Annotated in this window: 72 protein-coding genes and 4 tRNA genes (1 of these 76 running past the window's edge); 38 read left to right on the top strand and 38 right to left on the bottom strand. The window is 70.8% G+C overall.

Translation table 11 applies throughout. The features are described 5' to 3' along the window. The first annotated feature begins 101 nt into the window (after positions 1–101). The 3 genes from EU555_RS12010 to EU555_RS12000 all read left to right on the top strand — a co-directional run bounded on the left by EU555_RS12010 (position 102) and on the right by EU555_RS12000 (position 1,397). A complete protein-coding gene (locus EU555_RS12010) occupies positions 102–377 on the top strand; it encodes a hypothetical protein (RefSeq protein WP_135414864.1) in 276 nt (91 codons plus the stop codon). Between the two features lie 5 nt (positions 378–382). After that, entirely contained in the window at positions 383–691 is a 309-nt protein-coding gene (locus EU555_RS12005) for a hypothetical protein (protein WP_135414863.1), read from the top strand. 121 nt (positions 692–812) lie between these two features. Beyond that, positions 813–1,397 carry a metallophosphoesterase gene (locus EU555_RS12000; RefSeq protein ID WP_135414862.1) on the top strand — a complete coding sequence of 195 codons (585 nt, stop codon included), beginning with the start codon at positions 813–815 and terminating at the stop codon, positions 1,395–1,397. 210 nt (positions 1,398–1,607) lie between these two features. Here EU555_RS12000 and EU555_RS11995 read toward each other — a convergent pair whose 3' ends face one another. Continuing rightward, a complete protein-coding gene (locus EU555_RS11995) occupies positions 1,608–3,899 on the bottom strand; it encodes an NADP-dependent malic enzyme (RefSeq protein ID WP_135414861.1) in 2,292 nt (763 codons plus the stop codon). 246 nt (positions 3,900–4,145) lie between these two features. Here EU555_RS11995 and EU555_RS11990 point away from each other — a divergent pair, with 246 nt between their 5' ends. From EU555_RS11990 to EU555_RS11975, 4 genes are all read left to right on the top strand, one after another. Then, positions 4,146–4,331: a ribbon-helix-helix protein, CopG family gene (locus EU555_RS11990; protein WP_135414860.1), complete on the top strand. Its 186-nt coding sequence runs from the start codon at positions 4,146–4,148 to the stop codon at positions 4,329–4,331. After that, the gene (locus EU555_RS11985) at positions 4,324–4,713 is read left to right on the top strand and encodes a VOC family protein (protein ID WP_135414859.1); all 390 of its coding nucleotides are present in this window, start codon (positions 4,324–4,326) and stop codon (positions 4,711–4,713) included. Before EU555_RS11990 ends, EU555_RS11985 begins: the two co-directional genes overlap by 8 nt. Before the next feature lie 302 nt (positions 4,714–5,015). Beyond that, complete coding sequence (mutS, locus tag EU555_RS11980; protein WP_135414858.1) at positions 5,016–7,799, top strand: DNA mismatch repair protein MutS; 2,784 nt, start codon at positions 5,016–5,018, stop codon at positions 7,797–7,799. Between the two features lie 138 nt (positions 7,800–7,937). Next, positions 7,938–8,516, top strand: coding sequence for a DUF1349 domain-containing protein (locus EU555_RS11975; RefSeq protein ID WP_205820890.1), 579 nt, complete (start codon positions 7,938–7,940; stop codon positions 8,514–8,516). Positions 8,517–8,733: 217 nt separating this feature from the next. Here EU555_RS11975 and EU555_RS11970 read toward each other — a convergent pair whose 3' ends face one another. Both EU555_RS11970 and EU555_RS11965 read right to left on the bottom strand, forming a co-directional pair. Further along, complete coding sequence (locus EU555_RS11970; RefSeq protein WP_135414856.1) at positions 8,734–9,192, bottom strand: response regulator; 459 nt, start codon at positions 9,190–9,192, stop codon at positions 8,734–8,736. Next, the gene (locus EU555_RS11965) at positions 9,189–10,313 is read right to left on the bottom strand and encodes a PAS domain-containing protein (RefSeq protein ID WP_342636469.1); all 1,125 of its coding nucleotides are present in this window, start codon (positions 10,311–10,313) and stop codon (positions 9,189–9,191) included. The genes EU555_RS11970 and EU555_RS11965 overlap by 4 nt, the downstream gene beginning before the upstream one ends. 241 nt (positions 10,314–10,554) lie before the next feature. Here EU555_RS11965 and EU555_RS11960 point away from each other — a divergent pair, with 241 nt between their 5' ends. Both EU555_RS11960 and EU555_RS11955 read left to right on the top strand, forming a co-directional pair. Next, positions 10,555–11,919 (top strand): AmpG family muropeptide MFS transporter, encoded by a 1,365-nt coding sequence (locus EU555_RS11960; protein ID WP_135414854.1) that lies wholly within the window; start codon positions 10,555–10,557, stop codon positions 11,917–11,919. Between the two features lie 101 nt (positions 11,920–12,020). Then, positions 12,021–12,986: an EcsC family protein gene (locus tag EU555_RS11955; protein WP_135414853.1), complete on the top strand. Its 966-nt coding sequence runs from the start codon at positions 12,021–12,023 to the stop codon at positions 12,984–12,986. On the opposite strand, the gene EU555_RS11950 is transcribed toward EU555_RS11955, so the two are convergent. After that, positions 12,950–14,350: a leucyl aminopeptidase family protein gene (locus EU555_RS11950; RefSeq protein WP_245524259.1), complete on the bottom strand. Its 1,401-nt coding sequence runs from the start codon at positions 14,348–14,350 to the stop codon at positions 12,950–12,952. The genes EU555_RS11955 and EU555_RS11950 overlap by 37 nt on opposite strands. Positions 14,351–14,530: 180 nt before the next feature. Between EU555_RS11950 and EU555_RS11945 the strand changes: the two genes are divergently transcribed. Together EU555_RS11945 and EU555_RS11940 are read left to right on the top strand one after the other, a co-directional pair. Next, positions 14,531–14,716: a hypothetical protein gene (locus EU555_RS11945; protein WP_135414852.1), complete on the top strand. Its 186-nt coding sequence runs from the start codon at positions 14,531–14,533 to the stop codon at positions 14,714–14,716. A gap of 89 nt (positions 14,717–14,805) precedes the next feature. Continuing rightward, positions 14,806–15,639, top strand: coding sequence for a tetratricopeptide repeat protein (locus tag EU555_RS11940; RefSeq protein ID WP_135414851.1), 834 nt, complete (start codon positions 14,806–14,808; stop codon positions 15,637–15,639). Positions 15,640–15,720: 81 nt separating this feature from the next. Here the strand turns inward: EU555_RS11940 and EU555_RS11935 are convergent, their stop codons facing one another. Further along, on the bottom strand, positions 15,721–16,425 hold the full coding sequence (locus tag EU555_RS11935; protein ID WP_135414850.1) for an IclR family transcriptional regulator: 705 nt from the start codon (positions 16,423–16,425) through the stop codon (positions 15,721–15,723). Between the two features lie 193 nt (positions 16,426–16,618). Between EU555_RS11935 and EU555_RS11930 the strand changes: the two genes are divergently transcribed. Together EU555_RS11930 and EU555_RS11925 are read left to right on the top strand one after the other, a co-directional pair. Beyond that, on the top strand, positions 16,619–17,308 hold the full coding sequence (locus EU555_RS11930; protein WP_135414849.1) for a glutathione S-transferase family protein: 690 nt from the start codon (positions 16,619–16,621) through the stop codon (positions 17,306–17,308). An 86-nt stretch (positions 17,309–17,394) separates the two neighbouring features. Further along, positions 17,395–18,897 (top strand): ATP-binding protein, encoded by a 1,503-nt coding sequence (locus EU555_RS11925; protein WP_135414848.1) that lies wholly within the window; start codon positions 17,395–17,397, stop codon positions 18,895–18,897. Between the two features lie 19 nt (positions 18,898–18,916). Here EU555_RS11925 and EU555_RS11920 read toward each other — a convergent pair whose 3' ends face one another. Continuing rightward, positions 18,917–19,216: a hypothetical protein gene (locus tag EU555_RS11920; protein ID WP_245524258.1), complete on the bottom strand. Its 300-nt coding sequence runs from the start codon at positions 19,214–19,216 to the stop codon at positions 18,917–18,919. A 416-nt stretch (positions 19,217–19,632) separates the two neighbouring features. On the opposite strand from EU555_RS11920, the gene EU555_RS11915 reads away from it, so the two are divergent. The 9 genes from EU555_RS11915 (at position 19,633) to EU555_RS11875 (ending at position 27,330) form a co-directional block, all read left to right on the top strand. Next, positions 19,633–20,241 carry a PilZ domain-containing protein gene (locus EU555_RS11915; RefSeq protein WP_135414847.1) on the top strand — a complete coding sequence of 203 codons (609 nt, stop codon included), beginning with the start codon at positions 19,633–19,635 and terminating at the stop codon, positions 20,239–20,241. Between the two features lie 327 nt (positions 20,242–20,568). Then, a complete protein-coding gene (locus tag EU555_RS11910; protein WP_135414846.1) occupies positions 20,569–20,946 on the top strand; it encodes a hypothetical protein in 378 nt (125 codons plus the stop codon). Between the two features lie 135 nt (positions 20,947–21,081). After that, positions 21,082–22,515: an NAD-dependent succinate-semialdehyde dehydrogenase gene (locus EU555_RS11905; protein WP_135414845.1), complete on the top strand. Its 1,434-nt coding sequence runs from the start codon at positions 21,082–21,084 to the stop codon at positions 22,513–22,515. Between the two features lie 134 nt (positions 22,516–22,649). Further along, positions 22,650–22,726: transfer RNA gene (locus EU555_RS11900), tRNA-Arg, on the top strand. Between the two features lie 83 nt (positions 22,727–22,809). After that, positions 22,810–22,886 (top strand) — tRNA-Arg (locus EU555_RS11895). An 83-nt stretch (positions 22,887–22,969) separates the two neighbouring features. After that, positions 22,970–23,046: transfer RNA gene (locus EU555_RS11890), tRNA-Arg, on the top strand. A 501-nt stretch (positions 23,047–23,547) separates the two neighbouring features. Beyond that, entirely contained in the window at positions 23,548–24,756 is a 1,209-nt protein-coding gene (locus tag EU555_RS11885) for an ABC transporter substrate-binding protein (protein WP_135414844.1), read from the top strand. Between the two features lie 131 nt (positions 24,757–24,887). Further along, positions 24,888–26,546 (top strand): acyl-CoA synthetase, encoded by a 1,659-nt coding sequence (locus EU555_RS11880; RefSeq protein ID WP_135414843.1) that lies wholly within the window; start codon positions 24,888–24,890, stop codon positions 26,544–26,546. Beyond that, positions 26,536–27,330, top strand: coding sequence for an enoyl-CoA hydratase/isomerase family protein (locus tag EU555_RS11875; protein ID WP_205820887.1), 795 nt, complete (start codon positions 26,536–26,538; stop codon positions 27,328–27,330). Before EU555_RS11880 ends, EU555_RS11875 begins: the two co-directional genes overlap by 11 nt. Before the next feature lie 51 nt (positions 27,331–27,381). Here the strand turns inward: EU555_RS11875 and EU555_RS11870 are convergent, their stop codons facing one another. Together EU555_RS11870 and EU555_RS11865 are read right to left on the bottom strand one after the other, a co-directional pair. Further along, positions 27,382–28,026 carry a Crp/Fnr family transcriptional regulator gene (locus EU555_RS11870; protein ID WP_135414841.1) on the bottom strand — a complete coding sequence of 215 codons (645 nt, stop codon included), beginning with the start codon at positions 28,024–28,026 and terminating at the stop codon, positions 27,382–27,384. Between the two features lie 82 nt (positions 28,027–28,108). Beyond that, positions 28,109–29,695: a peptidoglycan L,D-endopeptidase MepK gene (locus EU555_RS11865; RefSeq protein ID WP_425375109.1), complete on the bottom strand. Its 1,587-nt coding sequence runs from the start codon at positions 29,693–29,695 to the stop codon at positions 28,109–28,111. Positions 29,696–30,130: 435 nt separating this feature from the next. On the opposite strand from EU555_RS11865, the gene EU555_RS11860 reads away from it, so the two are divergent. Then, entirely contained in the window at positions 30,131–31,222 is a 1,092-nt protein-coding gene (locus EU555_RS11860; protein ID WP_245524257.1) for an extracellular catalytic domain type 2 short-chain-length polyhydroxyalkanoate depolymerase, read from the top strand. Positions 31,223–31,233: 11 nt separating this feature from the next. Beyond that, entirely contained in the window at positions 31,234–31,773 is a 540-nt protein-coding gene (locus tag EU555_RS11855) for a hypothetical protein (RefSeq protein ID WP_135414839.1), read from the top strand. 434 nt (positions 31,774–32,207) lie between these two features. Here EU555_RS11855 and EU555_RS11845 read toward each other — a convergent pair whose 3' ends face one another. The 3 genes from EU555_RS11845 to tesB all read right to left on the bottom strand — a co-directional run bounded on the left by EU555_RS11845 (position 32,208) and on the right by tesB (position 35,263). Then, entirely contained in the window at positions 32,208–33,710 is a 1,503-nt protein-coding gene (locus EU555_RS11845; protein ID WP_135414838.1) for an ammonium transporter, read from the bottom strand. A gap of 83 nt (positions 33,711–33,793) precedes the next feature. Next, on the bottom strand, positions 33,794–34,132 hold the full coding sequence (locus tag EU555_RS11840) for a P-II family nitrogen regulator (RefSeq protein ID WP_135414837.1): 339 nt from the start codon (positions 34,130–34,132) through the stop codon (positions 33,794–33,796). Between the two features lie 252 nt (positions 34,133–34,384). Beyond that, a complete protein-coding gene (gene tesB, locus EU555_RS11835) occupies positions 34,385–35,263 on the bottom strand; it encodes an acyl-CoA thioesterase II (protein ID WP_135414836.1) in 879 nt (292 codons plus the stop codon). 126 nt (positions 35,264–35,389) lie between these two features. On the opposite strand from tesB, the gene EU555_RS11830 reads away from it, so the two are divergent. After that, positions 35,390–36,658, top strand: coding sequence for an FAD-dependent monooxygenase (locus EU555_RS11830; RefSeq protein ID WP_135414835.1), 1,269 nt, complete (start codon positions 35,390–35,392; stop codon positions 36,656–36,658). A gap of 51 nt (positions 36,659–36,709) precedes the next feature. Here EU555_RS11830 and EU555_RS11825 read toward each other — a convergent pair whose 3' ends face one another. The 9 genes from EU555_RS11825 to EU555_RS11780 form a co-directional block, all read right to left on the bottom strand. Then, the gene (locus EU555_RS11825) at positions 36,710–37,234 is read right to left on the bottom strand and encodes a hypothetical protein (RefSeq protein ID WP_135414834.1); all 525 of its coding nucleotides are present in this window, start codon (positions 37,232–37,234) and stop codon (positions 36,710–36,712) included. A gap of 55 nt (positions 37,235–37,289) precedes the next feature. Then, the gene (locus EU555_RS11820; protein ID WP_135414833.1) at positions 37,290–37,922 is read right to left on the bottom strand and encodes a response regulator; all 633 of its coding nucleotides are present in this window, start codon (positions 37,920–37,922) and stop codon (positions 37,290–37,292) included. Beyond that, complete coding sequence (locus tag EU555_RS11815) at positions 37,919–39,346, bottom strand: ATP-binding protein (protein WP_245524256.1); 1,428 nt, start codon at positions 39,344–39,346, stop codon at positions 37,919–37,921. Before EU555_RS11815 ends, EU555_RS11820 begins: the two co-directional genes overlap by 4 nt. 372 nt (positions 39,347–39,718) lie before the next feature. Further along, positions 39,719–42,184, bottom strand: a complete 2,466-nt coding sequence (locus tag EU555_RS11805) for a TonB-dependent receptor (protein WP_135414831.1) — start codon at positions 42,182–42,184, stop codon at positions 39,719–39,721. A 260-nt stretch (positions 42,185–42,444) separates the two neighbouring features. After that, entirely contained in the window at positions 42,445–43,107 is a 663-nt protein-coding gene (gene aat, locus EU555_RS11800) for a leucyl/phenylalanyl-tRNA--protein transferase (RefSeq protein ID WP_135414830.1), read from the bottom strand. A 166-nt stretch (positions 43,108–43,273) separates the two neighbouring features. After that, complete coding sequence (locus EU555_RS11795; RefSeq protein ID WP_135414829.1) at positions 43,274–43,567, bottom strand: hypothetical protein; 294 nt, start codon at positions 43,565–43,567, stop codon at positions 43,274–43,276. A gap of 309 nt (positions 43,568–43,876) precedes the next feature. After that, positions 43,877–45,232, bottom strand: a complete 1,356-nt coding sequence (gene accC / locus EU555_RS11790) for an acetyl-CoA carboxylase biotin carboxylase subunit (RefSeq protein WP_135414828.1) — start codon at positions 45,230–45,232, stop codon at positions 43,877–43,879. A gap of 101 nt (positions 45,233–45,333) precedes the next feature. Then, complete coding sequence (gene accB / locus EU555_RS11785) at positions 45,334–45,822, bottom strand: acetyl-CoA carboxylase biotin carboxyl carrier protein (RefSeq protein ID WP_135414827.1); 489 nt, start codon at positions 45,820–45,822, stop codon at positions 45,334–45,336. 199 nt (positions 45,823–46,021) lie between these two features. Further along, positions 46,022–46,825, bottom strand: coding sequence for a DsbA family protein (locus EU555_RS11780; RefSeq protein ID WP_135414826.1), 804 nt, complete (start codon positions 46,823–46,825; stop codon positions 46,022–46,024). Positions 46,826–47,015: 190 nt separating this feature from the next. Here EU555_RS11780 and EU555_RS11775 point away from each other — a divergent pair, with 190 nt between their 5' ends. From EU555_RS11775 to EU555_RS11765, 3 genes are all read left to right on the top strand, one after another. Continuing rightward, on the top strand, positions 47,016–48,176 hold the full coding sequence (locus tag EU555_RS11775) for an aminotransferase class I/II-fold pyridoxal phosphate-dependent enzyme (protein WP_135414825.1): 1,161 nt from the start codon (positions 47,016–47,018) through the stop codon (positions 48,174–48,176). A 13-nt stretch (positions 48,177–48,189) separates the two neighbouring features. Further along, positions 48,190–48,960: a class I SAM-dependent methyltransferase gene (locus EU555_RS11770; protein ID WP_135414824.1), complete on the top strand. Its 771-nt coding sequence runs from the start codon at positions 48,190–48,192 to the stop codon at positions 48,958–48,960. Between the two features lie 391 nt (positions 48,961–49,351). Beyond that, on the top strand, positions 49,352–51,562 hold the full coding sequence (locus tag EU555_RS11765; RefSeq protein ID WP_135414823.1) for an ELWxxDGT repeat protein: 2,211 nt from the start codon (positions 49,352–49,354) through the stop codon (positions 51,560–51,562). A 143-nt stretch (positions 51,563–51,705) separates the two neighbouring features. Here EU555_RS11765 and EU555_RS11760 read toward each other — a convergent pair whose 3' ends face one another. The 7 genes from EU555_RS11760 to EU555_RS11730 form a co-directional block, all read right to left on the bottom strand. Then, positions 51,706–52,182, bottom strand: coding sequence for a VOC family protein (locus tag EU555_RS11760; RefSeq protein ID WP_135414822.1), 477 nt, complete (start codon positions 52,180–52,182; stop codon positions 51,706–51,708). Positions 52,183–52,206: 24 nt separating this feature from the next. Beyond that, a complete protein-coding gene (locus tag EU555_RS11755; RefSeq protein WP_135414821.1) occupies positions 52,207–52,671 on the bottom strand; it encodes an SRPBCC family protein in 465 nt (154 codons plus the stop codon). A 62-nt stretch (positions 52,672–52,733) separates the two neighbouring features. After that, positions 52,734–53,153, bottom strand: a complete 420-nt coding sequence (locus EU555_RS11750) for a VOC family protein (RefSeq protein WP_135414820.1) — start codon at positions 53,151–53,153, stop codon at positions 52,734–52,736. An 85-nt stretch (positions 53,154–53,238) separates the two neighbouring features. Continuing rightward, positions 53,239–54,513, bottom strand: a complete 1,275-nt coding sequence (locus tag EU555_RS11745; protein ID WP_135414819.1) for an RNA polymerase sigma factor — start codon at positions 54,511–54,513, stop codon at positions 53,239–53,241. Continuing rightward, positions 54,510–54,884, bottom strand: a complete 375-nt coding sequence (locus tag EU555_RS11740) for a YciI family protein (RefSeq protein WP_135414818.1) — start codon at positions 54,882–54,884, stop codon at positions 54,510–54,512. The genes EU555_RS11745 and EU555_RS11740 overlap by 4 nt, the downstream gene beginning before the upstream one ends. Before the next feature lie 123 nt (positions 54,885–55,007). Further along, positions 55,008–56,336, bottom strand: a complete 1,329-nt coding sequence (locus tag EU555_RS11735; RefSeq protein WP_135414817.1) for a methyl-accepting chemotaxis protein — start codon at positions 56,334–56,336, stop codon at positions 55,008–55,010. Positions 56,337–56,647: 311 nt separating this feature from the next. Beyond that, complete coding sequence (locus tag EU555_RS11730; protein ID WP_135414816.1) at positions 56,648–59,830, bottom strand: Rne/Rng family ribonuclease; 3,183 nt, start codon at positions 59,828–59,830, stop codon at positions 56,648–56,650. Between the two features lie 773 nt (positions 59,831–60,603). On the opposite strand from EU555_RS11730, the gene EU555_RS11725 reads away from it, so the two are divergent. The 5 genes from EU555_RS11725 (at position 60,604) to prfB (ending at position 66,481) form a co-directional block, all read left to right on the top strand. Further along, complete coding sequence (locus tag EU555_RS11725; RefSeq protein ID WP_135414815.1) at positions 60,604–61,935, top strand: N-acetylmuramoyl-L-alanine amidase; 1,332 nt, start codon at positions 60,604–60,606, stop codon at positions 61,933–61,935. Between the two features lie 200 nt (positions 61,936–62,135). Next, complete coding sequence (locus tag EU555_RS11720) at positions 62,136–64,559, top strand: penicillin-binding protein 1A (RefSeq protein WP_135414814.1); 2,424 nt, start codon at positions 62,136–62,138, stop codon at positions 64,557–64,559. A gap of 64 nt (positions 64,560–64,623) precedes the next feature. Next, the gene (locus tag EU555_RS11715) at positions 64,624–64,902 is read left to right on the top strand and encodes an AbrB/MazE/SpoVT family DNA-binding domain-containing protein (RefSeq protein ID WP_135414813.1); all 279 of its coding nucleotides are present in this window, start codon (positions 64,624–64,626) and stop codon (positions 64,900–64,902) included. Further along, positions 64,899–65,273, top strand: coding sequence for a type II toxin-antitoxin system PemK/MazF family toxin (locus EU555_RS11710; protein ID WP_135414812.1), 375 nt, complete (start codon positions 64,899–64,901; stop codon positions 65,271–65,273). Before EU555_RS11715 ends, EU555_RS11710 begins: the two co-directional genes overlap by 4 nt. 79 nt (positions 65,274–65,352) lie before the next feature. Further along, positions 65,353–66,481, top strand: a protein-coding gene (gene prfB / locus EU555_RS11705; RefSeq protein ID WP_135414811.1) for a peptide chain release factor 2 whose coding sequence is annotated in 2 segments (ribosomal slippage) — positions 65,353–65,421 and positions 65,423–66,481 — 1,128 coding nt in all. Because the reading frame shifts where the segments join, the coding sequence is not laid out codon by codon here. A gap of 172 nt (positions 66,482–66,653) precedes the next feature. On the opposite strand, the gene rsmA is transcribed toward prfB, so the two are convergent. The 3 genes from rsmA to EU555_RS11690 all read right to left on the bottom strand — a co-directional run bounded on the left by rsmA (position 66,654) and on the right by EU555_RS11690 (position 69,320). Next, complete coding sequence (gene rsmA, locus EU555_RS11700) at positions 66,654–67,433, bottom strand: 16S rRNA (adenine(1518)-N(6)/adenine(1519)-N(6))-dimethyltransferase RsmA (protein WP_245524264.1); 780 nt, start codon at positions 67,431–67,433, stop codon at positions 66,654–66,656. A 53-nt stretch (positions 67,434–67,486) separates the two neighbouring features. After that, positions 67,487–68,506 (bottom strand): 4-hydroxythreonine-4-phosphate dehydrogenase PdxA, encoded by a 1,020-nt coding sequence (pdxA, locus tag EU555_RS11695; protein WP_135414809.1) that lies wholly within the window; start codon positions 68,504–68,506, stop codon positions 67,487–67,489. Between the two features lie 103 nt (positions 68,507–68,609). Further along, entirely contained in the window at positions 68,610–69,320 is a 711-nt protein-coding gene (locus EU555_RS11690; protein WP_135414808.1) for a DUF2270 domain-containing protein, read from the bottom strand. A 301-nt stretch (positions 69,321–69,621) separates the two neighbouring features. Between EU555_RS11690 and EU555_RS11685 the strand changes: the two genes are divergently transcribed. Together EU555_RS11685 and EU555_RS11680 are read left to right on the top strand one after the other, a co-directional pair. Continuing rightward, the gene (locus EU555_RS11685) at positions 69,622–70,155 is read left to right on the top strand and encodes a sigma-70 family RNA polymerase sigma factor (RefSeq protein WP_135414883.1); all 534 of its coding nucleotides are present in this window, start codon (positions 69,622–69,624) and stop codon (positions 70,153–70,155) included. Next, positions 70,152–70,883, top strand: a complete 732-nt coding sequence (locus EU555_RS11680; protein WP_135414807.1) for an anti-sigma factor — start codon at positions 70,152–70,154, stop codon at positions 70,881–70,883. Before EU555_RS11685 ends, EU555_RS11680 begins: the two co-directional genes overlap by 4 nt. A 418-nt stretch (positions 70,884–71,301) precedes the next feature. Here the strand turns inward: EU555_RS11680 and EU555_RS11675 are convergent. Further along, positions 71,302–71,377 (bottom strand) — tRNA-Glu (locus EU555_RS11675). 81 nt (positions 71,378–71,458) lie between these two features. Here EU555_RS11675 and EU555_RS11670 point away from each other — a divergent pair. Together EU555_RS11670 and rpoH are read left to right on the top strand one after the other, a co-directional pair. Next, positions 71,459–72,469, top strand: coding sequence for an RluA family pseudouridine synthase (locus EU555_RS11670; protein WP_135414806.1), 1,011 nt, complete (start codon positions 71,459–71,461; stop codon positions 72,467–72,469). 340 nt (positions 72,470–72,809) lie between these two features. Next, positions 72,810–73,700 carry an RNA polymerase sigma factor RpoH gene (rpoH, locus tag EU555_RS11665; protein ID WP_135414805.1) on the top strand — a complete coding sequence of 297 codons (891 nt, stop codon included), beginning with the start codon at positions 72,810–72,812 and terminating at the stop codon, positions 73,698–73,700. 51 nt (positions 73,701–73,751) lie between these two features. On the opposite strand, the gene EU555_RS11660 is transcribed toward rpoH, so the two are convergent. From EU555_RS11660 to EU555_RS11635, 6 genes are all read right to left on the bottom strand, one after another. Then, on the bottom strand, positions 73,752–74,684 hold the full coding sequence (locus EU555_RS11660; RefSeq protein ID WP_135414804.1) for an AEC family transporter: 933 nt from the start codon (positions 74,682–74,684) through the stop codon (positions 73,752–73,754). A gap of 753 nt (positions 74,685–75,437) precedes the next feature. Then, entirely contained in the window at positions 75,438–76,205 is a 768-nt protein-coding gene (locus tag EU555_RS11655; RefSeq protein WP_135414803.1) for a hypothetical protein, read from the bottom strand. A 429-nt stretch (positions 76,206–76,634) separates the two neighbouring features. After that, on the bottom strand, positions 76,635–77,984 hold the full coding sequence (locus EU555_RS11650; protein ID WP_135414802.1) for a histidine kinase: 1,350 nt from the start codon (positions 77,982–77,984) through the stop codon (positions 76,635–76,637). Between the two features lie 84 nt (positions 77,985–78,068). Further along, positions 78,069–79,361 carry an adenylosuccinate synthase gene (locus EU555_RS11645; RefSeq protein WP_135414801.1) on the bottom strand — a complete coding sequence of 431 codons (1,293 nt, stop codon included), beginning with the start codon at positions 79,359–79,361 and terminating at the stop codon, positions 78,069–78,071. A gap of 194 nt (positions 79,362–79,555) precedes the next feature. Further along, the gene (locus tag EU555_RS11640) at positions 79,556–79,915 is read right to left on the bottom strand and encodes a hypothetical protein (protein ID WP_135414800.1); all 360 of its coding nucleotides are present in this window, start codon (positions 79,913–79,915) and stop codon (positions 79,556–79,558) included. Positions 79,916–79,996: 81 nt separating this feature from the next. Continuing rightward, on the bottom strand, positions 79,997–80,848 hold the full coding sequence (locus tag EU555_RS11635) for a D-amino-acid transaminase (RefSeq protein WP_135414799.1): 852 nt from the start codon (positions 80,846–80,848) through the stop codon (positions 79,997–79,999). Positions 80,849–81,052: 204 nt separating this feature from the next. On the opposite strand from EU555_RS11635, the gene EU555_RS11630 reads away from it, so the two are divergent. Then, positions 81,053–81,979 (top strand): dihydrodipicolinate synthase family protein, encoded by a 927-nt coding sequence (locus EU555_RS11630; protein WP_135414798.1) that lies wholly within the window; start codon positions 81,053–81,055, stop codon positions 81,977–81,979. A 396-nt stretch (positions 81,980–82,375) separates the two neighbouring features. Here EU555_RS11630 and EU555_RS11625 read toward each other — a convergent pair whose 3' ends face one another. Continuing rightward, positions 82,376–82,583: the 3' portion of an indolepyruvate ferredoxin oxidoreductase family protein gene (locus tag EU555_RS11625; protein WP_135414797.1), read on the bottom strand. It continues 3,284 nt past the right edge of the window; only the last 208 of its 3,492 coding nucleotides appear in the window; the start codon falls outside the window, past its right edge; its stop codon occupies positions 82,376–82,378.

The raw sequence follows: 82,583 nt of genomic DNA, 5'->3' as shown, positions 1-82,583 counted from the left end.
AAAAGACCGCCGTCAGCTTCATGGGCGTCCTTTGCCTTGCCTCCACACTACTGTGGTTCAAGTGACAACAGGCCCTAGCGTCAGCAGATCGGCGGGGAAACGTGGCGCAGCCGAAGATGATCGGCCGAGCAGCCCTCGACGTCGCTGCCTGCATCGCGTTGAATGAATGCGAAGGCCGCCTGTGGCTTCATGCCGATCCCAAAGGGGGCCCCCGCCTGTTATCCTGGTACCGCAACCTGGGTATGGAGATCGTCGACCCCGCCACTTACCCGACATTGCCGGGCTTTTCGTCCGGACGCTTCAACGATGGCCGCTACCTGAATTTTGACAGAGATGCAGCGCTACGGTTCCACGATAGTCACAAGCAGTATCGGTGAGATTCATGCCAGTCTCAAGCAAGACATTCTCGAATTTGGCCCTGCGGCTTGAGGATCAGGTCGAGCATGAGCATTTTTTCCTAAAAATATATCCGCATTATGCAGAGCCTGTGAGGCAAGCGATCGCCGACTGGATGGCATCACTTACCGAAGATGCCACGAACGAAGATTTTGATAAGCTGTTTACATACCTGAACCGATATGGGAATTACCGAGCAAAGACCAATCAGAATCCGTTCTTTCTCGATCGCCCAGCCGCTGACAGCGAGCCGCAAGACGGCTACTCGCGCGGCCCAGGCATGGCAGGTTCTTGATACTCAGACAGTCTCCGGCGACGAACGCTGCTCGGCGCTCCGCGCGGCGATCAGGCCCCGTGCCGCCGGGCGCCGCCGCCCCATCTCACCCCGCATCCGTTCCGCTCCGACCCGGGTGCGCATGGCCGTCTTCTTCACCGCCGACACGCATTTCGGCGACGCCCACATCCTGCGCCAGCGCGGCCGCCGCTTCGCCTCGCTCGCCGAGCACGACGAGACCCTGGTGGCGAACTGGAACGCCGTGATCGGGCCGCAGGACGAGGTCTGGCATGTCGGCGACTTCGCGGCCCATGCTGAGCGCGCGCATTGCGCGGCGATCTTCGCCAGGCTCAACGGCGTCAAGCGGCTGGTGCGCGGCAACCACGACAGCAACCGCGTCCTCGACCTGCCCTGGGCCGACCCGCCGGTCGAGAGTGCGCGGCTGACCCTCCGGGAGGACGGCCGCGAGTGGCGGCTGTTCCTCGCGCACTATGCCCACCGGGCCTGGCCGGGCCTGTGGCGCGGCACCCGCCACCTCTACGGCCACACCCACGGCACGCTCCCCGACACGACCCGCTCCTGCGACGTCGGGGTCGACGCCTGGGAGTACCGGCCCATGCGCCTCGCGGCCATCGCGGCGCGCCAGGACGCAGCGACGTTGGTGCCGGAAGAGCTGGTGCGGGACCGGGCGCGGGAGGTGGCCGCCCGCGGGGCGGGTGGCGATTGAGCGTGCCAGCGCAAGGGTGCCGCGTCCCCGTTCTCCCACCCGCGACCTCATCCTGAGGTGCGACCGTCAGGGAGCCTCGAAGGAGGCCTCCAGCAATCGCAGGGATCCCTGGATGCCTCCTTCGAGGCCAGTCGATCTGCGATCGACTGACACCTCAGGATGAGGTCGTGGATGGGATGACGTGGAGCCTACCAGGCTCCGGGATGGCGGTTACCCGCCGATGTTGTAGGCGGCGAGCGCCGCCATGTTGACGAGGTCGGCATCGGTCGCCCCGAGCGGGACGATCTGCACCGCCTTGTCGAGGCCGACGATCAGCGGCCCGAGCACCTGGGCGCCGCCGAGCTCCTGCAGCATCTTGGTGGAGATCGAGGCCGAGTGGAAGGCCGGCATCACCAGGACGTTGGCCGGCTGCTTGAGGCGGCTGAACGGGTACTGGGCGAGCAGGTCCTTGTCGAGCGCCACGTCGGCCGCCATCTCGCCATCGTACTCGAAGTCGACCCGCATCCCGTCGAGGATCTTGACCGCCTCCTGCACCTTCTCGGCGCGCTCGGCCTTGGGATGGCCGAAGGTCGAGAAGGACAGGAGCGCCACCCGCGGCTCGTAGCCGAGGCGGCGGGCGACGCCGGCGGCCTCGATGGCGATCCCGGCGATCTCCTCGGCGCTCGGCATCTCGTGGATGGCCGTGTCGGCGACCAGCACCGCGCGGCCCCGGGCGAGGCAGAGCGAGACGCCGATCACCCGGTGGCCGGGCTTGTGATCGATCACGCGGCGCACGTCCTCGAGAGCGATCGAGTAGTTGCGGGTGGTGCCGGTCACCATCGCGTCGGCGTCGCCGAGCGCCACCATCGAGGCCGCGAAGTGGTTGCGGTCCTGGTTGATCAGGCGCTGGCAGTCGCGGAACAGCAGGCCCTTGCGCTGCATCCGGGCGTAGAGGAACTGCGCGTAGACCTGGTTGCGGTGAGACTTCGCGGCGTTGTGGATCTCGATGTTGTCGCGGCCCGTCAGGTCGATGCCGGCGGCCTCGGCATTGGCCACCACCCGGTCCTCGCGCCCGACCAGGATCGCGGTGCCGAGGCCCTGGTTGACGAAGGACACGGCGGCGCGGATCACCACCTCCTCCTCGCCCTCGGCGAAGACGACGCGCTTGGGGAACTTGCGCACCCGCTCGAACACCCGGTTGAGGGTGCCGGCGACGGGGTCGCGGCGGGCCGAGAGCTGGGCCCGGTAGCGGTCCATGTTGGCGATGGGCTTGCGGGCGACGCCGGTCTCCATCGCGGCCTTCGCCACCGCCGGCGGCACGGTGTGGATGAGGCGCGGGTCGAACGGCACCGGGATGATGTAGTCGCGCCCGAAGCGCGGCCGCGCGCCCTGGTAGGCCGCCGCGACCTCGTCCGGCACGTCCTCGCGGGCGAGCGCGGCGAGCGCCTGCGCCGCCGCGATCTTCATCTCCATGTTGATCGTCGTCGCCTGGACGTCGAGCGCGCCGCGGAAGATGTAGGGAAAGCCCAGGACGTTGTTGACCTGGTTCGGGTAGTCCGAGCGCCCGGTCGCCACGATGGCGTCGTCGCGGACCTGGGCCACCTCCTCGACGGTGATCTCCGGATCGGGGTTGGCCATCGCGAAGATGATCGGCTGCGGCGCCATCGAGGCGATCATCTCAGGCGTGAAGGCGCCCTTCACCGAGAGGCCGAACACGATGTCGGCGCCCTCCATCGCCTCGGCGAGGCTGCGCTTCGCGGTCGCGACCGCGTGCGCCGACTTCCACTGGTTCATGCCCTCGGTGCGGCCCTGGAACACCACGCCCTTGGTGTCGCACAGGATCACGTTCTCGGAGCGGAAGCCCAGCGCCTTGACGAGCTCGATGCAGGCGATGCCCGCCGCCCCCGCGCCGTTGACGACGAGGCGGGCCTCGGCAATGTCGCGGCCGGTGAGATGCAGGGCGTTGATGATGCCGGCGGCCGAGATGATCGCGGTGCCGTGCTGGTCGTCGTGGAAGACCGGGATGTCCATCAGTTCCCGCAGGCGCTCCTCGATGATGAAGCACTCGGGGGCCTTGATGTCCTCCAGGTTGATGCCGCCGAAGGTCGGCCCGAGGTAGCGCACGCAGTTGATGAACGCCTCGGCGTCCTCGGTGCCGACCTCGAGGTCGAAGGAATCGATGTCGGCGAAGCGCTTGAACAGGACCGCCTTGCCCTCCATCACGGGCTTGGAGGCGAGCGCGCCGCGATTGCCCAGGCCCAGGATCGCGGTGCCGTTCGAGATCACCGCCACGAGGTTGCCCTTGGCGGTGTAGTCGTAGGCGAGCGCCGGATCGTCCGCGATGGCCAGCACCGGCACGGCGACGCCGGGCGAGTAGGCGAGCGACAGGTCGCGCTGCGTCGCCATCGGCTTCGTCGCCACCACCTCCAGCTTGCCCGGGCGGCCCTGCTGGTGGAAGAGCAGCGCCTCCTGGTCGGTGAAGGTCGGGCGCTTGCGGCGGGTGACGGGGCGGGACTCGCTCATGCCTGCCTTCTTCTTCTGGTCGGTGCGGGTGACGGTGGGAGGAGTCCCTTAGAGCCGCACGGCCTGAGGCTCAAGCGATACCCGCCGGGCTCGGGTCGGCGCGCCCGTCCTCTCCGGCGTCTCGGCCGTCCAGGATGGCGCAAGGCCGCGGCGTGGACGGCGCAGGCGGCGCGGCCCGCACCCGTGGCCGCCGTCCCGTCCGCCGAGACGCTTGCCCCCAGCTTACTAGCATGCTAGCAAGCTACCATGAACGGACGGAACGAGGGCCGCGGCCCGCCGGAAGGCCGCACCAAGCAGCAGTTCAACGTGTACTTGCCGCCGGACCTCGTCCGGCGGGTCAAGTACCGCGCCCTCGACGCGCAGATGTCCCTCTCGGACCTCGTCGCGGCCGCCCTGGAAGCCTACTTGCGGCAAGGAGGACGGGATGGGTGACGCGGTGTCGGCGGGCGGGTTCGGCCTTCAGGTCCAGCCGATGGTCCATGTGGCGGAGATCGCGTCCGCCATCGGCTTCTACGAGCGGCTCGGCGGGTCCCTGGTCTATGGGAGCCGGGACGGGGATTGGGCGCTGATGCGCTTCGGCAGTTCGCATGTCAGCCTGCTGGCGCATCCGCCCGGTCCCGAGGCGGGGCCGGTGGAGCTGCACTTCGTCAGCGCGGAGCCGCTTGAGCGCCTTGAGGCGCATCTGCGGCTCCGGGCGCCCGACCGCATCGTCCGGGGCGTTGCCGACGAGGCGTTCGGCCGCATGCTGACGCTGCGCATGCCGGACGGCCAGCTGCTCAAGGTGCTCGAACTGGACCGCGGCCTGATCGCCTGAGGGTCGGGGCTCTCGTCGCGCCGGGTGCCGGCGCGGCGATGCCCGGCGAAGAGGCGAGCGGCAGCTCGCGCTGCATCGCCGTCGGCGTCCTCGCCACCACCTCCGGACGGGGGACCCGTCCCGTCGGGCCATGATCCGGCCGGCTCAGGCGGCCTTGCGTCGCGAATGCCCGTCGCCGCGCCATTTTCAGCAGGGGACGACCATCCCCATCTTCCCCGATGTGCCGGTCTGGAGCGTGGCTGCGGGCCTCTGCTAGTCTGGCAGACCACTTCGCCGCGGATCCGACGACAGCCCAAGATCTCATGACGATGGACAGCGACACCGGCCGCCGCCTGCTGCGCGACGAGGCTTGCGCGCCGACCGACGAGGCGCCTCCAGCCCCCGCCCGCACCCGCCGGGCCGCCGCCCCCGACGACGAGACCAAGGTCTCGCCGATGATGGCGCAGTACATCGAGATCAAGGCGGCGAATCCCGACTCCCTGCTGTTCTACCGCATGGGGGATTTCTACGAGCTGTTCTTCGAGGATGCCGAGATCGCCTCGCGGGCTCTCGGCATCGTGCTGACCCGCCGCGGCAAGCATGCGGGCGCCGACATCCCGATGTGCGGCGTGCCGGTGGAGCGCTCCGACGACTACCTCCAGCGCCTGATCGGGCTGGGCCACCGGGTCGCGGTCTGCGAGCAGACCGAGGACCCGGCGGAGGCGAAGAAGCGGGGCGGGAAGTCGGTGGTGCGGCGCGAGGTGGTGCGCCTCGTCACCCCCGGCACCATCACGGAGGACCGCCTCCTCGATCCGGGCCGCGCCAACGTCCTGCTCGCGCTCGCCCGCCGGCGCGCCTCGGACTCGGCCTGGGCCTACGGCTTGGCGGCCGTCGACATCTCGACCGGGCGGTTCTCCCTCGGCGAGGTCGACGGCGCGGGGCTTGCCGCCGAGATCGCCCGGCTCGACCCGCGCGAGATCGTCATGGCGGAGGCGATCCACCAGGATCCCGACCTCGCCCGCCTCTGGCGCGACAGCCGGGCCGCCGTGACGCCGGTCGGCCGCGGCGACCTCGACCCGGCCTCCGCCGAGCGGGCGCTCAAGGAGCAGTTCGGCGTCCAGACCCTCGACGGCTTCGGCGCCTTCAGCCGGGTCGAGGTCGCGGCGGCCGGCGCCGTGCTGCACTACATCGCCCGCACCCAGCTCGGCGCCAAGGTCACATTGAGCCCGCCGACCCGCCAGGCGGCGGGCGCGAGCCTGATGATCGACGCGGCGACGCGTCAGAACCTCGAACTCACCCGCACCCTCTCGGGCGAGCGGGCCGGCAGCCTGCTCGCCGCCATCGACCGCACGGTCGGCGGCGCGGGCGCCCGGCTGCTGGCCGAGCGGCTCGCCGGCCCCTCGACCGACCTCGCGCTGATCCGGCGCCGGCACGACGCGGTCGCGTTCCTGGTGGGCGAGGGGGCGTTGCGCGCCGAATTACGGGCCGAGCTGGCCCGCGCCCCCGACATGGCCCGGGCGCTCACCCGGATCGGCCTCGGCCGGGCCGGGCCCCGCGACCTTGCAGCCCTGCGCGACGGCCTGCTCGCCGCCCGCGGCATCGCGACGGCGCTGGCCGGCGCCGGGGCGCTGCCGGGCGAGATCGGCAAGGCCGCCCGGATCCTGGCGGGCCTGAGCGAGGACCTGGCCGACGACCTGGCCGCGGCGCTCGCCGACGACCTGCCGCTCCAGCGCCGTGACGGCGGCTTCGTGCGCGAGGGCTACCGGGCGGAACTGGACGAAACCCGCACGCTCCAGCGCGATTCGCGTCAGGTCGTGGCCGGGCTCCAGGCCCGCTACGCCGCCGACACCGGCTGCCGGACGCTCCGGATCAAGCACAACAACCTGCTCGGCTACTACATCGAGGTGCCGCAGGCCTTCGGCGAGACCCTCCTGAAGGATCCCTGGCGCGCCACCTTCGTCCACCGCCAGACCATGGTGGACGCGATGCGCTTCACCAGCGTCGAGCTGGGCGAGCTGGAGACGAAGATCGCCAACGCCGCCGGGCGCGGCCTCGCCCTGGAGCTCGAGATCTTCGAGACCCTGTCCCGGGCCGTGATGGCGGAATCCGATTCGATCGTGGCGGCGGCGAGCGCCCTCGCGGCGCTGGACGTCGCGGCCTCGCACGCGGAACTGGCGGTCGAGCTGAACTGGACCCGGCCGACCGTCGACGACGGGCTCGCCTTCCGGATCGAGGGCGGGCGCCACCCCGTCGTCGAGGCGGCGCTGACGAAGGCCGGCGAGGCCTTCATCGCCAATGCCTGCGACCTGTCGGGGACGCAAGCGGGCCGGATCCTCCTCGTCACCGGCCCGAACATGGGCGGCAAGTCGACGTTCCTGCGCCAGAACGCGCTGATCGCGGTGCTCGCCCAGATGGGCGCCTACGTGCCGGCAACGTCCGCCCATCTCGGCCTCGTCGACCGGCTTTTTTCCCGAGTCGGCGCCGCCGACGACCTGGCGCGGGGCCACTCGACCTTCATGGTCGAGATGGTCGAGACTGCCGCGATCCTGAACCAGGCGACCAAGCGCTCCCTCGTCGTGCTCGACGAGATCGGCCGCGGCACCGCGACCTTCGACGGGCTGTCGATCGCCTGGGCGTGCCTGGAGCACCTGCACGGCACCAATGGCTGCCGGGCGCTCTTCGCCACCCACTTCCACGAGCTGACCGGCCTGGCGCAGCGCCTGGACCGCCTCTCCAACGCCACCCTCAAGGTGACCGAGTGGAAGGGCGACGTGGTGTTCCTGCACGAGGTGGTGCCGGGCGCCGCCGACCGCTCCTACGGCCTCCAGGTCGCGCGCCTCGCGGGGCTCCCGGCCCCGGTGATCGCCCGCGCCAAGGCGCTGCTGGCCGAATTGGAGCGGGGGGAGGGCGGCCGCGGCCGCACGAAGGCGCCGGCCGAGCTGCCCCTCTTCGGGGCGATGCCGACCGCCCCGCCCCCGCCGGCACCGCCGGTGGAGAAGCCCGATCCGGTCGGGCTCCTGCTCGACGGGATCGACCCGGATGCCTTGAGCCCGCGGGAGGCGCTGGATGCCCTCTACCGGCTCAAGGCGGCGCGCAAGGAGGGGTAGGTCGAGGCCCCTCCCTCTCTTGACCCTGCGACAGGCTGCAACAGATCTGCAGAGGGCTGTCGTCGATCGGGCGGGAGGCACGATGCCGACCGACGCTCGAGCGCATGGCCCGCACGGGCGATGCGGCGAGGCGTGACGATGGGTTTCGAGGACGGCTCTTGGCTCAACGAGCCCGCCGACTGGCGTCTGGACGGGGATATCCTGCACGTCGTCACGGATCGGGGTACGGATTTCTGGCGGGAGACCCATTACGGCTTCATCCGGGACACGGGGCACGTCTTCGAGGTCAGAACCGCGGGTGATTTCACCGCGCAGGTGCGGGTCCGGGCCCAGTACCGTGAGCTGTACGATCAGGCCGGACTGATGGTGCGGGTCTCTCCCCGCGAGTGGGTCAAGGCCGGGATCGAGTGGTCGGACGGGATCCCGATGATCGGCAGCGTGCTGACGATCGATCGGTCGGACTGGGCCACCGCGCCCTACGGTCGCGATGCCGGGGATGTCTGGCTGCGGGCGACCGTCGCCGCCGGCGTGCTGCGGCTGCAGGTGTCGTCCGACGGACGGAATTGGCTGCTGATGAGGCTGTGCCCGTTCCCCGCCGTATCCTCGTACAGCGTCGGCCCGATGTGCTGTACGCCGGAACGCGCCGGCCTGAGCGTCGCGTTCTCCGAATTCACGGTCGGCGTTCCGACCGGCAAGGACCTCCACGATCTGTCGTGACGGGCGTTTCCGGCCGCCCCGGGCGGTCAATCCCCGATCGCTCCGCCCCCCATGCTGAACGATCCTCCCGGATGCGCGGACCGGCGGGCGGCCGGTTCGTCGCGAGCCCGTCGCCGCCCTCAGGGATGGCCGGTGCTGGTGTTGGGAGCAGCTCCGGGTCTTGGAGCTTTCCGGGTCATCCCCGACGGCCTTGCATCCGCATCGTCTCGTAACGCGGTCAGGCGGGCAGGTCGGTGCGGGCGGCGCCATCTCCGCGATCGCCCGGCGCCAGCACCACCCCGTCCGGCACCTCCGCCGGCGTCCCGCCGTGGTACCGCCCGGCCACGTAGGCCAGCGCCGCACGGATCACCCGCTCGGAATAGGGCTTGGCGATGATCCCGGCCGCGCCCGCGAAGTCGTCGGGCACGCGCTTGGCGTTGGCGGTGGTGAACAGCACCGTGGTGCCGGGGCGGGCGCTGAGCGCGCGCGCGACCGTGACGCCGGTCGGGCCGTCGGCGAGGTGGATGTCGACGAGGGCGACGTCGGGGGCGAGGTCGCGGCCCATCGCGACCGCCTCGGCCGCGCGGGCCGCCACCCCGACCGGTACGTGGCCGGCCTCCTCGAGCAGGCATTCGAGCTCGAGGGCGATGAACGCCTCGTCCTCGACGATGAGGACGCGCAGGGAGCCGGCGCTCAATGGCCCGGCCCAAGGGGCAGCACGACCTGGGCCCGCGTGCCGGGGCCCAGATCCTCGAAGGCGAGGCGGCCCCGCAGCTGGCGCACCAGCATGGCGACGAGGTCGCGGCCGAACCCCTCCGGATTGTCGATGTCCGCCGGCAGGCCGATCCCGTCGTCGCTGACCTCCAGGACGAGGCTGTCGTCCCGCCGCCTCGCCGTGATGGTGACCCGGCCGTGGCGCTCGCCCGGGAAGGCGTGCCGCACCGCGTTGACGGCGAGCTCGTGCACCAGGAGCGCCAGAGGCGCGGCCATCGAGGCCGTGACGGCGACCGCCTCGACGTCGACCGTGAGGGCGATCCGGTCCGGATCGAGCCCGGCCTCGAGGTCGGCGGCGAAATCGGCCGCGAAGTCGCGCAGGTCGAAGCGGCCGACGTCGCTGAGCGAGTAGAGCAGGCGGTGCACGGTGGCGAGGGCGCCGATGCGGTCGGCCATGCTGCGCAGGACGTCGCGGCAGGCCGGATCGCGGGAGCGCCGGGCCTTGAGCAGCATCAGCGAGGAGATGACCTGGAGGTTGTTCTTCACCCGGTGGTCGACCTCGTGCAGCAGGGCGGTCTGCTGGTCGAGGGCGGCCTGGAGCGCCAGGTTGCGGGCCTCGACGTCCTGGGCGAGCCCGTCCTTCTCCCGCGCCAGGGCGCGCTCGGCCTGCTTGGTGCCGGTGACGTCGGTCAGCACCGCGAAGTAGGAGCGGATCGCCCCGGCCTCGTCCCGCACCGCCGTGAGGGTCATGGCGTTCCAGAACGGCCGGCCGTCCTTGCGGTAGTTGAGCATGTCGATCCGCAGCGGCTCGCCGCGGCCGACCGCCTCCCGCACCCGGGCGACGTCGGACGGGTCGGTCCCGGGCCCCTGCAGGAAGCGGCAGTTGCGGCCGACGACCTCGTCGGCCGCGTAGCCGGTGAGATGGCAGAAGGCCGGGTTGGCGAACACGATCGGGTTGTCGGGCAGGGCCGGGTCGGTCATCACCATCGGTGCCTCGCTGGCCCGGAAGGCGGCCAGGAACGGGGCGTCGGAGAACGGGGCATCGGACGGCGCGTCGGCCGCGCGCACGAGGCTCGCCTCGGCCTGCCTCGGAGCGTCCAGCACGATCATCCCCTCGCCCGTCCTTGCCGGCCCCGCCCGGCCGATCCGCGGCGAAGCGGGGTGTGATCCCCGTCCACCACAGCGAACCCACGACCGTCGGTGGGGTTCCCGCCGGTAACCTAACCTTCGGTGGACGCAATGTTAATCCTTCATCCATCATGATCCCGCCCACTTCCTCGGGTCGACTGTGCGGCTGGCGCCGGGCGCGATCGAGACCGAGATGCCGGCAGCCTTGAGGAGCGCGATGACGACGACGGCCGGGAGAGAGGGCGCGGGCTGGCTGGCCCGCACCCGCGCCACCCTGCGGGACGTGGCGGCGGACCGCCGCATGGCCCTGATGCTGATGCTCGGCTTCGGGGCGGGCCTGCCGATCCTGCTCGTCTTCGCCACCTTGTCGGCCTGGCTGCGCAGCGCCGGCATCGAGCGGTCGAGCATCGGGCTCCTCAGCTACGTGTCGCTCGCCTACTCCCTGAAGTTCCTCTGGGCCCCGGTGATCGACCGGGTCGACCTGCCGGTCCTGTCGCGGCTCCTCGGCCGGCGCCGGGCCTGGATGCTGCTGTCGCAATTGGCCGTGGCGGCGGGCCTGATCGCGATGAGCCGGGGCGATCCGGCCGCCTCCCTCGGCTACACGGTGGTCTGCGCCCTCGTCATCGCCTTCGCGTCGGCGACGCAGGACATCGTGGTCGACGGCTGGCGCATCGATTCCGCCCCGACCGAGCGCCAGGGCATGATGCTGGCGGCCTACCAGCTCGGCTACAGCCTCGCCCGCATCTGCGCCGGGGCCGGGGCGCTGTTCGTCGCCGACGCCTTCGGGTGGGCGCCGGCCTACGGCACCATGGCGGCCCTGATGCTCCTCGCGATCGCCGGCACGCTCGCGGCGCCCCGGGCGCAGGCGCAGGATCCCGGCCAGGGTGCGGCCGCGGGTCCGGCGCACCGCGGCTGGCGCCGGGCCCTGCGCGAGGCGGTGGTCGATCCCTTCACCGACCTCATGCGCCGCAAGGGCCCGGGCCTCGCCCTGATCCTGGCGCTGATCACCGTCTACCGCCTGCCCGACATCGTCTCGGGCATCATGGCGAACCCGCTCTACATCGACATGAAATTCACCCTGTCGGAGATCGCCACGGTCTCGAAGGTCTACGGCGTCTGGATCGGCGTTGCCGGGGCCTTCGCGGGCGGCATCGCGGTGAGCCGGCTCGGCCTCTACCCGGCGCTGCTGATCGGCGGGATCGCGGCCTCGGCCTCGAACCTGATGTTCGCCTGGCTGGCGCTCGCCGGCCACGACCTGCCGCTCCTGGTGGCCAGCATCAGCATCGACAACTTTGCCGGCGCCTTCGCCGGCACGGCGCTCATCGCCTACATGTCGAGCCTGACCTCGCCGGCCTTCGCGGCGACGCAGTACGCGCTCCTGTCCTCGCTCTACGCCCTGCCGGGCAAGTTCGTCGGCGGCCTCTCGGGCTTCGCCGTGGAATCCCTCGGCTACCCGACCTTCTTCGTCCTGACCGCCGCCGTCGGCATCCCGGTGACGCTGCTCTGCCTCGGCCTCAGGCTGCTGCCCGGGGAGGTGGACCCTGCTCCGGCCCCCGTGGAGGAGGTGCCGGCCCGGGCCTGAGCGGGGCCGGGCGCGCGGGACACGCTCCGCGCCCCTTGCGGAACCCTCCCCGGCCGCCCCAGCTTTATCGGGCCAGTGCCCGTGTCCGCGAGGGAGCGCCCGTGTCCGAGATCGTCGCCGTCGAGCCCGCCCCGTCCCCCGTCCCGCTCGGGGCGCCGGAGCCCCTGAGCCCGGAGGACCGCGAATCCCTGCGCCGGGCGGTCGCCGCGCTCGAGCGCCCGAGCCTCGCCGGCCGGCTCTCCGCCATGGCCGGCGCCCCCCTCGACATGATCGGCCGCGCCCTGCCGGTCCCGGTGATGGAGGCGGTCGGCCACGCCACCGAGACGGCGATGCGGGGCGCGCTCCACGTCGCCCTCGCGACCCTGCCGGGCAAGGCGGGGGAGCGGGGATCCGAGGCCGGGGCGCTCGCGCCCCTCGGGCCCGACCTGTCGCCGTCCTGGCGCGCCCGGGCGATGGAGCTGCTCGAGCGCTTCCCGCCCGGCGACCGCGGCCACAAGGCGCTCGCGGCGGTCTCGGGCGCCATCGGGGGCGCCTTCGGCATCACGACGCTCGCGGTCGAGCTGCCGCTCTCCACCACCCTGATGCTGCGCTCGATCGCCGAGATCGCCCAGCGCGAGGGCGAGGACCTCGCCGACCCGGAAGCGGCGCTCGCCTGCATGCAGGTCTTCGCGCTGGGCGGGCGCGGGCCCGGCCAGGCCGACGCTCCCGCCGGCACCGCGGCCGAGAGCGGCTACTTCGCGGTGCGCGGCGCGCTCGCCAAGGCGATGTCGGAGGCGGCCCGCTACGCCGCCGGGCGCGGCCTCGTCGACGAGAGCGCTCCGGCGCTGATGCGCTTCGCCGGCCAGGTCGGCGCCCGCTTCGGGGGCGTGGTGTCGCAGAAGCTCGCCGCCCAGGCGGTGCCGGTCCTCGGCGCCCTCGGGGGCGCGGCCGTCAACACCGCCTTCATGGATCATTTCCAGGCCATCGCCCGGGGCCACTTCACCGTGCGGCGCCTTGAGCGCCGCTACGGCAAGGCGGTGGTGCGGGAGGCCTACGAGGCGGAGCGGTCTTCCTTGGGTGCGGCGTAGCGCGCCTTCAGGAGGGCGTAGACGAGGCGCGCGGTCTGGACCTCGCCGCCTTCCGGCCGGCCGGGCTTGGTGCCCGGGTTCCAGCCGTAGAGGTCGAGATGGACGTGGGCGGCGGCCTTCGAGACGAAGCGGCGCAGGAACAGCGCCGCCGTCACAGCCCCGGCGAAGGGCCCGCTCGAGACGTTGTTGAGGTCGGCGACCTTCGAATCGAGCAGGGCGCCGTAGGGCGCCCAGAGCGGCATGCGCCAGACCGGATCGTGGACCGAGAGGCCGGTGGCGGAGAGTTCCGCCGCGAGGGCGTCGTCCTCGGTGAACAGGGCCGGCAGGTCCGGGCCGAGCGCCGTCCGGGCCGCGCCCGTCAGGGTGGCGAAGTCGAACACCAGCTCGGGCGCCTCCTCGTCGGCGAGCGACAGCGCGTCGGCCAGGATCAGCCGGCCCTCGGCGTCGGTGTTGCCGATCTCGACGGTGAGCCCGCGCCGGCTGCGCAGCACGTCGCCGGGCCGGAAGGCCTCGCCCGCGACCGCGTTCTCGACGGTCGGGATCAGCACGCGCAGGCGCAGCGGGAGGCCCGCCCCCATCACCATCTCGGCCGCCGCGAGCGCCACCGCGGCCCCGGCCATGTCCTTCTTCATCAGAAGCATCGCGGCCGGCGGCTTGAGGTCGAGGCCGCCGGTGTCGAACACCACGCCCTTGCCCACGAGCGTCACGCGCGGCGCCTGCGGGTCGCCCCAGGTCAGGTCGATGAGGCGCGGCGCCCGCGGCGAGGCACGGCCCACCGCGGCGATCAGCGGGAAGCCGGTCTCGAGGTCGTCGCCTGCCACGACCGTGCAGGCGGCGCCGAAGCGCGCGGCGAGCGCGCGTGAAGCCGCCTCGATCTCGGCCGGGCCGAGGTCGTTCGCCGGGGTGTTGACGAGGTCGCGGCCGGCCGCGACCGCGTCGGCGATGCGGTCGACCTCCTCGGCGTCGACGCCCGCCGGCACCGCCAGCCGGGCCCTCGGCACCGGCCGCTCGCGGTAGCGGCCGAATCGGTAGCCCGCGAGCCGCCAGGCCAGGGCCGCGAGGGCGGCGTCCCCGGGCAGGCCCTCGAGCCGGTAGGTGCCCTCCGGCAGCGCCTCGGGCAGGCGCCCGACCGCGAACGGGTCGGCCCGCCCGCCCTCGGGCTCGATCCCGAACAGGACCGCCGCCAGCGTCCCGTCCGGCCCCGGCAGCAGGACGATCCGGCCGGGCTTGGCCTCGAACCCGCTCGCCTGCGCAAAGGCGGCGGCGACGGGCGGCAGGTTCGCCATGACAGAAGGCCAGCCGGCGGCATCGACGCACAGGATCGGAATGGCGCCGTCCTCGGTCGCGGGCAGGAGCGTGGTCACGCGAGGATCCTTTCACCTTGCCGTTACGGCGGGCCCGCGGACGGGCGGAGGGGAGACAGGACGGATCGAGCCTGGACGGACCGGTTGTCAATGGCCGCGCACCGCGCTCCCGGGAACCCCCGGGGAGCTCACGCGTCACCCCGGGCAACAGGATCGGCACGGACCGACAGGGAGCCCGCCATGGCCGAGGAGAAGAAGCCCATCAACCCGCTCGAGCGGCGCGAGACCATCGGCATCGAGGACGGCAGCCGTCACGCCGGAGAGGCGGTGACGCCGAGCCGCCACGGGGTCGGCACCGACCGGGGCGGCGCGGCGGACAAAGCCCCGGCCCCGAAGGCGACGCCCTCCGGTACCCCCCGGCGTTAACGCCGGATTAGGGTTAACGACCTATCACCGGGGCATGAGGGCCGAGGGGAGCGGGAAGACACGTCCCAGGCCCGTCCCTGGAGTGGCCGATGCCCGCGACCGTCGAGACCCGTCCCGTCCGCCCGAATTCCCTGCGGCGGCTCGCCGCCGCCGGGGTGGTGGCGCTGATGGCCTCGGGCTGCCTGTCGCGCTCGCCCCTCACCACCGGCTCGATCGACGCCAGCGCGCCGGCCGACACCGCCCGGCGCGACGTCGGGCGCCTTGCCGCGCGCTACGAGAAGAACCAGGACGATGTCGGCGTGGCGATGGCCTACGCACAGGCGCTGCGCGCCACCGACCAGGGCGCCCAGGCCGCCGCGGTCTTGCAGCAGACGGCGCTGCGCAACCCGAAGAACCCGGCGGTGCTCGCCGCCTATGGCAAGAGCCTGGCCGAGATCGGCCGCTTCGCCGAGGCCGCGGAGGTCCTGCGCAACGCCCATTCGCCCGCCAACCCGGACTGGCGCGTGCTCTCGGCGCAGGGCGCGGTGGCCGACCAGATGGGCGACCACGCCCTGGCCCAGCGCTACTACGAGGCCGCGCTCAAGATCGTGCCCGGCGAGCCGGCGGTCATGTCGAATCTCGGCCTGTCCTACGCGCTGGCCAAGCGCCTGCCGGAGGCCGAATCGACCCTGCGCCAGGCGAGCAACGACCCGAGGGCCGACGGACGGGTGCGCCAGAACCTCGCCCTGGTGCTCGGGCTGCAGGGCCGCTTCGGCGAGGCCGAGCAGGTGCTGACCCGCGATCTCGGCCCGGCCGAGGCGGCCCAGAACGTCACGGCGCTGCGCGCCTTCGTGTCCCAGCCCAACGCCTGGAAGGCGATCCGCTCCGCCGAGAAGACCGGTGAGAAGGCAAGACCGGCGCGGGTGGCAGCCTCCGGGATGTGACGCGCGCGGCGCGAGCGATGCCGCCTCTTGGCCTCAGAGCTGCTTGGCCTCAGAGCTGCTTGGCCCGAGAGCTGCTTGGCCTCAGAGCTGCGCCCCTAGCTCGGCCGAGAGGCGCTCGGCGGCCTCCCGCAACCGCGGCGCGAAGGTGCCGGCCTGCTCCGCGGTGAGGCGCGAGACCGGACCGGAGAGCGCGAGCGCGCCGATCAGCCGGCGCCCGGCCCCGAAGACCGGCATCGCCAGGGACGCCACGTGCGGATCGGTGATGCCCGCGGTGTAGATCGGCAGCTCGGCCGGCGCCGCCTGCCCGCCCGCCCGGTCGCCGAAGGCCGACAGCACCTGGGCGATGGCCGAGCGGTCCATCGGCCGCATGTCCCCGGGCCGGACGTTCATGCGCAGGGGCGAGGGCGAATCGGCCCGGAACAGGCAGAGCCGCTGGTTGCCCCGGCGGATGTAGAACGAGGCGGTCTCGAGCGACTCGGCGGCGAGCCGCTCCAGTACCGGGACGACCCGCTCCTCGAGGGCGAAGGATTGCTGGTAGACCGAGCCGATCCGCGCCGCCTCGACGCCGAGGCGGTAGCGCCCGTCGTCGAGACGCTCGATCAGGTCGAATTTCTCCAGCGAGATGCACAGCCGCATGATGGTGCTCTTCACCAGCGACGTGCGCCGGGCGAGCTCGGACAGTTCGAGGGCGTCGTCGCCGCGCTGGAACGCGGTCAGCACGGTGAGCACCCGCTCGGCCGAGGCGACGCCCTCGAGCTTGGGCCTGGGTCGGGCCTCCTTCGGCATGCGGGTCCTGCTCGTGTCTCGTGATCCGGTCTTGCAAAAAGTCCCATAATGGCGCCCGCCGCCGGCACCAAACGGCAGCGCCGGCCCCCTGGGGATAAGAGCCGGGCGTTGTCGCCGCGGCTCGCCGCCACCATGATCCGCAGCAAGGCCGAAAGCCGCCCCTCGAAGGCGACGGCGCAGCCGGAGGAAGCCCTTGACCCGCGTGCTCTACGAACTCGCCGCCGCCGACCCGGACCGGCGCTTCAGCCCGTTCTGCTGGCGCATCCGCCTCGCCCTCGAGCACAAGGGCCTCGCCTTCGAGGGCCGGCCCTGGCGCTTCGTCGAGACCGACGCGATTGCGTTCTCGGGCTCCGACAAGGTGCCGGTGCTGGTCGAGGACGGGCAGGCCATCGCCGAATCCTCGGTCATCGCCGCTCACCTGGAGGCGGCCTACCCGGACCGCCCGTCGCTGTTCGGCGGGGCGGCAGGGGCGGCGCTCACGCGGTTTTCCATCGCCTGGACCGACCAGGTGCTGCACCCGGCCCTGGTGCCGCTCCTCCTCCTCGACATCCACCGCCACCTCGACGAGCCGAACCGGCGCTATTTCCGCGAGAGCCGCGAGGCGCGCTTCCGCAAGCCCCTCGAGGCGGTCTGCCCCGATCCGGAGGCGCAGCGCGTCACCCTGCGGCGCACGCTCTCGCCGGTCCGGGCGGTGCTGCGGAGCCAGCCCTTCCTGGGCGGCGAGAGCCCGCTCTATGCCGATCACGCCGTGATGGGCGCCTTCCTGTGGGCCCGCGGCGTCAGCGTGCAGGCCCTCCTCGAGCCCGACGATCCGGTCGAGGCCTGGCGCCTGCGGATGCTGGAGCGGCTGGGGGAGGGGTCGCGGGCGCTCGTCTCCGGCTGACGCGAATGGCCTGTGGACCTCTGGCGCGGACGCGGATCGAGGCTGCTGCGGCCGTGTTACGAGTCCCGGCATCGCAGGGAGCCGAGATGACGATCAGCGTCGAGATGGGGGTGGCGAGCGGCGGCCGGCCGGCCGCCCTCGACCTGGAGGAGCTGCTGGCGACCCGCCTCCTGGTCCAGGGCAATTCCGGCTCGGGCAAGTCGCACCTCCTGCGCCGGCTCCTGGAGCAGAGCGCGCCGCACGTGCAGCAGGTCGTGATCGACCCCGAGGGCGACTTCGTCACCCTGAGCGGGGCCCACGGCCACGTGGTGGTGGAGGGCGACCACGGCGAGGCCGACCTGCAGCGCATCGCCGCGCGGGTCCGCGCGCACCGGGTCTCGGTGGTGCTGACGCTCGAGAACCTCGACGTCGAGGCGCAGATGCGCGCCGCGGCGGCCTTCCTCGGCGGCCTGTTCGAGGCCGAGCGCGATCACTGGTACCCGGTGCTGGTCGTGGTCGACGAGGCGCAGCTCTTCGCGCCCGCCGCCGCCGGCGAGGTCTCGGACGAGGCCCGCAAGGCCTCGCTCGGCGCGATGACCAACCTGATGTGCCGCGGCCGCAAGCGGGGCTTGGCCGGCATCATCGCGACGCAGCGCCTCGCCAAGCTCGCCAAGAACGTCGCGGCGGAAGCGTCGAACTTCCTGATGGGCCGCACCTTCCTCGACATCGACATGGCCCGCGCCGCCGACCTCCTCGGCCTCGAGCGGCGCCAGGCGGAGAGCTTCCGCGATCTCGAGCGCGGCCACTTCATCGCGCTCGGACCGGCCTTGTCGAAGCGCCCGCTGCCGATCGCCATCGGGCCGGTCGCGACCTCGGCCCGCTCGTCGAGCCCCAAGCTCGTGCCTTTGCCGAGCCCGGCCGCCGGCGACGATCTGCGCGAGCTGATCCTGACGCCGTCCGAGGGCGAGGCGGCTTGGGCTCCGGCCCCGCGGCCCGCGCCGCGGCCGACGCCGGCCGACCTCCTGCAGCAGCTCGCCCAGTACCGCCCGCCCGAGCCGGTCGAGGCGCCCCCGAGCATGGGCGAGGCGGAGCGCGACGCGGTGCTGGCCGAGATCCTGCGCGAGATCGCCGCCGACCCGGACGCCGCCCACCACCCGATCGCGGTGCTCTACCAGGACTTCCTGGTGCGCTGCCGGATGCGGCGGCTGCCGGGCGAGCCGCTCGATCTCGGCCGCTTCCGCCGCCGCCTCGCCATCGCGCGGGCCGGCGTCGAGGGCGAGGCGGCCGAGGGCGCGGAGGCCGATGCCGTGATGGCGGCCTGCGCCGGCCTGCCCGAGGAGGTGCAGGGTCTCTTCCTGCTGCTGGCCCGCGCCGCCCGGGCCGGGGCGCCGTGCCCCTCCGACGACGCCCTCGCCCGCGCCATCGGCTCGCGCTCGCCGGGCCGGGCGCGGCGGCTGCTCGCCTATGTCGAGAGCCGCGGGGCCGCGGTGTGCCGCACCGATTTCCGCGGCAACCGCGTCGTCGCCCTGCCGGCGCTCGGCTGCGAGACCGCCCCCGGCAACCCGAAGGGCGGCGCGGAGGAGCCCGCCGGCCTTTTCGCGGCCGAATAGCGAGCACCAGGCCGCGCCGTCACCACGGGGCGCCAGCCTCCTGCCCGTACAGGATCCGGCGGAAGCTGGCGCAGAGATGGGCCTCCGGCGGCGTGTCGCCGAGGCCCGGGAAGGGGCCCTGCGGGTCGGCCGCCGCGGCGAGCTGCTGGGCCGCGAAGGTGGCGCCCGGCTGCCCGGTCATCGCCTCCTCCACCCGGTCGAGCAGCGCGCCGACCTGCTCCTCCTGCAGCACCCCTGCGCCGCGGAGCGTCCGGATCAGCCCGGTGGTCAGCGCCTCGAGCGCCACGAGCCGGTCCTCCGCTTCCTGTGCTCCCATCATGCGCGCCTCGCTTGCTTCGTGAGTCCTTGCGCAGCTGAGCAGAAAGCTGCGAACCCGGTACCAATTCCGTCGCTCGAATTTGACGAGACAGGGGGCTCGTTGGCCGGTCATCCGGAAACGCAGCATGCCGTCACGCATCGATGAGCCTTGCAGGGCGGCGCCGTGCGGGAGACGACCTTTCGGCGCCCGGGCCGGATTGCGGTCAGCGCAGGGAGTCGACCGGGCGATGCGGGTCCGTCCGCGGTCATTTGCCCCGGGCCGCTCCTGCGCTCGCCCGGCATGCAACCGCCCGTGGACACGCGATCGCGCCGATCCCATGCACGCCGCATTAAGCCTCCCGTCGGAAGATGCCGGGGGAGCATCCCACAGCCTTGCGGCGCGCACGGGTCCGGGCAATGCTACCGTGACACACCAGCATGATCGTGGCAGACGCCTTGAAGTTGCATATTCAGCCCGAACCGGAACCGGGAACCCGGCCGATCCAGATCCGGGTCAGCGGGCGCTACCTGCTGCCGGGCGGGGTGGAGCATGCCTGCGAGACCCGCAGCCTCTCGCTGTCGGCGATCGAGGTGCTGGCGCCCGAGAGCGGCCTCCTGGGTGATCCCGTCACGCTCTACCTCGACGATGTCGGGCCGGTGGCGGGGGCGATCCGGTCGATCTCGTCGGACGGCTTCACCCTCGCGGTGGAGGTCGGGCCAGAGCGCCGGGCCCGCTTTGCCGCACGCCTCGACTGGCTCGCCGGCCAGGCGAGCGGGCGGGCCGACCAGCGCAGCGACCCGCGCATCGTGCCGACCCAGCGCGCCGTCGAGGTGCGCCGCGCCGACGGCCAGGTCCTGCCCGGGACGGTCATCGACATCTCGATGTCGGGCGCGGCGATCGCGGTGGACGACAAGCCGGCGGTCGGCGAGGCGGTCACCGTCGGCAAGCGCCGCGCCACCGTGGTGCGCCACCTTGAGACCGGATTCGCGGTCACCTTCCGGCTGCCGTTCCGGCCCGAGACCTTCGGCCGTCACGTCGTGCTCTGACCGGCCGCACGCGCCGTCGATCCATCCGCCCGGGACAGAAAAAAGCCGCCATCGCGGGCGGCCCGAAGTCTTGGAGGAACGCCCGTTGGGGCGGGACCCTTGTGCCGGTTGCAAGGCCGCCGGGACGGGCGCGGGCGCATGCCGGAGCACCGGCGCGCGCCGCGTGATGCATTGTGCCCAACCGCTTCTGCCGCAAGGTAAAGACTTTTTCAGGCAAGCGCCGCGGTACCGAGAGTACAACCATCGCGGGGTACGAAAATTTAATCCGGTTGCGGCGAGATGATCCGCACGATCCGCGACCGTGATGCGGGATTTGGGGGACAGGGGATGCACGGGCAGAACCGGGTGAGCGGGATCGAACGTCTCGACCGCGGCATGAATCGAGGGGTGGACCGCGGCTTCGACCACGAGCGCGGCGACGTCCGGATCGTCGTCACGAGTGCGCCGGCGGAGTACAAGAAGGAGCGCGCCTTCTCGTACCTGCCCTGGCCGGTGAAGCTGTTTCTGAAGTTCGGCCTCTTCGCCCTCGTGATGTTCTCGATCTTCGTGCTGCCGAACTACCTCGACTGCCGCGGGCAGCGCGACTCCGGCATGTTCTACTACGGCATGACGGTCACGGCGTGCACGCGCCAGAACGTCTACGGCCAGATCGGCGCGACGCAGCAGCGGTTCGAGGACATCGCCCGCGCCATCGGCTCGCGCTGACGGCGGCAGGGGCGCGCCGGCTCGGCCCCGCGAATGCTCTCACGAGGGTCGAGTATTGCACGGCGCAGCCTGTCTCGCCGGGGAGGACTGCCTTAAGTACGGGCGGTCCCTTTTCGGCACGAGGATGAGCCCCCGATGTTCCCAGACGTGAAGCTCCACATCGCAGGCGAGTGGCGCAACGGCGCCAGCGGCCAGACCCTGCCGATCCTCAACCCGGCGACGGGCGAGACCCTGAGCCAGCTCGCCGTCGCGACCCGCCAGGACCTCGACGAGGCCCTCGAGGCCGCCGACCGCGGCTTCAAGGCCTGGCGCAAGGTCTCGGCCTTCGAGCGCAGCAAGGTGCTGCGCAAGGCCGCCAACCTGATGCGGGAGCGGGTCGACGCGATCGCCCGGATCATGACCCTCGAGCAGGGCAAGCCGCTGGCGGAAGCCAAGATGGAGGTGCTCGGCGGCGCCGACACCATGGACTGGTTCGCGGAAGAGGGCCGGCGCGCCTACGGCCGGGTGATCCCGCCGCGGGCCGAGGGCGTGATGCAGCTCGTCATCCGCGAGCCGGTCGGCCCGGTCGCGGCGTTCACGCCGTGGAACTTCCCGATCAACCAGGCAGTGCGCAAGGTCGCGGCCGCCCTCTGCACCGGCTGCTCGGTGATCCTCAAGGGGCCCGAGGACACGCCGGCGAGCTGCACCGCCCTGATCCAGGCCCTGCTCGATGCCGGCGTGCCGGGCGACGTGCTCGGCCTCGTCTACGGCGACCCGGCGGAGATCTCCTCCTACCTGATCCCGCACCCGGTGATCCGCAAGATCACCTTCACGGGCTCGACCGCGATCGGCAAGGAGCTCGCGGCGCTTGCCGGCAAGCACATGAAGCGCGCCACGATGGAGCTCGGCGGCCACGCCCCGGCGATCGTCTTCCGCGATGCCGACGTGACCAAGGCCGTGCAGGTGCTCGGCGCCAACAAGTACCGCAATGCCGGCCAGGTCTGCGTCGCGCCGACCCGCTTCCTCGTCCACGATTCGGTCTTCGATGCCTTCGTGGACGGCTTCATCGGCTTCTCCCGCGACCTCAAGGTCGGCAACGGCCTGGAGGAGGGCGTGAAGATGGGCCCGCTCGCCCATGGCCGCCGCATCGAGGCGATGGAGGGCTTCGTGGCCGATGCCGAGCAGAAGGGCGCGCGCCTGCGCACCGGCGGCAAGCGCATCGGCAACCAGGGCAACTTCTTCGAGCCCACAATCTTCACCGAGGTGCCGCTCGACGCCCGGATCATGAACGAGGAGCCGTTCGGGCCGATCGCCGCGATCCAGCGCTTCTCGGACGACGAGGAGGCCTTCGCGGAGGCCAACCGCCTGCCCTACGGCCTGGCCGCCTACGCCTATACCCGCTCGGCCGAGACCGCCACCAAGCTCGCCACGCGGGTGGAGAGCGGCATGATGTCGATCAACCACCACGGCATCGCCCTGCCGGAGACGCCCTTCGGCGGCGTGAAGGATTCGGGTTACGGCAGCGAGGGCGGCTCGGAGGCGATCGAGGCCTACCTCAACACCAAGTTCGTCACCCAGGCGGGCTTCTGAGACGGGGAGGGGCCGTCCATCGGCGGCCCCTCCTGCCGGCGTTTTCAGGGTTGCCACGTTTTTGGGTTGCCAAGCCGGGGCGAACCCCTTAGATCCCACCTCCACCGGCGGGGCGGCACCGCTCCCCCGGTCAGGCGCCCGTAGCTCAGCTGGATAGAGCACCAGACTACGAATCTGGGGGTCAGAGGTTCGAATCCTTTCGGGCGCGCCATTCTTGCAGTGTCGGTCAGGGCGTGGTGTGAGCGGCGACGCTGCATTGCGCCTGGCATCATCGAGGGCTCTGCCTTCGATCGGGCGCCCGTAGCTCAGCTGGATAGAGCACCAGACTACGAATCTGGGGGTCAGAGGTTCGAATCCTTTCGGGCGCGCCATTCTTGCAGTGTCGGTCAGGGCGTGGTGTGAGCGGCGACGCTGCATTGCGCCTGGCATCATCGAGGGCTCTGCCTTCGATCGGGCGCCCGTAGCTCAGCTGGATAGAGCACCAGACTACGAATCTGGGGGTCAGAGGTTCGAATCCTTTCGGGCGCGCCACTTCGCACAAGGCTGAAGAAAGCGTCGGCGGCTGCCTGACGCGGTTCGTCGGCACGGCTGGCCCGCTCCCGTCCATCGCTTCGATCGGACCGCCAGCCTTTTGGGGCCCTGCGCGGCGGCAGCGACCTTCCCGGCGCTGGGGCGTCAGCGACGCGCCCGCAATCCCGCCTGCCCCGACGATCTTTCAGGTCGATTCCGGGATCCGCCGTGCACGGCGTCTCAGCCGAAAGATGAACCCGGTGCGGTCGTTGACGCAGGATGGGGTGCCAGCTACGGTCCTGCCCGGGAATGCATGGCAGGTATGCTTGAGACGCGATCCGGGCCGATCTCTGCCAGTATTGCGCGCGCAACGCCAAGCAATCCACGGCAGGAGGATCCGGCATCGGGATAACCCGACTCCGAATTCAATCACCACACCAAGAAAAGACCAGAGCCACCGGAAACGCCACTGGAGCCGAAGCGGGCCGCACCAAGCCAGGCGCGCGCGGCGGGAGGAGTCACATGAGCCCCTGGAAGGCCATCGTCGTCGGCCTCATCGGCGCGATGAGCGCCGCTGAGGCGCAGGCGCAGATCAGGACCAAGATCGGCGTGCTGAACGACCGGTCCGGCCTCTACGCCGACATCACCGGGGAAGGATCGGCGGCGGCCGCCCGGATGGCGGTCGAGGACTTCAAGGCCCGCGAGAAGGGCATCGAGGTCACGGTCGTCGGCGCCGACCACCAGAACAAGCCCGATATCGGCGCCAACGTCGCCCGCACCTGGTACGACAAGGAGGGTGTCGACGTCATCGTCGACGTGCCGACCTCGTCGGTCGCGCTGGCGGTGAACGAGATCACCCGCGAGAAGAACAAGATCCTGCTGGTCTCCGGCGGCGGGACCTCGGACCTGACCGGCAAGGCCTGCTCGCCCAACACCATCCACTGTACCTTCGACACCTACGCGCTGAGCCGGGGCACCGGCGGCGCGATGGTCCGTGCGGGCCACGACACGTGGTTCTTCGTTACCGCCGACTATGCCTTCGGCCACGCGCTGGAGCGCGACACCGAGGCGGTGGTGCAGCAGGCCGGCGGCAAGGTCGTCGGCAGGGTGCGCCATCCGTTCCCCGGCCAGGACTTCTCGTCGTTCCTGATCCAGGCGCAGGGCTCGGGCGCCAAGGTGGTGGGGCTCGCCAATGCCGGCGGCGACACCATCAACGCCATCAAGCAGGCCAAGGAGTTCGGCCTCACGCAGGGCGGCCAGAAGCTCGCCGGCCTCCTGGTCTTCTCCAGCGACATCCAGGCCATCGGGCTCGAGGTGGCGCAGGGCCTCGTCCTCACCGAAGCCTACTATTCCGACCTCAACGACAGGACCCGGGACTTCGCCGAGCGCTTCGCCCGCGCCTATCAGGGCCGCACCCCGACCTCGGTCCAGGCCGGCGTCTACTCGTCCGTCCTCCACTACCTCAAGGCCGTGCAGGCGGCCGGCACCACGGAGACCGGGGCCGTCCTCGCCAGGATGAAGGCGATGCCGACCGACGATCCGGTCTTCGGAACCGGCAGCATCCGCGAGGACGGCCGCAAGCTGCACACGATGTACCTGTTCCAGGTGAAGGCCCCGGCCGAATCCAGGAACCGGAACGACATCTACAAGCTGGTCGCCGCGATCCCGCCGGAGCAGGCCTTCCGCCCCCTCGCCGAGAGCCAGTGCCGCCTCGTCGCCCGGTCGCAGTAGCTGGGCGCGTCGCGCGACTTCAAAAAATCCTCGCCGCGCGGTCCGGCCGCCGGGACGACCATCGTCCCGGGAGCCCGGGCCGCGCGGCGCGTCGACGAGGAGCGGACATGACGACACCAGGAGGAGCCGCGATGGCAGCCGCCAACGAAGCCGCGACGGGAGACGCAAGGGGAGCCGATGGAGCGCCCGCCGGGCACGAGGCCCTGCGCGCCCGGCGCGACACGATCTCGGACGCCCTGCGCCGCACGGCCCGGCGCCACCGCGAGCGCAACGCCCTGTCCTTCGCCGGCCGGCGCTGGAGCTTTGCCGCCCTCGACCGTGCCGTCGACCGGGTCGCCCGCGGCCTGATCGCGGCGGGGCTCACCCGCGGCGACCGGCTCGGGGCACTCGGGCGCAACTCGGACGCCTACCTGATCCTCTGGCTCGCCTGCGCCCGCGCCGGGATCATCCACGTCCCGGTCAATTACGCGCTCACCGGCCGCGAGCTGCGCTACATCGTCGAGCAGTCGGGCGCCCGGGCGCTGATCGTCGATCCGGCCCTCGAGGGCAACGCCCGGACCGCGCTCGGCGAGGGGACCGGCCCCTGGTTCGGCACCCTGTTCGGCGGCACCGGCCTCGACGTGCTGGGCCTCGCGGAGGCCGCGGGCCTGGCCGAGGGCGAGGGCGAGCCGGTCGAGGTCGCCATCGAGGATGGGGACGTGGTGCAGCTCCTCTACACCTCGGGCACGACCGCGGCGCCGAAGGGCGCCATGATGACGAGCCGGGGGCTCCTCGCCGAGTATCTCAGCTGCATCCTCGCCCTCGATTTCGGCCCGGGCGACCGGGCGCTCGCGGCCCTGCCGCTCTACCACACCGCGCAGATGCACGCCTTCACCATGCCCCAGCTCCTCGCCGGGGCCGAGACGGTGCTGATCGAGGCGCCGGTCCCTGAGACCTGCCTGCGGCTGATCGAGGAGCACCGCCTCACCTCGTTCTTCGCACCCCCGACGGTCTGGATCAGCCTGCTGCGCCACCCCGATTTCGGCACCCGCGACCTGACGTGCCTGCGCCACGTCTATTACGGCGCCTCGATCATGCCGGTGCCGGTGCTGGAGGAGCTGCGGGCGCGCCTGCCGGGCGCGCAGCCCTACAACTGCTACGGACAGAGCGAGATCGCCCCCCTCGCCACCGTCCTGCGCCCCGAGGAGCACGACGCCCGCCCGGCCTCCTGCGGCCGCCCGGTCTTCAACGTCGAGACCCGGATCGTCGACGATGCGATGCAGGACGTGGCCGTGGGCGAGCGCGGCGAGATTGTCCACCGCTCGCCCCAGCTGATGGCCGGGTACTGGGACAAGCCGGAGGAGACGCGCGAGGCGTTCCGGGGCGGCTGGTTCCACTCGGGCGATGTCGGGGTGATGGACGAGGCCGGCTACATCACGGTGGTGGACCGGGTGAAGGACGTGATCAAGACCGGCGGCACCATCGTGGCGAGCCGGGAGGTCGAGGAGGTGCTGTTCACCCACCCGAGCGTCTCGGAGGTGGCGGTGATCGCCCTGCCGCACCCGAAATGGATCGAGGCGGTCACCGCCGTGGTCGTGATGCGGCCGGGCACCGACGCCAGCGCCGACGACTTGATCGCCCATTGCCGCGCCGGGCTGGCGCCGTTCAAGGTGCCCAAGCGCATCCTGTTCCAGGAGGACCTGCCCCGCAACACCGCCGGCAAGCTGCTCAAGCGCGAGCTGCGGGCGCAGTATGCCGGCCTCGGCTGGTCCGACGAGGCCGAGAGGCCGGAGGACGCCCGTGTCCGGTGACGCCGTGTCGCTCCGCGTCGAGCGCCGCGGTGCCGCGGCATTCCTGACCTTCGACCGGCCGGCGGTGCTGAACGCGCTCGATCTCGCGACGGCAGACCTTTTTCTCGCCGCCGTCCGGACGGCGGCGGCCGACGAGGCGGTCCGGGTCGTGGTGATGCGGGGCGCCGGGCGCGCCTTCATGGCGGGCGGCGACGTCGCGACCTTCCTGGCCGACGGCGCCGCGGCCGAGGACCGGATCGCCGCCATCATCGCGGCTTTGCACGAGGCGCTCCAGATCCTCGCAACCTGCGACAAGCCGGTGCTGGCCGCGATCCACGGCGCGGTGGCGGGCGCCGGCGTCAGCCTGATGCTGGCCGCCGACCTCGTGATCGCGGCCGACGACGCGCGCCTGACCCTCGCCTATACGCGGCTGGGCACCTCCGCCGATGGCGGGGCGAGCTGTTCGCTGCCACGGGTGGTGGGCCTGCGCAAGGCGATGGAGATCGCGCTCCTCAACCCGGTGATCGACGCCGCCGAGGCGCAGCGCCTCTCCCTCGTCAACCGCGTCGTGCCGGCCGACGAATTTCCCGCCGCGGTCGAGGCCCTGGCCGAGCGCCTCGCGGCCGGCTCCCTCGTCGCCTGCGGGGCAATGAAGCGCCTGCTCCGCGCCTCCTTCGCGCGGAGCTTCCCCGATCAGCTCGCGGCGGAGGCCGAGAGCTTCCTCGCCTGTGCGGCTTCGCCCGATTTCCGCGAGGGCGTCGCGGCGTTCATCGCGAAGCGGCCGCCGCGATTTCCCGGGACCTGACCTGCCTGCGACCCCGGGGAGACCTGCTGGGTCCCGGGGCGACGCGGGGGCTCAGAGCACCTCGGTGCCGGTCGGCACCGCCGCCGGACGGGAGACCTGCGCCGCCTGAAAGAGGCGCTCGCTCGTCAGCTTCAGGAAGTAGAAGCCGAATTCCGGGTTCTGGTAGTAGAGCTGCTTGACGTCCGCGTAGGCCACCCCGAGGGCGAAGCCGGGCTCGACGCAGACCAGGGTGCCGGTGCGCAGGTTGCCGGGAGAGAGCATGCCGAGCTCGCCCACGATGGCGCCGGGCCGGATGTCGATGCCGAGCTCCTCGATGCGGAAGCACCCGCTCTCGATCAGGAACATCTCGGCGGCGGGGTCGCCCTTGCGGAACAGCACCTGGCCGGCCGCGAAACGCCGGGACTCGCCGAAAGGCTTGAGCCAGTCGAGGGAGAGGTCGCCATCCGCCGCCCGCTCGACGTCGCGCACCAACCGGACCATCTGGTAGAGGCGCCAGGCGTTGAACGGGATCTGGATCGCCTCGGTCAGCACCACCGGCATGCTGCCGGTCAGGAGCCCGTAGGTCAGCACTGCCACGCTGGCGAGGATCGACACGATCCGCAGCGGGATCATGGTGCTCATCGCGGTCGACGCGATGGTGAGCCCGGTGCCGAGATACCCGATGGCCTCGACCCAGTTCGCCTCGACCCAGTTCATCGCGGGCCCTCGGCACCGGACGGGCGCGGGGATGGGGGATGGGAGATGCGCATGTCGCAGAATGGCTCGTTCGGACGGGCGCTCAGCGCCGCCCGACCGCCGGTCCGCTGAAGCGGCCGGCACCCGGCGCGTCCTCGGCCGTGCCGGCCTGGAAGCGGGTGGCGACCGCCCCCGCGGGCGCGGCCAAGAGGCCGGCCGGCGGGGCGCCGCGGCTGGCCCGCTGCGCCACGTGCACCGGGGCGCCGCTGCCGGCCTGGGGGGCGGCCGCCGCGGCGGTGAACAGGGCGCGCAACTGCGCCTTCGGGTCGGCGGCAGCCGCCGAGCCCGCGGCGGAGGCCGGCGTCCCGGCGGGCGACGGGGCGGCGGGCTTCGGCCGGGGCTGCAGCATGGCGCCGAGCACCGCCGGGTCGGCATCGGCCGAGGCGATCTGCACCGAGCCGGGCCGCACGGGGGGCAGCGGCACGGCGACGAGCGCCTCCGCGAGAGCGGCGAATTCCGACGGGCGCCGGGGCGGCAGGGGAGGCGGCGCGAGAGACGTCGCGACCTTGGCCGGCGCGGCCGGCGTACCCGGCTCGACGGCGCTGGCCTCCGGCACGACGGGCGCGGCCGGTGCGGCGGCCTCCGGCGGCGGCGCGGGCTCGGGCGCCGGGCGCACCGGGACCGGGCGAGGGGCGGCCTGCGGCAGCAGGGCGGCCGGGCTGACGGCCGGGCCGGCATCGGCGTAGGCGAGGACCGTGCGGGTGCCGGCATCCTCCGGCGGGACGCTGGCGAGCGCGACCGGGCGGACCCGGCCCGCGCGCCCGGCCAGGACCACGGGGGCAGGCGGCGGGGCGGCGGGCTTCGCGCCGAACAGCATCGCGAAGAACTGGCCGACGACGTTCGGGCTGTCCTCCTCGTCCGCCGCCGCGATCGCCTGGCTCACGCCCATCACGCTGCCGCCGCGGGCCAGGATCTCCGCCTTGGCGACCTCGTAGCCCGGCATCGGCCGGCCGTCGGCCGGCAGATGGACGGTGCGGCCGTCGGGAAACAGGCGGGCGAGCTGGTCGTAGCTCATCCGCGGCCAGGAGCGCACGGAGCCGACGTCGAGATGGACGAAGGGGCTATTGGCCTGCGGGTACCAGCCGACGCCGCCGCGCTGCATCTGCATGCCGATCGCCCGGATCCGGTCGATCGAGACGTCGGCGAGGTAGAAGTCCATCGCCTTGCCGAGCATGTGCTGGCTGTGCTCGGCCACCGCGCGGGAGCGCCGGCGCAGGGCGGCATTGGTCTGGGGCGAGCGGTAGGCCGAGACGACGTGGACCGCGTCCTGGGAGCCGACGGCCCGGTGGGCCTCCCACACCACGTCGAACAGGCGCGGGTCCATCTTGGTCGGCTCGTCGATGCGCCAGTCGCGCAGGAGCCAGTTCAGCTGCTCCAGCGCCGCCCGGTCGTAGCGCCCGTCCCGCTTGAACGTGATCGCGGCGCTCTCCTTGGTGTGCTCGTGGAAGATCGCGATCGTGCGGGTGTCGCCGTTGGCGACCGCGTCCTGGGTGCCGCTGGTCGAGCCGAGAACCGCCGTCACGCAGGCGAGGAGCGCCAGCGCCCCGCGCCGGCAGGAGCGGGATCCGGAAGAGCAGGAGTCCTGGGCCGGGTCGGCCGCCCCGCGGCCGGCACGCTTGAGCGCTCGCACGATCCCTCATCCTCGCCCGGGCCGCGTGGCCGCCATGGTGAACGCAAGGTTGCCGAAAACCGTCAACGAACGGTTACCGGGTCCCCGCGCGGGGTTGTTCGCCAGCGCTAAGCCTCAACCGTGGCGAAATTCGGCCCGGCTTCACGTTTGCGTGCGCAGTCGGGCGGGTCCGGGCAAACCGTCCCGGCAACCGCTCGGCCTATCGCGGTCGGCAATGCAGGATATCCCCGCGCCAATCCATTCCGATGCACGCCCACGATCTCGAAAGGATAAGCTAAATTCCGGTCCGGGGCGACCTGTCCCTTCTCAGCGGTAGGTGGATGTTTTCACGAATGCAAAAAATCATTTCATGGTCTTTTAGCTCTTGCGAGATCATAGTCTGCGTGATCTGGTCCGGCCGATTCCGGGACGTTGCGCCATCCCGGGCGACACGGCATGTCGAGGGGCGAGGACATGGTCTATGCGAGCCAGAGGGCGGAGCGGCTGACGGACTACCCCGTCCGGCAAGGTCAGCATTCGATTTCCGGCCTGTCGTCCGGGGCCTTCATGACGGTGCAGCTGCACATCGCCCATTCGCGCCAATTCGTCGGCGCCGGCATCATCGCGGGCGGGCCCTATCGCAGCGCCGAATCGTACCGGGGCGGCGCGCTCCTGGCGGCCGACGCCTTCACGCTGGGCGCGCTGGCCATCGGGATGAACCCCCTCATCCCCGCGATGGCCCCGAACGTCGACGACCTCGTCGGGCTGGCCCGGGAGGTCGAGCGGGACCGGCTGATCGATCCGCTCGACGGCCTCGCGGGCCAGCGGCTCTACATCTTCAGCGGGCGCTCCGACTGCGTCGTCTCTCCGGCCGTCGTCGGGCGCACGCGCGACTTCTACGCGCGCCTCGGGGTCAGGCCGCAGGACATCCTGTACGACGGCGACGTCGATGCCGGCCACGCGATCATCACCGACAACCTCGAGGATTCGCCCCTCGCGGCGAACCGCCCGCCCTACATCAACAACGGCCGGTTCATGCAGTCGCACGCGATCCTGCGGCACATCTACGGCGATCTGAACCCGCCGGCGGAGCACCCGGCCGGTCGGCTGATCCGCTTCGACCAGCGCGAGTTCTTCGACGGCGAGAGGCGCGCGAGCATGAGCGAGTTCGGCTACGCCTACGTGCCGTCGGGGGTGCTGGCGGGCGAGGCGGCCCGGGTGCACATCGCGCTGCACGGCTGCAAGCAGGGCTACAATTACGTCAACTACGTCCGGGGCCTGCCCGACACCGCCAACCAGCCGCCCTACGGCAACCGCTACATCACCACCACCGGCTACAACGAGATCGCCGAGACCAACGACATCATCGTGCTCTACCCGCAGGCGGAGGGCAGCGACGGCGGCGCGCTGCAGAACCCCGACGGGTGCTGGGACTGGTGGGGCTACAGCTCGCCGACGCCCCGCAATCCCGACTATTATTCGCAGAACGCGATCCAGATCAGGGCCATCCACCGCATGCTGGCCCGCCTCACCGGCGACGACAGATGAGGAGCTTCGCGATGACGTCGCAGACCACCCCGCCCGAGCCCATCGTCGCCCTGCCGCTCGCCGCCTTCGTCCAGACGGCCCTGACCGCGACCGAGCGTGTGCCGGAAACGGCCGCCGCCGTCGTGCCGGCCGGCGCGGAGGTGCCCCTGCGGCGCACCGCGCTCGTCAACGCGATCGCGGCGCGCAGCGCCACCAACGCGGTCGCCACGGTGGAGCTCCTGTCCGCGCGCCCGACCCCGGACGTTATCGGCGAGCTCTCCGCGATGCAGGCCGCCTTCGTGCGCCAGCTCTGGAAGATCGACCAGGACTGGCGCGCCGGGATGATGCGGATCGTCGAGGGGGCGCTGTCGCTGCGCAGCGCCAACACCCTGTCGAAGATCATGGAGCAGGAGCTCAACCTCGTCGGCCAGTGCGGCGACCTGACGGCGACCTACGTCACCAGCACCGCCGCGCTGATCGAGAATACCAGCGTCGGCTACTCGTTCTGGCTGAGCCAGAAGGTCAAGGAGATGCACGCCGCGACGGCGGCCGAGGCGCAGGGCGCGCCGTAGGGGCCGCCCGGCTCCGACACGGCTCCACCTCGGCTGACTTCGCGCTCCGGCGCGAGGCCGTCGCCCTTTCAGGCGCGAGGCGAGATCTCCCGAGGTAAGACCGCGTTCCGTCCCTGCACGACCGCCGGATCTACGCCGCCTCGCCTCGATCACGAGAGCTTCGCGGTCCTTGGCCCGCTCGCCCTGCTCAGCGTCGCCTTCTATCCGGTTCTTGTTCATCGGCCCGCAGGTGCGCTCCACGCTTCCTCTCCTCGGTCGGTCACCCTTCCGCAGTTGCGCATCACGTCGCTCGCCGTGACCCGCTCACGGAGGGACTTCCACCCTCAAGAACGCGCCCATGCTGGGCGCACAAACGCGAAAAAGCCCCGGTGCGGCTGCACCGGGGCTTGTCTTGATCTCCGATGCAGCCGGGGCGAGGCCGCCCCGGCCGGATCTCAGTAGTTGTAGGCCCGCTCGCCGTGATCGGCGAGGTCGAGGCCCTCGCGCTCCTCGTCCTGGGTCACCCGCAGGCCGACCACCACGTCGACGATCTTGTAGAGGATCGCCGAGCCGATGCCCGACCACAGGATGGTGAAGCCGACCGCCTTGGCCTGGGACAGGAAGGCCGGGCCGAACTCGTAGGCCGCGGCCACCAGCTCGCCGGGCTTGGTGGAATAGTCGGGGATGCCGACCCCGCCGAGCGCCGGGTTGACCAGGATGCCGGTGGCGAGCGCCCCGATGATGCCGCCGACGCAGTGCACGCCGAAGACGTCGAGGGAGTCGTCGTAGCCGAGCGCGTTCTTGACGGTCGAGCACATCACGAAGCAGACGGCGCCGGCGACGAGGCCGAGGACGATCGAGCCCATCGGGCCGGCGAAGCCGCAGGCCGGGGTGACGGCGACGAGGCCGGCGACCGCGCCCGAGAGCATGCCGAGCAGCGAGGGCTTGCCCTTGGCGGCCCACTCGACGAGGAGCCACGACAGGCCGGCCGCCGCGGTGGCCACGAAGGTGTTGATCATCGCGAGCGCCGCCGAGCCGTTGGCCTCGAGGTTGGAGCCGGCGTTGAAGCCGAACCAGCCGACCCAGAGCAGCGAGGCGCCGATCATCGTCATGGTGAGCGAGTGCGGGGCGAGCAGGTCGCGGCCGTAGCCGATGCGCTTGCCGATCATCAGGCAGCCGACGATGCCGGCGATGCCCGCGTTGATGTGCACCACGGTGCCGCCCGCGAAGTCGAGGGCGCCCCACTTGAACAGCAGGCCGGCATCGGCATTGACGGCGTCGAGCGCGTCCTGGGCCGACTTCTTGGCCGCCTCGTCGGTGGCCGCGGCCAGCGCCTTGGCGGCGTTGCCGACCGCGTCGGGGCCGCCCCAGTACCAGACCATGTGCGCCATCGGGAAGTAGATGAAGATCAGCCACAGCGTGCAGAACAGCAGCAGCGCCGAGAACTTCATCCGCTCCGCGAAGGCGCCGACGATCAGCGCCGGGGTGATCATCGCGAACGTCATCTGGAAGCAGACATAGACGTATTCGGGGATGACGACGCCGTTCGAGAAGGTGGCGACGGTGGCGTTCGCGTCGACGCCGCGCAGGAACGCCTTCGAGAAGCCGCCCACGAAGTCGTTGAGCCCGCCGCCATTGGTGAAGGCGAGGCTGTAGCCGAAGAAGACCCAGATGATGCAGGCGAGGCTGACGATCGCGAAGACCTGGGTCAGGAGCGACAGCATGTTCTTGGTGCGCACCAGGCCGCCGTAGAACAGGGCGAGCCCGGGCACCGACATCAGCAGCACCAGCGCGGACGAGATCAGCATCCAGGCGGTGTCGCCCTTGTTGGGCACCGGTGCCGCCGCGGCGGCAGGCGCCGCCTCGACGGTCGGCGTCTGCGCCAGGGACGGCTCCACCAGGACCAGCGCCAGCGCGGCGCCTCCCAGGCCCAGAGCCAGGACGTTGCGAAGCTTCATGGAAGAGGAACTCCCGATCGATTCAAAGCAATGACGTGACGGAAGAGGTCGCGGGGCGTCGTGGTCCCGCGCGGGGTCCGCCCTCAGAGGGCGTCGGCGTCGGTCTCGCCGGTGCGGATGCGGACGGCCTTCTCGAGCGGCATCACGAAGATCTTGCCGTCGCCGATCTGGCCGGTGCGGGCGGCGGCCGCGATGGTGTCCACGACGTTCGAGACGAGGTCCACCGCCACCGCCACCTCGATCTTGAGCTTGGGCAGGAAGCTGACGGCGTACTCGGCCCCGCGATAGATCTCGGTGTGCCCCTTCTGCCGGCCGTAGCCCTTCACTTCGGTCACGGTCAGGCCGTGCACGCCGATGCTGGTGAGGGCGTCGCGGACCTCCTCCAGCTTGAACGGCTTGATGATGGCCATGACGATCTTCATGGGACGAGCCCCCTTTCGATTGGCGTCTCCGCCCGGACGGGCCGGGTCGAGGCGTGATCCGGCGCCAGGGCGAACCCGCTGGCCCTGGCGCCGGTCTCGGAGGGTCTCAAATCAAGGAACGTGCCACGGACCGGTCCCGGACCTACGGACAAGCTGCCCGGTTCCTGGGCCGATTGCGGATATTGAAGCCGCTCACGGCGGCAATGCAGATCAAAAAATCATCAGGTGATCAAAAAGAATGCAGTTTGCCGCTCAGGCCTCCGGCTCGGGCGCCACGCGTTTCTCGCGGATCATGCCTTCCTGGGCGACGGAGGCGACGAGAGTGCCGTCGCGGGTGAAGATCAGCCCGCGGGAGAAGCCGCAGCCGCCGGAGGCGCTCGGGCTGTCCTGAGCGTAGAGCAGCCACTCGTCGGCCCGGAACGGCCGGTGGAACCACAGCGCGTGGTCGAGGCTCGCCGGCTGGATCGTGCTCTCGAACACGGTGCGCCCGTGGGGCGCCAGGGACGTGTCCAGCAGGGTCATGTCGGAGGCGTAGGCGAGCACCGCCTGGTGGATCGCCGGATCGTCCGGCAGGGCCGAGGTCGCCCGGATCCAGACGTGGAAGCGCGCCGGCCCGGGCTCGCGGGAGCCGTAGCGGGCGAGCTCGACCGGGCGCAGCTCGATCGGGCGCTCGCGCTCGAAATAGGCCCGGACCGGGTCTGGCATCCGCGGCATCACCGAGGCCTTGAGCGCGCCCTCGCCGGGCAGGGCCTCGGGCATCGGCACCGCCGGCATCTCGGCCTGGTGGCTGAAGCCCGGCTCCTCGACGTGGTAGGAGGCCGACATCGAGAAGATCGGCCGTCCGTGCTGGATCGCCACCACCCGCCGGGTGGTGAAGCTGCGGCCGTCGCGGATGCGGTCGACCTCGTAGATGATCGGCACCTTCGGGTCGCCGCCGAGGAGGAAGTAGCCGTGCAGCGAGTGCGGCCGGCGCTCCGGCGGCACGGTGCGGGTCGCCGCGACCAGGGCCTGGCCGATCACCTGGCCGCCATAGACCCGCTGCCAGCGATCCTTGGGCGAGCGGCCCCGGAAGAGGTTCTGCTCGAGCGGCTCGAGGTCGAGGATGTCGAGGAGGTCGGCGACCGCGCGCAAGGGAGGGATCCGGATCGGTGGAGGGGCGCGTAGCTGACGCAGGCCGATGCGCGCCGTCAAGCGACGCGCGGGCCGCCGACGTGCTAAGAGCCGTGCCCGACGGAACGAGCAGCGGGCCGGTGCGACATGGTGCGGGACGAGGGTGCGAGCGGGCGGCGGGGCGCGGCGCGGGAGATCGTCGTCGCGGGCGGCGGGCTGCCGGGGCTGGCGCTGGCGCTGGCCTTGCGCCAGGCGCTCGGCGATACCGTGCGGGTCACGGTCTGCGACCCGGCCTTCGGCCGCGCCGATCCCCCGCGGGACCTGCGCGCCTACGCGGTCGCGGCCGCCGCCCGGCGGATGCTCGAGCGTCTCCGCGTCTGGGACGCGGTGGCCCCGGGCGCCCAGCCGATCCGCGAGATGGTGATCACCGACAGCCGCCTCGCCGACCCGGTGCGGCCGACCTTCCTGACCTTCGAGGGCGAGGTGGCCGAGGGCGAGCCCTTCGCCCACATGATCGAGGGCGGCGGGCTGCTGATCGCCCTGCGGGATGCTGCGGCGGCGGCGGGCGTCGTGCTGGAGACGAGCCCCGTGCTCGCGGCTTTGCCGGAGACCGACCGGATCACCGCGCGCCTGCCGGACGGGCGGCAGATCCGGGCCGATCTCGTCGTGGCGGCGGACGGCGCGCGCTCGCGCCTGCGCGAGGCCGCCGGCATCGGCTGGGTCGGCTGGTCCTATCCCCAATCGGGCATCGTCGCGACCGTGGCGCATGAGCGCGACCACGAGGGCCGGGCGATCGAGCATTTCCTGCCCTCCGGCCCCTTCGCGGTGCTGCCGCTGCCGCCGGGCGGGTCCCTCGGCCACCGCTCCTCGATCGTCTGGACCGAGCGGCAGGCCGAGGTGCCGGCGCTGATCGGCGGCGGGCCCGAGGAGGCCCTGACGGAGGTCGAGCGCCGTTTCGGCTTAAGCCTCGGGCGCATCGCCCTCGAATCTCCCTTGCGGGCCTACCCGCTCGCCTTCGGCATCGCCCGGCGCTTCGGCGCCCGGCGCCTGCTGCTCTTGGGCGACGCCGCCCACGTCATCCACCCGATCGCCGGGCAGGGACTGAATCTCGGCCTGCGCAGCGCCGCCGCCCTGGCGGAGGCGCTCACCGACACGATGCGCCTCGGCCTCGACCCGGGCGGCCCGGAGGCGCTGGAGACCTACGAGCGCAGCCGGCGCTTCGACACGCTGGCGATGGGCGCCGCCACCGACGGCCTCAACCGCCTCTTCTCGACCGACGCGCTCCCGGTCCGCCTCGCCCGCGACCTCGGCCTCGGCCTCGTCGACCGGCTGCCGGGCCTGAAGCGCATGTTCATCCGCGAGGCGGCGGGGTTGCGGGGGCGCCAGCCGCGGCTGATGCGCGGGGAGGCGTTGTAGGGAGCCGCAACGATCGGTGCTCGACCGACTGATGGGAACGTCGAGCGGCGATCAGGGCCGATCGACCTGGTAGCCGCATCGCTTGAGCCACCATCGCGGCACAACGTTGACTGAAGCGTCCGGAGGTAGCGTGTAGAACGCAAGTTTCCGATAGCTCCATGCGTGGAACTTGCAATCCTTGAGAACTGCCGTGTGCAGAAAAAACTGAAAGTCCCTTGGTGCCTCGTAGAGGGAGGTCAAGAAGGAGTGCTCTTCGACGTCGTCTGCGCCGAATGCCAGGACGGCGCGGTGCCGGATCCGATCCGCATAGAGGCCGACGAGTGAGATCGGCAGAAGAACGGCGAGGATCACGAAGACCGACGGCCGCAGCGCATCGGGAACGACGTTCCGGAGGGGCCGCACGAAGACCACGGCGGACGCTGCAACGCAGAGGGCCGCGAGCACCTGCCAATGCTCCAGGCCGAGCCTGTCGGACCAGACCGTTGCCAGAGCAAGCGGCTTCACGGGATCGCCGAACAGCACCGACGTCAGCCATCCATACGCGAGAGCCGCAAGGGTGAGCTTCAGGAGCCGCATGACGGGCCGCTCTCCGTGGCGGGGGTCCGGCACGGCGCGCTGGACGCGCTCGCCTTCACCGCAGGTCGGCCGCGTGCCGGACCGCGAAATGCGTCAGCTCCGTCAAGGTCGCCACCCCGAGCCGCTGGCGCAGGGCTGCACAGGCATTCGTCACGGTCTTGTAGCTTACCGAAAGATCCTCGGCGATCGCCGCGTAGCCCCACCCCTCGGCGAGCAGGGCCAGAATGCGCCGCTCCCGCGCGCTCAAGGAACCGAGCAGGGAGCGGCGCGGATCGGCCTGGAGCAGGGCGACCTCGGTAGCGAGGCGGCCGTCGAGGTAGGGCCGCCCGGCGCGGACCTGCTCGTAGGCCCGCACGAGGTCGCCGGTCGGCGCGTCCTTGAGCACGTAGCCGACGGCGCCGGCGGCGAGCGCGCGGGCGACGATTGCCGGGTCGGCGTGCATGCTGAACACCATCACGCGGGTCGCGGGCGCCCGCCGGCGAAGCCGGCCGATGAGCGCCAGACCGGCCAGCTCCCGGCCCGTGAAGGCAAGGTCGATGACCGCCACGTCGGGCCGGTGGCGCAGGATCGCGCGATACCCCTCGGCCAAGCCGGAGGCCTCCCGCACCTCGGCGCCCGCATCCTCGAGCAGGCGGCGGGCGCCGCGCAGCACGATCGGGTGGTCGTCGACCACGACGACCCGGGTCACGCGGCGTCCTCCCCGGGGATCTCGGAGCCTGCCGGGAGCGCGATCCGCAGGGCCGTACCGGGATCGCGCGGCATCAGCGCCAGATGGCCGCCGAGCGCCTCGACCCGCTCGCGCATGCCGGCGAGGCCGCGGCCCTCGTCCCGGTCCGGCCCGAGGCCGCGCCCGTCATCCTCGACGGCGAGGCGCAGGGTGCCGTCCTGCTCCGCGACCTCGACCGTCACCCGGGTGGGCCCGGCATGGCGCAGGGCGTTGGTCAGCCCCTCCTGCACGCAGCGATAGAGGGTGAGGTCGACGAGATCGCCGTAGCCGGAGCGGAGCGGCGCGAAGCGGCCCTCGACCCGGATCTCCGGATGGTGCTGGGCGCTCTCGCGCACCAGGAGCTCGAGGCAGCGCCCGAGCGGCACCTGGCCGAGCCCGGCCGGGCGCAGCCGGTTGAGGAGCGCGCGGTTGATGGTCTGGACCCGCTTGACGATCGCCGCGATGTCGTCGGTGCGCTGGATCAGGCGGGCGCGGGCCGGCTCCTCAAGGGTCGCGGCGATGCGGGCGATCGAGGAGGAATTGGCCTCCAGCGCGAACAGGCACGGGCCGAACTCGTCGTGCAGCTCGAGAGCGGTGCGCCGGCGCTCGTCCTCCTCGGCGGTCAGCAGGCGGCGGGTGAGCCGCAGGTTCGCCGCGCGGGCGGCCCCCAGGACCTCGGCGAGGCGGTTGAACCCGGCCGCGATCACGGCGAGCTCCCGCGTGTCGGGCCGGCCGACCCGGACGGCGTAATCCTGCTGCTCGAGACGCGTCAGCCCGGCGGCGAGCTGGGCGAGCGGGCTCAGGATCCGCCCGAATGCCGCATGCAGGATCGCCAGCATGGCGAGGCTCAGGCTGAGGCCGGTGAGGCCGAGCGCCACGGCGTAGCCCCACACCTCGTCGATCTCGTCCGACGGCTCGGCGGTGACGAGCGCCGTGCCGATACGGGCGCCGCGCAGCACCAGCGGCACCTCGTGGCGTTGCGCCGGAGGAGCGACCAGGTGGGCGAACCATTGGGGCGCCCGCCGCGTGCCGTCCCGCCGCGTCCCGGCCTCGGCCGGCTGGTTCGTCGCGTTGAGCAGCGTCACCCGGACGTGGCGCAGGCCCTGGAAGCGGACGGCCAGGGTACGGAACAGGCCCGGCAGGGGCGCGTCCTGGAGCGCCTGCAGGGTCTCGGCGACGAGCGGCTCGACCACCGCCATTGAGGCCGCGGTCTCGACCTCGGTCGCCGTGCGCGCCTTGTGGATGATGACCGCCCCCGAGATCGCCGCCGCCATCAGATTGATGAGGACGACCACCACCATCAGCCGCGCCCGCATCGGGCGGCCGGACCAGAGGGCAGGCAGCCGGCGCCGCGAGGCTGCGTCGGACGGGAGCTCGGAGGCGGGGGGCGGCGAAGTCGGACGCAACGGGCTCTCGGGGAGGCGGGGGAATCCCGCGACGGGCGCTGTCCCGAAGATGCCTTCGGGACCGGACAAGACGCGGGGTCCCCCCTCTCCCGTGTGGGAGAGGGGCCGGGGGATCGAAGATCCCGCACGGGCCTGCGGCCCGCGTGAGGGTAACACGCTTCAGGGTGAAGCGATGAGCGTCGTGCTGGCCCCGGTACCGTTCGAGCCTAATCCGGCACCGTCGCCACCCTCACGCGGGATCTTCGATCCCCTACCCCTCTCCCACACGGGAGAGGGGATCCCGCGCTTGTCCGGGCTCGAGGATGTCTCTGGACGGCGCCCGCGCGACACGAACCTGCCGGTCTGCTCCGTGTCAATGCGATCGGACAGCCATCACCAGGTCATCCGCACGCCGCCATAGACCGAGAGCGGCTGCACCAGGGTGGTGCTGCGCGGATCGTTCAGCACGTAGCGCCCGGCGAAGGCGTTGTTCGGCTCCAGGAAGGTGCCGAAATTGGCGTAGCGGTTGTTGAACAGGTTGGTCACCAGGGCGAAGACCTGGACGGTCGGCGTCAGCTGGAAACTGGTGTTGAGGTTGGCGGTGACGTAGGCCGGCAGCTTGCGGTTGAGGTTCGACTCGTCGCCGCGGAAATAGGAGGACGAGAACGCCTGCACGTTCATGCCGAAGCGCCATTGCGGCGTGATGGCGTAGTCGAAGCCGGCCTTGATCTGGTGGTCGGGCACCAGCGGCACCTTGTTGCCCGGGCGCACGGTGATGAGCCCGTCATCGGCCAGCGGGTTGTTGGGCGAGGACAGGTCGCCGCGGAACTGGAAGGTGGCGTCGATGAGCGCGTAGTTGGCGTAGAGGCTCAGGCGCTCGGTGGCGTATTCCGCCGCGACCTCGAGGCCCTGGCGCCGGGTCGCCGGCACGTTGACGTAGTAGCCCCGCGCCGCGTTGCCCGGCACAGCGATCTGCAGGATGTCGTTGGTGAGGTCGGTGCGGAAGGCGCCGATCTTGTAGGTCAGGAGGCCGCCCTCGTAGACATTCGGCACCGTGCCGCGGAAGCCCACCTCGTAGCTGCGCGCCTCGACTTGGCGCAGCGGCGGGTCGGCGACGAGGGAGTTCGGCAGGAGGCAGGGCCGGCTCGGGTTGGCGCAGGCGAGCTCGAGCGGCGTCGGCGCCCGGTTCGACTCGGAATAGCCACCGTAGAGGGTCAGCCAGTCGTAGAACCGGTAGGTCAGGCCGGCGACGGGGTTGATGCGGTTGTAATAGTGCGTGCCGGTCACGTCGGGCGAGAAGCCGGTGAGGTCCTGGGTCGCGATCCGGGCGAAGTTCAGCCGCGCCCCGGCAGTGAGCGCCAGCCGGTCGGTGACGTCGAAGGTGTCGAGGGCGTAGAGGCCCATATAGAGGTTCGAGCCGCTGACCTGGCTCGGCGCGATGCCGAGCGCGCCGGCGGTGCGGATCGGTCCGGTCCCGAGGCCCGGAATCGTGCCGTAGGTCGGGTTGAGCGGGTCGGTGGTGACGCTGAGGTCCGGGTTGATGACCCCGAGCGTGCTCGCCGACTTGAACGAGTAGTTCGCGACGTCGATGCTGCCGCCGACGATGAAGGTGTTGCCGTGATCGAACAATCGGTCGCGGTTCGTCGCCTGCAGGCTGCCGCCGTAGCCGGTCGCCTCGGTCCTCACCGTGTCGAGCGTGCCGTAGGGGATGCCGGCCCGGAACGGGATCTGCTGGTTGCGCGGCCCCAGGATCAGGAACTGGTTGCGGAACTGCGCCTGGGTCTGGCCCGGCAGGGCCGTGAACCCGTCATCCTCGAAGCACAGGAAGCCGCGGAAGTTCGAGCGCGACGAGCAGTTCTCGAAGTTGCCGTCGTTGCCGTCGACGTATTGCTGGCTGAAGCGGCGGAGATAGGCGTTGCCGGCGAGGTCCCAGGTCGGCGAGACCGCGACCTTGCCGGTGACCTGGATCTGGCCGACCTCGGTGCTGGTGGTCTGCGGCGAGGTGAAGATCGCCCGCTCGTTGGTGCGGGTGAAGTCGACCGGGGTGGCGGCGGCGGCCCCGAAGAAGGTCTTGGCGCCGGACGCGATGACGTGGAACTCGGAATCCAGGCTGCGGTGGCCGATATCGGCGTAGACCCGGCCGATCTCGGAGGGCGACCGGTAGCGCCAGCCGGCGTCGCGCAGACCCTCGCCGGCGAAGTAGAAGCTCCAGGGGCCGATCACCTCGCCGTACTGGAGCGTGCCGAGGATGCGGCCGTTCGAGCCGCCCATCACCGAGACTTCCTTGCCCTGCCAGGTGAAGCCGTTCTTCATCTCGATGTTGACCGCGCCACCGAGCGCGTTGAGGCCGAAGAGCGGGTTGCCGGTGACGATGTCGATGCGGTTGATCGCGACCTGCGGGATCAGGTCCCAGTTCACCACGTCGCCGAAGGCCTCGTTGATGCGGGCGCCGTTCTGATAGACGGCGAGCCCCTGGGGGGCGCCCTGGAGCGGCGAGGCGTCGAAGCCGCGATAGGTCAGGGTCTGCCGGAAGCCGTTGCCCTGGCCGTCCGACAGGCTCACCCCCGGGGTGGTGCGGGCCAGCGTGAAGGTGGGATCGAGGGTGGCGCGATCCTGCTCGAGCTTCCTTGCGCTCACGGTCTCGACGGTGAACGGCACCTTGGCGAGCGGCAGGCTGCCGCCGCCGTCCGTCCGCTCGCCGGTGCCCGAGCGTCCGGTGCCGGCGGACCCCGCGACCGGCGTCACCGGCACGACATCGATCGTGTCGAGAGCGATGGTGCCCTGCCCCGCCGCCGGCGCGGCGAGCGCCGCCGACGCGAGAGCGGTCGTGACCAGAAATCCCCAGCGCGACGCCGCCATGCCCGAAAGGCTCCCCCGCCCGTGTTCTTATGCGGCGCCGTCGAGCGCCTCCCTGGGCAGGAGAGATAGCGAGCTTCGCCGTCGTGCCGCAATCCCGTCCGACGGGGCATTGCACAGTTCGATAGATTTGGGGCAGACTTCGCGGGAAGCGATCGCCGGGCGTGACGTGCGGGCAACAATCGACGATGCCGCCGGGAATGCAGTCGGGAACATTCGGCAATCGGTTTTGCTTCTTGTTCCCGGATGTTCGACTGCCCGGATCAGGTGCCGTTCAGGACCGCGACCGCCTCAGCCCCGGTGAGCGGCGCGCTGTCCCACTGCGCCGGCCGGCCGATCGCGTCGCGCAGCATCGCCTTGTAGACGTGGCGCGGAACCTCCTCGGCACCGAACTGGGCGAGGTGGCTGGTGACGAACTGCGCGTCGAGCAGGGTGTAGCCGCCGCGACGGAGCCGGGCGGCGAGGTGGACGAGCGCCACCTTCGAGGCGTCGCGGGCTATGTGGAACATGCTCTCGCCGAAGAACGCCGCCCCGAGGGAGACGCCGTAGAGGCCGCCCACCAGGGCGCGGGGCTCGCCGGCATAGACCTCGACGGTGTGGCAATAGCCGAGGTCGAACAGCTCGCCGTAGAGCGCGCGGATGCGGGCGTTGATCCAGGTTCGCGCGCTGTCCCGCCGCGGGGCGGCGCAGCCCTCGATCACCGCGTCGAAGTCGCGGTCGGTCACCACCTCGAAGCCGCCGTTGCGCACCGTGCGGGCGAGGCGCTGGCCGAGATGGAAGCGGTCGAGGGGCAGGATGCCCCGCTCCTTCGGCTCGACCCAGTACAGGGTCGGGTCATCCGCATCCTCCGCCATCGGGAAGATGCCGGCCGCGTAGGCCTTGAGCAGGATCTCGGCGGTGATCTCGACGTTCAGGCTGCCGTGCATCGACAGGGGTTCCGGGCGCGACGCGCGGGGAAGGCAGTCTTCCCCAAGCTCGGGCCCTGGCAAAGATAGGGTTCCGGGCCGCGCACGACGAGGAACGGCCCGCGGCGCTGGGCCGCGGGCCGTCCCACATCGGGAAGGGGCGGCGCTCACGCCGCCCCGGTCGGCCTCAGTTCGAGGGACCGCCCGAGGTGTTGCCGAGGTTCGGGTTCAGGCGGCTCGGCATCGCGGCATTGCCGCCCTTGGCCGAGTCGATCTGCGTCTCGAAGGTCGACTGGCCGACACCGCCGACCGGGCCCGGACGGGCCGGGACGGGAGCGACCACGGTGCCCGTGGTGATCGGGTCGACGACCGGGGCGGCCGGGGCAGGGGCGATCGGCCCCTGATAGGCGGGGGCCTGGGCGAGGGCGGGGGTGGCCAGCAGGGCGGCCACGGCGGCGAGCTTGATCACGCGCATCGTCATGTCTCTCGGTTGTGACTTGGATGGTGGCGGCGTCGACTGTGCTCGTCCGCCGCCTCACGCAGGGACGGTCCAGCCTGTCCTGGCCGCTGTTGCCGAGAGAACTGTCGGGCAGGCGCGCTGTTCCGCCCCGCTCACGAAAATCTTGCGCGCGATCGATTGCTGCGAGGCGGGAACGTGTCGGCGGGGCGGGCGTCCCGACCGTCGAGATCCGCCCCGCCTCGCCTGTCCGGCATAAACCTGCAGCCATCCCCCCCGCGCACCTCGGGACGAGGCCGTGACCGGGATGGAGCGAGGGGAGGGATTTCGCCCTCAGGCGACCTCGAGCCCGCCGGTCTTGAGGAATTCCTCGAGCCAGTGGATGTCGTAGAGGCCGTTCTGGATGTCGGCGTTGCGCACCAGGGTGCGGAACAGCGGCAAGGTCGTGTCGACGCCCGCGACCACGAACTCGTCCAGCGCCCGGCGCAGGCGCATCAGGCACTCGTTGCGGGTCCGGCCGTGGACGATGAGCTTGCCCATCAGCGAGTCGTAGTGCGGCGGGATCCGGTAGCCCTGGAAGGCCGCCGAATCGACCCGCACGCCCAGGCCCCCGGGCGGGTGGAAGTAGGTGATCGTGCCCGGCGAGGGCCGGAAGGTCGCCGGGTGCTCGGCGTTGATCCGGCACTCGATGGCGTGGCCCTCGACCCGCACGTCCTCCTGGCGCACCGACAGGGGCGCCCCCGCCGCCACCCGGATCTGCTCGTTGACGAGGTCGATCCCGGTGATCATCTCCGTGACAGGGTGCTCCACTTGAATGCGGGTGTTCATCTCGATGAAGTAGAACTGCCCGTCCTCGTACAGGAACTCGATCGTGCCGGCGCCGGTGTAGCCGAGCTCCTGCATCGCCCGGGCGACGACCCCGCCGATCTGCTCGCGCATCTCGGCGTTCAGCGCCGGCGAGGGGCCTTCCTCCCACACCTTCTGGTGCCGGCGCTGCAGCGAGCAGTCGCGCTCGGCGAGGTGGATGGCGTTGCCGCGGCCGTCGCCGAGCACCTGCACCTCGATGTGGCGCGGCTTCTCGAGGTACTTCTCGAGATAGACCGCGTCGTCGCCGAAGGCCGCCTTGGCCTCGGTGCGGGCGGTCATCAGCGCGCTCTCGAGGTCGGCCTCGCTGCGGGCGACCTTCATGCCGCGGCCGCCGCCGCCGGAGGCGGCCTTGATCAGCACCGGGTAGCCGATATCGGCGGCGATGCGCTTGGCGTCGTCGGTGTCGGTGACGCCGCCCTCGGAGCCTGGCACGCACGGGATGCCGAGGCGCTTGGCCGTGCGCTTGGCCTCGATCTTGTCGCCCATCACCCGGATGTGCTCGGCCTTCGGGCCGATGAAGCCGATGCCGTGATGGCCCAGCACCTCGGCGAAGCGGGCGTTCTCGGACAGGAAGCCGTAGCCCGGATGCACCGCGTCGGCGCCGGTGATCTCGCAGGCGGCGATGATCGACGGGATGTTGAGGTAGCTGTCGCGGGCCGGCGGCGGGCCGATGCAGACGCTCTCGTCGGCGAGCCGCACGTGCATGGCGTCGGCGTCGGCGGTGGAATGCACCGCCACCGTCGCGATGCCGAGCTCCTTGGCGGCCCGCAGGATCCGGAGCGCGATCTCGCCCCGGTTCGCGATCAGGATCTTGTCGAACATGGGGGCCTAAAGCAGGTTTCGCAAAAATGGCCGCCGGTTTCGCGATGGAAACCTGCGGCAGACCAGACGACGAAGCGGACGACGGGTCGTCCGCCGAGCGATTACTCGATGAGCAGCAGGGGCTCGCCGAACTCGACCGGCTGCCCGTCCTCGATGAAGATCGCCGTGACGGTGCCGGCGCGCGGCGCCACGATGTCGTTGAAGGTCTTCATCGCCTCGACGAGCAGCACCCGGGCGCCGCTCTCGACCCGCGAGCCGACCTCGACGAAGGTCTTGGCGTCCGGCGAGGGCTTGCGGTAGGCGGTGCCGACCATCGGCGAGAGCACCGCGCCCGGATGGGCCGCGAGCGCCTTCGGGTCCGCGTCGGCGGCAGGCGTCGGCGCGGCGGCGGGAATCGCGGCCGCGGGCAGCGGCGGGGCGACGGCGGCGACCGGAACCTGGACCTGCTGCACGAGGCGCTCGCGGGCGACGCGGATGCGCAGGTCGCCCTTCTCGACTTCGATCTCGCTGAGGTCGGTCTCGGCGATCAGGGTCGCGAGTTCGCGAACGAGCTCGGGATCGAAGGGGTCATGCTTGTTGCTGGGGGGCACGGCGGTCTTCGGCAATCGTGGTGGGGACAGGGCTGGCCCGCCGGGGCAGCGCCGGGACGGCGCGGCTGCGCGTTCCAGTCCGGCGGGCGATCGGCGGGCTCATAGACCATGCGGCCGGCGCGCGATAGGGGCGCCGGCACGCGGGCGGGACGCGCCCGTCAAGGCGCCCCGGCGCGAAACCGGGGGATCGTCGCGCCGATCAGCAGGTGGCGTGGCCGCACTGGCGCACGCCCGCCACGGTCTTGCGGATCGGCTCGACGCCGACGGCGCCCGGGATGATCTCGTCGCCGATGATGAAGGCCGGGGTGCCCGACAGGCCGAGCTTGTCGCCCAGGCCCACATTCTCCTGCAGTGCCGCCTGGATGTCGGGGGCCTGCATGTCGCGCTGCAGCCTGGCGATGTCGAGGCCCATCTCCTTGGCGACCGCGATCGCCCGCTCGCCGTTCACCCGGCCGCGGCTCTCGAGGAGGCGGATGTGGTAGTCGAACAGCTTGTCGCCCTTGAGCTGCTGCTTGGCGGCGAGCGCCACCTTGCTGGCCTCGAGCGATTCCGGACCGAGCACGGGGAAGTCGCGCAGCACGACCTTCAGCTTCGGGTCGCCCTTGATCAGGGTCTGCAGGTCGCTGAGCGCGCGCTTGCAGTAGCCGCAATTGTAATCGAAGAACTCGACCAGGGTGACGTCGCCGTTCGGGTTGCCGGCCACGAAGCCGTGCGGCGAGTTGTGCAGGGTGTCGCGCGTCTCCTTGAGGGCGCTCGCCTGGGCGACCTTCTGGGCCTCCTGCTGGCGCTTCTCGAGCTCGGCCATCGCCTCCTGCAGCACCTCCGGGTTCTTCAGGAGGTAGTCGCGCACGATCCCCTCGATCGCCTGGCGCTGGGCGTCGGACATCGGCGCGGCGGCGCCCGGGGCCGGCGTGGTGGTCGGCGACTGCGCCTGCGTCGGGGCGGCCGCGGCGACGAGGCCCGCGACGGCGAGGGCGGGCAGAAGGCGGGACAGGGGCAGCATCGTCGTCCTCTCGGGATCGTCCAGCGTCGGTGGCGCGGGCAGCGCGGTTCCGGCGCGCTCCTTGACCTGCCGGTTAGGCGGTTTCGCGGCAGGCTTGTCAAATCACGCTCCCGCGGAACGGCGGGGCGCAATCTCCGGCAAATCCCGCTATGTGCGGGGCCACACGCCGTCGCTCACCCCAGGGCCCGCCATGTCCGACACCCCCGTCTCCCGCCGTGCCGCCCGCGTCGCGCCCTTCCTGGCGATGGACGTGCTCGCCGCCGCGGCGCGGCGCGAGCGGCAGGGCGGCACGGTGGTGCACATGGAGGTGGGCCAGCCCTCGGCGCCGGCGCCGAGGAGCGCCATCGCGGCGGCGCAAGCGGCCCTCGCCTCGGGGCGGATCCCCTACACCGAGGCGCTGGGCATCGCGCCCCTGCGCGAGCGCATCGCCCGCCACTACGCCGAGGCCTACGGCGTTTCGGTCGCGCCGGAGCGGGTCGTCGTCACCACCGGCTCGTCGGCGGGGTTCGTGCTCGCTTTCCTGAGCCTGTTCGACGCCGGCAGGCGGGTGGCGATCGCGGCCCCCGGCTACCCGGCCTACCGCTCGGTGCTCCAGGCCGTCGACCTCGAGCCGGTCGGCCTCAGCTTGCGGGCCGAGGACGGCTTCGTGCCGACGGCGTCCGCCCTGCGGGCCGCCCACGCGGCCGCGCCGCTCTCGGGGCTCCTCGTGATGAGCCCGGCCAACCCGTCCGGCACGATGATCGACCAGGCGGGCCTCGCGAGCCTGGCCCAGGCCTGCCGCGCGCTGAACCTGCGCTTCATCTCAGACGAGATCTATCACGGCCTCACTTACGGCGTGCCCGCCGCGACGGCGCTCGCGGTCGATCCGGACGCGGTCGTGATCAACTCGTTCTCGAAGTACTACTGCATGACCGGCTGGCGCATCGGCTGGATGGTGGTGCCGGAGGCCCTGGTGCGGCCGATCGAGCGGCTGGCGCAGAACCTCTACATCTCGGCGCCCTACCTGTCGCAGGTCGCGGCACTCGCCGCCTTCGACGCCACCGGGGAACTGGAGGCGGTGAAGGCGGACTATGCCCGGGCGCGGGCTTTGCTCCTCAACGAATTGCCGGCTCTCGGCCTCGGCGACGTGCACCCGGCCGACGGCGCCTTCTACCTCTACGCCGACATCGCCCGGCTCACCAACGACTCGATCGGCTTCTGCCGCCGCATGCTCGACGAGGCCGGCGTCGCGGCGACGCCGGGCCTCGACTTCGATCCGGAGGCGGGCGCGCACCACCTGCGCCTCTCCTTCGCGGGCGGGGAGGCCGAGGCGCACGAGGCGGTGCGGCGGCTGAGGGGCTGGCTTCGCTGACCGGAGAGAGGCCATGAGCGACCTGCATCCCGCCGCCGCCGACGGCTTCTCGGCCGGAGCCGAGACCTATGCAAGCGGCCGGCCCGACTATCCGGCGGCCCTGACCGCCTGGCTGCGCGACGGCTTGCGCCTCGGGCCCGGCCGGTCCGCGGCGGATCTCGGCGCCGGCACCGGCAAGTTCACGGCCCTGCTCGCCGCCACCGGCGCGGCGGTGGCCGCCATCGAGCCGGTCGAGGCCATGCGGGCGCGCCTCGCCGCGTCCCTGCCGGGCGTCACGGCCCTCGCCGGCTCCGCCGAGGCGATGCCGCTGCCCGACGCGAGCCTCGACGCGATCGTCTGCGCCCAGGCCTTCCACTGGTTCGCGACCCCGGCGGCGCTCGCCGAGATCCGCCGGGTGCTGAAGGTCGGCGGCCGCCTCGGCCTGGTCTGGAACGTGCGCGACGAGGCGACGCCCTGGGTGCGGGCGCTGACGGCGATCATGAACGCCCACGAGGGCGACGCGCCGCGCTACCACACCGGCGCGTGGCGGACGGTGTTTCCGGCGCCGGGCTTCGGGCCTTTGCACGAGGCAGCCTTCCCGCACGGCCATACGGGCACATCCGAGCAGGTGATCCTCGACCGCACCCTGTCGGTGAGCTTCATCGCCGCCCTGCCGGAGGCGGAGCGGGCGCGGGTGACGCAAGAGGTGCGCTACCTGATCGCCCGCACGCCGGACTTGGCCGGGCGGGCCGAGGTGACGTTCCCGTATCGGACGCACGCGTATCGGTGCGAACGGGTTTCCTGAGGGCGACCTGGCCGTCCGGCCGGGAGACAGCGGCAGCGGGGCCGACGTGACGAAGCGCGGGTGACCGGTCGGCCGGTGGCATCGCCGCCGAGAGATGCCATGAAGAGACACGGCATTGCCCGCTCTGCCGGCCCTCGTCGTTCGCGTCGATCGGCCGAACAGGAAAATTCAGATCTCGTTCGGTGATCCTGGATCAATTTAGCCGGAATCCGCCTGCCACATGATTTCTGTATTTGTAACGGCCGCGAAATCATGTAAGGTGTCAAATTCTTCTCGTATCTATCGTCGGACTCACGACTTGCACGATCCGGGCCGACCGCTTGCATGGCGCAAGCCCCTGCGGCATGATTTTCCAGGATCGCAGCTCTCCTCATTCAGGCGGAATTAAATCATGCAAACGCTTTATTTCTCGCGCAAATATGGTTCAATACAACAACTATGGGCGGTTGACGTCAACGGCGCGCGAAAAATCACCAATCTCGGCACCAATTCAAGCAATGTGTCAAATTTCTATACGATCGGGAACAATTTGATTTTTTCGCAGGACGACGGTGTGAACGGCATCGAACTCTGGAAAAACGACGGCACGCCTTTCGGGACAGCTTTGCTCAAAGATATCAATACTGGTTCGGCGAGTTCATACCCGTCATCGTTCGCCAAAGTCAATGGCATATTGTATTTCAGCGCCACGGATGCCAACAGCGGAACCGAACTCTGGAGTACGAACGGAACGGGTGCCGGCACCAAATTGGTGAAGGACATAAACCCTCTGTCGTCCAGCGGAAGCCCTTTGAATCTCGCGGGAAGCGGGAGCACGTTGTATTTTGCCGCAAACGACGGCTATTCAGGATTCGAGCTTTGGAAATCAGATGGATCGACGGGCGGAACCTCGCTCGTAAAAGACATTTATGTCGGATCTGGCAATTCATTTCCGTCGAACTTCACGAAATCAGGTTCGATCACCTACTTTACGGCCTCCGACGGTAATTACGGGACCGAACTCTGGAGGACGGACGGGACATCGGCTGGGACATTCATGGTCAAGGACGTCTATGCAGGTCCAGGATCATCGTCCCCGTACGAACTGACCGATGTCAACGGAACCTTGTTCTTCCTCGCGGCCGGGGCCTCCAACACGACAGAACTCTGGAAGTCTGACGGCACACCCTCTGGAACGATCCGTCTCGCTTCAACCGGCAGCGGCGGCTTTTCCTCGCTGACGAATTTCAACGGCGTTTTATATTTTGAAGGATACGGCGCAGCGAGTACATCGTACGGGAGTAGGGGTGTCAGTATCGGACTCTGGAGATCTGACGGAACCGTAAACGGTACTTATAGAACGGAGAATTATGTGAGATATTATTCTCCATCTTACGAAGCAGGATCATTTGATATAGCTAATATTACCGCAATCGGAGGCAAGTTATATTTTGAAGCCAGAGTGGGTTATGGCGATCAGATATTCATGGTGAGTGCGCCAGGTGCGACGCCGACAGCGATCTACACCCTCGACCCTACTGCAACGACAGTGAGTGGTTCGAAGTTTTTCCAGGCAAATAATGAGGTATATTTTACCGGATTCGACGGTACCTACACGAATTTGTATAAGATCGATCCGGCGACCAGCGATGTGACGACCGTTGCCTTGGCGATAGACCCCACCGTGAATATTGCTGTAACGAGTGGCACCGGACTGAATGCGAGCAAAATCGTCGATTTCAATGGCGATGAAAATTCAGATTTGACCTGGATGAACACGTCCGGCGAGGTCGACGTCTGGTATATGGACGGCACGACCATCAGGGGCGGCGGCGCCGTCTTCAGTGCGGCCCCTGGGTTTCAGGTCGTCGGCCAGGGCGATACGAACGGCGACGGCCGCAGTGACATCGTGTTGCGCAATGGCACCTCGGGTGAAATCGACGTCTGGCACATGGACGGCAGGTCGATCATCGGAGGCGGGTATATCTCGAATCCAGGTCCAAACTGGACGGTTGCAGGCCTGACGGACGTCGATGGAAACAAATCGAGCGACATAATCCTGAGAAACAGTGTAACTGGTGAAATCGACGCCTGGAAACTGGACGGCAAGGGCAAGATCGCTGCCGGGAGCGGGTACATCGGAGTGCCCGGTCCGGACTGGGATGTTGTCGGAACCGGGGATTTCAACACCGATTCCCGCGGCGATCTCGCCTTGAGAAATCGCACGACCGGCGAGATCGACATCTGGCATCTCAACGGAACGACCGTGCTCGGAACCAGTGGGTACGTCGGAAATCCAGGCACGGATTGGATCGTCGAGGCAGCAGGCGACTTGAACGGGGATGGGCAAACCGACCTCGTTCTTCGCCAGAAATCAACCAATGAGCTGGATGTCTGGCTGATCAACGGCAGAAACTTTATCGACGGAAGCGGCTATATTGGATATCTTCCAGGAAACACATGGCAAGTCGATCAATCTGGCGATTTCAATGCCGACGGCAAGTATGATCTGGTTTTGCATGACACGGCGACGAACGAAGTCGATCTATGGTTCATGGATGGGGCGAAGATCGCTGGCAGCGGCGTCGTGTCGAAACTGGATAAGAGTTGGGTGTTGAGCTGATCCGGTTCGATCCATCAGGCTGATGAGAGGGCTGTCGCGTGTCGGGACGGCCCCCGGGGCGCCCCGGGCGCATGGAGGCGGTCCAGGCCGCCCTTTGAGGCCCACCGGCGCGAGCGGGTCGGCGACGGCGGGCAGCCGGCCGCTCATCCGGCGGCCGCGCGCTCCAGCGCCGCGACGTCGAGCCGGACCATGCCCTGCATCGCCGAAAAGACCCGCGCGGCGACGGCCGCGTCGGGATCCTTGAGAAGGCGCGGCAGGATCTCCGGGACGATCTGCCAGGGCACGCCCCAGCGGTCGCGCAGCCAGCCGCACTGGATCTCCGACCCGCCGCCGGCGACGAGGGCGTCCCAGAGGCGGTCGACCTCGGCCTGGTCGGGGCAGGAGACCGAGATCGAGGCGGCGGTGCCGTACTCGGCCGGCACGCCGCCGTTGAGCGCCTGGAAGCTCTGCCCGCCGAGGGTGAACTCGACCAGGATCGCGTCCCCTGGCTCGCCCCCAGGCCAGGGCCCGGGCGCGCGCAGGATCGGGCCGAGGCGCGACCCCGGCACGAGAGCGACGTAGCTGCGCACCGCCTCCTCGGCAGCGCGGTCGAACCACAGGCAGGTGGCGATCGTCGGCATGGCTTGTCTCCGGGTTCGAGGCGGCTACAGGCGTGCGGCGAGGTCGGCGAGCTGGTCGGCGCAGCGGCCCCAGCCGTCGTGGAAGCCCATCGCCTCGTGCGTGGCGCGGTCCTCCGCGGTCCAGTGCCGGGCAAGGGCCGTGTAGCGGGTGGCGCCGCCCTCGGGCACGAAGGTGATGATGCCGGTGAAGAACGGCTTCGCCGCCGGCTCCCAGGCGCGCGTATAGGCGTCGGTGAACACGATGCGGGCGTTCTCGACGAGTTCGAGATAGATGCCGGCGCTCGCGAACTCGCTGCCGTCCGGTCCCCGCATGACGATCCGGGTGGCGCCGCCGGGGCGAAGCTCCGTCTCGGCCTCGGCGACCATGTAGGGTTTCGGGGCGAACCACTGCTTGATGAGGTCCGGCTCGGTCCAGGCACGGTAGAGCGCGGCCGGGGAGGCTTTGATCAGGCGCGTGAGGACGAGGTCGCGCTCGGTCGCGTCGGTCATGACGGTGCTCCGCATCGGGAGAGATCGGGGAAGGGGATCAAGGGCGCCGGGTGCGGCGGGCTTCAGCGCTTCTGCTGGTTCATCGCCCACACCACCCCGAAGGGATCGCGCAGCTGGCCGTAGCGGTCGCCCCAGAACATCTCGGCCGGGGGCATCACGGCGGTCGCGCCCGCCTCGACGGCGTGGGCGTAGCGGGCGTCGATGTCCTCGACGATCAGGGTCAGGGTGAAGGCCTGGGGTGCCTGGAGCGCGCAGCCGTGCTCCGGAAAGGCGTCGCTCAGCATCAGCGAGGAGCCGTTGACGTGCAGGTGGACATGCGGGGTCCGGCCTTGCGGGTCGGCCGGCATCGCGGCGGCGATCTCGGCCCCGAAGGCACGGACGTAGAACTCCGCCGCCCTCAGGGCGCCGTCGAGCATCAGGTAGGTGACGAGCCCGCCCTTCACCGGGGCGATGGCGGGGGTCTCTCGGGTCGCGCTGCTCATGCGGTCCTCTCCTCTCGCGGGCCGCCCCGATCTCGGCGGCCTCGTCCCAAGGACGCCGGACCTGGCCGTGATCCGACAGGGCCCGTCAGATTTTTTCGCTCAGACGCTCTCCGGCCTCCCGGGCCAGGCGGTCGAGCTGCAGGCGGATATGCGCGGCCTCGGCGGGGGTGCCGGCGAGGGCGATCGCCCGGCCCATCGCCTCCCTCGCCTCGGCGTCCCGGCCGAGCTGCATCAGCAGGGCGCCGCGCAGGCCGTGGAAGTGGAAGTAGCCGGACAGCGCGCCCGCCAGGGGCTCGACCAGGGCGAGCCCGGCGGCGGGACCGCCGACCTTGGCGACGGCGACAGCCCGGTTGAGCGTCACCACCGGCGAGGGCTGCAGCTGCTCGAGCGTGGCGTAGAGCGCGTCGATTCCCGCCCAGTCGGTGTCGCGCGGGTGCGCGGCGCGGGCGTGGAGCGCGGCGACCGCCGCCTGGACCTGGTAGGGCGCGGGCCTGCGGTGGCGCATCGCCTTGTCGACGAGGGCGAGCCCCTCGGCGATCATCGGCCCGCGCCAGAGCCGGCGGTCCTGGTCCTCCAGGAGCACGATCTCGCCCTCGGCGTCGAAGCGCGCCGGCGACCGGGCGTGCTGGAGCAGCATCAGGGCGAGGAGGCCCATCACCTCCGGGTCGGTGGGAAACAGGCGCAGCAGCAGGCGGCCGAGGCGGATCGCCTCGTCGCAGAACACCGCCCGCTCCGAGCCGGTCCCGGCCGAGTAGCCGGCATTGAAGACGAGATAGACCATCGCCGAGACGGAGGCGAGCCGCTCCGTCCGCTCGGCCGGCCCGGGCGCGCCGTATGGCACCGCGCCGCGGGCGATGCGCGCCTTGGCGCGGGTGATGCGCTGCTCCATCGCCGCCGGCGTCACCAGGAAGGCGCGGGCGATGCGGGCGACGTCGAGCCCCGACACGATGCGCAGGGCGAGCGCGATCTGCTGGGTCGCCGGCAGGTCCGGATGGCAGCAGATGAACAGGAGCCGCAGGATGTCGTCGCGGTAGGAGCCGGCGTCGATCGACTCGGCGAGCGGCGTCTCGGCGTCGTCGAGGTCCGAGATCGCCTGGTCCGGCGGCAGCGGCGTCAGGCGGGCGAGGCGGCGCCTGCCGTCGAGGGCGCTGTTGCGCCCGACGAGGATCAGCCAGGCCGCGACGTCCCGCGGCGGCCCGGTGCGCGGCCAGGTCCGCAGGGCGCGCAAGGAAGCCTCCTGGAACGCCTCCTCGGCGGCGTCGAGATCGCGAAAGACCCGCACCAGGGCGGCGAGGACCCGCGGCCGGGCCGCCGCGAGGGCGGCGGCGAGCCAGGCGGCGTCGGGCGCGGCCTCGCTCATCCGGTCCGCCGCGGGTCGGGATTGTAGAGCAGGACCGGCCGCAGCTCGTAGGCGCCGCCCGGATTGGCCGCCGCGAGGTCGCGGGCGATCGCCAGCGCCCCGTCGAGGTCGTCGACCTCCACGACGTAGAAGCCGAGGAGCTGCTCCTTGGTCTCCGCGAACGGACCGTCGATGACGAGCGGCGGATCGCCCGCCTTGCGCAGGGTCGTGGCCGCCGTCGTCGGCAGGAGGCGCAGGGACGGGCCGAGCCGGCCCTGGCGCTCCAGCGCCGCATGCACCTCGCCGAGGCGGCCCATCACGGCCGCCTCCTCCGCCTCGCTCCAGGCGGCGACGACGTCCTCGTCCTTGTAGCAGAGGATGGCGTACAGCATGGCGTCCCCTTGTCTCCCCCGAGGACGCGCGACCGGCCCCGGATCCGACAGGGGCCGCCCGCGCGACGGCGCAGTCTCGGACGGGCCGGCCCGCGGGGGCAAGGCGCGGCGGGAGAGAACGCCTCAGCGCCGGGACACGTCCCCGGCCGCCGCCACCATCGTCTTGGCGGCGGCCTCGAAGGCCTGGAAGGCCGGGATCGCCCGGTCCCAGGCGCTCTGCCCCAGGGCCTCGACCATCTCGGCGGCCTGGCGCCGGGCCTCGGCGCAGGCGGCGAGCAGCCGGGCGGCGGCGGGATCGGCCGCATCGACCCCGAGATCCGCCGCGCCTCCGGCTCCGAACGGCGTCACGGCGGCGGAGGCCTGCCCGAGCCCGACCAGGGCCGCCGCGAGTCGGCGCTTCCAGACCCCCACATCCGCCGGCAGGCGCACCAGGGCGTAGCCCGGCAGGCCCCGGGCCGCGCCGGCATCGAGGGCGGTCTGCGCCGCCGTCTCGGCCCGCACCAGGACCGCCATCAGCCCGTCGATCTCGCCATGGGTCTTGTGCGCCTTGCCGGCGACCTGCTGCACGCCCGCCGAGATCTCGGCGGTCGCCGCCTCCTGCTGGCTCAGCACATCGGCGAGCGCCCGGATCCCCTCGGCCGAGCGGGCGACCGTCTCACCCTCCTGCGCCACCCGGGCCTCGACCCGGGTCACCGCCGCGGTGCCGCTCGCCACCGCGTGCCGGCTCTCGGCGACGGCGGCCTGGATCGCCGCGAGCTCCTGCAGCAGCACCGCCAGGCGGCCGCGGATCTGCTCGGTCGCCCGGGCGGTCTGGCCGGAGAGCTGCTTGACCTCCGCCGCGACGACCGCGAAGCCGCGCCCCGCCTCGCCGGCCCTCGCCGCCTCGATCGTCGCGTTGAGCGCCAGCAGGTTGGTCTGGCTCGAGATCGCCTCGATCGTGCTGGCCATCTCCTGGATCTGCTGCGCCGCGCCCTCGAAGCCGGTGAGGCGCTGCTCGATCTGCGCCGCATGGGTCTCGATCGCCGCCATGGTGCGGCTCGCCTCGCGCATGTCCGCCGCGCAGGCCCCGATGCCGCCGCTCGCCTGCTCGGCGAGGGCGGCGCTACTCTGGGAGCGGCCGGCGAGCTCGCGCGTCGAGGCGGCGACCTGCTCGACCGCCGCCGCCATGGTGCGGGTCTGCCCGGCAATCTCGCTGGCGTCGTGCGTCATCCAGCCGAGGATCGTGGCGGCCTCCGAGGCCTGGGCGGCGACGTGGGCCGTGCTGCCGAGATCGGCCGCCGCGGCCCCCCGCATCTGCCCGAGCAGGCGCCCGAGGGAGACGGCCAGGCGGCCGTGCTCCGGCGGAGGCGCGCCGGTCTCGCCGGCCCGCTCGACGAGACCAGCGAGGCGTTCCTCGATCATCTCGGGCGTCTCGACGGCGACGGGCGGCGGCATGCGGCGTGAGCGGAACATGGTTTCGACCCAGAATACGACACCGCGATTTCTCCCCCTTCCGGTGTCGGTTCCGTTAACGGCCCAGCGTTCTTCGCGTCTAGCGTGTTATGTGACCATAGGTCATCTGGTGAGTGCAGCTGTCGGTCCTGCCGGCTCGGTCGCGGCGGGCCGCATGGTTGCCGTGCGTGAGGGGTCCGGCTCCACTTGCGATGATGCAGCGACGGCGACCGCCGGAACGGCGCGGGCCGCGCCCCTGCCGGAACGCGGCCCACCCTGAACCACCGTTTTTGCGGACGGGACGGGCCTGACGGCCCGACCCGCTCCCGGCCTCACTCGCCGCCGATCGCCGCCTTGGTGCGCGACCACCAGCCGGCCCGCTTCGGGCGGTCCGGATCGGGCGGGGTGAGGACGACCGCGACCGGCTCGGGCTCGGGCTGCGGCGGCGCGGGCTCGACGGCCGGCGCGGTCTCCTGCGTCGCGGAAGCCTCGGATTCCCGAGCGGGCGCCGGCGCCTCGATGGCCTCGGCGGTCAGGGCCTCCCGCTCGACGGCCGGGAGGTCCGGCGCCGCGACCGGGCTGCCGGACGCCTCGGGCGGCGGTCCGACGATCTCGTCGAGGGCGACGATCTCCTCGGCCAGGGCATCCTGCACCAGGCTGCCGCCGGCCTCCTCCGGCTCGAACCCGGCCACGACCTCGTCGCCGATCGAGCCGCCGGTCTCCTCGAAGCGGTCGCGCCCGCGGCCGCCGCGGCGGCCGCGGCGGCGCCGCCGGCTCAGGGCCTCCTCGCGGCTCTCGCGCTCGTCGCGCGCCGGCGCCCCGCCATCCTCGGTGATCGGGATCGACACCGCCTCGGCCGAGGCCTGGACCGGCTCGCCGGCCTCGTCGGCCTCCGCCCCCTCGGCGTCGGCCTCGTCGGCACGCTCGCCCCGACCCCGCCGGCGCCGCCGGCGGCGACGGCGCTTGCCCCCGCCCTCGTCGTCGCCGCGGGGCGCGCCCTCGGCCGCCTCCTCGTCGCCTTCGGCTTCGGCGTCAGCCTCGCCCTCGGCCTCGGTCTCGCCGGTCTCCTCGACGATCTCCTCGTCCTCGTCATCCTCCTCGAGCGGCGGCATCACCACCGCCTCGGCCCGGATGCTGGTCACCGGGCGCGGCTCGACCCGCTGGGCCGGCTCGCCGCGCTCGAGGTGGAAGGCCGAGGTCGCGGCGAGCCGCTCGTCGGCCGAGATGATGATCGCGACGCCGAAGCGGGTCTCGAGCTCGCGCAGATGGGCGCGCTTCTGGTTGAGGATGTAGAGCGCCACCTCGGTGCGGGTGCGCAGCACCAGGTTGTGGCTGCTCGACTTGATCAGGGCCTCCTCGATCGCCCGCAGGATCAGCAGGGCCACGGAGGCGGTCGCGCGCACGAAGCCCGAGCCGCCGCAATGCGGGCAGGGTACCGAGGAGGATTCCAGCACGCCGGTGCGGATGCGCTGGCGCGACATCTCGAGCAGGCCGAAGGGCGAGATCCGGCCGACCTGGATCCTGGCGCGGTCGTTCTTCAGGCACTCGTTCAGCTTCTTCTCGACGGCGCGGTTGTTCCGTTTCTCCTCCATGTCGATGAAGTCGATGACGATCAGCCCGGCGAGGTCGCGCAGGCGCAGCTGGCGTGCCACCTCCTCGGCGGCCTCCAGGTTCGTCTTGAGGGCGGTATCCTCGATGTCGTGCTCGCGGGTGGCCCGCCCGGAGTTCACGTCGATCGAGACCAGGGCCTCGGTCGGGTTGATGACGAGGTAGCCGCCCGAGCGCAGGGAGACGTGGTTGGAGAACATCGCGTCGAGCTGCTGCTCGATGCCGAAGCGGGCGAAGACCGGCACCGGGTCGCGGTAGGGCTTCACCACCTTCGACTGCGTCGGCATCAGCATCCGCATGAAGTCCTTGGCCTCGCGGTAGGCCTCCTCGCCCGCGACCAGGACCTCGTCGATGTCCTTGTTGTAGAGGTCGCGGATGGCGCGCTTGATCAGCGAGCCCTCCTCGTAGACGAGCGCCGGCGCCGAGGACGACAGCGTCAGCTCGCGCACGCTCTCCCACAGCCGCATCAGGTACTCGAAGTCGCGCTTGATCTCCGGCTTGGTGCGCGAGGCGCCGGCCGTGCGCAGGATGACGCCCATCCCCTCGGGGACCTCGAGGTCGGTGGCGATCTCCTTCAGGCGCTTGCGGTCGGCCGCGCTGGTGATCTTGCGCGAGATGCCGCCGCCCCGGCCGGTATTGGGCATCAGCACCGAGTAGCGGCCGGCGAGCGACAGGTAGGTGGTGAGCGCCGCGCCCTTGGTGCCGCGCTCCTCCTTGACGACCTGGACCAGGATGACCTGCCGGCGCTTGATGACCTCCTGGATCTTGTAGTGCCGGCGCGGGGCGCGGGGACGCTCGGGAATCTCCGCGAGGGCATCGCCGCGGCCGCCGACCTGCTCGACGACCGGCTCCTCGTGCTCCTCGTCGTCGTCCTCGTCATCACCCTCGTCGTCGTCCTCCTCGTCTTCGTCGTCTTCCTCGTCGTCGTCCGCCTCGGCGACGGTCTCGTCCTCGTCCTCGTCGTCCTCGTCGTCTTCCTCATCCTCGTCCTCGTCCTCGTCGGACGCGGTCTCGGCGGCGTCGACCGGCAGCGAGGCGGCGACGGGCTGGGGCAGGATGATGGCATCGGACGCGGCCGCCTCGGACGACGCGTCCGTCTCGGCGCCCTCGACCGGCGCCGCGGCGACCTCGACGGGGGCGGGCTCCGCAGACACGGCGGCGGCGATGGCCGCGGGGGTCTCCGGCTCGGAGCCCTCGGAGGCGGATTCCTGGACCGGCGCGGCCTCGACGGCCGACGTCTCGGCAGGGGCGTCCGGTGCGATGCCCTCCTGAGGGGCGACGTCCTGTGCGGGGCTGGCGGGAGCCTCGGCATGAACCGGCGCCTCGCCCGCCGAGGCGGTCTCCTGCGCCGGGTGCTCGCCGGTCTCGGGCTCGAAGCCTTCCGGCTGCGCAGTCTCGTGCGAGGCGTCCGCCTCGTGCGAGGCTTGCGCCTCGTGCGCGTCCGTCGCCGGTGCGCCGGTCTCCTGGACGTCCTCGGCGGGGACGCTCACCACGGCATCGGCCGGGCGCGACGCGGCCTCGGCCCGGCGGCCGCGACGGCGACGGCGGCGGGGCTGGTCGCCGCGCTCGCTGCGCTCGGGGCGCTCGCTGCGCTCGGGCCGCTCCTCGTGCTCGCGCTCGGCCCGGGCCTCCTCCTCGAGGAGCGCCATCCGGTCGGCGATCGGGATCTGGTAGTAGTCGGGATGGATCTCGCTGAAGGCCAGGAAGCCGTGGCGGTTGCCACCGTACTCGACGAAGGCGGCCTGCAGCGACGGTTCGACCCGCGTGACCTTGGCGAGATAGATGTTGCCCCGCAGCTGGCGGCGGCTAGCGGACTCGAAGTCGAATTCCTCGACCTTGGAACCCTTGACCGTCACCACCCGGGTCTCTTCCGGGTGGGCGGCATCGATGAGCATCTTGTTGGCCATGACGAACTTTCGGCATGGCGATCAACGGCAGCGCCGCTGGACGGGGGCATCCGGGAACGAACCCCGAGGATGGAAGCCTCGGGGATCCGGGCCGTGCGCGGGAGGGCGAGCCTCCGTCGTCCGGTGCCGCCCCGGGCGCGGAAACCCGCGCCGGGTCGGCTCTCCCGTGCCGTGCCCTCTCGGGCACGGCGGATGCTATCGTGCGGGGGGTGCCGTCAATCGCCGCTGCGCGCATCCACGCGCGCGAGGGGTTGACGATGGCCGGGGGCAGGGGACGCGGACGGGCGCGACGCCGGACGCGCGCGCCGGGGACGGCAGCTTCGAGACCCGAGGCTGTGCGTCCACGCATACTCCCACCGACCTTTCGAATCGAGGCGCGCGGGCCTGAAGGCCCCGCGGCCGTTGGAAAACGGGCGACGACGTTCACGAACGCCGCCGCGGATCAAGCGACACCTGCCCGGCACGCTGATCGTCGGACGATCTGCCGGCGGCCGGCCAGCGCCGAAGCCGCTGCGAGAGCGCCCGGGCGGGCCCGCGGGCCGCGGCGGAGAAGCCGGCGGCATCGGGCAGGGGTCCCTATAACTACAGAGTGTCCGGCGCGATTTGCAAGCGTCATCGCCGCGCCGGCCCCGGGGCGTCCCCGCCCGTCCGGTCCCACGGCCTGTACCCTGGCGGCAACATCTTCGCGCCAGTGATCCGAACGCCTTTGCGATGCGTTAACCATGGCGCGGTTATCGCGTAACCGGGATGCCGCCTGAAGTCGCCGCGAGACCATGCCGACACGCGCACGTCCGATTCGCCTGCTGATCCGCGCCGTGCTCACGGCCGCGTGCCTCGGCTTGCCGCTCGCCGGCCTCGCCGCCCCGGCCGCCGAGCGCCCGGCGCCCGAGTCGCGCCCAGGCGCGGAGAGGCCCGCCGTCGCGATCGCCGCCGAGATTGCGGCGGCCCCCGACGGCGGCACCCGCCTGACCGTGGTGCTGTCCCGGCCGGTCGAGGCCCGGGCCTTCGTGATGGAGCGGCCCGATCGGGCGATCGTCGACCTGCCGGAGGTCAACTTCCAGTTGCCCGCCGAGGCCGGGCGCAAGCGCGAGGGCCTCGTCGCCTCCTACCGCTACGGGCTGTTCGCCCCCGGGCGCTCGCGCATCGTCATCGACCTTGCGCAGGCCGCCACCGTCGCCCGCGTCGCCACCACCACCCGCCCGCGGGACGGCGCGACCCTGCTCGCCATCGACCTCTCCCGCAGCGACCGCGAGGCGTTCCGGCGCGCCGCCCAGCCGCCCGAGCCGGCCCGCGCGGCCGGCCCCCCCTCCCGCGAGGGAACCGATTCGCGCCCCCTCGTGATCGTCGATGCGGGCCATGGCGGCATCGATCCCGGCGCCATCGCGGGCCCCGGAATCTACGAGAAGGACATCGTGTTCGGGGTCGCCCAGGGTCTGGTGCAGCGCCTCGAGGCGAGCGGCCGGTTCCGGGTGCAGATGACCCGCGACCGCGACGTGTTCGTGCCGCTCGCCGAGCGGGTGCGCATCGCCCGCGACGCCCGGGCCGACCTGTTCGTCTCGATCCACGCCGATTCAATCTCGGCGGCGCCCCAGGTGCGCGGCGCCACGATCTATACCGGCTCCGAGAAGGCCACCGACGCCGAATCGGCGCGGCTGGCCGACCGCGAGAACAAGGCCGACGCCGCCGCCGGCGCCGACCAGGGCGAGGGCCCGGGCGACGTCGCCGACATCCTGCAGGAGCTCACCCTGCGGGAGACCCGCGGCTTCTCGGCCCGGTTCGCCAAAGGCCTGCTGACGCGGCTCTCCGGCGTGATGGAGATGAGCGTGAAGCCCCACCGCGAGGCCGGCTTCCGGGTGCTGCGCTCGCCCGACGTGCCCTCGGTGCTGGTCGAGCTCGGCTACCTGTCGAGCAAGCGCGACCTCGACCTGCTGCTCTCCGACGAGTGGCGGGCCAAGGTCACGGCCCAGATGGCGGGCGCGATCGAGACGTTCTTCGCCGCCCGCCTGCCCCCCGCCGCGACCGCCCGAGCGGCGGACGGCGCCCGGATCGGCAAGGCGGCCCAGATCACCCCGGCGCAAGGGGCCCCCGCCCCAGTTTCACCATAGATCCCGTGTCGATAGGGCCCCGTCGGCCCCTCGCTGTCCTGGCTCCCGTGGTCCTCCTCCGCTCTCCGCCGGAGGGGCTGCGCGAAGCCACGCCAGTCGCGTTCCGGTGAGGAGCCGGCCTGGGGCGTGGCGTCTGCCGCCCGCCTCGGGTTAGAACGGCCTTCAGGGCCGCCGCGGCCTCATCGACGGATCGGGTATCGATGCGCTTCATCCTCCGCTTCTTCGGCTTCCTGTTCAGCATCGCGGCGATGGCGGTCGTCGTCGGTGCGGCGGCGGGCGCCTACTTCTTCTGGAAGTACTCGCGCGACCTGCCCGACCACGCGGCGCTCGCCAATTACGAGCCGCCGGTGATGACCCGCGTCCACGCCGCCGACGGCAGCCTGCTCGCCGAGTACGCCCGCGAGCGCCGGCTCTACCTGCCGATCCAGGCGATGCCGAAAATCGTCATCGCGGCCTTCCTGTCGGCCGAGGACAAGAACTTCTACAAGCACGGCGGCATCGATCCCGAGGGCATCGTCCGGGCGATCCTGACCAACGCGTCCAGCGGCAAGAAGCAGGGCGCCTCGACCATCACCCAGCAGGTCGCCAAGAACTTCCTGCTCTCGTCCGAGCAGACGCTCGACCGCAAGGTCCGCGAGGCGCTGATCGCGCTTCGCATCGAATCGACCTACTCGAAGGACAAGATCCTCGAGCTCTACCTCAACGAGATCTTCCTCGGCACGATCGTGCCGGGCCGCAACCTGCACGGCATCGCGGCCGCCGCGCTCGACTATTTCGGCAAGTCGGTGCACGAGCTGACGATCCACGAGGCGGCCTATCTCGCGGCTTTGCCGAAGGGCCCGAACAACTACCATCCCTATCGCCGCACCCAGCAGGCGCTGGCGCGCCGCAACGAGATCATCGGCCTGATGGCCCAGAACGGGTACATCACCAAGGAGGAGGCCGAGTCCGAGCGAAAGCTGCCGCTCGGCGTCAACCCGCGCTCCGTCTCGCCCAACACCGCCAACGCGAACTACTTCGCCGAGGAGGTCCGGCGCGAGATCTCAGAGCGCTACGGCGAGAAGAAGCTCTACGAGGGCGGCCTGTCGGTGCGCACCACCCTCGACCCGAAGATGCAGGCGATGGCCCGCAAGGCGCTGACCGACGGCCTCGTGCGCTACGACCAGGCGCGCGGCTGGCGCGGCCCGAAGACCCGGGTCGAGCTCGCCGGCCGCGACTGGGGCATGGCGGTGGCCGAGGTGCCGGCGCTCGGCGACGTGCAGCCCTGGCGCCTGGCGGTGGTGCTCGACACCTCCGGCGGCCGCGCCACGATCGGCCTGCAGCCCAAGCGCGAGAGCTCGGGCCAGGTCTCGAAGGACCGCGAGACCGGCATCATCACGGCGGACAGCGTCCGCTGGACCGGCCGCAGCGTCGCCGCCGCGCTCAATTCCGGCGACGTGGTCTATGTCGAGCGGATGGAGGGCGCCGGCAACGCCTACCGCCTGCGGCAGATCCCGGAGGTGTCGGGCGCCATCGTGGCGATGGATCCCTATACGGGCCGCGTCCACGCCATGGTCGGCGGCTTCTCCTACGACGAGAGCGAGTTCAACCGCGCCACCCAGGCGATGCGCCAGCCCGGCTCGTCATTCAAGCCAATCGTCTACTCGGCGGCCCTCGACAACGGCTACACCCCGTCCTCGATCGTGCTCGACACGCCGATCACCATCGAGGCGGGCCCCGGCCAGGAGGCCTGGACGCCCTCGAACTACGACGGCAAGTCTGGCGGGCCCCACACCCTGCGCTACGGCATCGAGCACTCGAAGAACCTGATGACGGTGCGGCTCGCCAAGGATGTCGGCATGCCGCTGATCGCCGAGTATGCCCGCCGGTTCGGCGTCTACGACGACATGCTGCCGGTGCTGCCGATGTCGCTGGGTGCCGGCGAGACCACCGTGATGCGGATGGTCACCGCCTACTCGATGCTCGACAATGGCGGCCGGCGCATCCGCCCGACCCTGATCGACCGGATCCAGGATCGCAACGGCGAGACCATCTACCGCCACGACACCCGCAAGTGCATCGGCTGCGACGCCGAGAAGTGGTCGGGCCAGGACGAGCCGAAGCTGGTGGACGATTCCGAGCAGGTCCTCGACCCGCTCACCGCCTACCAGATCGTGTCGATCATGGAGGGCGTGGTCCAGCGCGGCACCGCCACCATCCTGAAGGAGATCGGCAAGCCGCTCGCCGGCAAGACCGGTACCACCAACGACGCCAAGGACGCCTGGTTCGTCGGCTTCTCGCCCGATCTCGCGGTCGGCATCTATATGGGCTACGACAAGCCGCGCTCGCTCGGCGACCGCGCCACCGGCGGCGGGCTCGCCGCCCCGATCGCCCGCGACTTCCTGAAGGCCGCCCTGAAGGACAAGCCGCCGACGCCGTTCCGCGTCCCGCCGGGGATCAAGCTGATCTCCGTCAACCTCGCCTCCGGCACCCGCGCCGGCGGCGCGGGTGGCGTCCTCGAGGCGTTCAAGCCCGGCACCGCCCCGCCCGACAGCTACTCCGCCCCGCCGAGCGCGGCCCCGACGGCCCCGGGCGCGGTGCCGGCGGACGCGGACCGGGCGGCCCAGGCGGGTGGGTTGTACTGAGGCCCCGCTCACCCCACGCTCTTGATTGTGCTACGATGCGTAGCAGGATCAGGAGCGCGGGCGGATGTCGGTCATCGCGAAAGTGCGTGAGCAGGACGGTGCACGCGTCGTGACCCTGCCGAGCGAACTCCTGGAGAGCATCGGCGCCGGCGTTGCGACGGCACTCGCGCTCGATGTGAAGGATGGGGCGATCGTCGCGGTTCCGATCGCAGAGCCTGCCCGTCAGAGATCTCGGCGCTACACACTGGCCGAACTGCTCGTCGGTGCTGAGCATCTGCCAGAGATCTACGAAGGAATTGCAGGGGCGCTCGATGGCGATCCGGTCGGGCGTGAGCTGGGCTGAGGGGACCTCGGCCGAGGGTTCCGAAGGGTGGTGAAATCTACTCCGTCGATCCGAACCCGGTCGTCGGGCGCGAGATGCGGGACCGACATTACTGGATCGTCCTGACACCGGAGGCCGTGAACGTTCATGGTGTCTCGGTCGCGGTCATCGTGACGACCGCGGCGGTGGGAGCCCGCGCCGCAGGGCTCACTGTACCTGTGAGCGGGGCCGGTGTGACGGGCGTCGCCGTCTGCACGTATCTGCGCAGCTTCGACCTGCGCTCTCGCCTGGCGGACGGCTCGGCGCGTCTCGCGGGCGTCGTCGACTCGGTGACCGTCGACGACATTGCGGCCCGGGTCGCCAGCCTCGTCGATCCTGAGCCAGACGCGTGAGGGCGCACCCGCCGTTTACACCCGCCGCCCCCGGCGCTATCACCCTGGCCCCGCCCTCACGCGAGTGAACCCACACCAGATGCGCGCCGAGATCGAGCAACTCTCGGATGCCGCCAAGCAGTCGATCGGACTGCTGAGGAGGCATCTTTGACTGGGATACCGTCGACAAGCGTCTCGCGGAGCTGAACGCCCGCTCGGAGGACCCCTCCCTCTGGAATGATCCGGAGGAGGCCCAGAAGGTCATGCGCGAGCGCACGCAGCTCGACGACGCCGTCACGGCGATCCGGCGCCTGGAGCAGGGGCTGGAGGACGGCGCGACGCTGATCGAGCTCGGCGAGATGGAGGACGATGCCGCCAGCATCCGCGAGGGCGAGGAGCAGATCCGCGCCGTGCAGGTCGAGGCGGCCCGCCGCCAGATCGAGACCCTGCTCTCGGGCGAGGCCGACGGCAACGACACCTATCTGGAGGTCCATGCCGGTGCCGGCGGCACCGAGAGCCAGGACTGGGCCAACATGCTCCAGCGCATGTATGCCCGCTGGGCCGAGCGCCGGAAGTACAAGGTCGACATCGTCGAGTGGTCGGAGGGCGAGGAGGCCGGGATCAAGGGCGCCACGCTCCTGATCAAGGGCCACAACGCCTATGGCTGGCTGAAGACCGAATCGGGCGTGCACCGCCTGGTGCGGATCTCGCCTTACGATTCCAACGCCCGGCGGCACACTAGCTTCGCCAGCGTCTGGGTCTATCCGGTCATCGACGACCGGATCACGATCGAGATCAAGGAATCGGATTGCCGGATCGACACCTACCGATCGTCCGGCGCCGGTGGCCAGCACGTCAACACCACCGATTCGGCGGTGCGCATCACCCACAACCCGACCGGGATCGTGGTGGCGTGCCAGCAGGAGCGCTCGCAGCACAAGAACCGGGCCACCGCCTGGAACATGCTGCGCGCCCGCCTCTACGAGCTCGAGCTGAAGAAGCGCGAGGAGAAGGCCAATGCCGAGGCGGCCTCGAAGACCGACATCGGCTGGGGCCACCAGATCCGCTCCTACGTGCTCCAGCCCTATCAGCTGGTGAAGGACCTGCGCACCGGCGCCCAGTCGACCAGCCCCGACGACGTCCTCGACGGCGACATCGACGACCTGATCGAGGCGTCGCTGGCGCACCGGGTCTATGGCGGGGCCGAGGCGGTGGAGGACATCGACTGAGGGCCCGGGCTTCCGGGTGACGAGTGGGGCGCGGTGCTTCCTCCGGACCGGGGAAGGCCGCGCCCATGTCGTTTCCGGGTCCGGAGCCCCGTCGATCGCAGCGCCGTCCTCTTCGCCATCCCGTGTGCCACGGCGGAACCCGGGATGACGCGGAGCCTGAGCGCCTCCTTCCTCAGAGCGCCCGCGCCATCGCCACGAACCCCTCCACCGGCACCTCCTCCGCCCGCGCCGTCTCGGGGATCCCGGCGGCGGCGAGCAGGCGGGCCGGGTCCGGTGTCGCGGCCTTCAGGCTCTGGCGCAGCATCTTGCGGCGCTGGCCGAAGGCGGCGCCCGTCACCGCCTCGAGGGCCCGGACCCGGCAGGGCAGGGGTTCGGGCCGCGGCACCAGCCGCACCACGCTCGAGGTCACCTTCGGGGGCGGCACGAAGGCGGAGGGCGGGACGTCGAACAGGATCTGGCTCTGCGTGCGCCAGCCGCACAGGACGCCGAGCCGGCCGTAATTCGCCCGGTCACCCTCGTCGGCGACGATGCGCTCCGCCACCTCGCGCTGGAACATCAGGGTGAGCGAGTCCCACCAGGGCGGCCAGGCCTCCGGCGTGAGCCAGCCGGCGAGGAGCTGCGTGCCGACATTGTAGGGCAGGTTGGCGACGATCCGGGCCGGCCCGGCGCCGATCAGCGGCCGCGGGTCGAAGGTCAGCGCGTCGGCCTCCACCACGTCGAGGCGGCCGGGATAATGCGCGGCGATCTCGGCGAGCGCCGGCAGGGCGCGGGGATCGCGCTCGACCGCGATCACCTTGGCGGCGCCGTGCATCAGGAGCGCGCGGGTCAGGCCGCCGGGGCCGGGGCCGACCTCCAGCACGGTCACGCCCGCGAGCGGACCGGCCGCCCGGGCGATCCGCCCGGTCAGGTTGAGGTCGAACAGGAAGTTCTGGCCGAGCGAGCGGCGGGGCATCAGGTCGTGCGCCCGCACCACCTCCCGCAGGGGCGGCAGACCGTCCGGCGCGCTCACGCGCCCGCCCCATCGGCGCGGGTCAGGTGGCCGGCGAGCCTGAGGGCCGCGATCAGGCTGTCGGGCTTGGCCAGGCCCTTGCCGGCGATGTCGAAGGCGGTGCCGTGGTCCGGCGAGGTGCGCAGGAACGGCAGGCCCAGCGTCACGTTCACGCCCTCGTCGAAGGCGAGGGTCTTGATCGGGATCAGGGCCTGGTCGTGGGTGGGCGCGAGGGCGACGTCGTAGGCGGCGCGCGCCCGGGCGTGGAACAGCGTGTCGGCCGGGTGCGGGCCGGTGATCGCGATGCCCTCCGCCCTCAGGCGCTCGACCGCCGGGCGGAGCACGTCGCGATCCTCGGTGCCCATGGTGCCCGCCTCGCCCGCATGCGGGTTGAGCCCGGCGAGCACCAGGCGTGGGGCAGACAGGCCGAAGCGGGCCCGCATGTCGCGGTCGACGATGCGCGCGGTCTCGACCACGAGGTCGGGGGTGAGCAGGTCCGGCACCCGGCGCAGGGCCACGTGGATCGTCACCGGCACCACCGCCAGGTCCTCGGACCATAGCAGCATCACGGGCCTCGGGGCGGGCGCGCCCGGCTCCGCCGCCAGGGCCGCCAGGTACTCGGTGTGGCCGGGATGGCGGAACCCCGCCTCGTAGAGGACGTGCTTGGCGATCGGGTTGGTGACGAGGGCCGGCGCGCGGCCCGCCCGCACCAGCCGCACCGCCTCCTCGATCGACGCGAGCGTGCCGGCGGCGCTCGCCGGATCGGGCGTGCCGGGCTCGGCCGCGACGGTGAGCCCGTCCGGCAGCCGCACCACCGGCAGGGCCCGCGCGAAGGCCTCGGCGGCCTCCTCCGGCACGACCGGGGCGAGCGGCACCGCGAGGCCGAGCCGGGCGGCGATGCGGGCGAGGAAATCCGGATCGCCGATGACGAAGAACGGCGCCAGGCCGTGCTCCTCCCGGGCGAGCCAGGCCCGCAGGGTGATCTCGGGGCCGATCCCGGCCGGATCGCCCTGGGTCAGCGCGAGGGCTGTGGTCATCGGGAATCCCCGTCCGTGGCGGTACTGCCCCGCGCCATGGCATCCCGGCTCCCTCCGGGCAAGCGCCTCGCCCGGCCGCATGCGCATCGACCGAGGATTTCCCTCACACGTGCACCGCCCCGTCGGTCTCGTCCCGGCGGCCGGCGCGCAGGCCCGCGGCCAGGAGCCAGGCGTAGAACAGGGCGACGCAGGCCAGGACCAGCCAGCCCGGCAGCGGCCCCAGGCCGGCGCCGGCCAGGATCTCCGGGAGGGCGTGCGCGGTCTCGGCGGTGCCCGCCTCCGGCGGGCGGGGTCCCGTCTCCTGAAGGCGCGCGGAGGTGATCTTGAGCACCCAGGCGAGCAGCAGGATCGCGAACATCCAGCCGTAATTGCGCCGCAGCCGCCGGCCGAACGCCTCGCGCAGGCTGATGTGGAAGGTCGGGCGGCGCAGGTCGTCGGCGATGAGGCGGGCCCAGCCGGGATCCGGCGGTGCCTCCTGGGCGAAGACCTCCGCGTAATAGTGCCGCTCGAGCCTTCGGACCCGGGTGCGGTAGACGTCGAAGAAGCGGTAGCGCCGGGCCTCGATGCCGAGGAGCAGCAGCACCAGGAGCATGCAGAACAGCAGCACCCCGTGATGCGCCGTCGGCGTCGAGAGCGAGACCGACAGCATCGCGGCGATGACGGTGATCGACCAGTTGGTGGTGCGGTCGATCCGGTCGCGCCAGCCCGCCATGCGGGCGATCTCGGCCCGGTGGAAATGGGCCAGCACCGTGATTGCCTCGGAGGGCGTCCTCGGCATCGGAAGCGGCGCGGCCTGCGTGGTTGCGGCGATCATGGCGGGCCTCCCTCGGCCGCGCCTCTTCGTGACCCGGGCGCGGCCGGGGGCATCATGGCGCAGATCCCGGCCGGACCGAAGGCGTCGGCGTCTCCGGACCGCTCCCCGCCTCCGCCCGGCGCCGAACCGGCTTCTCCCGTTGGGGACGGCCCGGTCGCCCCATGGTCCTTCGGGCTCGATTGATCTATGGCGGGACGCGAGAGGGCGCCGCGCGCCCCCGCGGACTTGAGCGATCGTGCGCGTCGAGGATCGTCCCCATCGAGACCGGCCTGGCGCCGATGACGCCCGTGAGGCCGATGTCCTGGCGGACCTGATCGCCCGGGTGGCGGCGGGACGGCAGGACGCCTTGCGGGCGCTCTACGAGCGGACCGCCCCGAAACTTTTCGGGCTGATCCTGCGTATCGTCCGCGACCGGGGCACGGCCGAGGACGTGCTGCAGGACGCCTACCTGCGGGTGTGGCAGAACGCGGGGCGCTACGCCCCGGAGGCGGGACGGCCGATGGCCTGGCTCGCCGCGATCGCGCGCCACCGCGCCATCGACCTCATGCGTCAGAAGGGCGAGGTGCCGATGCGGGCGGGCGACGACGAGGAGGACTGGCTCCAGCGCATCGCCGACCCGCGCGACCGCGAGGCCGAGTTCCTGAGCCGCGACGCGCTCCTGACCTGCCTCGCACGGCTCGACCCGGTGCAGCGCGACTGCGTGGTGCGGGCCTATTGCGAGGGCCTGTCGCGGGAGGAATTGGCCGTGCGCTACGACCGGCCGGTCAACACCGTCAAGACCTGGCTGCATCGCGGGCTCGCGCTGCTGCGGGGCTGCCTGGACGAGGCCGCATGAGCGCGCCCGACGAGACCGACCTGCGCGCCGCCGAGTACGTGCTGGGCACCCTGGATGCCGCCGAGCGCGAGGCCTACCGGCGCGAGCGCGCCGTCTCCCCGGCGCTCGCAGCGGCCGAGCGGGCCTGGGAGGCCCGCCTCGCCCTCCTGGCCGAGGCCGTGCCCGAGGCGGCTCCGCCGCCCGGCGCCTGGGACCGGATCGCCGCGGCCTTGCCGGAGCGGCCGGGGGCGTCGCCCGCCGCTCCGGGCCCTGCCTCCCCGGTCCTTGCCGCACCGATCATCGACCTGCGCCCCGCGCTCCGGCGCTGGCGCCGCGCCGCTCTGGCGGCGAGCGCGCTGGCGGCCGGCCTCGCCGTCTTCATCGCCGCCGAGCGCCTCGCGCCCCGGGGCGAGACGGCGCAGTACCTCGCGGTGGTGAACCGGGGCGGCGACTTGCCGGCCCTGGTGGTGCGGGTCGATACCCGGGCCGGAACGGTGCAGGTCCGGGCGCTCGCCGCCGAGGCACCCCGCGACCGCAGCCTCGAACTCTGGGTGGTGCCGGCCTCGGGCACGCCGCGCTCCCTCGGCCTCGTGCGGGCGGAGGCCGGCACGCGGCTGTCCCTGCCGGCGGGCGACGGCGCGCTCCTCGACGGCGCGAGCCTCGCCGTGACGCTCGAGCCGCCGGGCGGCTCGCCGTCGGGCGCCCCGACCGGGCCGGCGGTCTATAGCGGCCGGCTGGTCCGCGATTAGGCGCATCTCTCCCGAGCGGATCCGTCCCGGCACGGCCGGACGACCCGGCCGGTGCGGAAGCGGATCAGGCCGGGGGTTCCGGACACCATCGCGGAATCGTCGAGATTTCCACGATCCATCAGCCATCGACGTGATCCGGATCGCCGGCCGAGATCGGAACGCTGTCCTGAGCATGGCGATCGACCGCGGGCCGATGACGAAACCCGTGACCGCCTCAGCGCCTGGCAGGCTTGTCCATCACGGCCGTTCTCCGGCGAGGGTCGATTGACCCGCGTCATCTCGCAGGCGGGTCGACAGGGCACCATCGGTGCCGCGCGCCACCGCCTTGATTCCCTGGGACAGCCGGTCTCGCGATCGAAACGGCGTATGGACGGCCGCGACGACACGGCATCTGATGTCGGAGACCGAAAGACCGCGATGGCGCTCCCAAGGGGACTCGAACCCCTGTTTTCGCCGTGAGAGGGCGACGTCCTGGACCGCTAGACGATGGGAGCTTGCCGGGCGGGATGGCGGCGGTATAGCGACGGCCCCGGACGGGCACAAGCCCGAATCCGGATCCGGGCGTCGTTTTCGAGATGGGAGAGGGTGTGGCGGGCGTGAGCGAGGCCGAGAGGCGGGAGGGCGTGATCCCGCCGGGAGAGGGGAGCGAGCGCCTCGACCGGGCGCTGGCGCGGCTGTGGCCGGACCTGTCGCGCAGCCGCCTGCAGGCGCTGATCCGCGAGGGCCGGGTCACGCTGGAGGCGGCCCCGGCGGGCGATCCGTCGGCCAAGGTCGCGGCCGGCCAGCGCGTCGCCGTCACGGTGCCGGCGCCGCGCCCGGCCGAGCCGGAGCCGGAGGCGCGCGACCTCGCGGTCGTCCACGAGGACGACGACCTGATCGTGATCGACAAGCCCGCGGGGCTGGTGGTGCATCCGGGGGCGGGCAACGACAGCGGGACCCTGGTCAATGCGCTGCTGGCCCATTGCGGGGCGAGCCTGTCGGGCATCGGCGGCGTCGCGCGACCCGGCATCGTCCACCGCCTCGACAAGGACACGACCGGCCTGATGGTGGTGGCCAAGACCGACCTCGCCCACCAGGACCTCTCGGCGCAGTTCGCCGATCACGGCCGCACCGGCCCCCTCGAGCGGGCCTATCTGGCCCTGGTCTGGGGGGCGCCGGCACCGGCCGCCGGCACGATCGATGCGGCGCTCGCGCGCTCGGAGCGCAACCGGGAGAAGATCGCGGTGGTGCGCGAGGGGCGCGGCCGCCACGCGATCACCCACTACGCCACCGAGGCCGTGCTCGGGCACGGGGAGCCGGTGGCGCTGGTGCGCTGCCGGCTCGAGACCGGGCGCACGCACCAGATCCGGGTGCATCTCGCCCATCGCGGCCATCCGCTCCTCGGCGATGCGGTCTACGGCGCGGCGTTCCGCACCAAGGCGAATCGCCTGGAGCCCGAGGCCCGCGAGGCGCTCGCCGCGCTCGGCCGGCAAGCGCTGCACGCGGCCCTTCTCGGCTTCCGCCATCCCCGCAGCGGCGAGGCCCTGCGTTTCGAGAGCCCGCCGCCGTCCGACATGGCCCGGCTGATCGCCGCGCTGACGCCCTGAGCAGAGCTGCAGGGTGTACCGCCGCTCGGTTCCCTGGTTTCGCATCCTGTTTGTGCCGAGCCGGTGACCGTTTCGGCGAATCATGCGCAGGGGCTGATGATCCCGCCTGCCCCGGACGCCGGCTCGACGGAGGGGGCGGACCGGCGCTCACCCTGCGTCAGTGTGGCAGCGCACGCGACGAACGGCCACGGCAGCACCAAACGACGCTTCACGCGTTGGTCGCGACACCCGTCGCTACCCGGCCGGCCCGCTCTCTGCTAGAAAGGCAGATCGAACGGCCGGCCAACGGGAGGTCGTTCGCGCTCGCCCGTCCGCTCAGGGGAGCTTCTAGGAGGTTGGAATGGCTGCTGCACTGCCCGTGCTCGCCAACGAAGGGGGCCTGTCGCGCTACCTCGACGAGATCCGCCGGTTTCCGATGCTGGAACCGACGGAAGAGTACATGCTCGCCAAGAGCTGGCGCGAACACGGCGACCGCGACGCCGCCCACAAGCTCGTGACCTCCCACCTTCGCCTCGTGGCCAAGATCGCCATGGGGTATCGCGGCTACGGCCTGCCGATCGGCGAGGTGGTGTCCGAGGGCAATGTCGGCCTGATGCAGGCCGTCAAGCGGTTCGATCCCGACAAGGGATTCCGCCTCGCCACCTACGCGATGTGGTGGATCAAGGCGGCGATTCAGGAATACATCCTGCGCTCGTGGTCGCTGGTGAAGATGGGCACCACCGCGAACCAGAAGAAGCTGTTCTTCAACCTGCGCAAGGCCAAGGGCCGCATCTCGGCCCTCGACGAGGGCGACCTGCGCCCCGACCAGGTCAAGCAGATCGCCACCCGCCTCGGCGTGCCGGAGCAGGACGTGATCGACATGAACCGCCGCCTCGGCGGCGACGCATCGCTCAACGCTCCCTTGCGCGAGGAGGGCGAGGGCGAGTGGCAGGACTGGCTCGTCGACGACAGCCCGACCCAGGAGACGGTGCTCGCCCGCGAGGAGGAGGGGCAGAACCGCCTCGCCGCGCTCAGGGACGCGCTCGGCGTGCTCAACCCGCGCGAGCGCCGGATCTTCGAGGCCCGGCGGCTGGCCGACGACCCGATCACGCTCGAGGACCTCTCGAGCGAGTTCGGCGTCTCCCGCGAGCGTGTGCGGCAGATCGAGGTCCGGGCCTTCGAGAAGGTCCAGGATGCGGTCAAGCGCAACCTCGCTACCCGCGAGGCGCCGCGGGCGGGGGTGCCGGCTTGAGGGAGCCGGCCACCGGCCGCAAGGACCGGCACCGGTCCGTAAGGACCGGCCTCATCCCATCGGCACCCACGCCGACAGGCCGATCAGCACGACCGGCATCGCCACGAGGGCCAGCACGGTCTGCACCGCCGTGATGCCGGCCATCAGCGGCGCATCCCCGCCGAGCTGGCGTGCCAGGATGTAGGCCGAGGAGGCGGTGGGGAGCACCTGGAACAGCAGCGCCGTGGTGAGGGCCGGTCCGTGCAGGCCGAGGCTCGCCGCGACGAGCAGCGTGGCCGCCGGCATCGCCAGGAACTTCATCACCGACGCGGACACCACCGGCCGCAGCCAGGCCCGGGCGCCATCGAACTCGAGCGCTGCGCCGACGCAGAGCAGGCCGACCGGCAGCGAGGCGGCGCCGAGGGCGCGCAGGGCCGGCTCCAGCCCCGGCGGAAGGTCCCAGCCGAGCAGCCGGACGCCCAAGCCGGCGAGCGACGACACGATCAGCGGGTTGGTCACGAGCTGCCGGACGATGCCCCGCGGGGTCAGCCGCGCCGCGCCGTGGCGGGCGAAGACGAGCACGCACAGGACGTTGACCGTCGGCACGATCGCCGCGTTGCAGATCGCCGCGAGCGCGATCCCCTGCGCGCCGAACAGCCCGGCGGCCAGCGTGACCCCGACATAGTTGTTGAAGCGCACGCTGCCCTGGAACACCGACGTGAAGGCCGGACCCTCGACCCGCATCACGGGCCTCAACGCGATCACCAGGGCCGCGACGGCGAGCGTCGAGAGGATCAGGGTCAGGGCGAGCACGCCGACCGGCACCGCCGCGACCCGGGCGGTGGCCAGCCCGTGGAAGAACAGGCTCGGCAGCAGCACGAAATAGCCCAGCCGCTCGGCCTGCGGCCAGAAGCTCTCGGCGAGGAAGCGGCGGCGGCGCAAGGCGAGGCCCAGCGCCGTGACGATCACGATGGGGAGGAGGGCCAGCAGGACGGCGCTGGTCATGGGGTCGGGATCAAGATGCGGCGGGCCTTGGGAGAGGAGGGGTGGCGGTTGCCGCTCAGCTTAGCGTGCTGGATCGCCCTCTCCCAGCATCCCCCGCGGCCGGCGGCCATGCGCGGGACAACGGTCGAAGCCGTGAGGCCCGCATTCATCCTGTCGGCGCGCGCCGCAAGCGCTGCCGACTCCGGCACGTGGCCCGAGGATCGACGTCATTCAGCAACGATCCGAATCGCAGGGATCGCCGCAAACAAATGTGTTGTTTGGCGCCTGAGAATCAAAAAACAAGTCGCTCCAACAATCATTGCACGATATAAATCAATGATAATAACTCAAGCATCAGATATCGCTTTAGATTTATCGCTTGACTTATTTCGCAGAGGCGAAGTCAAATAAATTATCTCCTTTTATATCTCGGATAAATCCTGTCGTAGTGTTGTTAATCATTTAATTTAAGGATTATTTTTGAAACTCGACATGAGAAAATCTACGAATACAAATCTAGATCAATACATTAAATTTTAGTCGTGAAGATTGCGGATAATCAAGATAAGTGTCACTGGCTGCGATGTGGTTTGTCGGATCGTTTGCGATTGCTTCGGATCTTCCGCGGTCGTGACTTATTCAGAGTATTTGAGGCGACTTCCAAAGCCTTGATAAAGGCTTTCTGCCCGTTCATATGAGCAACATAAAGAGCGGACGCCGCGACGGCGGGCCAACCAACATACCCCACAGCGGTTGCGATCGCGCCACAAACTGCTAAGCCAGCGAACTTCTTTTTTTTTCCAGTTCGTCCATGAGAGAAGAAGCAGCTTGTACAAATTTGTCAAGAAGCGGCTGCACGTCTGACGCCGGAATGGTTTCGCTTGCATCGATCATCGCTTGTAATTCTATCGAAATATTTTCAAGCCGTGCAATAATTTCGTGAGTTGAATTAAGCCCCAATTCTCGGACTGCTTCAATTACAAATTCTATTTCTTTTTTTATTTCAAGCATCGATTTGCGATCTAAGGTTCGTACTTTCTCCGAAGCTGTCGCGTCGTCCGGAGATGATTTGCCTAAAAATTCCAAATACTCAAATATAGAAGCATAAAAATTATAATGGATTGGGCAACGAAAATGCTCAGCCCGTCGCCCGACAAATGCCGCATCGGTTGCGTGACTGACGTTGGCCGCATCATGGTCTTCCGTAATCAAAAAAATCTTTCTTTTATACAACTTTACGAATACATCAAGAAAATCGATTGCATGCCGATCAATAAACTTGAAATAAAAAACAACAACATCTGCATGGCATCTAACGGTGCTGTCAAAAGCGGCCTGTGCATCATTGCTCGCGCTAAATGAGCTGTACGGAGTTGTATACATAAATGTATGGACTTTGAAGTCACATTCCCTAGTGAAAAATTCTGTAATCGCGTCTATACTGAGTGGGCGTGTTGACGCCTGATAATTTTGGAGAAATAAGATCGCGTTTCCCTTGAATTTACTCAGATCGCTTAAGATGTTGTAGTCATCTTGCGACATTGCCTACTCCAAAATTTATCAGTGCGACAATGTAAGGCTCTCGGCAGACTGGCTCTGTGAGCATTGGAGATAGTATAGATATAGAAAATGTTTTTTAAGTCAAGCCAATGTATCCATGTATTGCATCTCCAGTGTCAAGCATATAGCTTGCCTTGACATCTGATTCACTGGAGATGTTCGAGGATTCGAACTGATTACCCATCGAAAAACCATGCAAATGCGGTCGCTCCGCAAAGGTATCTCCAAGAATTTAAAAATCTTTATCAATTGAATTCCGATCAATCACTCAGTAAACGATGATAAATTCAAAAATTCAGAATGATATCCGCCTCATGTCTTGCTTTTTTATTCGCCTTCTTTCGTTTTATTTTGTATATTTATTAAGTATTTGATATATTGTTTATTTGAAGTGAGTCCGCGCAAGCTGTCTCACGGCTGCCACTGCTCGAACGCCTCCCGCATCACCTTCTCCCCCGCATTGCCCTTCTCGAAGGTCAGGACCGCGCGGTTGCCGTTGGCGTAGCGGACCGGCAGGTCGATCCAGTTGCGCTTGAGCAGCAGGTCGGTGTTGCGCTCGATGTCGGCCTTCAGGTTGGAGAGGCCGATCAGGAACAGGTTGTCGCGCACCGGCACCGGCAGGCCGGAGACTGGCGAGCCGCGGCCGGATTCGTCGTCCTTGAACTGGATCAGGCCGACGTCGCGCACCGTCCGGTTCGGATCGGTCGCCGTGAAGGTGAGTTCGATGATGTGCGAGGCCGGCAGGGTCGCGTCGGTGTTGCGGCGCAGGATCAGGGCGAGGCTCAGGCCCGCATCGGGCACGTCGACCGTCGCCCGTACCACGGTCTGAAGCGGCTGGCCCTGGCCGGCATTCACCGCGTCGAGGCGCCAGACCGTCCGGGCCTGCGTCGCCTTCGGGGCGCTGCCCTGGGGGCCGTTCTCCTCGTAGAGCGTGCCGCGCTGCGCCACCGGAATGTCGGGCGTCGGCGAGGGGCGGGGTGCGCCGCCCTGGGGAGCGGCCGGTGCGGGCGCAGGAGCCTGGGGCGCCCGCTCGCCGCCGACGCGGTCGGCGAACTTCGAGTCCTGGTTCTCGGCCGGCCGGTTGGGGCCGTTCTCGGCGAAACCCGTCGGCAGGGCGGCGGGGTTGTCGCGCAGGGACCAGGCGGTGACCGCGATCGCGCCGACGACCGCCGCCAGCACCGCCGCCACGATGCCGTTGCGGATCAGGCGCGAGCGGTCGCGCCGGGGCGCCACCACCTCGAGGCGCGGGCGCTGCGGTCCCGTCGATTCCGGGCCGGCGGGGTCCTCGGCGGTCTCGGGATGGCGCGGCCGCGCCGGCGGCAGCTTCAGCTCGACCGGAGGGCCGGCCTCCGGCAGGGCGTCGGCGTGGTGCGGGGCCGGCGTATCGGCGGGCGGCGGCTCAGGCGCCTGCTCGGCGGCGGGACGTTCCGGCGACGAGACAGTCTGAGGTCCGGCAGCCTCTGCCGGCCTGGTCGTCTCCCGCTGCGCCGGCGGGTCCTGGCGCTGCGGCTCCGGAGGCGCGGGCGGCGGAGCGGGTTCCGGCTCGGGGAGGCCGCCATGCTCGATCTCGAGCCGGGTGATCGCCCGGTCGAGGGAGACGCGCTCGGCCTCGATGTCGGCCTCCGACAGGGGTGGGTCGAGGGAGCGGAGCTGGCCGATCAGCGCCGCCCGCGCGCGCTCGTAGACCGTGTGCCGCAGGTCGGGCGAACGGTCCGGCAGGGCCTCGAGGGCACGGGCGAGCAGGGGATAGTAATCGGCCATGGTCGCCGCATGCCTTGTCGTGCCGGGCGGCGGGCGTCAAGCTTCGCCCGCTCGGTCATCCCCGGGAGCGCGCCGGATTTCCGCTCAATCCTCGAAGGGGTTGTGGACCAGGATGGTGTCGTCGCGCTCCGGCGAGGTCGAGAGCAGGGCGACCGGCGCGCCGATCAGCTCCTCGATCCGGCGCACGTACTTGATCGCCTGGGCCGGCAGGTCGGCCCAGGAGCGGCCGCCCGCGGTGGTCTCGCTCCAGCCCTCGAAGGCCTCGTAGATCGGCTCGACCCGGGCCTGGTCGGCCTGGCTCGCCGGCAGGTGGTCGATCTCGCGGCCGTCGAGGCGGTAGCCGGTGCAGATCTGGATCGTGTCGAAGCCGTCGAGGATGTCGAGCTTGGTCAGCGCGATGCCGTCGATGCCCGACGTCCGCACGGTCTGGCGCACCAGGGCGGCGTCGAACCAGCCGCAGCGGCGCTTGCGCCCGGTGACGACGCCGAACTCGCGGCCGCGCTCGCCAATGCGCTCGCCGATCGCGTCGGTCAGCTCGGTCGGGAACGGCCCCTCGCCGACCCGGGTGGTGTAGGCCTTGACGATGCCGAGCACGTAGCCGATCGCCCCCGGGCCGAGGCCGGAGCCCGTCGCGGCCTGCGCCGCCACGATGTTCGACGAGGTCACGTAGGGATAGGTGCCGTGGTCGACGTCGAGGAGCGCGCCCTGCGCCCCCTCGAACAGGATGCGCTTGCCGGAGCGCCGGGCGTCGTCGAGGAGCGACCACACCGTGTCGGCGAAGGGGAGGATCTTCGGGGCGATGGCGAGGAGCTCGGCCTTCAGCGCTGCGCCGTCGATCTCCTCGATGCCGAGGCCCCGGCGCAGGGCGTTGTGGTGGGCGAGCAGCCGGCCGATCTTGGCGTCGAGCATGTCGGCATCGGCGAGGTCGACGACGCGGATCGCCCGGCGACCGACCTTGTCCTCGTAGGCCGGGCCGATGCCGCGCTTGGTCGTGCCGATCTTCAGCACCGCGTTCGAGGTCTCGCGGAAATGGTCGAGCTCGCGGTGCAGCGGCAGGATCAGCGTCGCGTTATCGGCGATGCGCAGGTTCTCGGGCGTGATCGCCACGCCCTGCTGGCCGATCCGGGCGATTTCTTCCACGAGGTGCCAGGGATCCACCACCACGCCGTTGCCGATGACCGACAGCGTGCCGCCGCGCACCACGCCCGAGGGCAGGAGCGACAGCTTGTAGGTCGTGCCGTCGATCACGAGGGTGTGGCCGGCATTGTGCCCGCCCTGGAAGCGGACCACGACGTCGGCCTGCTCGGAGAGCCAGTCGACGATCTTGCCCTTGCCCTCGTCGCCCCACTGGGCGCCCACGACGACGACGTTCGCCATATCACTATTACCCGTCCCTGCCCGCCGCACGAAAAGCCCCGGCGCACGAAGGCGCGGGGCTGATCGGCTCAGCGATGGTGTCACGCGTATGCGCTCTTCGGCGATCCGGCCCGGGAAATCAAGCGAGGGAGGATGCGCCGTGCGCGCAACGGGCGCCTGACTTGGAGGCCTGCGCCCGACCTGGGGCCTGCGGCTTACTTGGCCTGCGTGTTCGGGCCCTGGCCCGGCAGCTCGCCCGGCTTGATCACCGGGGTCGAGTTCGGGGTCGGCTCCGGCGGCCTGACCGCCATGTCCGGCGCGCCGGTTGCCGGCGGCTTGATCACGCCGTCCGATTGCTGGAGCCGGTCGCTCAAGGTGGAGCCGGTGGTGTCGGACTTGTCGGCGTTCGAGGTCGCGTCGCCGGGCCGGACCTTCTCGGGAATGGTCTGGTTCAGGGGCGGCAGGTTCGGATCGCGGTCGCGCCCCTTCAGGGGCACGTCGGGCGACTGGGCGAGGGCCGCGGTACCGGCCACGATCGCCAGCGCCGCGAGTCCGCCGCGCATCAGCTTGGACATTCGGTTTCTCCCAAGGATGGGGTCTCCTGAGGGAAACCGGGCCGGCCCGCGACAGTTCCGGCCCCGCTTGGCTTTAGCCGCTCAGCCGGCCGCCGCCATCTCGAGATAGAACCCGCGCAGGCGCCGGGTCAGGGGGCCGGGCTGGCCGCCGCCGACGCGGGTGCCGTCGATCTCGATCACCGGCATCACGAAGGCGGAGGCCGAGGTGAAGAATGCCTCGGCGGCGTTGAGCGCCTCCTCGACCGTGAAGGCGCGCTCCTCCACCGTCAGGCCGTTCTCCTCGGCGAGCCTCATCACCGCCCGGCGGGTGATGCCGGGCAGGAGCGCCGTCGAGAGCGGGCGGGTGACGACGCGGCCGTCATCCGTGATGATGAAGGCGGTCGAGGAGCCGCCCTCGGTGACGAAGCCGTCCTCGTGCATCCACGCTTCCGCGACGCCGGCGGCCGCCGCCTGCTGCTTGGCCAGCACCTGCGCCAGCAGCGCCACCGACTTGATGTCCCGGCGCTTCCAGCGCAGGTCCTCGACGGTGATGACCTTGGCGCCGCGCTCGGCGAGCGGGTTCGACGAGACGTTCTTGGCCTGCGTGAACATCACCACGGTCGGCGGCGTGCCCTCCGGCGGGAAGGCGAAGTCGCGCTCGGCGACGCCGCGGGTCACCTCCATGTAGACGAGGCCTTCCTGCAGGTCGTTGCGGGAGACCAGTTCCTCCTCGAGCCTCACCCATTCCGCGAGGGTGTGGGGGTTGCGGATGCCGATCTCCGACAGGGAGCGATCGAGCCGGGCGAGGTGGGCCTCGTTGTCGACGAGGCGCCCGTTCAGCACCGCGCTCACCTCGTAGATGCCGTCGGCGAACAGGAACCCGCGGTCCATGATCGGGATCGTCGCCTCCTCGAAGGGCACGAAGCGGCCGTTGACGTAGACGATGCGGGACATGCGGGTCTTCCTCGCGTGGGGCGCCGGGCCCTTCTGGCGCGGCCGTGCACGAACAAAAGGTCTTGAAGCACCTGCCATAGCCCGGCCGCAAGCGCGATTCCGGCCGTGCCGCCCTGCATGATTCGTGCAGGGCGCCCGCGCTCGCGGCAGTTGCGCGGGCGGCCGCGCGCGACCTATCGTCCGGCGAACACGAGAGGAAACGACATGCGGCTCACCCCCGACGCGAAGGGCGTCTTCCCCATCGCCCCGACCCCGTTCCACCCGGACGGCCGCATCGACGAGGCCTCGATCGACCGGATGACCGATTTCTACGGCGAGATCGGCTCGACCGGCCTCACCGTGCTCGGCATCATGGGCGAGGCGCCCAAGCTCGACGGCGCGGAAGCCGTGGCGGTGGCCGCGCGGGTGATCCGGCGCACCAAGCTACCCGTCATCATCGGCGTCTCGGCCCCGGGCTTCGCCGCCATGGCCTCGCTGACCCGCGCGGTGATGGATGCGGGCGCGGCCGCCGTGATGATCGCCCCGCCGCCGTCCCTGCGCACCGACGACCAGATCGTCGGCTATTACGCTCAGGCCGCAGAGGTGATCGGGCGCGACGTGCCGTTCGTGATCCAGGACTATCCGCTGACCTTGAGCGTGGTGATGACGCCCGGCGTGATCCGGCGCATCGTCACCGACAACCCGAACTGCGTCATGCTCAAGCACGAGGACTGGCCGGGCCTGGAGAAGATCTCGACGCTGCGCGGCTTCCAGCGCGACGGCTCGCTGCGGCCGATCTCGATCCTGTGCGGCAACGGCGGCCTCTTCCTCGACTTCGAGTGCGAGCGCGGGGCCGACGGCGCCAATACCGGCTACGCCTTCCCGGAAATGCTGATCGACGTGGTGCGGCTCTCAGGCAGCGGCGAGCGCGAGCGGGCGCACGACATCTTCGACGCCCACCTGCCGCTCCTGCGCTACGAGCAGCAGCTCGGCATCGGGCTCGCCGTGCGCAAATACGTCCTGATGCGTCGCGGCATCCTGGCCTCGGACGCCCAGCGCAAGCCCGGGGCCGGCCTCTCGGCGACGGCGCGGGCGGAGGTGGATTTCCTGCTCGAGCGGCTGGCCCGGCACGATCCGCGGGCGCGGGTCTGACGGCTACCTCGGGCGGCGTCCTCGCGATGGATGCGAGGATGTCGACCCGCAATTCCCGATCCGGCAGATGATCGAGCGCCGAGAAATCGCTCCTACAAATCCCGCAGTTGGCAGGGCTGCGCCAGCGAAAATCTCTGCGAGATCAAGCGCGGGATCCCCTCTCCAGGCGATGCCGGGCTTGCCCGGTATCGCTGCAAGGTGTGGGAGAGGAGTAGGGGATCGAAGATCCCGCGTGAGGGTGGAGACGGTTCCGCAGTAAAGCTCGAACTGTCGTGCTGCGCAGCTCAGCGTTCAGAGTTCAATCCTGAAGCCGAGCCACCCTCACGCGGGCCGCAGGCCCGTGCGGGATCTTCGATCCCCCGGCCACTCTCCCACACGGGAGAGGGGAGACGGAGCCTATTCCGCCGCCGTCGCCATCGCGGTCTCCGGGCTGCGGAAGCGGGCGAGCAAGGCCGCTTCCTCGGCCTTCACCGCCGCCAGGTTCTTCGCCTTGACCGGGCCGTAGCCGCGGATGCGCTGGGGCAGGCCGGCGAGGTCGACCGCCGCGGCGTGGTTCATCGGCGTGAGGTCGCGGGCGATCTCGGCGAGCAGCGCCTCGCAATCC

This window comes from Methylobacterium nonmethylotrophicum (genome assembly GCF_004745635.1).
Taxonomy (GTDB): Bacteria; Pseudomonadota; Alphaproteobacteria; order Rhizobiales; family Beijerinckiaceae; genus Methylobacterium; species Methylobacterium nonmethylotrophicum.
The sequence above is the reverse complement of the archived record's forward strand: the minus strand, read 5'-3'. Positions and strand labels throughout refer to the sequence as shown.

What these genes read in the sequence shown, in the direction of transcription:
- EU555_RS11630 (WP_135414798.1), top strand. Translation starts at nt 81,053, where the DNA reads ATGCGGCTCACCCCCGACGCGAAGGGCGTCTTCCCCATCGCCCCGACC.
- EU555_RS11805 (WP_135414831.1), bottom strand. Translation starts at nt 42,184, where the DNA reads ATGGCGGCGTCGCGCTGGGGATTTCTGGTCACGACCGCTCTCGCGTCG.
- EU555_RS11645 (WP_135414801.1), bottom strand. Translation starts at nt 79,361, where the DNA reads ATGGCGAACGTCGTCGTCGTGGGCGCCCAGTGGGGCGACGAGGGCAAG.
- EU555_RS11650 (WP_135414802.1), bottom strand. Translation starts at nt 77,984, where the DNA reads ATGGCCGATTACTATCCCCTGCTCGCCCGTGCCCTCGAGGCCCTGCCG.
- EU555_RS11780 (WP_135414826.1), bottom strand. Translation starts at nt 46,825, where the DNA reads ATGCTGCCCCTGTCCCGCCTTCTGCCCGCCCTCGCCGTCGCGGGCCTC.
- accC (WP_135414828.1), bottom strand. Translation starts at nt 45,232, where the DNA reads ATGTTCGACAAGATCCTGATCGCGAACCGGGGCGAGATCGCGCTCCGG.
- EU555_RS11860 (WP_245524257.1), top strand. Translation starts at nt 30,131, where the DNA reads ATGTCGAGGGGCGAGGACATGGTCTATGCGAGCCAGAGGGCGGAGCGG.
- EU555_RS11770 (WP_135414824.1), top strand. Translation starts at nt 48,190, where the DNA reads ATGAGCGACCTGCATCCCGCCGCCGCCGACGGCTTCTCGGCCGGAGCC.
- EU555_RS11745 (WP_135414819.1), bottom strand. Translation starts at nt 54,513, where the DNA reads ATGAGCGAGGCCGCGCCCGACGCCGCCTGGCTCGCCGCCGCCCTCGCG.
- EU555_RS11670 (WP_135414806.1), top strand. Translation starts at nt 71,459, where the DNA reads ATGGGAGAGGGTGTGGCGGGCGTGAGCGAGGCCGAGAGGCGGGAGGGC.
- rsmA (WP_245524264.1), bottom strand. Translation starts at nt 67,433, where the DNA reads ATGCCCCGCCGCTCGCTCGGCCAGAACTTCCTGTTCGACCTCAACCTG.
- EU555_RS12005 (WP_135414863.1), top strand. Translation starts at nt 383, where the DNA reads ATGCCAGTCTCAAGCAAGACATTCTCGAATTTGGCCCTGCGGCTTGAG.
- EU555_RS11985 (WP_135414859.1), top strand. Translation starts at nt 4,324, where the DNA reads ATGGGTGACGCGGTGTCGGCGGGCGGGTTCGGCCTTCAGGTCCAGCCG.
- EU555_RS11915 (WP_135414847.1), top strand. Translation starts at nt 19,633, where the DNA reads ATGATCGTGGCAGACGCCTTGAAGTTGCATATTCAGCCCGAACCGGAA.
- EU555_RS11920 (WP_245524258.1), bottom strand. Translation starts at nt 19,216, where the DNA reads ATGATGGGAGCACAGGAAGCGGAGGACCGGCTCGTGGCGCTCGAGGCG.
- EU555_RS11715 (WP_135414813.1), top strand. Translation starts at nt 64,624, where the DNA reads ATGTCGGTCATCGCGAAAGTGCGTGAGCAGGACGGTGCACGCGTCGTG.
- EU555_RS11830 (WP_135414835.1), top strand. Translation starts at nt 35,390, where the DNA reads ATGGTGCGGGACGAGGGTGCGAGCGGGCGGCGGGGCGCGGCGCGGGAG.
- EU555_RS11910 (WP_135414846.1), top strand. Translation starts at nt 20,569, where the DNA reads ATGCACGGGCAGAACCGGGTGAGCGGGATCGAACGTCTCGACCGCGGC.
- EU555_RS11750 (WP_135414820.1), bottom strand. Translation starts at nt 53,153, where the DNA reads ATGAGCAGCGCGACCCGAGAGACCCCCGCCATCGCCCCGGTGAAGGGC.
- EU555_RS11995 (WP_135414861.1), bottom strand. Translation starts at nt 3,899, where the DNA reads ATGAGCGAGTCCCGCCCCGTCACCCGCCGCAAGCGCCCGACCTTCACC.
- EU555_RS11765 (WP_135414823.1), top strand. Translation starts at nt 49,352, where the DNA reads ATGCAAACGCTTTATTTCTCGCGCAAATATGGTTCAATACAACAACTA.
- EU555_RS11725 (WP_135414815.1), top strand. Translation starts at nt 60,604, where the DNA reads ATGCCGACACGCGCACGTCCGATTCGCCTGCTGATCCGCGCCGTGCTC.
- EU555_RS11975 (WP_205820890.1), top strand. Translation starts at nt 7,938, where the DNA reads ATGGGTTTCGAGGACGGCTCTTGGCTCAACGAGCCCGCCGACTGGCGT.
- EU555_RS11640 (WP_135414800.1), bottom strand. Translation starts at nt 79,915, where the DNA reads ATGTCCAAGCTGATGCGCGGCGGACTCGCGGCGCTGGCGATCGTGGCC.
- EU555_RS11825 (WP_135414834.1), bottom strand. Translation starts at nt 37,234, where the DNA reads ATGCGGCTCCTGAAGCTCACCCTTGCGGCTCTCGCGTATGGATGGCTG.
- EU555_RS11885 (WP_135414844.1), top strand. Translation starts at nt 23,548, where the DNA reads ATGAGCCCCTGGAAGGCCATCGTCGTCGGCCTCATCGGCGCGATGAGC.
- EU555_RS11680 (WP_135414807.1), top strand. Translation starts at nt 70,152, where the DNA reads ATGAGCGCGCCCGACGAGACCGACCTGCGCGCCGCCGAGTACGTGCTG.
- EU555_RS11905 (WP_135414845.1), top strand. Translation starts at nt 21,082, where the DNA reads ATGTTCCCAGACGTGAAGCTCCACATCGCAGGCGAGTGGCGCAACGGC.
- pdxA (WP_135414809.1), bottom strand. Translation starts at nt 68,506, where the DNA reads ATGACCACAGCCCTCGCGCTGACCCAGGGCGATCCGGCCGGGATCGGC.
- EU555_RS11760 (WP_135414822.1), bottom strand. Translation starts at nt 52,182, where the DNA reads ATGCCGACGATCGCCACCTGCCTGTGGTTCGACCGCGCTGCCGAGGAG.
- EU555_RS11925 (WP_135414848.1), top strand. Translation starts at nt 17,395, where the DNA reads ATGACGATCAGCGTCGAGATGGGGGTGGCGAGCGGCGGCCGGCCGGCC.
- EU555_RS11945 (WP_135414852.1), top strand. Translation starts at nt 14,531, where the DNA reads ATGGCCGAGGAGAAGAAGCCCATCAACCCGCTCGAGCGGCGCGAGACC.
- EU555_RS12000 (WP_135414862.1), top strand. Translation starts at nt 813, where the DNA reads ATGGCCGTCTTCTTCACCGCCGACACGCATTTCGGCGACGCCCACATC.
- EU555_RS11635 (WP_135414799.1), bottom strand. Translation starts at nt 80,848, where the DNA reads ATGTCCCGCATCGTCTACGTCAACGGCCGCTTCGTGCCCTTCGAGGAG.
- EU555_RS11935 (WP_135414850.1), bottom strand. Translation starts at nt 16,425, where the DNA reads ATGCCGAAGGAGGCCCGACCCAGGCCCAAGCTCGAGGGCGTCGCCTCG.
- EU555_RS11870 (WP_135414841.1), bottom strand. Translation starts at nt 28,026, where the DNA reads ATGAACTGGGTCGAGGCGAACTGGGTCGAGGCCATCGGGTATCTCGGC.
- EU555_RS11855 (WP_135414839.1), top strand. Translation starts at nt 31,234, where the DNA reads ATGACGTCGCAGACCACCCCGCCCGAGCCCATCGTCGCCCTGCCGCTC.
- rpoH (WP_135414805.1), top strand. Translation starts at nt 72,810, where the DNA reads ATGGCTGCTGCACTGCCCGTGCTCGCCAACGAAGGGGGCCTGTCGCGC.
- EU555_RS11795 (WP_135414829.1), bottom strand. Translation starts at nt 43,567, where the DNA reads ATGACGATGCGCGTGATCAAGCTCGCCGCCGTGGCCGCCCTGCTGGCC.
- EU555_RS11755 (WP_135414821.1), bottom strand. Translation starts at nt 52,671, where the DNA reads ATGACCGACGCGACCGAGCGCGACCTCGTCCTCACGCGCCTGATCAAA.
- EU555_RS11730 (WP_135414816.1), bottom strand. Translation starts at nt 59,830, where the DNA reads ATGGCCAACAAGATGCTCATCGATGCCGCCCACCCGGAAGAGACCCGG.
- EU555_RS11990 (WP_135414860.1), top strand. Translation starts at nt 4,146, where the DNA reads ATGAACGGACGGAACGAGGGCCGCGGCCCGCCGGAAGGCCGCACCAAG.
- EU555_RS11845 (WP_135414838.1), bottom strand. Translation starts at nt 33,710, where the DNA reads ATGAAGCTTCGCAACGTCCTGGCTCTGGGCCTGGGAGGCGCCGCGCTG.
- EU555_RS11740 (WP_135414818.1), bottom strand. Translation starts at nt 54,884, where the DNA reads ATGCTGTACGCCATCCTCTGCTACAAGGACGAGGACGTCGTCGCCGCC.
- EU555_RS11660 (WP_135414804.1), bottom strand. Translation starts at nt 74,684, where the DNA reads ATGACCAGCGCCGTCCTGCTGGCCCTCCTCCCCATCGTGATCGTCACG.
- EU555_RS11880 (WP_135414843.1), top strand. Translation starts at nt 24,888, where the DNA reads ATGGCAGCCGCCAACGAAGCCGCGACGGGAGACGCAAGGGGAGCCGAT.
- EU555_RS11735 (WP_135414817.1), bottom strand. Translation starts at nt 56,336, where the DNA reads ATGTTCCGCTCACGCCGCATGCCGCCGCCCGTCGCCGTCGAGACGCCC.
- EU555_RS11775 (WP_135414825.1), top strand. Translation starts at nt 47,016, where the DNA reads ATGTCCGACACCCCCGTCTCCCGCCGTGCCGCCCGCGTCGCGCCCTTC.
- EU555_RS11720 (WP_135414814.1), top strand. Translation starts at nt 62,136, where the DNA reads ATGCGCTTCATCCTCCGCTTCTTCGGCTTCCTGTTCAGCATCGCGGCG.
- EU555_RS11690 (WP_135414808.1), bottom strand. Translation starts at nt 69,320, where the DNA reads ATGATCGCCGCAACCACGCAGGCCGCGCCGCTTCCGATGCCGAGGACG.
- EU555_RS11655 (WP_135414803.1), bottom strand. Translation starts at nt 76,205, where the DNA reads ATGTCGCAAGATGACTACAACATCTTAAGCGATCTGAGTAAATTCAAG.
- EU555_RS11960 (WP_135414854.1), top strand. Translation starts at nt 10,555, where the DNA reads ATGACGACGACGGCCGGGAGAGAGGGCGCGGGCTGGCTGGCCCGCACC.
- EU555_RS11840 (WP_135414837.1), bottom strand. Translation starts at nt 34,132, where the DNA reads ATGAAGATCGTCATGGCCATCATCAAGCCGTTCAAGCTGGAGGAGGTC.
- mutS (WP_135414858.1), top strand. Translation starts at nt 5,016, where the DNA reads ATGACGATGGACAGCGACACCGGCCGCCGCCTGCTGCGCGACGAGGCT.
- EU555_RS11940 (WP_135414851.1), top strand. Translation starts at nt 14,806, where the DNA reads ATGCCCGCGACCGTCGAGACCCGTCCCGTCCGCCCGAATTCCCTGCGG.
- aat (WP_135414830.1), bottom strand. Translation starts at nt 43,107, where the DNA reads ATGCACGGCAGCCTGAACGTCGAGATCACCGCCGAGATCCTGCTCAAG.